The sequence below is a fragment of the Noviherbaspirillum aerium genome (genome assembly GCF_008929045.1).
GTDB lineage: Bacteria > Pseudomonadota > Gammaproteobacteria > Burkholderiales > Burkholderiaceae_D > Noviherbaspirillum > Noviherbaspirillum aerium.
In genome coordinates, this window is record NZ_VFAH01000001.1 from 625,435 (window position 1) to 730,437 (window position 105,003).

Genomic DNA, 105,003 nt, shown 5'->3' on the forward strand with positions numbered 1-105,003 from the left:
AGACGGCGAGCGTCAGTACATCATCGCTCCGAAAGGTGTTGCAGTAGGCGACCAGCTGATGAACGGCGCAGAAGCTCCGATCAAATCCGGTAACTGCCTCCCGATCCGCAACATTCCGGTCGGCACTACGATGCATTGCGTCGAAATGCTGCCTGGCAAAGGCGCTCAGATGGCACGTACTGCAGGCGCAGGCGTAGTCCTGATGGCCCGCGAAGGTACGTATGCCCAGGTTCGCCTGCGTTCCGGTGAAGTTCGTCGAGTGCACATCGAGTGCCGTGCGACAGTCGGTGAAGTCGGCAACGGCGAGCACAACCTCCGCAAGATCGGTAAGGCCGGTGCCATGCGTTGGCGTGGTGTCCGCCCGACAGTGCGCGGTGTCGTGATGAACCCGATCGACCACCCGCACGGTGGTGGTGAAGGCCGTACTGCAGCAGGCCGCCACCCGGTATCGCCATGGGGCCAGCAGACCAAGGGCAAGAAGACGCGTCGCAACAAGCGCACGACTTCGATGATCGTCTCGCGCCGTGGCAAGAAATAAGGGGTAACACATGACACGTTCATTGAAAAAAGGGCCGTTCTGTGACGCCCACCTGATCAAGAAGGTCGAAACCGCGCAAGCGACGAAGGACAAGAAGCCAATCAAGACTTGGTCTCGTCGTTCGACAATCATGCCGGATTTCATTGGCCTGACGATCGCTGTCCACAACGGCAAGCAGCATGTGCCGGTCTATGTTTCTGAAAACATGGTCGGTCACAAGCTCGGCGAATTTGCGCTGACCCGTACGTTCAAGGGTCACGCCGCCGATAAAAAGGCTAAGAAATAAGGTGCGATGATGGAAACTAAAGCTATCCTCCGCGGTGCACGCCTGTCGGAACAGAAGGGCCGCCTCGTTGCGGACCTGATCCGTGGCAAAAAAGTCGACCAGGCGTTGAACATTCTGGCGTTCAGCCCGAAAAAGGGCGCTGTCCTCATCAAGCAGGTGCTCGAGTCCGCAATCGCGAACGCCGAACACAACGATGGTGCTGACATCGACGAGCTGAAGGTCAAGACGATCTACGTCGAAAAAGGTGCGGTCCTCAAGCGCTTCATCGCGCGTGCCAAAGGCCGTGGCGACCGCATCTCTAAGCAAACCTGTCACATCTACGTGACTGTCGGTAACTAAGGAGTCACGATGGGACAGAAAATCCACCCAACCGGCTTCCGTCTTTCGGTAACGCGTAACTGGGGTTCCCGTTGGTATGCAGGCAACAGCAACTTTGCCTCCATGCTGAACGAGGATCTCGACGTTCGTGCCTACCTGAAGAAGAAGCTGAAGAACGCATCCGTCGGCCGCATCGTCATCGAGCGTCCTGCGAAAAATGCACGCATCACCATTTTCAGCTCCCGTCCGGGCGTTGTCATTGGCAAGAAGGGCGAGGACATCGAAGTTCTGAAGTCCGACCTGACCAAGCTGATGGGTGTGCCGGTACACGTCAACATCGAAGAAATCCGCAAGCCGGAAGTCGACGCTCAACTGATCGCTGACTCGATCGCTCAGCAGCTCGAAAAGCGGATCATGTTCCGTCGCGCAATGAAGCGTGCGATGCAGAACGCGATGCGTCTCGGTGCGCAGGGCATCAAGATCATGTCCTCGGGCCGTCTGAACGGTATCGAGATTGCCCGTAAAGAGTGGTATCGCGAAGGCCGCGTGCCCCTGCATACACTGCGTGCAGACATCGATTATGGTTTCGGCGAGGCAGAGACTACCTACGGCATCATCGGTATCAAGGTTTGGGTTTACAAGGGCGACCGACTCGCCAGTGGCGAAGCCCCGACTATCGAGACACCGGCGGAAGACGACAAGAAGCGTCGTGGCCCGCGCCGTGACGATGGCAAGCCGGGCGGCCGTCCGCGTCCGCGCAAGCCTGAGGGATCCGAAGGAGCCCCTGGCTCCAAACCGGCAGGCAACCGCGTTCGTGCCCCTAAAAAGGCTGACGGTGCCGCACCGGCTGAGAAAGCAGGAGAATAATCATGCTGCAACCAGCACGCAGAAAATATCGTAAAGAGCAGAAAGGCCGCAACAAAGGCATTTCCCACGAGCGCGGCACAGCCGTCTCGTTTGGTGAATTCGGCCTGAAAGCGGTTGGTCGTGGCCGTATCACGGCACGTCAGATTGAAGCGGCGCGTCGTGCAATGACGCGTCACATCAAGCGTGGCGGCCGGATCTGGATCCGCATTTTCCCGGACAAGCCGATTTCCCAGAAGCCTGCTGAAGTGCGTATGGGTAACGGTAAGGGTAACCCGGAGTACTACGTGGCTGAGATCCAGCCGGGTAAAGTGCTGTACGAGATGGACGGTGTTGACGAAGCGCTGGCACGTGAGGCGTTCCGCCTTGCTGCAGCCAAGCTGCCGCTGTCGACCACCTTCGTGGTCCGTCAAGTCGGCCAATAACAGGAGTGAAATATGAAAGCATCTGAACTCCGCGGCAAGGATGAAGCAGCGCTCCAGAAAGAGCTCAACGAGTTGCTCAAGGCGCAATTCGGTCTGCGCATGCAGATCGCAACGCAGCAGCTGAACAACACCGCGCAACTCAAGAAGGTGCGTCGCGATATCGCACGCGTCAAGACCGTCATGAATCAGAAGGACGCCAAATAATGAACGATCAAGCAAAACAGTCGCTCAAGCGCACCCTGGTTGGCAAAGTTGTTTCCGACAAGATGGAAAAGACGGTGACGGTACTCGTTGAGCGTCGCGTCAAGCATCCGCTCTACGGCAAAATCGTCGTGCGTTCCAACAAGTATCATGCGCACGACGAAAACAATCAGGCGAAAGAAGGCGATACAGTCGAAATCCAAGAAGGTCGCCCGATTTCCAAGACGAAGGCCTGGTCTGTCACCCGTGTGGTGCAGGTCGCACAGATCGTCTAAATAAGTATTAAATAGTAGTTGCGAGCCCGGCGTTGTGGTGTCATAATGCCGGGCTTGGTTATCGCAAAGTGTCAACTGCGAAAGCCAGTAGCAGTGCCCTGCAGTTCGAAAAATTCGTGCAGCTGCCAAGCTGTGCTGCAGTAGTTTTTGTAACCGTCCACCTAATCGGCGCGGCTTAGCTAAGTCGGCTGACAGGACCAAGACTGACCGCGAAGCCGCGTAGGGCGGAAGAGCGGATTAAGTTGGGAAAGAAAATACTATGATTCAAACTGAAAGCCGGCTCGAAGTAGCCGACAACACGGGTGCGCGTGAAGTCCTGTGCATTAAGGTGCTGGGTGGTTCCAAGCGCCGTTATGCCAGCATCGGCGACATCATCAAAGTCACGGTCAAATCCGCTGCGCCGCGCGGCCGTGTGAAAAAGGGCGAAATTTATAACGCCGTGGTGGTTCGTACAGCCAAGGGTGTGCGTCGCCAGGATGGTTCTCTGGTGAAGTTCGATGGCAATGCTGCGGTGTTGCTGAATGCCAAGCTTGAGCCGATCGGCACACGCATCTTCGGGCCGGTTACGCGTGAACTGCGTACAGAGCGCTTCATGAAGATCGTGTCGCTCGCGCCTGAAGTTCTGTAAGGAGTCGTTATGAGCAAGATTCGTAAAAACGACGAAGTAGTTGTCCTGACCGGTAAGGACAAGGGCAAGCGCGGTGTGGTAACGCAGCGTGTTGATGCTGACTATGTCGTCGTCGAGGGTGTGAACGTCGCTAAGAAGGCGACCAAGCCGAACCCGATGACCGGTGCAACTGGTGGCATCGTCGACAAGCTGATGCCGATTCATGTCTCCAACGTCGCATTGTTCAATGCAGCGACTGGCAAGGCAGATCGTGTGGGCTACAAGGTTGTGGACGGCAAGAAAGTGCGCGTCTACAAGTCCAATGGCGAAGTCGTTAAGGTGTAAGACATCATGGCCCGTCTCCAAGAAATCTATAAAGAAAAAGTCATTGCCGATCTGACTAGCAAATTTGGCTACAAGTCGGTAATGGAAGTCCCGCGCCTGACAAAAATCACGCTTAACATGGGTTTGTCCGAAGCGGTCGCAGATAAGAAAGTGATTGAGCATGCTGTCGGCGATCTGACAAAGATTGCAGGTCAAAAGCCAGTCGTAACCAAGGCTCGCAAGGCTATCGCCGGTTTTAAAATCCGCGAAGGTTATCCGATCGGCTGCATGGTCACTCTGCGCGGTGCGCGCATGTACGAATTTCTGGATCGCCTGATCACTGTCGCGCTGCCGCGCGTTCGTGACTTCCGTGGTGTGTCCGGTCGTGCATTCGACGGTCGTGGCAATTACAACATCGGTGTAAAAGAGCAGATCATTTTCCCCGAGATTGAGTACGACAAGATCGACGCGCTGCGTGGTATGAACATCAGCATCACGACGACTGCGAAGACCGACGACGAAGCGAAAGCGCTCCTCGCCGCATTTAAATTCCCGTTCAGAAACTGAGGATGCCATGGCAAAACTGGCACTGATTAACCGTGAACAAAAGCGTGCAGACCTGGTTAAGAAATATGCAGGCAAGCGCGCCGAGTTGAAGGCAATCATCGACGACCAAACGAAATCGGAAGAAGAGCGTTACGAAGCTCGCCTGAAACTGCAGGCGCTGCCGCGAAATGCGAATCCGACCCGTCAGCGCAACCGTTGCGCAATGACTGGGCGCCCGCGTGGCACCTTCCGCAAATTCGGTTTGGCACGTACCAAGATCCGTGAGATCGCCATGCGCGGCGAAATTCCGGGTATTACTAAAGCTAGCTGGTAATAGGAGAACAAGCAATGAGTATGAGCGATCCTATCGCCGATATGCTGACCCGTATCCGGAACGCGCAAGGCGTCCAGAAAACTACGGTCGCAATGCCGTCGTCGAAAGTTAAAGTGGCGATTGCAAATGTCCTCAAGGACGAAGGCTACATCGAGGACTACGCAGTCTCCGAAGCGGAAGGCAAGTCTGAACTGAAGATCGGCCTGAAGTACTACGCCGGACGTCCGGTCATCGAACGTCTCGAGCGCGTCTCGCGTCCTGGCCTGCGTATCTACAAAGGCAAAGACGACATCCCGACCGTGATGAACGGCCTTGGTGTGGCAATCGTCTCCACGCCGAAGGGTGTGATGACAGACCGCAAAGCACGCGCAACCGGTGTCGGTGGCGAAGTGATTTGCTACGTGGCCTAAGGAGTGCAAGATGTCCCGTGTAGGTAAAATGCCCATTGCACTTCCTGCTGGAGTGGAAGTGACAATCGCCGCCGACAGAATCACTGTCAAAGGCACCCTGGGTACTCTCTCCATGCCATTGAATGGCCTGGTGAAAGTAGCCAACGAAAACAACACGCTTTTGTTTACGCCGGCTGATGAAAGCCGCGAAGCAAACGCGATGTCCGGCACACTGCGTGCCCTCGTGAACAATATGGTTCTCGGCGTGACGAAAGGTTTCGAAAAGAAGCTTTCCCTCGTTGGCGTTGGTTATCGTGCACAAGCACAAGGCGACAAGCTGAATCTGTCCCTTGGCTTCTCGCATCCGGTAGTGCACCAGATGCCTGCAGGCGTGAAGTGCGAAACGCCCTCGCAGACCGAGATCGTGATCAAGGGTGTCGACAAGCAGAAGGTTGGTCAGACTGCTGCTGAAGTGCGTGCGTACCGCAGCCCCGAGCCGTATAAAGGCAAGGGCGTCCGCTATGTGGACGAAGTGGTTACGCTCAAAGAAACCAAGAAGAAGTAAAGGGGTTGACGATGGACAAGAAACAATCACGTCTGCGCCGCGCTCGCCAAACTCGCGCGAAGATCGCGGAGTTGAAAGTAAATCGCCTGGCCGTGCATCGCACCAACCTGCATATTTACGCAAACATCATTGGACCGGACGCCAAGGTACTGGCCTCCGCTTCGACACTGGAAGCAGAAGTACGTCAGGAACTGGCAGGCAAAGCCGGCAAGGGCGGCAACGCCGCAGCTGCTGCGCTCGTTGGCAAGCGCGTCGCGGAAAAAGCGCTCAAGGCTGGCATCGCAGAAGTCGCGTTCGACCGCTCCGGTTTTCGCTATCACGGCCGTGTTAAAGCGGTTGCAGAAGCAGCCCGCGAAGCTGGTCTGAAGTTCTAAGGAAGAATCGTCATGGCAAAAATGCAAGCAAAGACGCCGCAGGGCGAAGAGCGCGACGACGGCATGCGCGAAAAGATGATTGCGGTGAACCGTGTGACCAAGGTGGTCAAGGGTGGCCGTATCATGGGTTTCGCTGCACTGGCAGTGGTCGGCGACGGCGATGGTCGCATCGGCATGGGTAAAGGCAAGTCGAAGGAAGTGCCGGTAGCCGTGCAGAAGGCAATGGAAGAGGCACGTCGCAAGATGATCAAGGTCACCTTGAAGAATGGCACGCTTCAACATACCGTCACAGGCAAGCACGGTGCATCCTCCGTGATGATTTCGCCCGCTAAAGACGGTACCGGCGTTATCGCTGGTGGTCCGATGCGCGCAATCTTCGAAGTCATGGGCGTGACCAATGTCGTGGCAAAGTCCAACGGATCGACGAACCCGTATAACATGGTTCGTGCAACGATCGATGGCTTGTCGAAGATGAACACTCCGTCCGAGATCGCCGCCAAGCGTGGCAAGTCGGTCGAAGAGATCCTTGGATAAGGTGAGTCGAATGGCGAACACAATCAAAGTGAAGCTGGTGAAGGGCCTGATCGGCACACGCCAGGACCATCGCGCGACCGTTCGCGGACTTGGCCTGCGTCGCGTCAATTCCGTATCGGAACTGCAGGACACACCGGCCATCCGCGGCATGATCAACAAAGTGTCGTATCTCGTGAAAGTTGTGTCGTAAGCCCAGTGCTTGCGAACGGAGCAAATCATGGAATTGAATAACATACAACCTGCGGACGGCGCAAAGCACGCTAAGCGTCGTGTCGGCCGCGGTATTGGTTCCGGCCTGGGCAAGACGGCAGGTCGTGGCCACAAGGGTCAAAAATCTCGTTCCGGCGGCTTCCATAAAGTCGGCTTCGAGGGTGGTCAGATGCCTCTGCAGCGCCGTTTGCCGAAACGTGGCTTCAAGTCGCTCGCCACTCCGTACAAGGCTGAAGTTCGCCTTGGCGATCTGGAGAACCTCCCGGTAGCAGAAATCGATCTGCTGGCAGTGAAGCAGGCTGGCCTGGTGTCCGAACTCGCTCGTGTCGTCCGCGTTATCAAAGCGGGTGAACTGACGAAGAAAGTTACGATCAAGGGCTTGATCGCAACGAAGGGCGCTAAAGCCGCAATCGAAGCCGCAGGTGGTTCGGTTGCGTAAGCAACCGATTTGTCCGGAGCAATAATTGGCGACGACACCCCAACTCGCTAAGAGCGCTGCAAGTGGATTTCCATGGGGTCGCCTATGGTTTCTGCTCGCGGCACTGGTAGTCTATCGTATCGGAGCACATATTCCCGTACCGGGAATCGATCCGACGCAGCTGGCTGAACTGTTCAAGCAGAACCAGGGCGGTATTCTGGGAATGTTCAACATGTTTTCCGGCGGTGCCCTGTCCCGCTTTACCATCTTTGCACTGGGAATCATGCCGTATATCTCGGCATCGATCATCATGCAGCTGATGTCCATCGTGTCGCCTCAGCTCGAGGCGCTGAAGAAGGAGGGCGAGGCAGGACGGCGGAAGATTACCCAATATACCCGTTACGGTACGCTAGTGCTTGCAGCGTTCCAGGCATTCGGCATAGCCGTCGCACTGGAGTCGCAGGCAGGTTTGGTGATCGAACCGGGCCTGGCTTTCCGTCTGACGACAGCCGTGACTCTGGTGACAGGTACTATGTTTCTCATGTGGCTTGGTGAACAGATCACCGAGCGAGGCTTGGGCAACGGTATTTCGATCATCATCTTTGCGGGTATCGCAGCTGGACTGCCTAGTGCAGTCGGCGGATTGTTTGAGTTGGTACGTACCGGTTCAATGAGCGCATTGTCAGCAATTCTGATCTGCATCATTGTGGCGGCAGTGACTTACCTGGTTGTGTTCATTGAACGCGGCCAGCGCAAGATCCTTGTGAACTATGCGAAGCGGCAAGTTGGAAACAAGATCTACGGCGGGCAGAGCAGTCATCTTCCGCTGAAGCTGAATATGGCGGGTGTCATCCCTCCGATCTTCGCTTCTTCGATCATTCTGTTTCCGGCTACGATCACTAGCTGGTTCACCTCTGGCGAAACGAACAACGCGTTTGTTCGCTTCCTGAAGGACTTGGCTGCGTCACTGGCACCGGGCGAACCGATTCATGCGTTGCTCTATGCGGTTGCCATTGTGTTCTTCTGCTTCTTCTATACCGCACTGGTATTCAATAGCAAGGAGACAGCGGATAACCTGAAGAAAAGTGGCGCATTCGTTCCTGGTATTCGTCCTGGTGAACAGACGGCCCGGTATATCGACAAGATTCTGATGCGTCTTACTCTTGTTGGCGCGGTGTACATCACACTGGTCTGCTTGCTTCCGGAGTTTCTGATCGCACGGTGGAAAGTACCATTTTATTTTGGTGGGACTTCACTACTGATCATCGTAGTCGTGACGATGGACTTCATGGCACAGGTTCAGAATTATGTGATGTCGCAGCAATATGAATCGCTTCTTCGCAAGGCGAATTTCAAGGGCGGCATCCCGACACGATAGTGACGCGATAGACGACTCAGCAAACGAGCTAAGCGAATGGCAAAAGACGACGTCATCCAGATGCAGGGGGAAGTTCTTGAAAATCTTCCCAATGCAACTTTTAGAGTCAAGTTGGAAAACGGGCACGTGGTTCTCGGACATATCTCCGGAAAGATGCGTATGAATTACATCCGCATTCTTCCTGGCGATAAGGTCACCGTCGAATTGACACCCTACGATTTGAGCCGGGCACGAATCGTGTTCCGTACCAAGTAAAGTAACTAGAACTGTAAGAAAGAGGGCAAAAATGAAAGTGCTCGCATCAGTAAAGCGGATCTGCCGCAACTGCAAGATCATCAAGCGCAAAGGCGTAGTTCGTGTCATCTGCACAGAACCGCGTCATAAACAGCGCCAAGGTTAATTAACGTTATTGATCGAGGAATAACGAATGGCACGTATTGCAGGGGTCAACATCCCCAACCATCAACACACCGTTATCGGCTTGACAGCGATTTTTGGTATTGGCCGTTCCCGCGCCGAAGATATCTGCGCTAAAACGGGTGTTCTGACCACAAAGAAGGTCAAGGATCTGGACGATAACGAGCTGGAAAAGCTGCGCGACGAAATCGGCAAGTTTGTCGTTGAGGGTGACCTGCGTCGTGAAGTTTCGATGAGCATCAAGCGCCTGATGGACTTGGGTTGCTACCGTGGTCTGCGTCATCGTAAGGGCTTGCCGGCGCGTGGTCAGCGTACTCGCACCAATGCGCGTACACGCAAAGGCCCGCGTAAAGCAGCTCAGTCGTTGAAGAAATAATTCAGCGCCGTTTGACTGGAAGTCGGATTCAAGGAAATCACCATGGCAAAAGCCCCGAATAACGCCGCAGCAGCCCGCGTGCGGAAGAAAGTTAAAAAGAACGTTGCAGAAGGAATTGCGCACATCCACGCATCCTTCAACAACACCATCATCACCATCACCGATCGCCAAGGCAATGCGTTGTCCTGGGCGACATCTGGCGGCGCTGGCTTCAAGGGTTCTCGCAAATCCACACCGTTTGCAGCTCAGGTTGCAGCCGAAGCAGCAGGCAAGGTCGCGGTCGAGTGCGGCGTCAAGAACCTTGAAGTTCGCATCAAGGGCCCGGGCCCTGGCCGTGAGTCCGCGGTTCGCGCACTGAATAACCTGGGCATCAAGATCACCCAGATTCAGGACGTTACACCGGTTCCGCATAACGGTTGCCGTCCGCCGAAGCGTCGTCGTATCTAAGATCGGATAGACGCGGTACAATAGCAGGTTGCAGTACTCGGTATCAGCCCGCCAGAATCTTTGGCGGGTTTTCTTCTTAAGACCACCGTCTGGCATCCGCTGCGGCGTGACCAGACTAGCGCCTGCCGGCTTGTTTTATCCGGCTGGGGCGTCATTAACACAAGGACATCAACGTGGCACGTTATATCGGACCCAAGGCAAAACTTTCCCGCCGTGAAGGCACTGACCTTTTTCTGAAGAGCTCGCGCCGCTCTTTGGACTCCAAATGCAAACTGGATTCCAAGCCGGGCCAGCATGGCCGTACGTCGGGCGCACGCACATCGGATTACGGCAACCAGCTGCGTGAAAAGCAGAAGGTCAAGCGTATGTACGGTATTCTTGAGCGCCAGTTCCGCCGCTATTTTGCCGAGGCAGACCGCCGCAAGGGCAACACCGGCGAGAACCTGCTGAAGCTGCTCGAATCCCGTCTCGACAACGTCGCATACCGCATGGGTTTCGGCTCCACACGTGCCGAAGCACGTCAGCTGGTGAGCCACAAGGCCTTTACGGTCAACGGCATTGTGGTCAACATCGCGTCGTATCAAGTCAAGGCTGGCGATGTTGTCGCCGTTCGCGAAAAGGCGAAGAAACAGGCTCGCATCATCGAGGCGCTTTCCCTGGCTGAACAGGGCGGCCTGCCGTCATGGGTTACGGTCGACGCGAAGAAGATGGAAGGCACGTTCAAATCCATGCCGGATCGTAGCGAAATCGCCAACGACGTCAACGAATCCCTGATCGTTGAATTGTATTCCCGCTAATCTTGTTCTTCCCCGCCCGCCTCGCTGAGAAGCGAGGCGGGTTTCTTTGTAATGCCATCAGCCTTATCGGTGTAACGAGCCGAGGGTATTGAAAAGGACATTTCATGCAAAACAGTCTGTTGAAGCCCCGCATTATTGAAGTTGAGGCACTCGGTGCCGGTCACGCAAAAGTCGTCATGGAGCCGTTTGAACGCGGTTATGGCCATACGCTCGGTAACGCGCTCCGTCGCGTTCTGCTGTCGTCGATGGTTGGCTATGCGCCGACCGAAGTGACTATCGCCGGCGTCGTGCATGAGTATTCGTCGCTTGACGGCGTGCAGGAAGACGTGGTCGACATGCTGCTCAACTTGAAGGGCGTGGTATTCAAGCTGCACAACCGTGATGAAGTCACCCTGACATTGAAGAAGGATGGCGAAGGGGCTGTCTATGCGTCCGATATCGATCTGCCGCATGATGTTGAGCTGATCAATCCGGAACATGTGATTGCCCATCTGACAGCCGGCGGCAAGCTGGACATGCAGATCAAGGTTGAAAAAGGCCGCGGATATGTGCCTGGCAATGTGCGTCGCTTATCCGAAGATGCGAACAAGACCATCGGCCGCATCATTCTCGATGCGTCTTTCTCCCCGGTTCGTCGCGTTTCCTACGCGGTCGAATCCGCTCGTGTGGAACAGCGTACCGACCTCGACAAGCTGGTCATCAATATCGAGACCAACGGCGTCATTTCTCCCGAAGAAGCGATCCGCCAATCGGCTCGTGTGCTCGTCGACCAGCTCAACGTGTTTGCCGCACTTGAAGGCACTGAAGCGGCTGCAGAAGCACCGTCTCGCGCACCGTCGGTCGATCCGATCCTCCTGCGTCCGGTCGACGATCTGGAACTGACAGTACGTTCTGCGAACTGCCTGAAGGCCGAGAATATCTACTACATCGGCGATCTGATTCAGCGTAGCGAGAACGAACTGCTCAAGACACCCAACCTTGGTCGTAAATCGCTCAACGAGATCAAGGAAGTTCTCGCATCGCGCGGTCTGACGCTCGGCATGAAGCTGGAAAACTGGCCGCCGGCAGGTCTGGAAAAGTAATTTCGGCGATGGAATCGGGAGGAAGCGGTTATAATCCCGCTCCTTCCTGATTCGGAAGACACTTAGTATCGGCAACAATAAACATTACCGGCCCGCGAACGACTGTAGTCGATCGATAGAAGAGCTGGATTCATACTCAAACTGAAAGGAAATATCATGCGCCACCGTCACGGTCTCCGCAAACTGAATCGTACTTCTTCCCATCGCCTGGCGATGCTCCGCAACATGACCGTTTCCCTGCTGCGTCATGAAGCAATCAAGACAACACTGCCGAAGGCAAAGGAACTGCGCCGCGTGGTCGAGCCTATCCTCACCCTGGGCAAGACCGACAACTTGTCGAACAAGCGTCTGGCATTCTCGCGCCTGCGCGACCGCGAAATCGTTGTCAAGCTGTTCGCCGAACTCGGCCCGCGTTACGCGAACCGCAACGGTGGTTACCTGCGTATTCTGAAGATGGGTTTCCGTCAGGGCGACAACGCTCCGATGGCCTTCGTTGAACTGGTTGACCGTCCGGAAATCAGCGACGAAACTGAAGTGCAAACTGCAGAATAATCATCACTCCGCTCATGGGCGGGTCATGAGAAAAAGCCAGGCATCATTGCCTGGCTTTTTGTTTTCCGGAGCGCTTCTATTCCTGCGATAGCTTCAACAGATTTTCACCGCAGGGGGAGGTTACGATTACCTGGCCATGGCCAGACAAGGCCGACTGCAAGTTCATCAGATAGTGAGTGATTAGCGCAGCGGCGGACAAGGCATATCTCCGGATCGTCGCGCGGCTCCGGATGGCTACCAGCGTTTGTGGCAAGATATACGCTTTCACAGAATCCTGCGCTGCATGCTCGCTTCCGATGTCCTCTCTGTAACTGACCTCCGCAAATCCTATGGCAAGGGCACGGAACGAGCGCTTGTTGTAGACGGCGTGTCATTTTCGCTGCGGCGCGGAGAGTGTTATGGGCTGCTCGGTCCCAACGGGGCCGGCAAGACTACCACGTTGCGACTTTGCCTTGGTCTGACAGAGCCCGATAGCGGCGAAATACGCCTGGTAGGGTATCCGGTGCCACAGCAGGCCCGCATGGCAAGAATCAGGGTCGGCGTCGTGCCGCAAGCCGACAATCTCGATCCGGATTTCACCGTCGAGGAAAATCTTCTTGTCTTCGGGCGGTATTTCGGATTGGCCGATGATGTCATCAAAGCCCGTATCCCAAGCTTGCTGGAGTTTGCAAATCTCACGGCGAAGAGAAATGCCAATATCGGCGAACTTTCCGGAGGCATGAAGCGTCGCCTGACGCTGGTGCGTGCCTTGGTGAATGACCCCGATATCATTTTCATGGATGAGCCGACCACCGGTCTTGACCCGCAGGCCCGTCACATGATCTGGGATCGCCTGAAGTCGCTGCTGAACGAAGGAAAGACCATCGTTCTTACCACCCATTTCATGGACGAGGCGGAACGGTTGTGCGATCGCTTGTCGGTCATCGACCATGGCAGGCTGATCGCAGAAGGCGCACCGCGGGAACTGATCGCCAAGCACATTGAGGCGGAGGTGGTGGAGGTCTACGGCGACCAGGCGATTGCCTGGGGGAAGACGGATGGCGTCAAGCACGCAGCGCGACTCGAGATCAGCGGCGAAACGGTGTTCTGCTATACCAACGATGCGCAAGGCTTGCTTGCCAGCCTGCATGGCGCCGCCGGTGTACGCTATTTGCATCGGCCAGCAAATCTTGAAGATCTTTTCCTGAAGTTGACCGGGCGCGAAATGAGAGACTGACCATATGGGTTATGCACTTTATGCACTGCCAGCCTGTTCGCTGCGCTTCCTTCCTATCTGGCGGCGCAATCTGCTGGTATGGAAAAAGCTGGCTCTGGCCAGCGTGCTCGGCAACATCGCAGATCCATTGATCACGCTGATCGCTTTCGGCTACGGGCTGGGCAGCCTTCTCCAATCCATCAATGGCATACCCTACCTACATTTTCTCGCGTCCGGATCGATCTGCATGTCGGTCATGATGGCAGCCTCCTTTGAAACCCTGTATTCGGCTTTCTCGCGCATGCATGTACAGAAAACCTGGGAAGCGCTGCTCAATGCTCCGATGGCGCTCGATGACGTCGTGCTGGCGGAGATGTTGTGGGCAGCCACCAAGGCACTGTTTTCCGGCGTTGCAATCCTCGGCGTCATTTTTCTTCTGGGAATCGGTCTTCATGGCACGGTGGTATTCGTGCTCCCCTTGCTGTTTTTGATCGGTATCACCTTCGCTTCCCTCGGACTGATCATCAATGCCTTGGCAAAGGGTTACGATTTCTTTACGTACTATTTCACGCTCGTGCTGACCCCCATGGTTTTCCTCTCGGGCGTGTACTATCCGGTAGCGCAGCTGCCGCCCTGGCTGCAGGGGTTCGCCACATTGTTGCCGCTGGGCGCGGCCGTCAATTTGATACGTCCTTTAATCCTTGGCGAATGGCCGCCACATCCGGCAGCCGACATCGGTGTGCTGCTGATTTATAGTGCTATCGGTTTCTATGTCGCCACGGTTCTGACTCGTCGGCGCCTTTTCAAATGATATGCAGATTGCAATGATGCATTCCACCAAACTTCAACAGCCGCTATTGATTTTTTCCAATGTGCCCGACAAGGAAACTGCGGCGCGTATTGCGCGGGAACTTGTCGACAGCCACGCAGCGGCATGTGTGAACATCTTGCCGGGCATTCACTCCGTCTACCGCTGGGAAGGCAAGACGGAAGAAGCTGCGGAGATTTCGCTGTTGGTGAAATCGACGGCAGACCGCTATGATGAAATTGAAGCCATGATCAAACGCCTTCACCCCTATGACATGCCGGAAATCATCGCATTGTCCGTCACGGACGGATTGCCTGCCTATCTCCAATGGCTCGTTACCGAGACAAGGAAGAATGTGGATGTTTAACTCTTTATGCTCCAGCGCCGCTCTCGCTGCAGTGATGCGCCTGTTCATCATTGCAGCCGCATGGTTTGCTCTTGCATCGCCTGGCATCGGGCATGCCGAAGATGATTTCCTGCCGCCGGAAAAGGCATTCAAGTTCGCGGCGCGAATGATTGATGCCGGCACTGCCGAAGTCACGTTCACGATTGCCGACGGTTACTACATGTATCGCGAGCGCTTCGCGTTCAGCGCCGCCGGCGCTCAGCTCGGTACGCCTGTCATCCCGCAAGGAAAGATCAAGTTCGATGAAACCTTCCAGAAGGATGTGGAAACCTATCGGAAGACCGTTGCGATTACCCTGCCCGTCAATGCGGCATCCGATTTCAACCTCAAGGTGATGTCGCAAGGCTGCGCCGATCAAGGATTGTGCTACGCCCCGATGGAGTCGGTCGCCACGCTGTCACCCGGCGGGGGCGGACTGCTGTCCACGATTCGTGCCGCGCAGCCGCAGTCCGCCATATCCAGCGCAGCCGTCGCGCCGACATTCCAGCCGGACAGCGAGACCGGCCGCATAGAGGCTGCGCTGCAAAGCGGAAGCCTGCTTGGGATACTGCCGCTGTTTCTGCTGCTTGGACTCGGCCTGTCCTTCACGCCCTGCGTGCTGCCGATGGTGCCCATCCTCTCGTCCATCATTGTCGGCGACGGCAAGCAGGTCAGCCGCAGCCGCGGCCTGGCGTTGTCGGTTGCCTATTCACTCGGCATGGCGCTGATTTACACCGCGATGGGTATCGCCGCAGGGCTTGCCGGCGAAGGGCTGGCCGCAACTCTGCAGAATCCATGGGTGCTCGGCGCATTTGCCTTGCTCATCGCCATCCTTTCCCTGTCGATGTTCGATGTCTACCAGCTGCAAGTGCCTGCGGCAATACAGCAGCGTCTGGCGGCCGCTTCCGGAAAGCAGGTGTCGGGCAAGTTCCTCGGCGTCTTCAGCATGGGGGCAATCTCGGCGCTCATCATAGGTCCTTGCGTTGCGGCACCGCTTGCAGGTGCGCTGCTTTACATCAGCCAGACACGCAATGTCGTCATCGGCGGCAGCGCCCTGTTCGCCATGGCGGTTGGCATGAGCGTGCCGCTGCTCCTCGTCGGATTGTCGGCGGGGACATTGCTGCCACGCGCCGGTGCATGGATGCGTTCGGTCAAGCTGTTCTTCGGCATCCTGATGCTGGGAATGGCGCTCTGGATCGTGGCCCCCGTCACGCCGGGCTGGGTGCCCATGCTGGGCTGGGCCATGCTCGGCATCGGCTATGGCATTTATCTGCTGCGCGCCATCAGCCACAGCTGGCGTGCAAAGCTCTTTGCAGTGCTCGTCGCCGGTCTTGGGCTGATACAGCTTGTGGGCGTCGTGACCGGGGGACGCGATGTCCTCGCACCTCTTGCACACCTGAGCGGCGAGGTTCAGCACACCAAGTTCGTGCGCGTGAAATCCCTGGCAGACCTGGACGCGGAAATTGCCAAGGCAGCGGGCAAGACTGTGATGCTCGATTTTTACGCCGACTGGTGCGTCTCCTGCAAGGAAATGGAAAAGCTGACGTTTTCCGATCCACGCGTGCAGGCAAGATTTTCCGAAATGGTACTGCTTCAGGCCGACGTGACGGCCAACAATGAGGACGACAAGCGCTTGCTGAAGCGTTTCAACCTGTTCGGTCCTCCTGGCATCATTTTCTTCGACAAGCAGGGCGGGGAGATTGCCGGCGGACGCGTGATCGGCTATCAGAACGTCGACAAGTTCCTGCATGCACTCGATTCCGCAGGCAAGCTTTGATCATGCTGCAAGCGAAGACGCATATATCCGCTTTGTTATAAGGAACTGACAACTTTGTTCTTGAGCAAGCGAACACAACACACTATATTTAAGCGTTCAACAACTTTTGGGAGAACGACATGACGCTAAGGCTTGGCGATACCGCGCCCGATTTTGAACAGGATTCCTCGATCGGCAAGATCAAGTTTCATGAATGGGCCGGCGATTCCTGGGTAGTACTCTTTTCCCATCCTGCCGATTTCACTCCGGTGTGCACTACCGAGCTTGGCCTGACTGCCAAGCTGAAACCGGAATTCGATCAGCGCAATGTCAAGGCGATTGCCTTGTCCGTTGACCCGGCTGACAAGCATGTGCAATGGATCAAGGATATCGAAGAAACGCAGAAGACAGTGGTCGGTTTCCCGATCATCGCCGACGCGGACAAGACAGTCGCTCAACTGTACGACATGATTCATCCGAATCAATCCGAAAGCGCAACGGTACGTTCGCTGTTCGTGATCGATCCCAAGAAAAAGGTAAGGCTGATCATTACTTATCCGATGAGCACCGGACGGAATTTCGATGAAGTGCTGCGCGTTATCGATGCTCTGCAACTGACCGATGGCTATACCGTGGCTACGCCGGGCAACTGGAAAGACGGCGATGACGTCATTATTCCGCTGACCGTTCAGGATGAAGCAGTGATCAAGCAAAAGTATCCGAAAGGATATACGGCACCGCGTCCCTATCTACGCCTGACGCCCCAGCCCAACAAGTAATCATCAAGTACCCGGCTAAACGATTCCGCAAACGCGGGCCGCCATAAAACGAAAAGCGCTTCCCGGAGCGCTTTTCGTTTTTGGCGAAAGCAGTCGATAGTGCCAGCGGCAATCTGCCTCGGCGCCGGCTAGGCCGGTCCGGGCGAAAACGCTCTAACGATGCTCATCCGCCGCCTTGTCCTCGAGATAGCGGTTGCGGCGAAAGAAGAACAGCAGTCCCGCAACCATCACCGCCATCGACCCGATCGTGATCCAGAAACCGGATGCATCCTTCAGCAGCGGCATCTCGGCGAAATTCATTCCGAAAATGCCGGTGATCAATGTCAACGGCATGAACAAGGCGGTAATGACCGTGAGGGTACGCATGATTTCGCTGGTACGATGGGCCATTGCTGAAAAGTGTATCTGCACGGCCGATTCGATCGTCGCCTCCATGCGCTGGGCGTGCGTCAGCACGCGGGTGATATGTTCCATCACATCATTGATCCGCACCAGCAGAAGATCCATGCTCCGGTTCGGAGCGTTCGCATCCTGGGTATCCACAAGATAATCCCGCAGCTCCTGCAAGGCGTCGCGCTGGCCTTCGCTTAGCTGGTCCAGCTTGCGCAATTCAATACGCGCATCGAGCAGGGCCATCCAATCGTTGAAGCGGCTGCGCGGGTTGAGCAAGGCGCGTTGCCAGCGGTCGATCTGCCCACTGAGCGGCTGGCGCAGCGCAAGATACTGATCCACCATGGCATTGAGAAGGCGCAGCATCAGTTCCGCCGGAGATGAGGGCAATCGCGAGACATGCCCGTTGCCACCGGCGTTGCCGTTGCCACGTACGCGCTGCTCCAGCAGACGTGCACGCAATGCCTCAATGGTCCGGCTTTGCGATGCATGCACCGTTACCAACGCGCCTTCCATCAGCATGAAGGTGACGGGACGGGTCATCAGTTTGGTCAATGCCGGAGGAATCTTCCGTTTCTGCGAGTCGGCATCCGACTCCTCCCCCGCCTGGCGGACTTCGTTGCCGGCATCCAGCGCCAGCTTGCGGAAAACCACCATGGCGTACTCCTGGGTCGAATCGAAATAGGAGGGATGGCTGAGATTGATCGCATCGGTCAGGTGCAGGTCATAGATATGCACCTGCGTCATGCGCTCGATTGCGTCGCGCCAAGCCTGCGTGTCGGCGCTAACTTCTTCATGCGTTGCATCGATCCACAAGAAGCCGTCTGAAGACCTTGCCTCGGGAGGACCGGGAAGCTGAGTAATGGAGGAACCGGAGATGTGAAAGATATCCATGTACGGCAGCAACTGTTTGGGAGTAGGGTGAAGGGTAGCAGCAAAGCGGCAGACCGGGCGAGGCGGGATTCCGGCCTGGAAAGGCTTGCCCAGGGTTGTGCGGTTTTCGCCAGGCAAGTCGGGCATGCAGATGCGGTTCTTGCCGGATGCGGCAAGCTCCGCGCCGGTCTGCGGCATTGCCGCTTCTATTTGCCGGACGGCCTATGGCTGCGTAGAAAGGATCTGGGCATCTGCAGGCTGGCTGAGCCCTCGCTGCGGCGCACGCCAGCCTGTCGACTTGCTTCCAGCCGTTCAGCTTTGCCGCAGATGGCGCGCAATATCGCGCGCGAAGTAGGTGAGGACACCGTCGGCGCCTGCCCGCTTGAAGGCCAGCATCGATTCCATCATTGCCTTGTCGTGGTCGAGCCAGCCGTTTTGCGCCGCTGCCTTGATCATCGCGTATTCGCCGCTGACCTGATAGGCGAATGTGGGGACCTTGAACTCATCCTTGACGCGACGCACGATGTCCAGATAGGGCATGCCGGGCTTGACCATCACCATGTCGGCACCTTCCTCAAGGTCGTGCGCAACTTCCCGCAGCGCCTCGTTGCTGTTTGCCGGGTCCATCTGGTAAGTGGCCTTGCTGCCCTTGCCCAGGTTCGCTGCCGAACCGACGGCATCACGGAACGGGCCATAGAAGGCGGAAGCATATTTCGCCGAATACGCCATGATGCGCGTATGGATATGCTGAGTTTCCTCCAGTGCATTGCGGATGGCGCCGATGCGGCCATCCATCATGTCGGACGGCGCCACGATATCAACGCCGGCATCAGCCTGGACCAGCGCCTGCCTGACCAGTATCGATGTGGTTTCATCATTGAGCACATAGCCATCGGGGTTCAATACGCCGTCCTGACCATGGCTGGTGTACGGATCCAATGCTACGTCGGTCAGGAGACCGAGTTCCGGAAAGCGCTGCTTGAGTTCCCGTACGGCGCGCGGCACCAGTCCTTCTGGATTGAGGGCTTCAATGCCGTCCGGCGTTTTGAGAGACGGATTGATGACCGGAAAAATCGCCAGGACAGGAATGCCGAGTTCGACACAGTCTTCCGCAACGGCGAGCAGACGATCCACCGAGAGCCGCTCGACACCCGGCATCGACGTCACCTTTTCGCTGACATTCTTTCCTTCCTGGATGAAAACCGGATAGATCAGATCGGAAGGCGTGACGTGATGCTCGCGCATCAGCGCACGGGAAAAGGCATCCTTGCGCATGCGACGCAGGCGAACGGCTGGAAAGCGGGAGTGGGAGAATGAATGGGACATGGGTAGAAGGCGCCTGAAAAAAGTCCGGGAACACCGGGATTCGATTGAGTAAACAAACTTTATACGATTCGATGAAACTTTTCCGGTAGTCGTCCCCTCATAGCAATAGGTGTTCATTCACCTCCCGCTTCTCCTCCCTGAGCGGGGCCTATCGTGGCATTAGCGATAAGGCGTTACTGCCCTGGAGATCTTCCCCTTTCTCCAGGGTTTTTTTTGCCCGTTGGGGTCAGCCTTCATCGCCTTCCAGACTTTCGCCGGCATCCTCGTCGTGCAGATCGTCCTCCTGCAAGCCCAGCAATTCCTGAATTTTCGCATCGGCTTCTTCCAGCCCGATACGTTTCAATGCGGAAAACAGCTGTACGGTGAAGGGAAAAGGCTGGCCTTGTTCATCCGCATAACTGTTCAGCACAGTACGTGCAAGCCGCAATGCATTGGCCGATTCATTCCGGTTCAGCTTGTCGGCCTTGGTCAGCACGCAATGCACCGGTTTTCCCGTCGGCGCAAACCATTCCAGCATCTGGACGTCGAGATCGGTGAACGGCCGGCGCGAATCCATGATCAGCACCAAGGCGGCAAGCTGCTCGCGCCGCTGAACGTAGTCGCCCAGCAGAGCCTGCCAGTGCAGCTTGGCGTCGCCCGATACCTCGGCATAGCCATAGCCCGGCAAATCGACCAGGAGGGCGCGTATCTCGTCCACCTTGGTCGGATCCTTGCGGTGCTGCGCCACATGGGCGCCGCCAATCGAAAAATAGTTGATGTGCTGCGTGCGGCCCGGCGTCTTGGAGGCAAACGCCAGTTTCTTCTGATTGCAGAGGATATTGATGGCGGTGGACTTGCCGGCATTGGAACGGCCGGCGAAAGCGATTTCCGGAACTTGCGTCTTTGGCAAATCGCGAAGATGGTTCACCGTAGTGAAGAAACGGGCTTGCCAAAGTAGGGACATAGGGAGAATGAAAAGCGTGAAGAGCCGCAGAGAAAATGCAGCAAGGGAAGTAAAAACGGCAAAAACCTATTGTACAATAAGAGGTTATGTGTGTTGCGCCACCGAGGCGCCACCAAGAAGGTATTTTGCGCTGCAACTCCGGCGTGCCGTTCGCGACCAGTCCCATGATGTCGCGTGGCGCAGACGGGGGCAACCGCCGCCACTGGCCAGAATTTTAATATCAAGTCTCAGGGTGTTTGAATGAACCGTGCGTTTTTACCGTTTGTGAAGTCCTTGTTCGTCGCAATGCTGGCAGTCTCTTCGGTGGCCTATGCAGCGGAAGAGAAGAAGGCGCCCAAGGCTGATCCCGCCAAAGGAGAGGCAATCTACACCCAGGGCGATGCGTCCCGCAACGTCACCGCCTGCCTCGCCTGCCATGGCCCTGCCGGAAATTCGACCATTGCGCAAAACCCCAAGCTCGCCGGACAGCATCCGGAGTACCTGGCCAAGCAGCTCGCCGACTTCAGGACGCCGCAGCGCAACAATCCGATCATGACGCCGATTTCCAAGGCATTGAGCGATGAAGACATGAAGAACATCGCGGCCTATCTGGACAAGCAGCAGCAGAAGCCGGGCGCCGCCCGCAACAAGGATACCGTCGAAGCCGGCAAGAAGATCTATCGTGCCGGCATTGCGGAAAAGAATGTGCCTGCATGTGCGGCCTGCCATGGCCCGAACGGCTCGGGGATCCCTGCGCAATTCGCCCGTCTTGGCGGCCAGCATCAGGAGTACACTGCTGCTCAGCTGATCAGCTTCCGTACGGGTGCACGCAACAACAGCGCGCAAATGACGACGATCGCCAAGCGCATGTCCGATGATGAAATTCAGGCAGTGTCAGACTATATCGCCGGCTTGAAATAATCAGAAAACAGCGAAGCAAGAGAAGCAAGAAACGGAGGGGGTGGCGGATGCCGCCCCCTTTTCTTTTGTTTTGTTTTGATGCCTAAAAATTCATGAGCACTAGCACCTCCGGGTTACACCTCAATACCAGACGCCGCTGGCTTGCCGATGCCGTCGAGCTGGTTTCCTCCATGCGGTTCGCGATCAGCCTGCTGACCCTGATTGCCATTGCGTCAGTGATCGGCACAGTGCTCAAGCAGAACGAGCCGATGCCGAACTACGTCAACCAGTTCGGTCCGTTCTGGTTCGAGGTGTTCAACAAGCTGGGGCTGTACGCCGTTTATTCGACCTGGTGGTTCCTGCTCATCATGGCGTTCCTGGTGCTGTCCACGAGCCTGTGCATCATCCGCAATACGCCCAAGATGCTCAGGGACATGCGCAGCTGGCGTGAAAACGTGCGCGAACAGTCGCTGCGCAACTTTCATCACAGGGCGGAATGGAGCAGCGCGTTTCCCCTCACCGGTTTTGCACAGCAGCTGGCGCAGCGCATTGCGGCCGGCGGCTACAAGGTAAAGGTGGTGGGCAAGGAGGGCGGTGTGCTGATTGCCGCCAAGCAGGGCGCAGCCAACAAATGGGGCTATATCTTTGCGCACAGCGCGATTGTCATCATCTGCGTCGGCGGCCTGCTCGATTCCGATCTGCCGGTTCGCTTCCAGCAATGGTTCGGCGGCAAGACACCGTTCACCGGCGGCGGCATCATCGCCGACATCCCGGCGCAGCATCGCCTCGGATTGGGCAATCCCTCCTTCCGCGGCAATACCTTCATTCCCGAAGGCGGCACCGCCAATACCGCCATTCTTCCGCAGCAGAGCGGCGTCCTCGTGCAGGAATTGCCGTTCTCGATCCAGCTGAAGAAATTCATCATCGAACATTATTCGACCGGCATGCCCAAGCTGTTTGCCAGCGAAGTCGTGGTGCGCGATGCGGAAACCGGCAAGACCTTCGAAGCGACGATCAAGGTCAACGAGCCTTTGATTTACAAAGGCATCGCCGTTTACCAGTCGAGTTTCGACGACGGCGGCAGCAGGCTGAAGCTGACCGGCCACTCAATGCGGGGAGCGGTTCACCAGAGCTTCGTCGTGACTGGCGAAGTGGGCAATTCCACCCCCCTGGCCAGCGACAAGGGCTCCGAGTACACCATCGAATGGAGCGGCTTCCGGCCGTTCAATGTGGAAAACATGGCGCAACAGGGACAGGATGTGCGGGCGGTCGACCAGAACAGGAGCTTCAACGAAAAATTCTCGGCCGGCCTCGACAAGCAGCTTGGTTCGGCAGCGAAGAACCCCAATAACAAGGATTTGAAGAACGTCGGTCCGAGCGTGCAGTACAAGCTGCGCGACAAGAACGGGCAGGCAAAGGAATTCCATAATTACATGCAACCGGTAGAGGTGGATGGCGCGTATGTGTTTCTGGCAGGCATGCGCGAAACGCCCAGCGAACCCTTCCGCTATCTGCGCATTCCCGCCGACGAGAATGACAGTGTCGAGGAATGGATGCGCTTGCGCGCCGCGGTGTCAAATGCCGAGCTGCGCCAGGAAGCCGCCAGGCGCTATGCCCGGCATGCGATGCCGGAACAGAAGGAAAATGCGGCAAATCTGCGCGATCAACTCGAGCGTTCCGCACTGCGCGGGCTGGAAATCTTTGCCGGTGACGGCAAGGAAACCGGTTATTTGGCCGTTTCGCGTTTCCTGGAAAGAGTGCCGGTCGCAGAACAGGAAAAAGCCGCAGAAATTTTCATGAAAATTCTGAACGGCAGCATGTGGGAACTATGGCAAGCTGCGCGTGTGAAGGATGGCCTCAAGGAAGCTGCCGCAGATGAGAAGCATGGCCGCTTCCTGCAGATGGCGACCAACGCCATTTCCGATGCGGCTTTCTACGCGGCGCCGGTCTACTTGCGGCTCAACGAGTTCGAGGAGGTCAAGGCATCCGTGCTCCAGGTTACGCGGTCACCGGGAAAGTATGTGGTGTATTTCGGATGCCTGCTGCTCACGCTTGGCGTATTCGCGATGTTCTACATCCGCGAGCGGCGTCTTTGGGTATGGCTGAAGCCGCAGGAGGGAGGCGGTACGCACGCGCTCATGGCGCTGAGTGCGCAGCGCAAGACTCTGGATTTCGAGAAGGAATTCGAAGTGCTCAAAGCGCAGCTTGTGCAATCGAATTGAGTTAGCATCGGGATGGACGAGACAACGCAGGTGAAGCGGTTGCTTCCCTTGCGCTGCATTCCCGGAGTGCCTGGAATGCATATTGATTGCGTGCTGTCATGAAAGCCAGACGGGCATGACAGGCGCCATGGAGAGAAAGCAATGGACCTGACACAGACACAAATCTATACGCCGCCACCCGGTTATTTCCGGCGCCTTGGCGTGATCGACTGGGCCTATGCGGGCCTGCTGCTGGCCGGTGCGCTATTCGCGTTCAACCGGTTCTCCGCGTACATGGACGTCTATGAGAAGGCGATCCTGCTGCTCTCGGCTCCCACATTCGCCTGGCTTGGCTGGCAATGGAAGCCGGTCCGCTGGCTGATGGCGGTATTGGCGATACTGTCATTATTCGCAATCTCCCTGTACGGCGGATCTCTGGATGCGGCCAACAGCAAGTTCTTTCTGAAATACGTACTGTCCAGCCAGTCCGCGATCCTGTGGATGAGCACGCTGTTCTTCCTGTCCACCCTGTTCTACTGGGGCGGATTGCTGGCCCGGGCCGATTTCGGCGGGTCGGTGGGCAGCAAGCTATGCTGGGCAGCCGTGATTCTCGGCTTCACCGGCATGCTGGTGCGCTGGTACGAATCCTATCTTGTCGGCGTCGACATCGGACATATCCCGATTTCCAACCTGTATGAAGTCTTCGTCCTGTTCTGCCTGATCACGGCCTTGTTCTATCTGTACTACGAGGAACATTATGCAACCAGGCAATTGGGTGCATTTGTCCTGCTGGTCATTTCAGCCGCCGTCGCTTTCCTGTTGTGGTACACCATCAGCCGCGAAGCGGCGGAAATTCAGCCGCTGGTTCCGGCGCTCCAAAGCTGGTGGATGAAAATCCACGTTCCGGCCAACTTCATCGGCTATGGCACATTCGCCCTGGCAGCGATGGTTGCCATCGCCTACCTGCTCAAGTCGAAAGGCATCCTGGCTGACCGGCTGCCGGCGCTGGAGGTGCTCGATGATGTCATGTACAAGGCAATCGCGGTCGGCTTCGCCTTCTTCACGATAGCCACCATCCTCGGCGCCTTGTGGGCGGCTGAAGCCTGGGGCGGCTACTGGTCCTGGGATCCGAAGGAAACCTGGGCATTGATCGTCTGGCTCAACTATGCGGCATGGCTCCACATGCGTTTGATGAAGGGCCTGCGCGGACAGGTCGCGGCATGGTGGTCGCTGGTCGGCTTGCTGATTACCACCTTTGCTTTCCTCGGCGTCAACATGTTCCTGTCCGGGCTGCATTCCTACGGCGCTCTGTAAATGATGCTCCGAAGAAGTCGGTGAAATTGTTGTAAGGTAGTGCTTGTCTCAGCAGACGAAGCAAGCACAAACGACAATTCCTCATTCTTACGGAGCAATCATGTTGATAAAACGCAGCCCAAATGGCATCGACATTCCATTTGGCTCCGAAATCACGCCACGTGCGATTTTCGAATCGCGGCGCAGCTTCATCAAGCAACTCGCCGTCGGTTCGATCGCCGGCGGCGCACTTGCGGAGATGGCCATGCGCGAGGCCTTTGCCCAGTCTCCGGGGGCGCAGAAACTGGCCGCGAAGCCCAACCCGGCTTTCGTCATCATGGACAAGCCGACGTCCTACAAGGATGCGACCACCTATAACAACTTCTACGAATTCGGTACTGACAAGGCGGACCCGGCGGCAAATGCCGGCACGCTGAAAACCCGTCCTTGGACGGTCGCCATCGAGGGCGAGATCAAGAAACCGATGACGGTCGACCTGGACGGCCTGCTCAAGCTGGCGCCGCTGGAAGAGAGGATCTACCGGCTCCGCTGCGTCGAAGGCTGGTCGATGGTCATTCCCTGGGTGGGCTATTCCCTGTCCGAACTCATCAGGAAGGTCGAGCCGACCGGAAATGCCAAATACGTGGAATTCATCACGCTGGCCGACAAGAAGCAGATGCCCGGCCTGCGCAGCCCGGTACTGGAATGGCCGTATGTCGAAGGTTTGCGCCTGGACGAGGCGAATCATCCGCTGACGCTGCTGACGCTGGGCATGTACGGCGAAGTGCTGCCCAACCAGAATGGAGCGCCGGTACGCATCGTGGTGCCGTGGAAATACGGGTTCAAGTCGGCGAAGTCGATCGTCAAGATCCGTTTCACCAAGGATCAGCCGAAGACCGCGTGGAATCTCTCCGCGCCGCAGGAGTACGGCTTCTATTCCAACGTCAACCCCGAAGTCGACCATCCCCGCTGGTCGCAGGGCAGCGAACGCCGCATCGGTGAAGACGGCTTCCTTTCGCGCAAGCGCAAGACCCTGATGTTCAACGGTTACAGCGACGTTGCTTCCCTCTATACGGGCATGGATCTCAAGAAGTTGTTCTGAGGATGCGCCATTCATGGCGCGCATTTTCGACTTGCAAGCTTAATCCGACCGCGGCAGCGGATTGCCCCTGCCGCAGGAGACTTCGGCATGTTCAATCCCGATTCCAGGCAGATCACCGTCATCAAGTGCATCGTATTCCTGGCTTCGCTTCTGCCCCTGGCGCGACTGGTGGCCTACGGCTTCACCGACCGCCTCGGCGCCAATCCGATCGAGTTCATCACCCGCAGCACGGGCGACTGGACGCTCTATTTCCTGTGCATCACGCTGGCCGTTACGCCGCTGCGGCGCATCAGCAACTGGAACTGGCTGATCAAGTTGCGGCGCATGCTTGGCCTGTTTGCCTTCTTCTACGCCGTGCTGCATTTCACGACGTTTCTTTGGTTCGATCATTTCTTCGAGATCGATGACATGCTCAGGGATGTCGTGAAGCGCCCATTCATCCTGGTCGGCTTCATAGCGTTCGTCCTGTTGATTCCGCTTGCCGTGACCAGCACCAACGGCATGGTCCGCAGGCTGGGAGGCAAGCGGTGGCAATGGCTGCACCGCCTGATCTATCTGATCGGCCCGCTGGGCATTCTTCACTACTGGTGGATGAAGGCAGGGAAGAACGATTTTGCACAACCCATTCTGTTCGGGGTCATCATTGCCATGCTGCTGCTGGCGCGGGTGTACTGGAACGTGCTCAAGCCCAGAATGCAAAAGCGCCGGACAAAGCCGGCGCCGGTATAGGACATCCGCTCACGTATTTACGGCAGCAGCGACTCCAGCGCGAACAGCTCGCTTGCCCTCTCGCGCTTGCGGATCAGATGCAGCTTGCCACCGTCAACCATGACTTCCGCCGCGCGGCCGCGGGTATTGTAATTGGATGACATCGTCATGCCATAAGCGCCCGCGGACATGATCGCCAGCAAGTCTCCCTGCTCGATGGCCAGCGCGCGCTCGCGCGCCAGCCAGTCGCCGGATTCGCAAACCGGGCCGACCACATCATAGGTCCTGGGCTCGGATGACCGCTGGGTCACGGCTTGCACGCCATGCCATGCTTCGTACATCGCAGGGCGCATCAGGTCGTTCATCGCCGCATTGACGATGGCAAAGTTCTTCGCTTCCCCATGCTTCAGGTATTCCACCTGCGTCAGCAGCACGCCGGCATTGCCCACGATGGAACGTCCGGGTTCGAACAGCACCTGGATGGGGGCGCCCTGGTAACGGCGCTGGCGCCACTCATCGACTTTCCGGAACAGCCGGCCGAGGTAATCGCCGACGGCAACCGGCTGGTCATTGTTGTAGTTGATGCCAATGCCGCCGCCGATGTCGAGGTGGTGCACATGGATGCCTTCTTCCGTCAGCTGATCGACCAGCTCGGTGAGACGGTCGAAGGCTTCCAGCAGCGGCGCATCATCCAGCAGCTGCGAGCCGATGTGGCAATCAATGCCTACGACGCGGATGTGGGGCATCTTTGCCGCCCTGCGATAGGTTGCCAGCGCCTCGTCATAGGCGATGCCAAACTTGTTTTCCTTCAACCCAGTGGAGATGTAGGGGTGTGTCTTGGCATCGACGTTGGGGTTGACCCGCAGCGAAACCGGAGCCTGCTTTCCCATTTCGCCGGCAACCTCATTCAACCGCTCCAGTTCCGCGGTGGACTCTACGTTGAAGCAGAGGATGCCGTGCGACAGCGCAAGCCGCATTTCATCCGGGGTTTTGCCCACGCCGGAAAAAATCACCTTGCGCGGATCACCTCCCGCTGCAATCACCCGCAGCAGTTCGCCGCCGGACACGATGTCGAAGCCTGAGCCCATCCGGGTGAGCAGGTTCAGCACCGCCAGGTTGGAATTCGACTTGACCGAATAGCACACCAGTGCTGTTGAATCGTCGCGGCCATTGACCTTGCAGGCTTGCGCATACGCCGAGAAATTGTCGACCAGTGCGGCCTTTGAATAGACGTAGGTCGGACTGCCGAACTGTTCGGCGATTGTGGTCAACGGAGTATTTTCGACGTGCAGCACGCCGTTCTGGTAGGCAAAGTAGGACATGGAAGGATACGGCTTACTGGGAAGTGGAGGGCAATACCGGTACAGTGGGCGGCGCGGGCAGGACGGGCGCCGGCTGCGCAGGTTTACCCGGCAGAAACAGCGGTCCTTTCTGGCCGCAAGCGGCAAGAAGACAGGCCAGCGCGGCGGTCAGGAAAAAATGGAAGGCGGACTTCACGATTAGAATCATGGTTTGGAAATATTCATTGGAGTGTAGCATGACAGAAACCGAATTCCTGGCATTGGCCGAACGCACGCTGGCCCGTATTGAAACCGCGTTCGAAAACGCCGTGAATGATACGGATCTTGATATCGAATGCAGCCGCAGCGGCAATGTACTCGAGGTGGAGTTTGTCGACAATGGATCGAAAGTCATCATCAACAGCCAGGCGGCCATGCATGAAATCTGGGTGGCGGCGCGATCGGGCGGGTTTCACTATCGTTATGAAGACGGCAAGTGGATCAACACGCGCGACAAGACGGAACTGTTCGATGCCTTGTCCGGCATTGCCAGCGAACAGAGCGGCCTTCCGCTGCAATTGAGCGCCTGAAGCTGCAAGGGCCTTTACTGACACCTGGACCGGATAGCGGATGAGCGTACGGCCGTCTCGGCCTGCCTTGGGCGCAAGGGCGCGTTGTTGGTCGCTGGCGTGGCCCGCCACACGGCGCTCTTCCGGCCTTGCCCTGCACATCCCAAGGCAAACAAACCGATTCTTCCTTTCACGCACCCGCAATGCGCTTTAGAGCGCTTTCGGTGTGACTGTACTGACGATGGCGGAACATTTGCCCACAGTACTGCGTTGTGTGGGGACGCCGAGTCCTCCTTGCCATGGTCCGGGGGCGCCGAGCCCGCCATGTCGCGTCACCACGCCTTGTCCTGCGCTCAAATCTTCTCGGCCTCGCCTAGTCCAGTCAAGCCGAAAGCGCTCTAGAAAATGAAAAAGCCGAAGCGCAATGCTTCGGCTTTTTATCTGTTATCGGAAGTGCGTGATCAGAACAGTTCGTTCTTCACTTCATCCTTGGGCTTTTCCTCTTCCTCCGCCGGCTTGTCGCTCAAGCCAAGGCTGCGCACGCCCATTCCCGGCGGATTCTCCGCATAGTAATAGTCGTTTGCCACCTGGATCACACCTTCCGGCATCGGTTTTTCTTCCACCGGCACATCCTTGAGCGCCTTTTGCATGTAGTTGATCCAGATCGGCAGAGCCAGTCCGCCCCCGGTCTCCTTGTTGCCCAGGTTCTTGGGCTGATCGAAGCCGATCCATGCAACCCCGACGATCTTGGGATGATAGCCGGCAAACCAGGCATCGAAGGAATCATTGGTGGTGCCCGTCTTGCCGGCGATGTCCGGCCGCTTCAGGGTAAGTGCGCGCGTGGCGGTGCCGAACTTGACGACATCCTTGAGCATGCTGTCCATCAGGAAGGCATTGCGTTCGTCGATCACCCGGTTCGCATCGTTGCCGGCCCGGTCGGGAGCGACTTGCGAAAGCACGCGGCCGCTGTTGTCGGTGATGCGTGCAATGATATACGGACTGACGCGGTAGCCGCCGTTGGCGAACACCGCATAGGCCCCCGCCATCTGCAATGGCGTCACCGCGCCCGCGCCGAGCGCCAATGTCAGGTAGGGCGGATTCTTTTCGGCTTCGAAGCCGAAACGGGTCGCATATTCCTGGCCATACTTTGCGCCGATCTTGTGGAGAATGCGGATCGAAATCATGTTCTTCGATTTCGTCAGGCCCTTGCGCATCGTCATCGGACCTTCATACTTGCCGTCGTAGTTCTTCGGCTCCCATGCCTGGCCGCCGGTCTGCCCGGCGTCGAAGACGATGGGCGCGTCGTTGATCATCGTGGCCGGCGACAGGCCCTTCTCCAGAGACGCCGAATAGATGAAAGGCTTGAATGAGGAGCCCGGCTGGCGCCATGCCTGGGTTACGTGGTTGAACTTGTTGCGGTTGAAATCGAAGCCGCCGATCAGGGCGCGGATCGCGCCGTCTTCGGTATTGGCAGCGACAAAGGCGGATTCGACTTCCGGCATCTGGGTGATGCTCCAGACCTTGTTTTCCTGCGTCACGCGGATGATGGCGCCGCGCTTGACACGCTTGTTGGGCGGCGCCTTGTCGCTCAGGAGATGCGTCGCGAAGCTGAGCCCCGGTCCGCTGATCTCGATTTCCTCGCCGGAGGACAGCATGGCCTTCACCAGCTTCGGCGAGGCTTCCAGCACGACCGCAGCCACGATGTCGTCGCTGTCGGGATGCTCGGCGAGTTCGACCTCGATGGCGTCTTCCGCCTCTTCCTTGGCAGCCGGAATCTCCATGTAGCCTTCCGGTCCGCGGTAGCCATGCCGCTTTTCATAGTCCATCACGCCGCGGCGCAGCGCCAGATAGGCTGCATCCTGATCGGCCTTGGTGATGGTGGTGTAGACATTCAGGCCGCGTGTATAGGTCTCTTCCTTGAACTGCTCATATACCAGCTGGCGCGTCATTTCCGCCACGTACTCGGCATGGATGCCGAACTCGCTGCTGGAAGTCTTGACCTTGAGTACCTGATCCTTGGCCGTTTCATAATCGTCCTGCGAGATATAGCCGAGCTGCAGCATGCGTTGCAGGATGTACTGCTGGCGGATGCGCGCACGTTTCGGATTGGCCACAGGATTGTATGCGGAAGGCGCCTTTGGCAAGCCGGCCAGCATCGCAGCTTCGGCAATGGTGATGTCGGACAGCTTCTTGCCGTAATAGATCTGCGCGGCTGCGGAAAAGCCGTAAGCGCGCTGACCCAGATAAATCTGGTTCATGTAGACCTCAAGGATCTGATCCTTGGACAAGTTCTGCTCGATCTTCCATGCCAGCAGGATTTCATAGATCTTGCGCTTGAAGGTCTGTTCGCTCGACAGGAAGAAGTTGCGGGCCACCTGCTGCGTGATGGTGGAGGCGCCTTGCCTGGAGCTGCTGGTCAGATTGTGCAGCGTCGCGCGGGCGATGCCGAGATAGTCAACGCCGCCGTGATCGAAGAAGCGATCATCCTCGATCGCAAGAACCGCCTTCTTCATGATGTCCGGCACATCATTGATGCGTACCAGCGTGCGCCGCTCTTCGCCGAATTCGCCGATCAGCACATTGTCGGCGGAGAAGATGCGCAGGGGGATCTTGGGACGGTAATCCGTGATGGCTTCCAGCGACGGCAGGTTGGGATACGCCATCGACAATGCGAAGCCGACGATCAGTACACCGACCACCAACAGGCCGAGCATGCCTGCGAACAGCTTGAGCGTCAGGCGAAGAAGGAAATGGTTGTTGCCCTTGGGCGGTGTGTTGGAGGTGCCGCCTGCGGCATTTGATCGGGACATGCGGAAAAGAGACAAAAGTGGACCGTCAGATTATAGCTGTGGGCAACCGGAACGGATATTAGTAAAATTTCAATTGTTTTTTCAGGAAATGTTATCCTGATCGGCCGCTGAACAACTACCGAGTGGGCAAATGGCAACGGTTTTGTGAGTTACTCCATGGAAATTACTTTACACTTCGCAAGCCTTATTGCTAGGATTTAATGTAACGTTGGATGTTTATCACCTAAATATAGGTTTTTAAACGGTTTTTTCAAACATTACACCGCATTTCGCTGCTTCGACACCCAAGTAAGTGGTGCGTTCACGCAATAAACCACATTTTCGGGGAGAAAGACCCTTGGCCATTGATCTCGGACTCTTGCTTGGTAACAAAAATCCACCGCTGGTCGGACTGGATATCAGTACTTCCGGCGTAAAACTCGTCGAATTGTCGGATGCGGGCAAGAATGAGTATCGCCTGGAGCGTTTTGCCAGCGAACCGCTGCCACGCGGCGCTGTTGTCGACGGCAATATTGAAAATATTGAGCAGGTCTCCGAAGCTGTGCGCCGGGTGTGGAAGAAGAGCGGCACTCGCGCCCGCCACGTCGCTCTCGGCATGCCGCCGGCTGCCGTCATTACCAAGAAAATCATCCTGCCAGCCGGGTTATCCGAAGATGAACTCGAGGTTCAGGTCGAGAGCGAGGCCAATCAGTATATTCCCTTCGCGCTTGAGGAAGTGAGCCTGGATTTCGATGTGATCGGTCCGGCACAGAATGCGCCGGAAGACGTGGATGTCCTGATTGCGGCAACCCGCAAGGAAAAGGTGGAGGACCGCGTTGCGGTCGCCGAAGCCGCAGGCCTGAAGCCGCTCGTCATGGATATCGAATCCTATGCGGCAAGGGCGGCGCTCGATCGCGTTACCGCGCAGTTGCCCAAGGGCGGACAGGGACAGATCGTCGCGCTGTTCCAGCTGGGCGCGCAGGTAACCCATGTATCGGTCCTTCAGGACGGGCAGACCATCTATGAGCGGGAGCAGCCTTTCGGCGGCAACCAGCTTACGCAGGATATCGTACGTGCTTACGGCCTGTCGTTCGATGAGGCCGAATCGAAAAAGCGGGCCGGCGATCTGCCTGAAGGTTATGAGCGCGAACTGCTTGAGCCCTTCATGGAGAACGCCGCACTCGAAATCACCCGCGCCATCCAGTTTTTCTTCACCTCCACGCCTTACACGCATATCGACCAGCTCTTTCTCGCCGGCGGATGCGCAATCATTTCCGGCCTCGTCGAACTCGTCGCCGAGCGCACGAAGATATCGAGCTCCGTGGTCAGCCCGTTCAAGGGGATGCAGCTTGCGGGCAATGTACGCGAAAAACAGCTGCGAGCCGAAGCACCCTCCTATCTGGTGGCGTGCGGACTCGCGATGCGGAGATTCGACTGATGATCAAGATCAATCTGCTTCCTCATCGAGAGGAAAAGCGCAAGCAGCGCAAGGCCGCTTTCGTGCGCATGCTGGCGCTCTCGGCCGTCATGGGCGGCGCCATGGTGGTTGCCGCGGGCGGTTTCATCGCCGCTCAAATCGCCAACCAGACCCAGCGCAACGATTTCATCAAGGCTGAAAACACCAAGCTCGATGGCCAGATCAAGGAAATCAAGACCCTCAAGGAAGAGATCGAAGCCCTCAAGGCCCGTCAGCAGGCCGTCGAGGACTTGCAAAGCGATCGCAACCAGCCGGTCTACCTGATGGACGAACTTGCGAAGCAGGTGCCTGAAGGCATCTACCTCCGCTCTTTCAAGGAAGAAAACCAGCGCGTGGTCCTGATGGGTTACGCACAGTCCAATGAGCGCGTATCCGAACTGCTGCGCAATCTCGGCAACAACTCGCCGTGGCTGGAGCGTCCCGACCTGATCGAAATCCGCCTGGCCAGCCTCGGCCAGGGCAAGGATGCGAAAAAGGTGTACGACTTCACCGTCAATGTCGGCATCAAGCGTCCCCGCGACAAGGATGCCGCCAATGGCGCAGCCAGCAACGCGGCCGCTGCGGACGGCGCGGCGATCAAGAAGTCCTGACGGGATAGAGCAATGACAGATCTGAAAAAAATGGCAGACTCGGTCGCGGCGCAATTCCGCGGCCTCGACGGCAGGCATCCGGGGCAATGGCCACTCATTCCCCGGCTGATGTGCGGCTTCGGCGCCATCGTTGCGGTCGGCATTCTCGGCTGGTTCCTCTACCTCAGCGGGCAGCTTGATGAACTGACGCGCGGCGAGGAGGAGGAAGTCCGCCTGCGCGAGGAGTACACCGTCAAGATACGGCAGGCAATCAATCTCGAGAGCCTGCGCAAGCAGAAGGCGCAGGTCGGCGAATATGTGGCCACGCTGGAAAAGCAGTTGCCGAGCAAGGCCGAGATGGATGCGCTGCTTTCCGATATCAATCAGGCCGGGCTGGGGCGGGGGTTGCAGTTCGAACTCTTCAAGCCGGGACAGGTGCTGGTCAAGGACTATTACGCCGAGCTGCCCATCGATATCAAGGTGGTCGGCAATTACCATGACGTTGGAGCCTTCACCAGCGACATCGCCAACCTGCCGCGGATCGTCACGCTCAACAAGATGAGCCTGGTCGCCGGCAAGGACGGTTCGCTGACGCTGGAGGCGGTGGCCAAGACCTTCCGCTATCTCGACAGGGAAGAAATCGATGCGCAGCGCAAGGCCGCTGCGGAGAAGAAGGCGAAGGGGGCGAAGAAATGAGATTGAAACGCTGTCTTGCCAAGGGAAGCTCCTTCCTGCCGCTGGCGATGCTGGCCATGCTGGCCGGCTGCGGCGACGGCGGGGTGCAGGAAGTCAAGGCATGGATGGATGAGGCGCGCAGGCAGGCGCCGGTCTCCGTGCAGAAGATTTCTCCGCCGAAGACTTTCACGCCCTTCGTCTACGCATCGAAGAATGAAGTGGATCCTTACAGCCCTGCGAAACTGTCGGCGGCGCTTGCCAAGCTCCAGGCCAATGCCAACGGCGCGATCAAGCCCGACCTCGACCGGCGCAAGGATCCGCTGGAGAACTACCCGCTCGACACGATCACGATGGTCGGAACGCTGCAGAAGCCCGGCCTGAACTATGCGTTGCTGCAGGTGGACAAGTCGGTCTTTCAAGTCAAGGTCGGCAATTACATCGGTCAGAACTACGGCATGATCACGAAGATCGGCGAGACCGAGGTGGAATTGAAGGAAATCGTACGCGACGCCGCCGGTGAGTGGACCGAGCGCAAAGCCAAGCTAGAGTTGCAGGAGAATAAAAAATGAAGCCAGTGCAAAACCAACGCGACAGGCTTGGAGCCGTCGCCCGCAAGACGATGCGGCAATGTGCGATATTGCTTCTCGCTATCCAGGCCGGCTTCGCGTTCGCCCAGGAAAACGCGATTGAATCGATTCATGCCAACCAGCAGGGATCGAACATCATCGTCAAGGTGAAGATGAAGAATCCCCTCGCCAAGCCGCCGATCGGATTTTCCATCACCAGCCCTGCGCGCATTGCGCTGGACTTCGCAGGCACCGCCAACGGCACCGGAAAATCGGTGCAGGATATCGGCATGGGAGATGTTCGCAACGTCAACCTGGTGCAAGCCGGTGAGCGTTCCCGCCTGGTATTCAACCTGCTGCGTCCGCTCAACTATGCCACTTCTGTCGATGGCAACACGGTCGTCGTGACGATCGACAGCTCGGGCGGACTCGCCACACCGGTTTCAGCATCGGGCTTGCCCGTCCCGCGTCCCGCGGTTGCAGGCAAGCAGGCGATCAAGGATGTCGACTTCCGCCGCGGCGCCAATGGCGAAGGCCGCATCGTGATCGATCTGCCGCCCAACCAGGTCGGTGTCGACGTTCGCCAGCAGGGGCAGTCCATCGTCATCGATTTCCAGAAGGCCGTCCTCCCTGATGCGCTGCGGCGCCGTCTCGACGTGGCCGACTTCGGCACACCGGTCCAGACCATCACTACTACGCCGCAGGGCGAAAACGTACGCATGGTCATCGAGCCCAAGGGACTATGGGAGCATAGCGCCTATCAGAGCGACACCCAGCTCGTGGTCGAGGTCAAGCCGATCAAGGAAGATCCGAACAAGCTGGTCCAGGGCACGCAGGGATATCGCGGCGAGCGGCTGTCCCTCAATTTCCAGAATGTCGAAGTACGCGCGGTGCTGCAGGTGATCGCCGATTTCACCGGACTCAACATCATTACCAGCGACACCGTCAGCGGCAACCTGACCCTGCGCCTCAAGGATGTGCCCTGGGACCAGGCCCTCGATATCGTGATGCAGGCCAAGGGCCTCGACATGCGCAAGAACGGCACGGTGCTGTGGATTGCGCCGAAGGATGAATTGCTGACCAAGGAGAAGCTCGAGCTCGAGCAGAAGGCGCAGATCGCCGAACTCGAACCCCTGAAGACGGAAACCTTCCAGCTCAACTATCAGAAGGCTGAAGCCTTCAAGCAGGTCTTCGGCATCGATAATGCAGGCGCCGGTGGCAGCGGCGGCGACAGCAAGAATCGCATCCTGTCCAAGCGCGGCAGCGCCGTGATCGATCCCCGCACCAACCAGCTGTTCGTGACCGATATCAGCTCCAAGCTCGAGGAAGTGCGCAAGCTGGTGCAGAAAACCGATGTCGCCTCGAAGCAGGTGCTGATCGAGGCAAGGATCGTCGAAGCCGATGACAAGTTCAGCCGCAACCTCGGCGCCAAGCTCGGCTTCTCCGACCTGCGCGGCGTCCGCGGCGGCGATGTCGGCTACAGCCTTGGCGGCAGCACGCGCGGGGCCCTCACCGGCAATTACCAGGGCGTGGGCGAACAGACGGGGCAGGCGGTCATCACCGACCAGAGCTACATTCCCAATACCCAGTTCGTCAATCTGCCTGCGGCCAACATCAATGGCGTCAACCCCGGCAGTCTGGCGATCAGCCTGTTTTCCGCGGCGGCCAACCGCTTCCTCAACCTCGAATTGTCGGCACTCGAAGCCGATGGCAAGGGCAAGATCATCTCCAGTCCCCGCGTCGTGACGGCCGATCAGCTCAAGGCATTGATCGAGCAGGGTACCGAACTGCCGTATCAGGTGGCCACATCGAGCGGCGCGACGTCGATCGCGTTCCGCAAGGCCAATCTCAAGCTGGAGGTCACGCCGCAGATCACGCCGGACGGCAACGTCATCCTCGACGTTGACGTGAACAAGGACAGCGTCGGCGTCGAAACGCGAGCCGGCTACGCCATCGATACCAAGCACGTCAAGACGCAAGTCCTGGTCGAGAACGGCGGCACGGTCGTACTGGGGGGAATTTTCCAGCAGGTCGAACGCACCACCGACACCAAGGTGCCGCTGTTCGGGGACATTCCGGTTGTCGGCAACCTCTTCAAGAGTACCGCGCGTACCAACGACAAGACAGAACTACTCATCTTCATCACGCCGAAGATCGTCGCAGAACGCGTCTCGGCACGTTAATCCACAAACAGTACAGGGAAGAACATGGGATCCTTTTTCAAGAACAAAATAGGCCGGTATCTGGCGCCTGCCGTGTATGGCATGTGCGCAGCCTTGCTGGTCGCCTGCGGAGGCGGAGGCGGCTCGGCTGGCAATACGAGCTTTGGCGGCGGTGCTGGCAACGGTTCCGGCAGCGGCACGGGTTCCACCCCCACAGCCGGCAAGATCACGCTGGTGCTTGCCGACGCGGCTGGCGCACCGAGTACTCTCGTTACTGGCTCCAATGCATTGATTGTCAAGGCAACCGTGACCAACGGCACCGGCGTACCGGTCAAGAATACCGTAGTCACCTTCGCCATCGAAGGCGATCTCGCGGTGCTGTCGCCGGCGTCCGGAACGGCGCTGACCGACGACAGTGGCGTGGCTCAGGTCAGCGTGAAATCCGCAGGCAAGGGCAGCGGTGCCACCAATGTGAGCGCCAAGGCGATCGTCGGCGGAACAACGGAAGTCACGGGCAAGACTGCCTTCTCGATTGGTGCGGCAGCCACCGCAACGCCCATCGCGATGGATTTCGTGTCCGCCGTTCCGAATGACAAATCCATCGTCATCAAGGGGGCCGGCGGCAACGGCCGTACCGAAGTGGCCCTGTTGACCTTCCGCGTGGTGGACGCATCCGGCAGCGGCGTCGCGAACGTGCCCGTCAGGTTCACGACCCAGACTTCCAGCCCGGTGACGCTGGCGTCCAGCTTCGGTACCACGGATTCGAACGGCAACGTCACTGTTGCAGTCAGTTCCGGCACGCAGCCGACCACCGTTACCGTGCTGGCAACCGTACAGGGCACGTCCATCAGCAAGATTTCCGACACGGTGACCGTCACTACCGGCCAGCCGGTTCAGACAGCCTTCTCGCTGGCGGCGGAAAAATTCTTCGTCGAAGGCATGAACTTTGACAATGTGACCAACAAGATCACTGCACTGCTGGCAGACAGCAACGGCGGCGCAGTGGCCGACGGCACGCAAGTCGTGTTCACGACCGATGGCGGCGCAATCGTCGGCGACCGCGGCGCAAGCTGCCTGACCGTCAAGGGCGAGTGCAGCGTGACCTGGCGCAGCCAGAACCCGCGCCCGGCCAGCGGTCTCGTCACCGTAACGGCAATCGCCACCAATGCCACCGGCGTCCTCTCCGCAAGCCGCAGCTTCATCATGAGCAGTTCGTTCGCATCAATCAGGGTGATTTCCCCGGCTGTCGTTCCCGCAGCCGATGGTTCCTCGGTCAGCTTCGACTTCGGCAGCAGTTGCGCTCCGGTCAGCATGGTGGTTGAGATCAGCGATGATCTGAGCAATCCTGCACCCGAAGGCACAACGGTTGCCGCAGCCAACCCGACTAATGCTACAGTAACCGTTGCCCCGGATGCAGTGAGATACGATGGCCGTAGTCTGGTAGGCGGATCAGGCGGCACACGGCATACTGTGTCTGTCACGCCGACTGGCTGCACAGGTACCGGCACCCAGAAAACCGGTGCATTCGACCTGTCCACGAAGACCCCGCTGCAAGTGCCGTCCTACCTGCGTGTAAAATTTACTTATATGGGTTCATAGAGGTGTAAAACATTATGGCGTTCGTCTTCAGCGAGACGAACGCCCATCATTATGTCGGGAAATATTTTTTTAATCGGCCTCATGGGCGCCGGCAAGACGACAGTCGGCCGCGCCCTTGCAAGGCGACTGAACAAGCGGTTCATCGATTCCGATCATGAAATAGAGGCGCGCACGGGCGCCTCTGTTCCTTTGATTTTCGAAATCGAAGGCGAGGCGAGCTTTCGCCATCGGGAATCTGAAGTCATCCGCGAGCTTACCGGCCTCGACGATATCGTTCTTGCGACCGGTGGCGGCGCGATCCTGAAACCGGAAAACCGCGAATACCTGAGAACCCGCGGCACCGTGATCTACCTGCGTGCCAGCGTCAACAGCATCCTCCAGCGCACCAGCCACGACAAGAATCGTCCGCTGCTGCAGACCGCCGACCCGCGCGGACGTATCGAGCAGCTGGCCCGCGAGCGCGAGCCGTATTACCTCGAACTGGCACATCACGTGGTGGAAACCGGCCGACCTAACGTACAATCCCTTGTACAAACGATCATTTCCCAGCTGGGCCTTGCAGCCGCTCCGGGCAACACCGCCGGCCAGAGCGACGACAAGCCGAGCCAACCCAATTAAGATTCTTGCCATGATGCAGCACAGCATGCCGATCACCCTGCAGGTCGATCTGGGCGATCGCAGTTATCCGATCTCGATCGGACAATCTCTCCTTGATGACGGCGATCTCGTCAGCCGCCATGTTCGTGGCAAGCGCGTCGCCGTCGTGACCAATACCGTGGTCGGCCCGCTCTATCTCGATCGCCTGGTCAGGCTGCTCAACGCCGCGGGCAAGCAGGTCACCACCATCGTCCTGCCCGACGGCGAGGAAGAAAAGAACTGGGCCAGCCTGATGAAGGTGTTCGACGTGCTGCTGTCAGAGAAGTGCGACCGCAAGACCACCCTGATTGCATTGGGCGGCGGCGTGATCGGCGACCTGACCGGCTTTGCCGCCGCATCCTACATGCGCGGCGTGCCTTTCCTCCAGATTCCCACCACATTGCTGTCGCAGGTCGACTCGTCCGTGGGCGGAAAGACCGGCATCAATCACCCGCTCGGCAAGAACATGATCGGCGCCTTCTACCAGCCGCAGGCGGTGATCGCGGATACCGGCACGCTCAATACGCTGCCGCCGCGGGAATTGTCCGCCGGCCTGGCCGAAGTCATCAAGCACGGCGCCATCATCGACCCGCCGTTCTTCGACTGGATCGAGGCGAATATCTCCAGGCTGGTGGCGAAGGATGCCGAGGCGCTGGCGCATGCCATCCGCCGCTCCTGCGAAATCAAGGCCGACGTGGTCCGGCAAGATGAACGCGAAGGCGGCTTGCGCGCCATCCTGAACTTCGGCCATACCTTCGGCCATGCGATCGAATCCGGTCTGGGCTATGGCGAATGGCTGCATGGCGAGGCGGTCGGCTGCGGCATGGTGATGGCGGCCGATCTGTCGCACCGCCTGGGTTTCATCGATGCCGGCACACGCGAACGCATCACCTCCCTCGTGCAGGCGGCGGGATTGCCTGTCGAGGCGCCGGACCTCGGCACCGACCGCTGGCTGGAGCTAATGGAAGTCGACAAGAAAAACGAGGGCGGCGAGATCAAGTTCATCCTGCTCAAGCCGCTGGGCACGTCGGTCATCATGCCGGTACCCCGCGAGGCGTTGCTGGCCACCCTGAAAGCTTGCGTCAGACGATGAATTACGAAGCCCACCTCGCTCCCTATGCCGCGCGCTCCGAGGCATCGCGAGGTCGGCGCTTCCCTGAAGCCGCACCCGCATCCCGTACCGAATTCCAGCGCGACCGCGATCGCATCATTCATTCGACGGCATTCCGCCGGCTCGAATACAAGACCCAGGTTTTCGTCAACCATGAAGGCGACCTGTTCCGCACCCGCCTGACCCATAGCATCGAAGTGGCGCAGATCGCCCGCTCGATCGCCCGCAATCTCCAGTTGAATGAAGATCTGGTGGAAGCGATATCACTGGCACATGACCTGGGACACACCCCATTCGGGCATGCCGGCCAGGAAGCGCTGAACGACTGCATGAAGGCGTTCGGCGGCTTCGAGCATAATCTGCAGAGCCTGCGCGTGGTTGACGATCTGGAAGAGCACTACGGCGCTTTCAACGGCTTGAACCTGATGTTCGAAACGCGCGAGGGCATACTCAAGCATTGCTCATTGCCGAATGCCGCCAGGCTGGGCGATGTCGGCATGCGGTTCATTGAAAAGAAGCAGCCATCGCTGGAAGCGCAACTGGCCAACCTTGCCGATGAAATCGCGTATAACAATCACGATATCGACGACGGCCTGCGTTCCGGACTGCTGACGACCGCACAGCTGGATGAGGTGGATTTTTATGCCCGCCACCGCCGCGAGGTGGAGCTTGCCTATCCCGGCATCACGGGAAGGCGCGCCATTCACGAGACGATACGGCGCATGATCAATGCGCTCATCGTCGACCTGATCAATACTTCCCAGGATCAGATATCGCAAGCGGGAATCAAGTCGATTGAGGATGTGCGCAATGCCGCTCCGCTGATCCGGTTTTCAGACGCCATGGAAAGCGAGGCCGCCCGGCTCAAGCGTTTCCTGCGCCTCAACCTGTACCAGCATTATCAGGTCAACAGGATGACGAGCAAGGCGCGCCGCATCGTGCGCGATTTGTTCGGCGCCTTCGTGGAGGAACCGCGCCTGTTGCCGCCGGATTACCAGGTCATGCGGGGGCAGGGCGAAGCTAGCCATGGCAGTGCCGAACACGCGCAGGCGCGCAAGGTGTCCGACTATATCGCCGGCATGACGGACCGGTATGCGATGCGCGAACACCGCCGGCTGTTCACGGTCGGTGAAATCTAGCCTTGACCGGCCTCGTCGAGGCCGAAGCAGATTGCCACTGGAACAAGGCGTGGGACGCGACATGGCGGGCTCGGCGCCCTCAAACCATGGCAAGGAATCGCAACGCAGTACCGTGGTCAATGTCCCGCCATCTCGGCCCGGTCAGAACGAAAGCGCTCCCGCTCCTGAATGCAGCGCGACTCCGAACCGCTCGCGACGCTGATCAACCGCAGCCTAGCCCAACTCGCGCAGCGGATGCGCATATGCCGGCCAGGCCGGCTCGAAAAATCGCTCGACCATCGCTGCATCAACGTCTTCCAGGGATGGCGGCTGCCATTTTGGCGAATTATCCTTGTCGATGACGACCGAGCGTATGCCTTCCAGCACCTCGCCGTTCTCGAAGCTGCGGCGGACCATCGTCCGCTCCATGCGCAGGCAGTCGGCGACGCCCAGCGCCGCACCGCGCCGCAACTGCGCCAGCGTCACGCACATCATCAGCGGTGAACGTTTCCGCATGACGGCCAAGGTCTTCTGCGCAAAAGCATCTTCATCATTTGCCAGGGATGCCGCAATCGCGCCGACCTCATCCTTGGCGAAATGACGGTCGATCCTGGCGCGCTGCGAGGCAAGCATGCTTGCATCAGGGGCGGCCTGGCCCCGGAATGGCGTCCCGAACTCCATGATGGCGCCGCGCAAGTCCGTCGAACGGGTTGACGCCAGCATGTCGGACAAGGCGCCCAGTTCCGCTGACGGCACGAACACATCGGCCAGCCCGGCATGCAAGGCGTCGGCGGCACCGATGACTTCTCCCGTGACGCCGAGGTAGGCACCGATCTGCCCGGGGCAGCGCGACAGGAAGTAACTGCCGCCGACATCGGGGAAGAGACCGATATTCACTTCAGGCATCGCCATTTTGGTCCGCTCGGTGACGATGCGCATCCGGTTGCTTTCGCCGGCCTGTGCGATGCCCATCCCGCCGCCCATCACGATTCCGTCCATGATGGCGACATACGGTTTCGGATAGGTGTGAATCAGGTGATTGAGTGCATATTCCTCGGTGAAGAAGTCTTCGAGCAGGGCGCTGCCCGCGAGCGGCGTGCTGCTTCCCGCCTCATGGAAGAAACGGATGTCGCCGCCGGCGCAAAATGCCTTTTCACTGCTGCTGCGAATGAGCACCGCGCGCACCGTATCGTCAAGGCGCCATGCAAGGAGCGCCTGCGTGATGGCGCGCACCATGTCGAGCGAGAGCGAGTTCAGTGCTTTTGGGCGGTCCAGCGTGATCATGCCGATGCCGTTGGATGTGGCGGTGTGAACGAAGTCTGTCATGAGTTGGAGTAGGAGACGGTCAATGGGCTATGGAAAGACAGGAAGACGGAAAGACCGGGATATTGTATCGGCGATGAACACCAGCCGCAGTCGCCGGCTTGACAGTTGATGTACGGTGGAAAAGCCGTTGCCGCAAACGGGATTTTCGCCTGCCCGGCAAAAAGGGCGCCTTGGCGCCCTTGATTTGTGAGTGGCTTGCCGGCTCGGCGGCAAGGGAACGCTCGGTTCCTATTCAGCAGCCTGTGCAGCAGCCTGTACTTCAGGCATGCGCTTGATGGCTTCGCACTGGTGGTCCTGCAGCTTGCCCTTGTACTTGAGCACCTGGCGGTCCAGCTTGTCCATCAGCGTATCGATCGCCGCATAGACGTCCTGTGCAAAACTCTCAACATGAATGACGTTTCCCCTTAGGCGCAGATTGACTTCGGCGCGTTGCCGCTTGTCTTTTTCAGAGGGCTTCTCAACCCCGAGGATGACTGCAATATCAATGACATTATCGAAATGCCGAATAATCCTGTCCAGTTTCGTCTCCACATATTCGCGGATGGCAGGTGTCAGATCGAGGTGATGTCCACTGATTATGAGATTCATACAGCGCTCCTATGATTGGCGTCGCTGGAGGTTCGCAACGTGCCCCAGGCTGCGTAGCAAGCGAGCTACGCTGGAACACAGCAACATCGGTACTACGTTGACAACTAGAGAGATTTGCGCAGATTTACCGGCGGAATTTTCAAGGCTTCGCGGTATTTCGCGACCGTGCGCCGCGCCACCACCATGCCCTGTTCCCCCAGCATTTCCGCAATTTTGCTATCCGAAAAAGGATTCTTGGGGTCTTCTGCTCCTATCAGTTGTTTGATGAGGGCACGTATTGCAGTGGAGGAGGCTTCGCCCCCCGCTTCCGTTGCAACATGGCTGCCGAAGAAGTACTTCAACTCAAACATTCCATGCGGGGTGAGCATGTATTTTTGTGTTGTTACCCGAGAGATAGTGCTCTCGTGTAAACCCAGTGTATCAGCAATTTCACGCAAGACAAGGGGGCGCATGGCGACCGCGCCATGCGAGAAGAAATTGCGCTGGCGGTCGACGATGGCCTGTGCGACACGCAAGATGGTATCGAAGCGCTGCCGCATGTTCTTGATCAGCCACTTGGCCTCCTGCAGTTGCGAAGAAAGTGATCCCTCACCTTTGCTCTGCTTGAGGATGTTCGCGTACAGCGCATTGACGCGCAGGCGCGGCATGACTTCATGATTGAGCGTGACCTGCCAGCCGTTCTTGGTTTTCCTGACAATGACGTCGGGGACGACAAAGTCCGACGCATCGGACGCGTACAAGGCGCCGGGATGAGGATTGCAGCTCTTGATCACATGCTGCGCCTCGCGCAGGTCTTCTTCGTCGCAGTCCAGCGCCTTCTTGAGCTTGTTGAAGTCCCGCTGCGCAAACAGCGGCAGATACTGCTCGACAATCTCGATCGAGCGTCGCCGCGTGACCAGCGGCACTTTCGGCATGCGGCGGATCTGGATCGAAAGGCATTCGGACGCATTGCGCGCACCGACGCCGGCCGGATCGAAACTCTGCAGCAGCTTGAGCGCCACATTGAGTTCGTCGATGTCGATTTCCAGTTCTTCCGGAAGCCGCGCATGAATGTCTTCCAGCGGTTCTTCCAGATAACCGTTGTCGTTCAATGCATCGATGAGGATTTCGACGAGCGCCCGATCGCGCGGCTCCCTGACCGTGACCCGCATCTGTTCCAGGAGATGTTCGCGCAGCGTGGTCTCATGTGCTTCCAGCTGGGGCCGTGCATCATCGTCCTCCGGCGCTTTCGAGGTGCGCGCGACATCGTCGAAGCTCCATTCGCTGTCCGATGCGGACGCATTGTCCCCGCCGTCCCCGTTGTCGCCGCCTTCGAAGCCGCCTTCGGGTTCGTCGCGCGAAGGCGGGGAGGCTTCGCCTGCCGGCGCGTCATTGCTGCTGCTACCCGGGCTACTGATGGCGCCGTCGGCGAGCAGCCGCACCGAATGATCGAGGGGATCATCCACGCGTTCGAGCATGGGATTGTCCGAAAGGATCTGTTCCAGCTCCTGATGCAGCTCGAGCGTCGACAACTGCAGCAATCGGATCGACTGCTGCAACTGCGGTGTCAGCGCGAGGTGTTGCGATACGCGAAGTTGGAGAGTCTGTTTCATACCTGTCTGATTCTTCCCTACATCCGGAAGTGTTCGCCCAAATACACGCGCCGCACCGACTCATTGGCAATGATGTCGTCAGGGCGGCCGCTTGCCAGTACCGAGCCTTGATTGATGATATAGGCACGATCGCAAATGCCAAGTGTTTCCCGCACATTGTGGTCGGTGATCAACACGCCGATGCCACGTTCCTTCAAGAAGCGCACGATGCGCTGGATTTCGATGACGGCAATCGGATCGACGCCGGCGAAAGGCTCATCCAGCAGCACGAAGCGCGGATTGGTTGCCAGCGCGCGGGCGATCTCCACGCGCCGCCGCTCGCCGCCCGACAGCGACAGAGCCTGGTTCTTGCGCAGTCTCTCGATCTGCAATTCCGACAGCAGCGTGTTGAGCCGCTTGTCGATCGCTTCCCTTGACAGTGGCTTGTTGTCCATCCGCTGCAGTTCCAGCACCGCGCGGATATTGTCTTCCACCGTCAGCTTGCGGAACACCGATGCTTCCTGCGGCAAATAGGACAGGCCCAGCGTCGCGCGCCGGTGGATGGGCATGCGCGAAATCGCCACGCCGTCCAGGTCGATCTCGCCCGCATCCGACGGCACAAGGCCGACGATCATGTAGAACGAAGTCGTCTTGCCGGCGCCATTCGGACCCAGCAGTCCGACCACTTCGCCGCTTTCCACCTGCAGAGACACGTCATGCACCACCTGTCTGGTGCCATAGCTTTTCTGCAAGCCGCGCACAACCAATGTGCTTGCCATGCTATTTGCCCTTTGCTTCCGTACGCGGCTGTATCACCGCCTTGATACGGCCGCCGCCCGGCTTGGTTTCGCCGCTCGACGTATTGTTGACGGTAAAGAACTCCGCGCGGCTGTCATAGGAAATGAATTCGCCTTCGACCTCGTCCATGACCTTGGTTCCTTCCAGCCGGCGCATCTTCGCCCGAGTGAAGAGCTTCACGATTTCGGTCTTGCCGTTGTATTCAATACGCTCCGCCTGTCCTTCCATCCACTGATCCGGTCCGCCGTCGCGTTTCTGGCGAAATGTCGCCAGACCGCCCGGCGCAGCCTGCAGCGTTGCATATTGATAACCCGCAGGATCCTGCGTGACGGTCAGCTTGTACGCCTTCATGATCAACGTGCCCCGGGTCAGGATGACATTGCCGGTGAAGGTGTTGATCTGTTTGACGTCGTCGTAGGCCATCTGGTCGGCCTCGACATTCGTCGGTTTCTCGGAATCCGCCTTCTCTGCGTGCGCACCGCCCGCGGCGGTCATACCCAGTATCAGCAGCAACCACAAAAATCGTTTCATCGGAGATCCCGGAACAGTAGCATCAAGTTATATCGAATCAGCGTTGCGGAGCTTGATACGTGCCATGAACATTGTTCGACAACTGCAGCTCCCGCGTCGCATTGTTGGCAACCATGCCGGTACCGGTGAGCACGGATTGCCCGACGGAGATTTTTACCGGCTTGTCGGTCTTGACCAGATCGTCGTCCGGCAGCACCAGCATGTATTCGGAACGGACATGCATCGCCTGAGCATTGGTTGTGGCAGGCCGGTCCAGCCTCACGTTCTCATACAGATGGATCTGGCTGTTGTCGCTGTTGACGGTGGCGCGTTCCGCGCGGATGACCATCGGCCCGCGGCTGTTATCCTTGCCCACGCTGTTGATGACGGGAAGCGCGATATCGTAGGAGTCGTCCTGCGGGTTATGGGTCATCTTCGCCCCGGAAAACTGAAACTGCGCCTTGCCGGTCTTGCCGATCTTCACGTAGCTGAAATTTTCCACGTAAAAATCCGGTTCCTTGCGCTCGGCCGCGGGCATGGCCTTGTCGCCCGCCCGGCGCATGACTTCAAACAGCCAGAAGCTGCCGAGCGCGAGCGCGATGAGGGGCGCAAGGATCGCCACCATGCGGAAGCGAAAACCGCCGGCCGCACTCTTCATGCCAGATACGGCGCCATGGCCGCCGCATAATTTCCCTGCGCGCGCAGGATCAAGTCGCACAATTCCCGCGCGGCTCCGCGCCCGCCCTGGGCTTGCGTCACGTAATGCACGCGCGACCGCACTTCCGGATGGCCGTTCGGCACGCTGGCGGCAAAACCGACGCGCAGCAGGATGGGCAGGTCGATCACATCGTCACCGATGAAACCGCTGGCGTCGGCGGCAACGCCGGTCTGCGTCAGCAGCTGCTCGAATGCGGTGCGCTTGTCGTGCACGCCCTGGAACAGGTGCTCGATACCGAGATCGCCTGCGCGGCGCGCCACCAGCGCCGACTTGCGCGCGCTGATGATGGCGGTCGCCACGCCGGACGCCTGCAGCAGCTTGATGCCGTGGCCGTCGAGCACATTGAAGGTCTTGATCATTTCGCCATCGGCACCGTAGTGCAGGCTGCCGTCGGTCAGGATGCCGTCGACATCGAATATCATCAGCCGGACCTTGGCGGCCCTGGATGCAACTTGTTCGTCCATCAGATCACCTTGGCCCGCGTCAGGTCGTGGATGTGCAACGCGCCGACCAGCGCGCCGTCGGCATTGGCGACGAGCAACTGGTTGATGCGGTGCTGCTCCATCACTTCCACCGCCTCCACCGCGAGCTGGTCGGGGCCGATGGTACGGGGATTGGCATGCATGACATCGGCCATCTTCAGCTTGCTCAGATCCTGGCCGGCTTCGATCAGCCGGCGCAAGTCGCCGTCGGTGAAGATGCCGATCGCACGATGCTTGTCATCGACGATCGCCGTCATGGCCATGCCTTTTTTTGTAATTTCCAACAGCGCCGATGGCAGGGACACGTCGGCCTTCACTGCGGGCACCGCATCGCCGCCGCGCATCACATCACGCACATGGGTCAGCAGGCGCCGTCCGAGCGCGCCGCCGGGATGCGAGCGGGCGAAGTCCTCTTCGCGGAAACCGCGCGCATCGAGCAGCGCCACCGCAAGCGCATCGCCCAAAGCCAGGGTCGCCGTCGTGCTGGCGGTCGGCGCCAGGTTGAGGGGACAGGCTTCCTTGTCGACATGCGCATTGAGATGAACGTCGGCCAGCTGGGCCAGGCGCGATTTCTCATTGCCGGTAATGGCAATGAGCTTGGCGCCCATGCGCCTGATGATGGGAATGATGGCGATGAACTCGGAGGCTTCGCCGGAATAGGAGATGGCGATGACGGCGTCGTTTTCGGTGATCATGCCGAGATCGCCGTGCAGCGCCTCGGCCGCATGGACAAACAGCGCCGGCGTGCCGGTCGATGCCAGGGTGGCGGCGATCTTGCGGGCGATATGGCCCGACTTGCCTATGCCGGATACCACGACGCGTCCGGAACAGTTCAGCAGCAGGCCGACGGCGTTGACGAAACTGTCCTCGTTCGGAAGGGAAAGCCGCTCTTTCAGCACCAGCAGGGCATCGGCCTCGATCTGCAGCGTATCGCAGGCGAGCGCAAGAGCCCGCCGGGCAGTCTCTGCATCAAAAGCTTTCGGCAAGGTTTTTGCATCGGTTACACTCATGCCCGAAGTATAAACGAATTACCAAAGCAAAAAATCTGCCAGTCCAAACAAAAATTTTAGTCTTGAGCGTGCTCAAGCCGCCTCTCCGCAACGCAAGTTTTTTCTGCTCGCACGGGCTGAACGTTTGGCAACTTCTGCTGTCTTGCAGTGCTGCCGGATTATCAACCATGGAAGCTCAAGTGCGGTCATGCGGTACGGCATGCGGCAAACGCCTTCCTGTCCAGAACGATAACAAAGAATGCATTCGGCTCTTGAACTTACCCTGATTCTGCTCAGCACCGCCGTGCTCGGCGTGGTCGTCTTCCGCATGCTTCATCTGCCTCCCATGCTCGGCTATTTGCTGGTCGGCATTGTCATCGGACCGCATGGCCTGGGACTGGCAAGCGAAAACGTCACGACGCATACGCTGGCCGAGTTCGGCGTGGTGTTCCTGATGTTTTCCATTGGCCTGGAATTCTCGCTGCCCAAGCTGTCGGCGATGCGGCGCACCGTGTTCGGCCTGGGCATGGCGCAGGTGTTGCTGACCATCGGCGCCACCATGGTGTTCGGCTGGCTCGTGGCGCACCTGCTGCCGCAGATGATCGATATCAGCTGGCGCGCCGCCTTCGCTCTGGGCGGCGCGCTGGCCATGTCGTCGACCGCCATCGTGTCGAAGATGCTGACCGAGCGGCTTGAACTGGAAAGCGAACATGGCCGCCAGATTTTCGGCATTCTGCTGTTTCAGGATCTTGCGGTGGTGCCGCTGCTCATCCTGGTGCCCGCGCTGGCCAGGAATTCGGATGACCTGATGGCAACCCTGCTGCTGGCGGCGCTGAAGGCCGGCATCGTGCTGGTGCTGCTGCTGGTGATCGGCCAGCAACTGATGCGCGGCTGGTTCCGCGTGGTGGTCAAGCGGCGCTCGCAGGAACTGTTCATGCTGAACCTGCTGCTGATCACGCTGGGCGCCGCATGGATCACCGAAAAGGCGGGACTGTCGCTGGCGCTGGGCGCCTTCGTTGCCGGCATGCTGATTTCGGAGACCGAATACAAGCACCAGGTGGAAGAAGATATCAAGCCCTTCCGCGATGTCCTGCTGGGCCTGTTTTTCATCACCATCGGCATGCTGCTCAATGTACGGCTGGTTCTGGAGAACTGGTGGCTGGTGCTGCTGCTGCTGACGGCGCCGGTGCTGCTTAAATTCGCCCTCATCGCCATGCTGGCCAAGCTCACCGGCGTTTCCACCGGCGTCGCGCTGCGCACCGGCCTGGGACTGGCGCAGGCCGGCGAATTCGGTTTCGTGCTGCTCAACCAGGCCGGCGGCCTGCAGCTCATGGACCCGCTCATCATCCAGCTCATTCTGGCTTCCATGGTGTTGTCCATGCTGGCAGCGCCGTTCATCATCGACAAATCGGACGCGATCGTCATGAAGCTGTCCGCCAACGAATGGATGATGCAATCGCTGGCGCTGACCCAGATCGCCAGCCGTACCATGACGGTGCAAAAGCATGTGCTGATCGCCGGCTTCGGCCGCAGCGGCCAGAGCCTGGCGAAGCTGCTGGAAGAGGAGGGCATCGCCTATCATGCGCTGGATCTCGATCCCGACCGCGTGCGCGAAGCCCAGGCTGCCGGCGCGAATGTGTCGTATGGCGATGCGGCGCGCAGGGAAAGCCTGGTCGCCGCCGGCATCCATCGCGCGGCCACGCTGGTCATCACCTTTGCCAGCACGCCATCGGCACTGAAGGTCCTGCATTTTGCGCATGACCTGGCGCCGGCCCTGCCGGTCATCGTGCGCAGTCATGACGATAGTGATCTTGAGAAGCTGCGCGAGGCGGGTGCTGCCGAAGTCGTGCCGGAAGCCATCGAAGGCAGTCTCATGCTGGCATCGCATGCGCTGGTGATGCTGGGCGTACCGCTGCGCCGCGTGGTGCACCGGGTGCAGGCTGCGCGTGATGAGCGCTATGCGTCGCTGCGCGGCTACTTCCATGGCGCCAGCGATGCGCCCGACGATGCCGAGCATCTGCATGTGCGCCTGCATTCCGTCAATCTGACCGAAGGCGCCAATGCGGTCGGCAAGCAGCTGTGCGCACTCAAGCTCGCCGAGCTCGGCGCCGAAGTCACCATCGTGCGGCGCGGGAAGAGTCGCATCGATGTCACACCCGAAACCTTGCTGCAGGCAGGCGATATCGTGGTTCTGCGAGGCACGACGGACGGCGTCGCCAGGGCGGAAGACCGATTGTTGAAATAGCTGACATAGCTGACATAGCCCGGGCAGCGGATGCATCGCAGCATCCTTGCGTCTTGAACCTGGCGCACCGCCGGCCGGCGCGTCCGGATTTTCTCTGAAAAACGCAGGCACGCATATCTGGCTACAATGCCCGTAGTCCATCGGTTTTCGCGTCAACGAAAGTTTTTCATGCAAGTGCTTGAACGCATTCTCGGCATCATCCTGCCGGTCTTCCTCATCATCGCAGTCGGTTACGGTTATGCCCGTCTGCGCGGCGAACGCGTCAGGACAGACATGCTGTCGGTGAACCGTGTGAGCATGGACGTGCTGTGTCCGCTGCTGATCTTCAGCGCGCTGGCGGCAAAGGATTTCGATCTGGCGAGCAGCGGCATGCTGATTCTTGCCGGCGTCATCATCTCCCTTGGATCCGGCCTGATCGCCTGGCCGGTGGCACGGCTGCTTGGCTATGACGCGCGTACTTTCGTGCCGCCCATGATGTACAACAATTGCGGCAACATGGGCTTGCCGCTCGCCGCGCTCGCGTTCGGCAGTGCCGGCCTTGCCGCTGCCGTGGCGCTGTTCATGGCCTGCAACCTGATTTACTTCTCGGTCGGCATCAAGATCATTGAAAGCGGGCGCAACCAGCGCACGCCGTTCTGGAAATTTCTGGTCAGCCCGATGATGCTGGCGATGGCCATCGGCATGGTGTTTGCGATCTTTCACATCACTCTGCCGGCGCCCCTGATGGCGGCCTTGAAAATGCTGGGCGATGCCTGCATTCCCATCATGCTGTTCGCGCTTGGCGTTCGCATGCTGGATGTGAACTTCAACAGCTGGCATATCGGACTGGTCGGCGCCATCGTCTGCCCGGTGGGCGGACTGATCGTGGCATGGCTGCTGGACCAAGTGCTGACGATGAACGACATGCAGCGCGGCCAGATGTATCTGTTCGCCGCATTGCCGCCCGCGGTCTTCTGCTTCATGGTGGCGGAGCAATACAAGCAGGAGCCCGACAAGGTGGCTTCGATCGTCCTGCTGGGGAATCTGGCCGCGCTGGCGTTTGTGCCGGCGGGATTGTGGATGGGCATGCCGGCTACTTCGGGTTGAGCTTGGTAAGGGTAGTGCAGGCCTGCTTTGCCGGGGCCAGTCCCGGCAAAGCAAGTTCCGACGAAGAAGCCAAGGCTCAAGCTTTCTCTGGACAAAAGTCCTTTGTGCAGGCACGGAGGCCGGTACTACCCACCCTTCATTAGACTATTGCGTCGCCAGCACCTCGAAGCCGTCGCCAGGCAGCGCGGCGTCATCGATGGAGGCAACAACAACATCACTCACCCGCGCTCCCGGCGGCCCGCGCCGCGACCACGCGACCATCTGCTCGACCGCCTCCGGCGCGCCGCGCACGGCGGCTTCCACCGAGCCGTCGGTGCGGTTGCGCACCCAGCCCGACAGATGCAGGCTGCGCGCCTGCGCCGCGAACGAGGCGCGGTAGCCGACGCCCTGGACCTTGCCGCTGATGCGCAGATGCCTGGCCGTCATTTCTTCTTCAGCATCGGAGCGAGATACTTGCCGGTGAAGCTGGCAGGATTCTTCGCCACATCTTCCGGCGTGCCGTTGCCGATGATCTGTCCGCCGCCGGCGCCGCCTTCCGGACCCAGGTCGATGATCCAGTCTGCCGTCTTGATCACATCGAGATTGTGCTCGATGATCACCACGGTGTTGCCCTGGTCGCGCAAGCGATGGATCACCTTCAGCAGCAGGTCGATGTCGTGGAAGTGCAGGCCGGTGGTCGGCTCGTCCAGGATATACAGCGTGCGGCCGGTGTCGCGCTTGGACAGTTCCAGCGACAGCTTGACGCGCTGCGCCTCGCCGCCGGAGAGCGTGGTCGCGCTCTGGCCGAGGCGGATGTAGCCGAGACCGACATCGAGCAGGGTCTGCAGCTTGCGCGCCACGACAGGCACCGGCTTGAAGAATTCATGCGCTTCCTCGACCGTCATGTCGAGCACTTCGTGAATGCTCTTGCCCTTGTACTGCACCTCCAGGGTTTCGCGGTTGTAGCGCTTGCCGTGGCAGACATCGCACGGCACGTACACGTCCGGCAGGAAATGCATCTCCACCTTGAGCACGCCGTCGCCCTGGCAGGCTTCGCAGCGGCCGCCCTTGACGTTGAACGAGAAACGGCCGGCTGAATAACCGCGCTCCTTGGCGGTCGGCACGGTCGAGAACAAATCGCGGATCGGCGTGAAGAGGCCGGTGTAGGTCGCCGGGTTGGAGCGCGGGGTGCGCCCGATCGGCGCCTGGTCGACAGCGATGACCTTGTCGAAATGCTCCAGTCCGGAGATCGACTCGTAGGGCGCCGGTTCCGCCTGCGAACCGTACAGGTGGCGCGACGCCGCGTGATACAGCGTGTCGTTGATCAGCGTCGACTTGCCCGAGCCGGACACGCCGGTGATGCAGGTCAGCAAGCCGACCGGCAGCTCCAGCGTGACGTTCTTGAGGTTGTTGCCGGTGGCGCCGGAAATGACCAGCTGGCGCTCGGGATTGGCCGGCGTGCGCTTTTTCGGCACATGGATCGCCAGCGTGCCGTTGAGGTACTTCGCGGTCAGCGACTTCTTGTTCTTCAGGATGTCGGGCAGCGGTCCGCGGGCAATGACCTCGCCGCCGTGCACGCCGGCGCCGATGCCCATGTCGACCACATAGTCGGCGCAGCGGATGGCATCCTCGTCATGTTCCACCACCAGCACGCTGTTGCCGATGTCGCGCAGATGCTGCAGCGTCGCGATCAGGCGGTCGTTGTCGCGCTGGTGCAGGCCGATCGACGGTTCATCCAGCACGTACATCACGCCGGTCAGGCCGGAGCCGATCTGCGAAGCCAGCCGGATGCGCTGCGCTTCGCCGCCGGACAGCGTATCGGCGCTGCGCTCCAGCGACAGATAATCGAGGCCGACATTGTTCAGGAACTTCAGCCGGGAGACGATTTCCTTGATGATGCGGTCGGCGATCTCTTTTTTCGCACCGGTCAGCTTGAGCTTTTCGAAGAACTCCAGGGTTTCGCGCAGCGGCGTCGACGCCACCTCATAGATCGCGCGCTCCTGCTTGCCGTTGCCTACCTTGACATGGCGCGCCTCGATGCGAAGGCGCGCGCCTTCGCATGCCGGGCAGGCTTTCTGGTTGATGAACTTGGCCAGCTCTTCCTTCACCGCCATCGAATCGGTTTCCCGGTAGCGGCGCTGCAGGTTGTTGACCACGCCTTCGAAGGTATGCTCCCGCACCACCGAGCGGCCGCGTTCGTTCACGTAGGTGAACGGCACGGTCTGGCGGCCGGAGCCGTACAGCACGACCTGCTGGGCCGAGGCCGCCAGCTTTTCGAACGGCGTATCGACATCGAAGTTGTAATGCTCGGCCAGGCTCGACAGCATCTGGAAATAGAACTGGTTGCGGCGGTCCCATCCCTTGACCGCGCCGCTGGCCAGCGACAGGTTGGGGAAGGCGACGATGCGCTTGGGGTCGAAGAACTCGATATGGCCGAGGCCGTCGCACTCCGGGCAGGCGCCCATCGGATTGTTGAACGAGAACAGGCGGGGTTCCAGTTCTTGCAGCGAATAGCCGCAGGTCGCGCAGGCGAACTTGTTCGAGTACAGGTGTTCCTTGCCGCCATCCATTTCAAGCGCGATGGCTCGCCCTTCGGCCAGCCGCAGGGCGGTTTCGAAGCTCTCCGCCAGGCGCTGCTTGATATCGGCCTTGACCTTGACGCGGTCGATCACGACGTCGATGGTGTGCTTTTCCGTCTTCTTCAGTTTCGGCAGGTCGTCGACTTCATAGATCTTCGCCGCATGGGTCCCGCTCTGGATGCGGAAGCGCACGAAACCCTGTGCCTGCATCTGTTCGAACAGATCGACATGCTCGCCCTTGCGATTGGCGACCACGGGTGCGAGGATCATCAGCTTGGTGTCTTCCGGCATTGCCAGCACGGCATCCACCATCTGCGACACCGATTGCGCCGCCAGCGGGTTTTCCGGATGGGTCGGGCAATAGGGCGTGCCGACGCGGGCGTACAGCAGGCGCAGGTAATCGTGAATCTCGGTCACGGTGCCGACCGTCGAGCGCGGATTGTGCGAGGTCGCCTTCTGCTCGATCGAAATCGCCGGCGACAGTCCCTCGATCATGTCCACGTCCGGCTTTTCCATCAGCTGCAGGAACTGGCGGGCATAGGCCGACAACGACTCGACGTAGCGGCGCTGGCCTTCGGCATACAGGGTGTCGAAGGCCAGCGAGGATTTTCCGGAACCGGACAGGCCGGTGATGACGATGAGCTTGTTGCGGGGTAATTCGAGACTGATGTTTTTCAGGTTGTGGGTACGGGCACCGCGAATTCTTATTTCTTCCATGAACTGCTTTCCAGTTAGGGCTTGTCCAGACAATTGATCGATATGCAACAGCGCAATGACGCAATAGCGCAATAGAAGGCAAACAGGGCACTGCAGTCAGACAGAGCGAAAGGCGTTGCGAGGGATGGTTTTGCGGATCTCGCGCATGCATATTCCGGGCATGCAAACATCATCGGGCGGCAGGGCGGTCGCGGCCGCCGGCCGTCGATGACGAAACCTCAACAACGCTTGGCCTGTCGGGCTTTATACGGGTCAACCTGCTACTATAGCGGGTTTTAAAGTCCGTCGTATCTTCTGGATTCCAGCCGTGAGCACCGTGTCAGCTACCTCTCCCGCCGACGACATCAGCACCCGCATGAGCGCGACGGAAATTCGTGCCAGCTTGTCATTGGCATCGATTTTCGCGTTGCGCATGCTGGGCATGTTCCTCATCCTTCCCGTATTTGCCGTGCATGCAAAAACATTGCCGGGCGGCGATAACGCCACCCTGGTCGGCATTGCCATGGGCATCTACGGATTGACGCAATCCTTCGGACAGATTCCATATGGGGTCGCTTCCGACAAATACGGCCGCAAGCGCGTGATTATTATCGGGCTTGTTCTTTTCGCGCTCGGCTCGTTCATCGCGGCGGCATCCGATACCCTGTTATGGGTGACTATCGGCCGCGCCATCCAGGGCGCCGGCGCCATCTCGGCCGCGGTAACCGCCCTGATTGCCGACACCACCCGCGAAGAGCATCGCACCAAGGCCATGGCAATGGTCGGCGGCTCCATCGGCCTGACGTTCGCGCTGTCGCTCATTGCCGCGCCCGTGATGTACAGCCTGATCGGCATGGGTGGAATCTTTGCGCTGACCGGCATGCTGTCCATCCTGGCCATTCTGGTGGTTGTCTATGTCGTCCCGGCACCGGCCCCGATCACGGTCACCAAGCGGGTACCGTTTTCCGCCATCCTCGCCGACAAGGAACTGATGCGCCTGAATTACGGCGTATTCGCGCTGCACATGACCCAGATGGCGATGTTCGTCGTGGTGCCGGCGGCGCTGGTGGAATATGCGGGGCTGCCGCTTGCGGCGCACTGGAAGGTGTACCTGCCGGTGGTGCTGGCATCCTTTGCGCTGATGCTGCCGCCGGTTTTTGCCGGCGAGCGCCGGGGCAGGATGAAAGCCGTCTTTGTCGGTGCAATTGCCCTCATGCTGGCGGTGCAGGTCGGATTGTGGCTTTTCATGTCCCAGCCGGGCACGCACTGGCTGGTATTGGTCGGATTGCTGTTGGCGTTTTTCGTTTCTTTCAATATTCTTGAGGCTTGCCAGCCGTCCCTGGTTTCACGCATCGCGCCCGCTGCCGCCAAGGGGTCGGCGCTGGGCGTCTACAACACCATGCAGGCGCTCGGATTGTTCTGCGGCGGGGCGTTCGGCGGCTGGCTGAAGCAGCATGTCGGCGCATCATCCGTGTTCGCAGTCGGCGCGGCGCTCACTGTTGTCTGGCTTATAATTGCCGCCAGCATGAAGAACCTGCCGCGCCGCGGCAGCGCAGCCGAGAAGGCTGTCTGAAGCGGGCGTCCGGCGCTATCGCATTGCATGTCGATCAATTACGATCATTATTGAGTCAGCTTGAGGAGAAATATATGGCATCGGTCAACAAGGTCATCATCGTCGGCAACCTGGGGCGCGATCCGGAAACGCGTTACATGCCGAACGGCGATGCAGTCACCAACGTCGCAGTCGCGACCACCGAGAGCTGGAAAGACAAGAACAGCGGAGAAAAGAAGGAGTTGACCGAGTGGCACCGGATCACCTTCTATCGCAAGCTGGCCGAAATCGCCGGTCAGTACCTGAAGAAGGGTTCGCAGATCTACGTCGAGGGCCGCCTGCAGACGCGCAAGTGGACCGACAAGGACGGCGTCGAGCGCTATACCACTGAAATCATCGCCGATACCATGCAGATGCTGGGCAGCCGCCAGGGCATGGGCGGAGGCGCGTCGATGGACGACGATTACGGCAGCAGCGCTCCGGCACCGCGCCAGAGCAGCCCGAGCGCCGGCGCCGGTGCCGGCAATGGAGGCGGAGGCGCTTCCCGCGGCGCCAGCCGACCGGCACCGAATTTCAGCGACATGGACGACGATATTCCTTTCTGAGGACTTGCTGCCCGCTGGAAAAAAGCCCCGTCATGGGGCTTTTTTTATGGAAAATCATAGGCTTGCCACAGTTTCTGTAACGTTTACTGGAAGTTTTTTGTAGTGCGTGAAATTTCCCGCCTACAATTTGTTAAGATGGTGGAACATATGGCCTGAACAGGGCTGATTTCCTATCGACAAAGAAAACGTCGAGTGAAAGCTTCTTAAGAAGATTAGCGTTTAATCATGTTTTCCATGCGCCGCGACCGGACCGAACTTGCTGCACAGGTACAGCTTGAAAGCCTCATGGAGGCGGCTGGCGATGCAGTGTTCCGGCTCGATTCCAAGGGCATGATTCTTTATGCAAGCCGTCGTGCCGGTGAACTCATGTCGCCCGGGGAGAGCCTCGCCGGCGAGCGGCTCGAAGATTTCGTGATGCCGGCCGACCGCCCGGTCGTTGGCATGGTGATTTCCCAGGTCGTCGGCTCCGGCCAGCCGGGCAAGGTCAATGTCCGCCTCAAAACCCTCTCGGCATCGCTATGGGTTGAATTGCAGGTGACTGCCTATGCCGGCGCCGAGGGCGCGCAGGAACTGCTGGCCGTCGGGCGCGACATCTCGAGCCAGCAGGCTACCGAAGAGCGGCTGCGCCACATGGCGACTCATGATGCATTGACCGGCCTGCCCAATCGCTCCCTCTTGTCCGACCGTATCCGCATGGCGATCGCCCAGTCGCGTCGCACCGGCCGGGGTTTCGCCATCCTGGCGCTGGATCTCGATGGGTTCAAGAAGGTCAACGATGCGCTGGGACATCCGGTCGGCGATGCCTTGCTGAGAGTGGCGGCGACGCGCCTGGTCGACACCCTGCGCGACATCGATACCCTCGCGCGCGTCGGCGGCGACGAATTCGTGGCGGTGCTGCCCGGCGCCATTGCCGAAGCCGAAATCCAGATCATTGCCCGCCGCATGATCTCCACCATGCAATTGCCCTTCGAAATCCAGGGTCATACGCTGTATGTCGGCACCTCGATCGGCGTGGCGGTGTTTCCCGAACATGGCGACAGCGAAGTCAAGCTGCTCGCGCATGCCGACACCGCGATGTATCGCGCCAAGGAAACCGGCAAGGCACGCTGCGTCATCTACAATCACGAAAAATTCACCCAGCCGGAACATGATGTCTCGATGGAAGCGGCAATGTTCCAGGCGGTGCGCGACGGCGAATTCCTGCTGCACTACCAGCCGATCGTCGATGCCCGCAGCCGTCAGATCATGGGCTTCGAAGCGCTGATGCGCTGGGCCAGGCCGGGGCAGGGCATGGTGTCGCCGGCGCAGTTCATTCCGATGGCCGAAAGCAATGGCCTGATCAACCTGCTGGGCGCCTGGGCGCTGAAATCGGCCTGCGTGCAGATCAAGCGTTTCGAGGAAATCGCCGGCCGCCCGCTGTATGTCTCGGTCAACGTCAGTCCACGCCAGTTCCGCAACGACCAGTTCCTCGACATCATGGACGAGGCCATGGCCTTGTCCGGGCTCGATGGCCAGCAGCTTCTGCTGGAAATCACCGAGGGCATCCTGATGTCCGATCCCGAGCATGCCGAAGCGCTCCTGACTGCGATGACTTCGCGCAATGTGCGCATCGCGATCGACGACTTCGGCACCGGCTATTCCTCGCTGGCCTATCTGAAGCGCTTCCCGATCGCCACGCTGAAGATCGATCGTGCCTTCATCAAGGACGTGCCGACCTCGGTCAAGGATGTGGCGATCTGCAATGTGGTGCTGAGCCTTGCCAGCCATCTCAACCTGAGCACGGTGGCCGAAGGCGTGGAAAACGAAGAGCAGCTCGAGTTCCTTGCGACCCACGGCTGCGGTTTGATCCAGGGCTTCCATACCGGCCGGCCCCTGCTGCCGGACGATATCATCGCCTTGCTCAAGGCGCAGCAGCAGGCATCCCGGCCTGCTAGCCCGAAGCAGGCTGCCGTGCCGGCTGCCGCCATGCAATAGCGGAACCGACTTGATGAATGCACCATCGCACAAAGAGCCGGTCAATCCAGACAAGACCATGGAACTACTATGGTCGCGCGTGCGCCAGCGCGGCGACCTGCCCGGTTTTTCCAAGGTCGTAGGGGCCATCCTCGGCGCCATGCGCGGCGATGACGACCGCGAATTCAACATGACGCGCACCGTCCTGCAGGATCCGGCGCTGACACAGAAAGTCCTGCGGCTTGCCAACAGCGCCATGTATTCCGTATTCGGGCAGGGCATCAACACCGTGTCCAAGGCCGTGATGGTGCTGGGAACCGAAGCCATCGGACATCTGGCCCTCGGCCTCAAGCTGGTAGACGGCCTGTCGTCGGCGTCATCGGAATCGGCCAATGCCCGGGCCGAAATGCAGAAGTCGGTGCTCGCTGGCCATATTGCGCGCCAGCTGGCCTCGTCGGCCAGCACGCGCGATGCGGAAGAGGCGGTGGTGTGCTCCATGCTGCATTCGCTCGGACGCATGATGACCACCTTCTATCTCGCCGACCGCTGGCAGCAGGTTTTGGATTACTGTGTTCGCACCGGTGCCGACGAAGATGCCGGCGTACAGGCGGTGCTCGGCCTGGGTCTGGATGAAATTGGCCGGCGCGCCGCCCGGCAGTGGGGATTGCCGGCTGCGGTGGTCGAGACCATGCGTGACATCGAGGCCAAGGATCTGGAAGAACCGCTCGATCACAAGGACTGGCTGGTTGCCATGTCGACGGTCTCGACACGCTGCTCGACTTTGCTTGCTTCCAACAACGACAATGCCTATGTCGAAGCCGGGCTTGCGGCACTGGCCGGAGATTATGCCGAGATGCTGGGTCTCGAACCGTCGCAAATGCTGACCGCGGTCGATGCCGCGCAGCGCAATGCGGCGGCTGAGGACTCGGTGGCCGTGCACCAGCGCCGGCGCAATGACCCGGGAGTGGAATCCGCCGCATCCCAGACCAAGTTCTTGCCCGAGCCGGCAAAGGCCGGCAAGCCCGCCGATGCGGCCGCGCTGCTGACGCGCGGCGTGGCGGACCTGCGCGGCGCACTGCCGACCGCCAGCGCCGGCCAGCTGCTGACCATGGCGCTTGAAACGGTGCATCAGGGACTCGCCTTCAGCCGGACCATTGCCTTTTTGCGCGACCGGGAAAAGTCGCGCTACGCGGCGCATATGTATTTTGGCGACGGCTTGCAGGAGCTGCTTTCGCAGCTGGTGTTCGGCGACGCCTATCAGCCGGACGTGTTCCATGCCGCGTTGGCCAACGACAAGATGATCTTTGTCGAAAATGCCCAGAACTCCGCATTTGCCAGCAAGGTCCCGCGCTGGTGGCGAGATGCCCTGCCCACGGTACGCAGTTTTACCGTGCTGCCGCTGACGCTGAACCGGCAGCCGATCGGGTTCATTTACGGCGATTGGGACATGAGCACGCCACCGGCCAGGATTGAACAGGCCGAAGTGGTGCCGCTCAACGAGTTGCGTACCATGGTCATGCAGGGACTGGCGCGGCGCAGGGTCGCCGAGCCGGCCTGGACGCGCAATATTCTGTAAACCCGGTCGGCGCGGTGTTTTGGCGGCGGGCATTCCGCCGCCTATCTTCTTCCTGAGAAGTATCAATGCATGTGAAACGCATGCAAGCCAAGCTATGGCAACTCAAACCACTCCGCCCCCGCAAGCCGACAGGTATGACAGGCTCCTTTTCCCGGCAACCCCGCATTTCCGAAAACCCCGCCATCACCGTACTTCTCAACGCCCGCGCGGGAGATACGAATGCCGCGGCCTTCCGCAAGGAAGTGACCGAAGCGCTCACCAGCGCCGGTGCGTCGTTCAAGGTGATGGAAATGACGCCCGGCAGCAAATTCCTGGAAGCGGCTCGGCAATCCGTGTTGCAGGCGAAGACCGATGACGGCCTCATCGTTGCGGCCGGCGGCGACGGCACCATCAATACCGTCGCTGCCCTGTGTTGCGAGCACGATGTCAAAATGGGGATCATTCCCGCCGGCACCTTCAACTATTTCGCGCGCGATCTGTCCATACCCACGAATGCCGCCGATGCGGCGCGCGTATTGGTGGAAGGCAAAATTGAACGGGTGTCGGTCGGTTACATCAACGACCGGATATTTCTGAACAATGCCAGTTTCGGGCTTTACAGCAAGTTAATCCAGCACCGGGAGGAAGTGAAGTCCCGGTTTGGCCGGTTTCGCATCGTTGCCGTCTTCGCCGCCCTGGTTTCCCTGTTCCGCGGGCAAAAGCCTTTCGCCATCGCCTTGCATGTCGGAAAGGAAACCCTGCTGCGGCGAACCTGCATGGTCTTTGTCACCAACAACCTGATGCAGCTATCCCATCTCGACAAGGATGTCGCGGAACAGACGCCGGAAGACGGCATGGCGGTATTCGTGATGCGGCCAACGACCCGGCTTGACATGTGCAGGCTCATCCTGCGCGGGGTCATGCGCAATCTTGCCAGCGACTCGCATCTTGAAACGTTTTGCACGGACCGCTTCGATGTCGAAAGCCGTCGCAGCGGCATAGACGTAGTCGTCGACGGGGAAATCGTCAGGTGCCGGACGCCGCTGTCATTTCGCGTCGCACGCAGGGCGCTGCAGGTGGTGGTGCCGGCCAGGGATGACGCATGACCCTGATCGTCCATTTATCCGATACCCATTTCGGCACCGAGGTACCGGCCGTCGTGGATGCCTTGCGCAATATCGTTGCCGCACGCCAGCCGGATCTTGTCATTGTGTCGGGTGATATCACCCAGCGCGCGCGCCGCGAGGAATTCCAGGCCGCACAGCAATTCTTTCGCTCGCTGCCTGCGCCGGCCTTGCTGGTCATCCCGGGAAATCACGATATTCCCCTGTTCGATCTGCTGGCGCGTGGGTTCTTCCCTTACCGGAATTATTGCGCTGCGCTCGGCCGGCAGAGCGGTACCTGGTTCGGCGATGATGTCGCCGTGTTCGGCTTCAACAGTACCAGTCCGCTGCGGCATACCAAGGGCAAGCTGTCGCCTGAGCACTTCAGGTCAATGCTGAAAGAAGCACCGGCTGAGCCGCCGCAGGCCTGCATCCGCATCGCCTGCGTGCACCAGCCCCTGCATACCGCCTGGATGCAGGATGCCCATGAGCGCCTGATCAATGCAGACTCCACCGCCGAACAATTTTCCATGCATGGCTTCGACATCGTCCTGAGCGGCCATGTGCATGTACCTTACATTGCCACGACCCGCGACAGTTTTCCGGGGCTGACAAGGCATTTCATTCTGAGCGGAGCAGGCACCGCCACGTCCCACCGCACCCGTCCGGGCGCGCCCAATTCCTTCAATTTCATTGAAACGCGGAAGGACGGCGAGGATATGGAAGTCGATATCACGCTGTGCCGCTTCGACGAAGCCAGCGGGGAATTTTCAGCCAATCCGGCATACCGCTTCCGGCGCGCCCGGGATGGCTGGAAGGAAGTGGCCTGAAACCTTCCCTGCGCCTGTGCAGGGGCGATGCCGGAAGTCGCATGCGATAGAATGCGCGCACCAGCCGCACCCGCACGGCCCAACGACCGATCATCATGGCACGACTTCCGCGTCTAGTTGTTCCCAATCAGCCGCACCATATCTTGCAGAACGGCATCGACCGGCAGCCGATATTCCGGGATGTCGAGGATTGCACGCAATTTCTCGGCTGGCTTCGCGAAGCCGCCCGGCAATTCAAGGTCGCGGTGCATGCCTATGTTCTTTTGCCGGCACAGCTGCAACTGCTGCTATCGCCGTCGGACACCACCGGCCTGGCCCGCATGATGCAATGGGTGGGGAGGTACTATGTTCCCTATTTCAATGCCAAGTACCAGCGCGCCGGTACGCTCTGGCAGAGCCGTTACAGGGCAACGGTCATCGATTCGGAAAGCTATTTCCTCACCTGCAGCCAGTACATCGAGCTGAGTCCGGTGCGGCTTGGGCTGGCAGGCTCTCCGGCGGAGTATGCCTGGTCCAGCCATGCCCATCACGCCGGCACCAGGTCGGACCCGCTGATTCATGATCACCCGGTTTTCTGGGCCTTGGGCAATACGCCTTTCGAACGCGAAGCGGCATACCGCCAATTGATCGATCAGGGCTTGAGCGAAAAGCAGTGGCTTGCCCTGGAGACGGCGATTGCCAAAGGCTGGCCCCTGGGCTCGGAAAAGTTTCTGAATTTACTGGCCAAACAGGCAAGCCGGCGAGTGAGTCCGGCGCGACGGGGAAGGCCGGCCAGGCCCAAGGCGGAAACCGCACAAGAGTAGACCTTTTCCGGCATCCCGACCCAACACGAACCTTTGCACTCGAAAAGCGCGCGAAATCACTCTGTCCCTATTTATTTTGGTGCAAAGATATGGAAATGGTTAATTCTACTCTGACCCTATTTTATTTAGATTGAACTATCTATTGCACTGCACTATCCTTCTGCTTCAATACCCCAAAAGTTGCGGAGAATCTTTATGCACGCGCAAGGTCTTTACGATCCTTCCAATGAACACGACGCCTGCGGCGTCGGTTTCATCGCCCATATCAAAGGCAAGAAAAGCCATTCCATCGTCCAGCAGGGTCTGCTCATCCTGAAAAATCTCGACCACAGGGGCGCTGTCGGCGCCGATCCGCTGATGGGCGACGGCGCGGGCATTCTGATTCAGATTCCCGATCAGTATTACCGCGAAGAAATGGCGAAGCAGGGTGTCGCATTGCCGCCGCCAGGCGAATACGGTGTTGGCATGGTCTTCCTGCCGAAGGAAAATGCATCACGCATCGCCTGCGAACAGGAAATCGAGCGTGCGGTCACCGCCGAAGGCCAGGTCGTCCTCGGCTGGCGCGACGTGCCGGTCGACTTCGACATGCCGATGTCGCCGACCGTGCGTGCCAAGGAACCGGTAATCCGCCAGATCTTCATCGGCCGCGGCGCCGACATCATGGTGACCGATGCCCTTGAACGCAAGCTGTATGTCATCCGCAAGTCGTCCGGCCACGCCATCCAGGCGCTGAACCTGATCCACGGCAAGGAATTCTTCGTGCCGTCGATGTCGGCACGCACCGTCGTCTACAAGGGCCTGCTGTTGGCCGACCAGGTAGGTGTTTACTACAAGGACCTGCAGGACGCGCGCTGCGTCTCCGCGCTGGCCCTGGTTCACCAGCGTTTCTCGACCAACACCTTCCCCGAGTGGCCGCTGGCTCACCCGTACCGCCTGATCGCCCACAACGGCGAAATCAACACCGTCAAGGGCAACTTCAACTGGATGCGCGCCCGCGAAGGCGTGATGAAGTCGGCCGTGCTCGGCGACGACCTGCAGAAGCTGTTCCCGCTGATCTATGAAGGCCAGTCCGATACCGCCTGCTTCGACAATGCGCTCGAACTGCTGCTGATGGCAGGCTATCCGCTCGCCCAGGCCATGATGATGATGATCCCGGAAGCCTGGGAAAACCACACATTGATGGACGACAACCGTCGCGCCTTCTATGAATACCATGCCGCGATGATGGAGCCGTGGGACGGTCCCGCCGCCATGGCCTTCACAGACGGCCGCCATATCGGCGGCACGCTCGACCGCAACGGCCTGCGTCCCGCACGCTACATCCAGACCGATGACGATTTCGTCGTCATGGCATCCGAGTCCGGCGTGCTGCCGATCCCGGAATCGAAGATCATCAAGAAATGGCGCCTGCAGCCGGGCAAGATGTTCCTGATCGACCTCGACGCCGGCCGCATCATCGATGACAAGGAACTCAAGGACACTTACGCCAACGCCAAGCCGTACAAGCAGTGGATCGATTCCGTCCGCATCAAGCTTGACGAACTCGATGCCGAGCCGGCCGAGCCGAAGGCGGAAATCCCGCTGCTGGACCGCCAGCAGGTATTCGGCTACACCCAGGAAGACCTGAAGTTCCTGATGGCGCCGATGGCATCCGCCGGCGAAGAAGCCGTCGGTTCGATGGGCAACGACTCGCCGCTGGCCGTCATGTCCAACAAGAACAAGACGCTCTACAACTACTTCAAGCAGCTGTTCGCCCAGGTGACCAACCCGCCGATCGACCCGATCCGCGAAGCGATGGTCATGTCGCTGGTGTCCTTCATCGGCCCGCGTCCGAACCTGCTCGATACCAACAACATCAACCCGCCGATGCGGCTGGAAGTGTCGCAGCCGATCCTCGACTACGCGGATATCGCCAAGCTGCGCAACATCAGCAAGCACACCGGCGGCAAGTTCAAGTCGCATGAACTGAACATCTGCTATCCGGTCGCCTGGGGCAAGGAAGGCATCGAAGCCCGCCTGGCTTCGCTGTGCGCGAAAGCCGTCGACGCCGTCAAGTCGGGCCATAACATCCTGATCATCTCCGACCGCAAGTTCGACGCGGAGCAGGTCGCCATCCCGGCGCTGCTGGCCACATCGGCAATTCACCTGCACCTGGTCAGCAAGGGCCTGCGCACCTCGACCGGCCTGGTCGTGGAGACCGGTTCCGCCCGCGAAACCCACCACTTCGCACTGCTCGCCGGCTATGGCGCGGAAGCCATCCACCCGTACCTCGCGATGGACACGCTGTGCGAAATGGCCCAGGGCCTGCCCGGCGCGCTGTCGCCCGAGAAAGCGATCTACAACTTCCAGAAGGCCGTCGGCAAGGGCCTGATGAAGGTCATGTCCAAGATGGGCATCTCGACCTACATGTCCTACTGCGGCGCGCAGATCTTCGAAGCCATCGGTCTCAACAAGGCGCTGGTCGACAAGTACTTCAAGGGCACCGCGTCCAATGTCGAAGGCATCGGCGTGTTCGAAGTCGCCGAGGAAGCGCTGCGCCTGCACAAGCTGGCCTTCTCCAATGACCCGGTGCTGGCCAACGCGCTCGACGCCGGCGGCGAATACGCATTCCGCGTCCGCGGCGAAGACCACATGTGGACGCCGGACGCGATCGCCAAGCTGCAGCATTCGACCCGTTCGAACAACTTCAACACCTACAAGGAATACGCGCAGATCATCAACGATCAATCCCGGCGCCACATGACCTTGCGCGGCCTGTTCGAGTTCAAGATCGATCCGTCGAAAGCCATCCCGATCGACGAAGTCGAACCGGCCAAGGAAATCGTCAAGCGCTTCGCCACCGGCGCGATGTCGCTCGGCTCGATCTCGACCGAAGCCCACGCCACGCTGGCCATCGCGATGAACCGCATCGGCGGCAAGTCCAACACCGGTGAAGGCGGCGAGGACGAGAACCGCTATCGCATGGAACTCAAGGGCATTCCGATCAAGAAGGGCGAAACGCTTGCCTCCGTGATCGGCAAGGACCGCGTCGAAGTCGATCTGCCGCTGCTGGCCGGCGATTCGCTGCGTTCCAAGATCAAGCAGGTGGCATCCGGCCGTTTCGGCGTCACCACCGAATACCTGACTTCGGCCGACCAGATCCAGATCAAGATGGCGCAGGGTGCCAAGCCGGGCGAGGGCGGCCAGCTGCCGGGCCACAAGGTGTCCGAGTACATCGCCAAGCTGCGTTTCTCGGTGCCGGGCGTCGGCCTGATTTCGCCGCCGCCGCACCACGACATCTACTCGATCGAAGATCTGGCGCAGCTGATCCATGACCTGAAGAACGCCAATCCGAAGGCATCGATCTCGGTCAAGCTGGTATCGGAAGTCGGCGTCGGCACGATTGCCGCGGGTGTTGCCAAAGCCAAGGCTGACCATGTCGTGATCGCCGGCCATGACGGCGGCACCGGCGCGTCGCCGCTGTCCTCGGTCAAGCATGCCGGATCGCCCTGGGAACTCGGCCTGGCCGAAACCCAGCAGACCCTGGTGCTCAACCGCCTGCGCAGCCGCATCCGCGTGCAGACCGACGGCCAGATCAAGACCGGCCGCGACGTCGTCATCGGCGCGCTGCTCGGCGCCGACGAATTCGGTTTCGCGACCGCGCCGCTGGTCGTCGAAGGCTGCATCATGATGCGCAAGTGCCATCTGAATACCTGCCCGGTCGGCGTTGCCACCCAGGATCCGGTGCTGCGCGCGAAGTTCCAGGGCAAGCCGGAACACGTGGTCAACTACTTCTTCTTCGTCGCCGAAGAGGCGCGCCAGATCATGGCGCAGCTGGGCGTGCGCAGCTTCAACGAACTGATCGGCCGTGCCGACCTGCTCGACAAGTCGAAGGCCATCGCCCACTGGAAAGCCAAGGGCCTGGACTTCAGCCGGATCTTCTATCAGCCGGAAGTGCCGGCGTCCGAGCCGCGCTACCAGGTGGAAGAGCAGGATCACGGTCTCGACAGCGCACTCGATCACAAGCTGATCGCGCAAGCCAAGGCCGCGCTGGAGAAGGGCGAAAAGGTTTCCTTCATTTCGCCGGTGCGCAACCGCAACCGTACCGTCGGCACCATGCTGTCGGGCGAAGTCGCGAAGCGTTACGGTCATGAAGGCCTGCCGGATGACACCATCCACATCCAGCTGCAGGGAACCGCAGGCCAGTCCGCCGGCGCGTTCCTGGCACATGGCATCACGCTGGACCTGGTCGGCGAAGGCAACGACTACGTCGGCAAGGGCTTGTCGGGCGGCCGCATCATCGTGCGTCCGAACACCGAGTTCCGCGGCTGGGCGGTTGACAACATCATCGTCGGCAACACCGTGCTGTACGGCGCGATTTCCGGCGAAGCCTTCTTCAACGGCGTGGCGGGCGAGCGTTTCGCCGTGCGTAACTCGGGGGCGGTCACCGTCGTCGAAGGCACCGGCGATCATGGCTGCGAATACATGACCGGCGGCACCGTGGTCGTGCTGGGCGCAACCGGCCGCAACTTCGCAGCCGGCATGTCGGGCGGCGTGGCTTATGTCTACGATCCTGACGGCGAGTTTGCCAAGAAGTGCAACATGTCGATGGTGGCCCTGGACCCGGTGCTGTCCGCCGCCGACCAGGAAGCCAAGATCGACAAGTCCGTCTGGCATGCCGCCACCCGCGGCGGCGAAAGCCAGACCGACGAGGCGATCCTGAAAGGCTTGATCGAGCGTCACTTCAAGTACACCGGCAGCACGCGCGCGCGCAACCTGCTCGATGACTGGGCAAATTCGCGCAACAAGTTCGTCAAGGTCTTCCCGACCGACTACAAGCGCGCTTTGGGCGAGATGCATGCCGCAGCTCAGGCAAAAGAAAAGGTCGCAGCCTAATCAACGTAGTGTCAACACACTGGCTGTTTTGTCCCTCCTCCGTGGCGGAGGGGGTTAGGTAGAGGAATGTCTGCCATTGCATCAATGGCAGACGCTTCCCGGCCCGACCCGGTTCTTCAGGATTCTGAAGGAGCGGTAGGGAGACAAGAAAGAATACTCAAGGAACATCATGGGAAAAGTCACCGGTTTTCTGGAATTCCAGCGCTTGCAGGAAGCAAGCGAAGCCCCTGTCGCACGCAAGAAGCATTACAAGGAATTCGTCGTCCATCTGAGCGACGCCGAAGCAAAGGTACAGGGTGCGCGCTGCATGGATTGCGGCATCCCCTTCTGCAACAACGGCTGCCCGGTCAACAACATCATTCCCGACTGGAATGACCTGGTTTACCACGGCAATTACAAGGAAGCGCTGGACAACCTGCATTCCACCAACAACTTCCCGGAATTCACCGGCCGCATCTGCCCCGCGCCTTGCGAAGCCGCCTGCACGCTCGGCATCAATAACGATCCGGTCGGCATCAAGTCGATCGAGCATTTCATCATCGACAAGGGATGGGAAAACGGCTGGGTCGTGCCGCAGATTCCTTCCGTGAAGACCGGCAAGAAAGTCGCCATCGTCGGCGCCGGCCCCGCAGGCATGGCAGCCGCACAGCAGCTGGCGCGCGCCGGCCACGACGTGACCCTGTTCGAAAAGAACGACCGCATCGGCGGCCTGCTGCGCTACGGCATCCCCGACTTCAAGATGGAAAAGTCGCACATCGACCGCCGCGTCGAGCAGATGAAGGCCGAAGGCGTGACTTTCCGCACCGGCGTTTTCGTCGGCAAGGACTTCCCGTCCAATGTCTACAACTGGGCCAAGGAAACCATTTCTCCCGACCAGCTGAAGAAGGATTTCGACGCGGTCGTGATCACCGGCGGCGCGGAAAATCCGCGTGATCTGCCGGTTCCCGGCCGTGAGCTCAAGGGTGTCCATTTCGCGATGGAATTCCTGCCGCTGCAGAACAAGGTCAATGCCGGTGACAAGGTCAAAGACCAGATCATGGCGACCGGCAAGCATGTCATCGTCATCGGCGGCGGCGATACCGGCTCCGATTGCGTCGGCACCTCCAACCGCCACGGCGCCGCTTCGGTGGTGCAGTTTGAACTGCTGCCCCAGCCTCCCGAGGAGGAAAACAAGCCGCTGGTCTGGCCGTACTGGCCGACCAAGCTGCGCACTTCCTCGTCGCATGAAGAAGGTTGCGAGCGTGACTGGGCAGTCGCCACCAAGCGCCTGGAAGGCAAGAACGGCAAGGTGGAAAAGCTGATCGCCGCCCGCGTAGAGTGGAAGGACGGCAAGATGCAGGAAGTGCCGAACTCCGAGTTCGAACTGAAGGCAGATCTCGTATTGCTGGCGATGGGCTTCGTCTCGCCGGTACAGCAGGTGCTGGATGCCTTTGGCGTCGACAAGGATTCCCGCGGCAATGCCAAGGCAACCACCGATGGCGACAACTGCTACAAGACTTCGGTCGACAAGGTTTTCGCCGCAGGCGACATGCGTCGCGGCCAGTCGCTGGTTGTCTGGGCAATCCGCGAAGGCCGCCAGTGCGCACGTGCCGTTGACGAATACCTGATGGGTTCATCGGTGTTGCCGAGATAAATAATTTTTGTTGTTTTTTGTTGCCGGAAGCCCGCCAGATGTCAGAATTTGGCGGGTTTTTTTGTTGGTTTTTCAGCCTTGCTTGGTTTACGCCAAAAGTGCGATTGCAATTTCTGCACTACAATCTCACCTTTGTCTAAAAATCGTCCGCTGTGCCTAATCTTGTCGAAATCCGCGATCTTCATTTTGCCTATGGAACGCGAGCAATTCTTTCCGGACTCCATATGGATTTTCCCCGGGGGAAGGTGGTCGCCGTCATGGGTGGCTCCGGTTCGGGCAAAACGACGATCCTGCGCCTGATCGGCGGACAGATTACCCAGCAGCGCGGCACTGTCAGCGTAGCCGGCGAAGCCATCGATTCACGCAACAGCAAGGCACTCTACGTGCAGCGCCGGAAGATGGGAATGCTGTTCCAGCACGGCGCGCTCTTCACCGATCTGTCGGTATTCGAAAATGTCGCCTTTCCGCTGCGCGAACATACTCGCCTGCCGGAAGACATGATCCGCGACCTCGTACTGATGAAGCTGCATGCGGTCGGCCTGCGCAACGCAGCCCAGCTCAAGCCTTCCGAAATTTCCGGCGGCATGGCGCGGCGGGTGGCTCTGGCGCGCGCGGTTGCGCTCGACCCGCAACTGATCATGTACGACGAGCCGTTTGCCGGACTGGACCCAATTTCCATGGGCGTCACCGCCAACCTGATCCGCCGGCTTAATGACGCCTTGGGATCGACCTCGATCGTGGTGTCCCATGACGTGCATGAAACCTTCACCATCGCCGACCATGTCTATTTTCTTTCGCAGGGAAAGATCGTGGCCCACGGTACGCCGGAGCAGATGCGCGCCTCCGATGATCCCTATGTAAAGCAGTTCGTCCATGCCGAGGCGGATGGTCCGGTGCCGTTTCACTATCCCGGCCGGTCGATCGCGGAAGATTTGCAGCTGGGGGTGCGGCGATGATTGTCAATGCGGTATCGGCAATCGGTCGCCGGGTGCGGGAAACGCTTGCCAATGTGGGCTTCGCCACGCGCTCCTTTTTCTCCGTCATTCTGGCATCCGCCATGTTATGGCGCCGCCCGCGGCTCATCACGGACCAGATCCACTTCATCGGCAATTATTCGCTGGTGATCATCGCGGTATCCGGCCTGTTTGTCGGCTTCGTGCTCGGCCTGCAAGGGTATTACACCCTGACCCGCTATGGTTCCGAACAGGCGCTGGGCCTGCTGGTTGCCCTGTCGCTGACGCGTGAACTGGGACCAGTCGTGACGGCCCTGCTGTTTGCCGGGCGCGCAGGCACTTCGCTGACCGCCGAAATCGGCCTGATGAAAGCCGGGGAGCAGTTGTCGGCGATGGAAATGATGGCGGTGAACCCGCTCGAACGCGTGGTGGCTCCCCGTTTCTGGGCGGGCGTCATCGCCATGCCCATTCTGGCGGCGATCTTCAGCGCCGTCGGCATACTGGGCGGCTACATCGTCGGCGTACAGCTGATCGGGGTCGATGAAGGTGCCTTCTGGTCGCAGATGCAAGGCGGTGTCGATATCTGGAAGGATATTGCCAATGGCGTCATCAAAAGCGTGGTGTTCGGATTTGCGGTAACGTTCATCGCACTGTTCCAGGGCTACGAGGCACAGCCCACGCCGGAAGGCGTCGCACGCGCCACCACCCGCACCGTCGTTATTGCTTCCCTGACAGTACTGTGGCTGGACTTCCTGCTTACCGCGCTCATGTTCAATTGAGATTTGGTAAAAACAGCAACATCGCCCTCGAAAACGCGATCTAAACAATTTTCTTGACGTGAAACCATATCAGCGGTTTTGCAACCTATAGTGTGAGTATGTAGTCATGCAACGTAAATCATTGGACCTTTGGGTCGGCATGTTTGTCCTGTTTGGTGCGGCGGCACTGGTGTTTCTGGCATTGAAAGCCGGCAACATGAGTTCCTTGTCATTCGCACCGACCTATACGGTCACGACGCGGTTCGACAACATTGGCGGCCTCAAGCCCCGTGCTCCGGTCAAGAGCGCCGGCGTCGTAGTCGGACGCGTGGCGGACATCCGTTTCGATGACAAGACTTACCAGGCTCTCGTGACCCTCAGTCTCGAAAGCAATTACAAATTTCCCAAAGACAGTTCGGCGAAGATTCTGACGTCCGGCTTGCTTGGTGAACAATATATTGGTCTGGAACCTGGCGGCGACACTAATAATCTCGCTGCCGGCGACCGAATCAAGATGACGCAGTCCGCCGTGGTGCTCGAAAACCTGATCAGTCAGTTTCTCTATAGCAAGGCAGCGGAAGGAAAGGACGGGGAATGATAATGAAGGCGAAAAAATTAATAAAAACAAGCCTGGTTGCCGTGGCCATCGCATTGTCCGGATGCGCCACCAACAATCCCGGGGACCCGTTTGAAAATTTCAATCGGGCGATGTTCACCTTCAACGACAAGGTCGATCAGGCCGCAGTGAAGCCGGCGGCCGAGGTTTATAGCAATGTCGTGCCGCACTTTGTGCAGATCGGTGTGGGCAACTTCTTTGGTAACCTCGGCGATGTCTGGACAGCAATCAATAATTTTCTCCAAGGCAAGGTAGAGCATGGCATGTCCGATGTCATGCGCGTCGCCGTCAACTCCACTTTCGGCTTGGGCGGCGTGCTCGACATCGGATCCGAAGCAGGCTTGCCGAAGCACAAGGAGGATTTCGGCCAGACGCTTGGCAAATGGGGGATCAAGTCCGGGCCGTACATCGTGCTCCCGCTTCTGGGGTCCACCACGCTGCGCGATACCGCTGCCATGCCGGTCGATTGGAGTGCCGATCTCTGGAGTTATCATCATCCGGTGCATTGGCGCAACGTCGGATCGGTCGTTCGCGTGATCGATCTGCGGGCCAGCGTTCTCGATGCCTCCAATCTGCTTGAAGAAGCGGCATTGGATCGCTATGTATTCGTGCGGGACGCTTATCTCCAGCGCAGGCAGAGCAAGGTGTACGACGGGGAAGTGCCGAGTTCGAAATATGAACATGATGTCGGTCCGACCAGCGCAACCGATGACACCACCGGCCAGACTTCATCAGCCGCCGCTTCGGAACCGGCTACGGAGGCGGTTGTCAAACTGGAAAAAAATGAAACTGCGGGCGCGATGCCCGGCGCGGAGACAAAACAATAATACGCTGCCCGGTATGCCATTGCGGCATGTCGCGCGTTTCCGATATGCGGCGCGGCTTTCGCGCTGCCATTTGATTAAATCAATCAGGAACCTATGAAACTGCTCAAGACTTTATTTGCCATCGCCAGTCTGACGGTCGGCGCGCTCGGTTTTGCACCGGCCGCCTCGGCCCAGGAAGCACCCGACGCTTTGGTCAAGCGCATCAGCCAGGAGGTTCTGGATACTGCCAAGAGCGACAAGGATATCCAGAACGGCAACCAGAAAAAGGTACTGGAACTGGTGGAGGCCAAGATTCTTCCCCACGTCGACTTTCAGCGCATGACCGCGCTCGCCGCCGGGCGTTTCTGGCGCGAAGCCACGCCGGAGCAGCAGAAGCAGCTCACCAACGAATTCCGTACGCTGCTGATCTACACCTATTCCGGCGCCATTTCCCAAGTCAAGGATCAGAAGCTCGAATTCAAGCCCTTGCGCGCGGATGCGGCCGATACCGAAGTCGAAGTCCGTTCCCAAGTCGTGCAGTCGCGCGGCGGCGATCCGATCCAGCTGAACTACCGTCTCGAAAAATCGTCCGGCGCCTGGAAAATCTATGATGTCAACGTGCTCGGTGCCTGGCTGGTCGAGACCTACAAGGGCAACTTTGCCTCGGAAATCGGCAAGGGCGGCATCGACGGCCTGATCAAGACGCTGTCCGACAAGAACAAGCGTCTTGCCGCAAGCGCCGCGAAAACCGTCAAGTCCTGATCCATGTATCAACCTAGCTTGACGCTGACCGTCAATAACGCGCAGACCGTGCTGGAAGCCGGTTTGCGCGCGATCGCCGAAGGTCAGACCCAGATCGATCTCGGAGGCCTGACTGTCGTCGACTCGGCCGCGGTCGCGACATTGCTTGCATGGCAGCGCGCGGCGCAGCGTGCCGGCAAGTCGATTGTTTTCCGCAATCTTTCCGCCGGGCTGCAGAGCCTGATCGAACTGTACGGCGTCAGCGAACTCCTTTCCATCGCCCGCAGCGGCGAACATCAAAGCGATCTCGCCCATCATTGACGGTCGTTCTCGACCCGTCCCGCTCCGGCTTCCTGACCGGAAATCCAATATAATCAAGGGTTCCGCCAAAGCTTGCGCCTTCTAGCGCGCAAGCGGCCCTCCCGATAAAGTGATCTAGCCGCCATGGCTGCCCTCCAAATCGTCAATGTCGAAAAACGCTACAAGTCCCTGCAGGCGCTTGGCGGCGTTTCCCTGTCCATCGAGCCGGGAGAATTCTTCGGCCTGCTGGGACCCAACGGTGCCGGAAAGACAACGCTGATTTCCATCATCGCCGGTCTCAACCGCGCCGATTCCGGAACCGTATCGATCCACGGCCACGATGTCGTGACCGATTACCGGGAAGCCCGCAAGCGGCTCGGCGTCGTGCCGCAGGAACTGGTGTTCGATCCTTTCTTCACGGTGCGTGAAACGCTGCGCATGCAGTCCGGCTACTTCGGCCTGAAGAAGAATGATGACTGGATCGATGAGGTGATGGCCAACCTGGATCTGACCAACAAGGCCGATACGAATACCCGTGCATTGTCGGGCGGCATGAAGCGGCGAGTGCTGGTGGCGCAAGCCCTGGTGCACCGGCCGCCTGTGATCGTGCTGGACGAGCCGACCGCGGGCGTGGACGTGGAATTGCGCCAGACCTTGTGGAAATTCATTTCCCGCCTCAACCACGAAGGCCATACCATCGTCCTGACCACGCACTACCTGGAAGAAGCCCAGGCACTGTGCAATCGCATCGCCATGCTCAAGGCGGGCAAGGTGGTTGCGCTCGATTCGACCTCCGCATTGCTCAAGCGCATTTCCGGCTCCCAGCTGATCGTGCACCTGGCGCGCGGCGGCCTTCCCGATGCGCTCAAGCCGCTCGTCTCCCATCCCGACGAACTCATCGGCGGCAGCAAGTACACGCTGCGCGTCAATGATTACTCCGAAGTCGAGCCGATTCTCGCCGCGCTGCGTGAAGCCGGTGCCGTCATCGACGACATGCATTTGCAGCAGGCCGACCTGGAAGATGTGTTCATCCAGATCATGGAAGGGGAGAAGTGATGACCGGCTTCCAGACCCTTTTCTACAAGGAAATCCTGCGTTTCTGGAAAGTCGCGACCCAGACCATCACCGCGCCCATCCTGACCGCCATGCTGTATCTGCTGATCTTCGGCCATGTGCTGGAAGAGCATGTGCAGGTCTATCCCGATGTCCGCTATACCGCCTTCCTGGTGCCCGGACTGGTAATGATGAGCGTGCTGCAGAATGCGTTCGCCAATAGCTCCTCTTCGCTGATCCAGTCCAAGATCACTGGCAACCTGGTCTTTGTCCTGCTGCCGCCGCTGTCGCACTGGGATCTGTTTGCCGCCTACGTGCTGGCGGCGGTGGTGCGCGGCCTGGCGGTCGGCACCGGCGTATTCCTGATTACCACCTGGTTTGCTGACCTGACCTTCTTTGCGCCGTGGTGGATTGTCATTTTCGCCTTGCTGGGTGCAGCCATCCTCGGCACCATGGGCCTGATCGCCGGTATCTGGGCGGAAAAGTTCGACCAGCTCGCTGCCTTCCAGAATTTTCTGATCATGCCGGCAACCTTTTTGTCGGGCGTGTTCTATTCCATTCATTCGCTGCCGGTTTTCTGGCAGACGGTATCGCACTTCAACCCGTTTTTTTATATGATTGACGGCTTCCGCTACGGCTTCTTCGGCAAATCCGACGTCGATCCATTGCTCAGCTTTTCCATTGTCAGCGTGTTTTTCATGCTGCTCGCGGGATTCGCGATTCGCATGCTCAAACGCGGATACAAGCTGCGTCACTAAGAGTCACCAAGACCGTCAGGTCAATCAGGTCACAAAGGGAAGACCATGCTACCCACACCCGAGCTTGTCAAAAGTTACATCGCCGCCGGCCTCGACTGCGCCCACCTCGAAGTGGAAGGCGACGGCCAGCATTTCAATGCCGTGATCGTCTCCAGCGCCTTCGCCGGCAAGCGACTGATCCAGCGCCACCAGCTGGTGTACGCCGCTTTGGGCGACCGCATGCGCGAGGAAATCCATGCGCTGTCGATGAAGACACTCACCCCTGAAGAATTCCAGAAATAATGGACAAACTGCTTATTACCGGCGGCAACCGCCTGTCCGGCGACATCACTATCTCCGGTGCCAAGAACGCCGCGTTGCCCATCCTGTGCGCCGGCCTGCTCACGGCCGACACGGTGCAGCTGTCCAACGTGCCGCATCTGCAGGACGTCAACACCATGCTCAAGCTGCTGCGCCAGATGGGCTTGCGCGTCGAGCAGGATGACGACCGCTATTCCCTCAACGGCGCGGCCATCGACAAGTGCGAAGCGCCGTATGAAATGGTCAAGACCATGCGCGCATCGATCCTGGTGCTCGGTCCGCTGCTGGCGCGCTTCGGCGAAGCCAAGGTATCGCTGCCCGGCGGCTGCGCCATCGGCTCGCGCCCGGTTGATCAGCACATCAAGGGCTTGCAGGCGATGGGCGCCGACATCACCATCGAAGCCGGCTACATCCATGCCAAGGTCAAGAAGCTTCGGGGTGCGCGCATCCTGACCGACATGATCACCGTCACCGGCACCGAAAACCTGCTGATGGCGGCGACGCTGGCCGAAGGCGAGACCGTGCTGGAAAATGCGGCGCGCGAGCCGGAAGTCACCGACCTTGCCAATCTGCTCGTCGCCATGGGCGCGAAGATCGAAGGCATCGGCACCGACCGCCTGGTGATCCAGGGCGTGGCCAAGCTGCATGGCGCATCGCATACCGTGATCGCCGACCGCATCGAGACCGGCACCTTCCTGTGCGCGGTTGCGGCCGCCGGCGGCGATGTCACGCTGAAGAACACCCGCGGCGACATCCTCGAAGTCGCCCTCGACAAGCTGCGCGAGGCCGGCGCCATCCTGACCACCGGCAGCGACTGGATCCGGGTGCAGATGTCGGCGCGTCCGAAAGCGGTCAGCTTCCGCACCACCGAATATCCCGGTTTTCCGACCGACATGCAGGCCCAGTTCATGGCGCTCGATTGCATCGCCGACGGCATCAGCCGCGTGACCGAAACGATTTTCGAAAACCGGTTCATGCATGTGCAGGAACTCAACCGCCTCGGCGCCTCGATCGACATCGACGGCCACACGGCGATCGTGCAGGGCGTCGACAAGCTGATCGGCGCCCCGGTGATGGCGACCGACCTGCGCGCATCCGCTTCGCTGGTGATTGCCGCGCTGGCGGCGCAGGGCCAGACGCTGGTCGACCGCATCTATCATCTCGACCGCGGCTACGACCGCATGGAAGTCAAGCTGTCCGCCGTCGGCGCCAACATTGAACGGGTCAAGTAAATGGGCCAGCAACTGACACTCGCGCTGTCCAAGGGCCGCATCTTCGAGGAAACCCTGCCGCTGCTGGAAGCGGCCGGCATCACCGTCACCGAAAATCCGGAAAAGTCGCGCAAGCTGATCCTGCCGACCAATGATCCGGACGTGCGCGTCATCATCGTGCGCGCCTCCGACGTGCCGACCTATGTGCAGTACGGCGCCGCCGATTTCGGCGTGGCCGGCAAGGATGTGCTGCTTGAACATGGCGGCGAGGGACTGTACCAGCCGATCGACCTCAACATCGCCAAGTGCCGGCTGTCGGTCGCGGTGCCCGCAGGCTTCGATTATGCCAATGCGGTGCGCCAGGGCGCGCGCCTGCGCGTGGTGACCAAGTACGTCAAGTGCGCGAGCGAACACTTCGCCGCCAAGGGCGTCCACGTGGACCTGATCAAGCTCTACGGCTCGATGGAGCTCGGCCCGCTGGTTGGCTTGTCGGATGCGATCGTCGACCTGGTGAGCACCGGCAGCACGCTGCGCGCCAATAACCTGGTCGAGGTCGAGCATATTCTCGATATTTCCTCACGCCTGGTGGTCAACCAGGCGGCATTGAAACTCAAGCGCGAGCGCCTGCAGCCGATTCTGGCGGCCTTCGAAAAAGCCTCGAAAGCGGTATGACACCATGACCATCCAGATTCGCAAACTCGATTCCAGCGTCCCCGACTTCAAGGCGCAACTGTCCGCAGTGCTCGCATTCGAAGCCGGCGAGGATGAGGCCATCGACCGTGCCGCCGCGCAGATTCTCGCCGACGTCAAGGCGCGGGGCGATGCCGCCGTGCTCGACTGCACCAACCGCTTCGACAAGCTCGAAAGCGGCAGCGTCGCCAGCCTCGAAATCGGCAAGGACGAGCTGCGCGCCGCGCTCGATGCGCTCGCGCCGGAGCGCCGCGCCGCGCTGCAAACCGCCGCCGACCGGGTGCGCGCCTATCACGAGCGGCAGAAAGCCGAAACCGGAAGCGACGGTTTCACCTACACCGAAGCCGACGGCACCGTGCTCGGACAGAAGGTCACGCCGCTCGACCGGGTCGGCATCTATGTTCCCGGCGGCAAGGCTGCCTATCCGTCCTCGGTACTGATGAATGCGATTCCGGCCAAGGTGGCCGGCGTGCAGGAAGTCATCATGGTGGTGCCCACGCCCAATGGCGTGAAGAACGAACTCGTGCTGGCCGCCGCGGCGATTGCCGGCGTCGACCGCGTCTTCACCATCGGCGGCGCGCAGGCGGTCGGCGCGCTGGCCTACGGCACCGACACCATTCCGCAGGTCGACAAGATCGTCGGCCCCGGCAATGCCTATGTCGCCGCCGCCAAGCGGCGCGTGTTCGGCATCGTCGGCATCGACATGATCGCCGGTCCGTCGGAAATCCTGGTGCTGTGCGACGGTTCCACCGATCCCGACTGGGTGGCGATGGACCTGTTCTCGCAGGCCGAGCATGACGAGCTGGCGCAGTCCATCCTGGTCTGCCCGGACGAGGCCTATATCGCGAAAGTCGAAGCCAGCATCAACCGCCTGCTCGACGCCATGCCGCGCAAGGAAGTGATCCGCACATCGCTGACCAACCGCGGCGCGATGGTCAAGGTGCGCGACATGGACGAGGCTTGCGAGATCGCCAACCTGATCGCGGCCGAGCACCTGGAAATTTCGGCGGAGGATCCGCAGCAGTGGGCCGACAAGGTGCGCCATGCCGGTGCCATGTTCCTCGGACGCTTCTCTTCCGAATCCCTCGGCGATTACTGCGCCGGTCCGAATCATGTGCTGCCGACCTCGCGCACCGCGCGCTTTTCGTCGCCGCTGGGCGTCTACGATTTCCAGAAGCGTTCCAGCATCATTCACGTGAGCGAAGCGGGCGCCCAGACGCTGGGCAGGATTGCCGCCGAGCTCGCCTATGGCGAAGGCCTGCAGGCACACGCCGGCTCGGCCGAGTACCGGCTCAAATGACGGCGTCGGAAAGGCGCCGCATGATTGCCCTCAACGCCGCGGCAGGCGTCTTGTCCTGCCTGCTGCAGCCGCTCCCGACGTCCGGTGAGCGGCAATGACATCCTGGCTCAACAACGTCTTTTGCGAAGACGCGCTGCAGGGGCTTGCCCGCATTCCCGACGGCAGCGTCGATCTGCTGATCGCCGACCCGCCTTACGGGCTGGGCAAGGATTACGGCAATGATTCCGACAAGCTCGACGCCGAGGCCTATCTGCAATGGACCGAACAATGGGTCGATGCGGCGCTGCCCAAGCTCAAGGCCAACGGCAGCTTCTACATTTTCCTGACCTGGCGCTACTCGCCCGAAATCTTCGTCATGCTGAAGAAGCGCATGACCATGATCAACGAAATCGTCTGGGACCGCCGGGTGCCGTCGATGGGCGGCAGCACCCGCCGTTTCTCGTCGGTGCACGACACCATCGGCTTCTTCGCGAAGGCGCGGGATTATCATTTCGATCTCGATGCCGTGCGCATCCCGTATGATGCCGAGACCAAGAAGGCAAGGTCGCGCTCCATCTTCGTCGGCGCCAAGTGGCTGGAAATCGGCTATAACCCGAAGGATGTCTGGAGCGTGTCGCGCCTGCACCGCGAGCATCGCGAGCGCGCCGATCATCCTACGCAAAAGCCGCTGGAAATCATCGAGCGCATGATCAAGGCCTCGTGCCCGGCGGACGGCATCGTGCTCGATCCCTTCTTGGGCAGCGGCACGACCGCGGTGGCGGCCAGGCGCTGCGGAAGGAATTTCGTCGGCTTTGAACTCAATGCCGAATATTGCCAGTTGATCCAGTCGCGTCTGGCGGCACTGGACGACAAGGTGGCATGACCCCGTATTTGCGCGGCAGCCAGGTTGCCGCATTCTTGAGATTTGGATCGAGATAATCAAACTATGTCCCTGATCGACACCATCATCCGTCCCGACGTGCGTTCGCTGGCGGCTTACCATGTGCCCGATTCGACCGGCTTCGTCAAGCTCGATGCGATGGAAAACCCGTACACGCTGCCCGAGCACCTGCGCGGCGAGCTTGGACAGCGCCTTGCCGAAGTGGCGATGAACCGTTATCCGGTGCCGTCCTATACCGAGCTCAAGCAAAAGATCTGCGAGAGGCTCGGCGTGCCCGGCGGCTATGACGTGGTGCTCGGCAACGGTTCGGACGAACTGATCACCTTGCTGTCGGTGGCTTGCGCGAAGCCGGGCGCCAAGGTGCTGGCCCCGACGCCGGGCTTTGTGATGTATGCGATGTCGGCCAAGTTCGCCGGCCTGGAATTCGTCGGCGTGCCGCTGACAGCCGATTTCGGCCTGGACAAATCCGCCATGCTGGCCGCCATCGAGGAGCACAAGCCGGCCATCGTTTATCTTGCCTATCCCAACAATCCGACCGGGAACCTGTTCGATGAAAACGACATGGTCGAGATCATCAGGGCCGCGCAGGACACCGGCATCGTCGTGGTGGACGAGGCCTACCAGCCGTTCGCGCAGACCAGTTTCATGCCGCGTCTGCCGGAATTTGCTAATCTGGTGGTCATGCGCACCGTATCCAAGCTGGGCCTGGCCGGTATCAGGCTCGGCTACATGTCCGCCGGCAGCGAACTGCTGACCGAGTTCGACAAGGTCCGGCCGCCGTACAACATCAATGTGCTCACCCAGGCCGCAGCCGAATTCGTGCTCGACCATGTGGATGTGCTGGATGAGCAGGCGGCCGCCCTGCGCGAGGAACGCACTCGCCTGGCGGCGGCATTGAGCGTGCTTCCGGGAATCGAAGTGTTCCCGTCGGCAGCGAATTTCCTGCTGGTGCGCGTCAGGCATGAAAAAATAAACAGCAATGATGTCTTTTCTGCATTGTTAGATCGTAAGGTTTTGATCAAAAATGTCGGTAAAATGCACCCATTGCTGGAAAACTGCTTGCGGATCACCGTCAGCACCCCCGAAGAGAACCGCTTGCTGCTCGATGCCGTCATGGCATCGCTGGCTCCTTAATTTTTAGTATTCATTCACATGTCCACGCCCCGCGTTGCAGAGGTCACCCGCAATACCAACGAGACGCAGATCCGCGTCGCGATCAACCTCGACGGTACCGGTCAGCAAAAGCTCAATACCGGTGTTCCTTTCCTTGACCACATGCTCGACCAGATCGCCCGCCACGGCCTGATCGATCTCGACATCGAAGCCAAGGGAGACCTGCACATCGATGCCCACCATACGGTGGAAGACGTCGGCATCACGCTGGGCCAGGCTTTCGCCAAGGCCATCGGCGACAAGAAGGGCATCCGCCGCTACGGACATGCCTACGTGCCGCTCGATGAAGCGCTGTCACGCGTCGTGGTCGATTTCTCCGGACGCCCGGGTATCGAATTCCATGTGCCGTTCAAGCGTTCGATGATCGGGGCTTTCGATGTCGACCTGACGCACGAGTTCTTCCAGGGCTTCGTCAATCACGCGCTCGTCACATTGCATATCGATAATCTGCGCGGCGAAAACGCTCATCATCAGTGCGAAACCGTATTCAAGGCATTTGGCCGCGCACTGCGCATGGCCGCCGAACTCGATCCGCGAGCGGCGGGAATGATTCCCTCGACCAAGGGCAGCCTGTAACAGCGTACGGCAACGTACGGCGTTGATTGAGCTTTCAGACAAATGAACAAGATAGTTGTAGTGGATTACGGGATGGGCAACCTGCGCTCGGTGGCGCAGGCGCTCCGTCATGCCGCGCCGGAGGCCGACGTGCGCATCTCCGGCGAACTCGCGGACATCCGTGCCGCCGACCGCCTGGTGTTGCCGGGGCAGGGCGCCATGCCGGATTGCATGCGCTGCCTGCGGGAATCCGGCCTGCAGGAAGCCGTGATCGAGTTCACCCGCACCAAGCCCCTGCTCGGCGTATGCGTCGGCGAGCAATTGCTGTTTGACTTGAGCGAGGAAGGCAATACGCCGGGCATCGGCCTGATCCCGGGAAAAGTCGTGCGCTTCCGCCTCGACGGCATGCTGCAGGAGGATGGATCGCGTTTCAAGGTGCCGCAAATGGGCTGGAACCGGGTCAGGCAAACGCTGTCCCATCCGCTGTGGAATGGCATTAACGACAACAGTTACTTCTACTTCGTGCACAGTTACTATGCACAGCCTGCGGACCGTACCCATACCGCCGGCGAAACCGATTACGGCGCACCCTTTGCATGCGCGGTCGCCAAAGATAATATATTCGCTACACAGTTTCATCCGGAAAAAAGCGCTGCGGCAGGTTTGCAGATTTACAAGAATTTCGCCCATTGGAATCCCTGATCGCCGGGTTCCGAGGAAATTGTTTGTGTTCCAGAGCCACTTTCATTAACCCCACTCCATCACACATGTAGCCATGCTGCTCATACCTGCCATCGACCTCAAGGACGGTCATTGCGTTCGCCTGAAACAGGGCGATATGGAACAAGCCACCGTATTTTCCGAAGACCCCGCCGACATGGCGCGGCACTGGTTGATGCAGGGGGCGCGCCGGCTGCATCTGGTCGATCTGAACGGTGCCTTCGCCGGCAAGCCGAAGAATGAAGCGGCGGTGAAGTCCATCATCCAGGTCGTGCGCCAATTTGCGCTTGAGAATGACACGGACGAGATTCCGATTCAGCTCGGCGGCGGCATCCGCGACCTTGACACCATCGAACGCTATCTCGACGACGGCCTTTCCTACATCATCATCGGTACGGCGGCGGTGAAAAATCCCGGATTCCTGCACGATGCGTGCAGCGCCTTCCCCGGCCAGATCATCGTCGGCCTCGATGCCAAGGACGGCAAGGTGGCAACCGACGGCTGGAGCAAGCTGTCCGGACACGAAGTGATCGACCTGGCCAAGAAGTTCGAAGACTACGGCTGCGAAGCCATTGTCTATACCGACATCGGCCGCGACGGCATGATGGGCGGCGTCAACATCGACGCCACCGTCAAGCTGGCGCAGAGCATGACCATTCCCGTGATCGCTTCCGGCGGCGTGCACAACATCAAGGACGTCGAAGCGCTCTGCGCGGTCCAGGATGAAGGCATCGAAGGCGTGATCTGCGGCCGTTCCATCTACGAGGGCACGCTCGATCTGCGTGCGGCCCAGGAGCGCGCCGATGCCTTGAGCGGCATCGAGGAAGAGACGGAAGAAGAATAAGCATGCCCCTTGCAAAACGCATCATCCCTTGTCTCGATGTGACCGCTGGCCGCGTGGTCAAGGGCGTCAATTTCCTTGAACTGCGCGATGCCGGCGATCCGGTGGAAATCGCCCGCCGCTATGACGACCAGGGCGCAGACGAACTGACCTTTCTCGACATCACCGCCACCTCCGACGGCCGCGACCTGATCCTGCACATCATCGAAGCGGTGGCGTCGCAGGTCTTCATTCCGCTGACAGTGGGCGGCGGCGTGCGCACCGTGGAAGACGTCCGCCGCCTGCTCAATGCCGGCGCCGACAAGATCAGCATCAACAGCACCGCCATCGCCAATCCGCAGATGGTGGCCGATGCCGCGCAGAAGTACGGTTCGCAATGCATCGTGGTCGCCATTGATGCCAAGCGCAAGGCCGAAGGCGGCTGGGAAGTCTTTTCCCATGGCGGCCGCAAGGCCACCGGCCTGGATGTGGTCGAATGGGCAAGGAAGATGGAAAGCCTGGGCGTCGGCGAAATCCTGCTGACCAGCATGGACCGCGACGGCACCAAGAGCGGTTTCGACCTGGATCTTACGCGCGCGGTCTCGGATGCCATCTCGATTCCCGTGATTGCATCCGGCGGCGTCGGCGGCCTGAAGGATCTTGCCGACGGGATCAAGGTCGGCAAGGCCGATGCGGTGCTGGCAGCCAGCATCTTCCATTACGGCCAGCACACCGTGCAGGAAGCGAAGAATTTCATGGCCGGTCAGGGCATTCCGATGAGGCTGGTATGAGCATCGCCGGCAAATGGCTCAACAAGGTGAAATGGGACGAACAGGGGCTGGTGCCCGTGATCGCCCAGGAAGTCGGCAGCAATGACGTGCTGATGTTCGCCTGGATGAATCGCGACGCTCTCGCCAAAACCGTCGAGCTGGGCGAGGCCGTGTACTGGAGCCGGTCGCGCAAGAAGCTCTGGCACAAGGGCGAGGAATCTGGACACACGCAGAAGGTGCATGAGATCCGGCTCGACTGCGATGAGGACGTCGTGCTGCTGAAGGTCGAGCAGGTGGGCAGGATAGCCTGTCACACTGGAAGGCATTCCTGCTTCTTCCAGAAATTCGAAGGCGATGCGAACAGCGGCGACTGGCAATCGGTTGATCCGGTCCTCAAGGATCCTGATTCCATCTACAAATGAAGCCGCATGCAACACCTCGGGCGGCCGGCTGATCAATCAATTGAATCAACAGAGACAAGGCGGATCATCCGTCTCCAGCAATGAGTGAAATCCTGAAACGCGTCGCCGACGTCATCGAGTCGCGCAAGATCGCAAACGGCGGCGATCCCGACAAGTCCTATGTCGCGCGCCTGTTCTCCAAGGGCGATGACGCCATCCTGAAGAAAATCGGAGAGGAAGCCACCGAAACCGTGATGGCGGCAAAGGATGCCCGCGCCGGCGGCGATGTTTCCAAGGTGCTCTATGAATGCGCCGACCTCTGGTTCCACTCGATGGTCCTGCTGGCACAATTCAATCTGAAACCGCAAGACGTGATTGATGAACTCGCGCGCCGCGAGGGCCTTTCCGGCATAGACGAGAAGGCATCCCGCACCGAATGATCCTCGTGGTCAATGCAAGCCGGAATAGCGTAAGCTGTGTTACCAGCCTTACTCCACCATTCTCCATAGTTCGCCACAGCCAACGGGACCTATCATGACTGACTGCATCTTTTGCAAGATTGCCTCCAAGCAGATTCCGAGCAAGACCGTCTACGAGGACGACGATGTGATCGCCTTCCATGACATCAACCCCGCTGCGCCGGTCCATTTTTTAATTGTCCCGAAACAACATGTTGCTACACTAGCGGACTGCAGTGAAAGTCATTCCAAGTTGTTGGGTAAAATGATGTTGCTGGCACCGAAGCTGGCCAAGGAACAGGGCTGCGGTTATGAAGCGTCGGATGACGGTGCGGGTACTGGCGGCTTCAAGACGCTGTTCAATACCGGACCCGATGGCGGACAGGAGGTGTACCATCTCCATCTGCATGTCATCGGTGGTCCGCGTCCCTGGCGCGGCCAACGGTGATTCCGGGTTTCCTGCATAAAACGGCAAAAATTTGAAAGAAGGCGCTTGCGTCTATTAGGAGAAAGCAATGGGTTCATTTAGCATCTGGCATTGGCTGATCGTTCTGGTGGTCGTCATGCTGATTTTCGGCACAAAGAAGATAAGCAATATGGGCTCCGATCTCGGCAAGGCCGTCAAGGGTTTCAAGGATGGCGTCAAGGGCGACGAAGACAAGACCGCCGCCGACAAGGCAACGATCGACGTCGAAGCGAAAGAGAAGAAAAGCTGATCACGGGCTTGACGATGATATGCGCCGGACACCTGTCCATGGCGCGAATGCAACCCTTGCCCGCTCCCCATCATGATTGATCTCGGCCTTACCAAAATTGCATTGATCGGCGTGGTCGCTTTGGTTGTCGTCGGACCCGAGCGCCTGCCCAAGGTCGCCCGCATGGCCGGCACGCTGTTCGGCCGCGCCCAGCGTTACATCAACGAAGTCAAGTCCGAAGTCAGCCGCGAGATCGAGCTGGACGAACTGCGCAAGATGCAGAAGGAAATGCAGGAGGCGGCGACCAGCGTCGAAGAGACGATCGCGCAGAATGTTGCCGACATGCAGAGCGACGTTCAGGAAGCGCTGTCCAATCCCTTGCTGGAAACGCCGACACCTGATCAGATCGGGGTGAAGGCCAAGGATTTTCGAAAGAAGAAACTGGCCCGCACCTCGGCGGTGCCTTCTTGGTACAAGAAACAGAGCGGGCGTCGTACCCATGTGATGTCAGGGGCCGCGCGCGTCGCAAAGTTTCGGCCTGCGGCAACGCGCAAGTCCACCGTTTCATTTCATCACTGAGCCCGCCAGCATGCCGATCCGATTTCCCAGCAAGGGCCTTGCATCATCTCATGCCGGACTGCCGCTTCGCGACAGCGGGGCTGGTCATGAACCAATGCGTATCACATTTGCATAACACCTCCGTATGATCAACGACGACGACACGGCTGGTGCCGGAGATACCTTCATTTCACATCTGGTGGAGTTGCGCAACCGGGTGATGAGGGCATCCATTGCAATCATTATCGTATTCCTGTGCCTGATGCCATGGGCCGGCGATATCTACGACATACTCGCAATGCCGATGATGGTCGCGCTGCCTGAAGGCAGCAAGATGATTGCGACTGGCGTAATTACGCCTTTTCTGATTCCGGTAAAAGTCACGCTGCTGCTCGCTTTTCTGATCGCATTACCGGTAGTGCTTTATCAGGCCTGGGCCTTCATTGCGCCCGGCTTGTACACCCATGAGAAGAAGCTGGTGGCGCCGCTGGTGGTGTCTTCTTCTCTGCTGTTCATCGCCGGCGTGGCTTTCTGCTACTTCTTTGTCTTCGGCGTGATCTTCAAGTTCGTCAATGAGTTCGCGCCGAAATCCATCAATGTGGCGCCAGACATCGAAAGCTACTTCGGATTCGTGATGACGCTCTTTATCGCCTTCGGCGTCACCTTCGAAGTTCCTATCGTGGTGATCGTTCTGGTGCGCATGGGCCTGGTCACGGTGGAAAAGCTCAAGGAAGTGCGCCCCTATGTGATCGTCGGCGCTTTCGTCGTCGCTGCGGTCGTGACGCCGCCCGACGTCATGAGCCAGCTGCTGCTTGCGATCCCGATTTGTCTGCTGTACGAAGTCGGCCTGCTGATCGCGCCCGCCTTCGCCAAGGCGACCCGAGCGCCGGAAGAGGTGAGCGATCAGGCCTGATCAGCCGTGCGATAACACCCGATGATCCGCTCGATCAGCACAATGAACAAAGCCGGCGCTCGCCGGCTTTTGTTTTTCCGCCCTGCTGGTGCGCACGGAGCCGGATGACGGTGCATCCGGTTTGCGGCTCGAGGCGCCGCTACTGTTTTTGGCAAGCGCGAGGTTATTTGGCTTGCCGCAGCCAATGAACAAGAGGATAAGCATCCTTGAATCCCGACACGATTTCCTTGCCGAGATCGGTGGGAATCGTCTTCTTCAGACTGCTCTCCTTCCAGACGATGAAACTCTTGTTCTTCACGTATTCGATATGCGGCACATCGGCATCGAAGCCTTTCGGCGGCCGCGACAGCTTGCCCTCATCCTGAAGGTCGCCGTAGGTATCCTTCAGTTTGCGGTTCTTCAGTACCTTGGAAAATCCGGCGGCGTCGGCTATCACGTGCTGGCGAATCACGCGCAGGCGATCGGCGGGCGGCATGTATTCTCCGCCTGCCACCAGAAGCAGGCCCTGCGCATCAACGTGGAAGTAGTAAGCCGGACCGCCGCCCTGACTCGGTTTCTTCAGGCCGCTTGCAGTGACCGCCGCCGAAAACGTTGTCTTGTACGGGCTTTTGTCCTTGGAGAAGCGCATGTCCCGGTTGATGCGGAACAGCGCCTTCTTCGGATTGCAGTCTGCCACTTCCGGATCGAATTTCGCGATCTGCGCAATCATGCCGGAAACGAGTTCAAGGAATTCGGAGCGCAGGATGTCATAGCGCGGCTTGTTCATGACGAACCAGGCGCGATTGTTGTTTTCGCTCAGTTCGGCAAGGAATTGAATCAGGTCGCGTGTATGCATGAAAGCTTTCTTGAAAGACGGCGGCTATTCCTGGGTTTCGCGTCTCGGCTTCGGCCGCTTGCCGACAGTGACTTCGAGCGTCGATTCCTGGGTCTTGCGCAGTACTGTCATCTTGGCCTTGTTGCCTGGAGCGAGCTGCGCGATCAGGTTGAGCATGTCGGTGGTATCGCTCACCGGCTTGCCTTCGACCGCAACAAGAATATCGCCCGGTCGGATGCCTGCCTTGTCGGCCGGGCCGCCCTTGAGCACGCCGGCGATGATGGCGCCGGATTTACGGGTCAGGCCGAAGCTCTCGGCAAGCTCCGGCGTGATGTCCTGCGGTTCGACACCGATCCAGCCACGCACTTTCTGTCCTGTGGCGATGATGGATTCCATCACATCCTTCACCGTGGTGACCGGGATGGCAAAGCCGATGCCGAGGGAGCCGCCGCTGCGCGAGTAGATCGCCGTGTTGATGCCCAGCAGGTTGCCGCTGGAGTCGATCAGCGCGCCGCCGGAGTTGCCGGGGTTGATGGCCGCATCGGTCTGAATGAAGTTTTCGAAGGTGTTGATGCCGAGATGATTGCGGCCCAGCGCCGAGACGATGCCCATGGTGACGGTTTGTCCGACGCCGAAGGGATTGCCGATGGCCAGCACCACATCGCCCACGCGGGCCTGGTCGGCATTGCCCAGGGTAATGGCAGGCAAATTCGGCAAATCGATCTTCACCACCGCGAGGTCGGTTTCCGGATCGGTGCCGACCACTTTCGCCACGGCCTTGCGGCCGTCCGCCAGTGCGACCTCAATTTCATCGGCGGTTTCAATCACATGATTGTTCGTCAGCACATATCCCTGCGGGCTGATCACCACGCCGGAGCCCAGGCTGAATTGCCTGTCCTCCTGCTGGTCGCCGAAAAAGCGGCGGAACAGCGGATCATCCATGAAAGGCGTCTTCGGCTGACGGGCGCCTTTCGTGGTGAAGATATTGACTACGGCCGGCATGGCGCGCCTTGCCGCCTCGCGGTAGGAATCCTGCGCGGGTGCCGTAGCGGGCGCTTGAAGAATCTGCGCCGGTGAATTGACCGCGCGGTCGCCCCGGGCGCCGCCGAGCAGGCTGATGGCCCATTCCGGCTTCAGGCTCGCTACAATAAACCAGAGCGCCAGGCCGACCGTTACGGTTTGGGCAAACAATAGCCAGAGACGTCGCATATGAAGGATAACGATGATGCTTGAAACAATTGGTAGAGAGGAGCTCGCAAAATATCTGGAGCAAACGCTCGATATTAACCGTTTTCGAGACTATTGCCCAAATGGCTTGCAAGTCGAAGGGCGCAGGGAAATCCGAAAAATTGTCACCGGCGTCACCGCCAGCCTGGCGCTGCTGGAAGCGGCGGCCGACGCCGGTGCGGATGCCGTCATCGTGCATCATGGCTATTTCTGGAAGGGCGAGGATGCGCGCGTCATCGGACCCAAGCACCGGCGTCTCAAATTGCTGCTGACGCAGGATATCAACCTGTTCGGTTTTCATCTGCCGCTCGACATGCACCAGGAATTCGGCAACAACGTTCAACTGGCGAAACGGCTCGACCTGTCGCCGGACGGCCGTTTCGGCGACGACAGCCTTGGATGGCTCGGCCTTGTCCAGGATGCCGCGCTCAGGACCGCAGGGGACCTGGCGCTCCATGTCGGTGCCCGATTGAAGCGCCAGCCGCTGCTGATCGGCGATCCGGCGCAGCCTCTGGGCCGTATCGGCTGGTGCACCGGCGCCGCGCACGGCATGCTCGGCAATGCCATTGCGGCCGGTGCGAGCCTTTATCTGAGCGGAGAAATTTCGGAGCCGACGGTACACCTCGCGCGCGAATCCGGGGTTGCCTATCTGGCATGCGGACATCATGCTACCGAGCGGTATGGCGTACAGTCGCTCGGCGAGCATCTGGCTGGCCATTTCGGCATCGAACATGAGTTCGTCGATATCGATAACCCCGTCTGATGTCCTTCCCTCGTGCCGCGCTGCAGCAAAAAAACCGAAAGTAGGTCATGCCGACATTGAGATGCAGGTATGATTACGCAAGGTAAGGAGTAATTATGCTGGAAGAAACATCGCGCGATCCGATCGGCGTAATGATAGTGGAAGACGACGCAGTAACCCGAAAGGCGCTGTCGCTTGCAATCGAATCGGAGCCACGGCTCAAGCTGCTCGCCGCGCTTGAGAGTGTGAAGGCCGCCATGACATGGCTGGATGCCAACGTTCCCCAGGTGTTGATGACCGATCTCGGTCTTCCCGACGGATCGGGGCTTGAAGTCATTCATGCCTGCACCAGCCGGCATCCGCAGACGGACATCATGGTCGTTACCATGTCCAGCGACGAAGCCAATGTGCTGGCCTGCATCGAAGCCGGCGCGTCGGGCTATGTGCTCAAGGATGCCGGCAAGACCGACATCGCCCGCGCAGTGCTCGATCTGCGCTCCGGAGGGGCACCGATGAGCCCCACGATCGCGCGCATGGTGCTGGCCAAGGTTCGCGATGGCAAGCGGCCTGTTACCGCCAAGGAGCAGGACCCGGCGACCAGTCTGACCAAGCGCGAGTCGGCGATACTGGACCTCATCGCTCAGGGGGAGAGTTATGGCGAAGTTGCCAAGCTGTTATCCGTCTCTGTCGGCACGGTGCAAACGCACATCAAGAACATCTACGGAAAGCTTGCCGTGCATTCCCGGGGCGAAGCCGTGTTTGAGGCTCATCGCCGGGGACTGCTGCAGATCGGGCAGCCCCGCGTCCGCAAATAGGCGGCGCGGGCGCGCTTTTTCCTATCTTTTCAAAGAGTCGCGGATTTCTCGCAGAAGCACGATGTCTTCCGGTGTGGCCGCCGGTGGTGGAGCGGCCTCCGGCTCCCTGCGCCTAGCCTTGTTGATCAGGCGAATCATCTGAAAGATGATGAACGCCAGAATGAGAAAATTCAGCAGAATGGTCAGGAAATTGCCGTATGCCAGGACCGCTCCCGCTTTCTTGGCTTCTACCAGGGTCATGGACATGCCTTGGCCATTGAGTGGCAAGTAATAATTCGAAAAATCGAGTCCGCCAACCAGTCTTCCGACGACCGGCATGATCACATCCTGCACCAGCGAGTCGACGATTTTGCCGAATGCGCTGCCGATGATGACGCCAACCGCCAGATCAATCACGTTCCCCTTGATTGCAAAGGCTTTGAATTCCTGCAGCATTCCCATCAATTTCCCTTCCTTGTGTCGTATTGTTGTCGGTCCTGCGCAATGCTTGCCTGAGTTTCAGGTGGACGAGGCGCATGCGGGCTCCATTTTTGCAGAAATCCTGCACTTTCCGAAGCAAACGAAGGTCTCCGGCACATAGTATCTGTCTGTTGCCTGCCAAAAAGTTCCCGAATTTTCGCAAGGCAAAAGGGTTTCCCTTTAATTCAGTTCCGGCGTCCGTTATAATCTAAGGTTGCTAGAAGTTTCGTACAGATTTCGTATTAATAATGATTGGGGTTGGTATGAGTAACGAAAAGCAGGTCGATTCCGGTCGGCGTGGCTTGCTTGCCGCGACATGTGCGGTAGGCGGGGTGGCCGGACTGGCCACAGCGGGAGCCTTTGTCTCCACCTTCCAGCCGTCCGAGCGCGCAAAAGCCGCCGGTGCTCCGGTCGAGGTGGATATTTCCGGCCTCGCTCCGGGCGAATTGAGAACCGTGGAATGGCGCGGCAAACCCGTATGGATTCTCAAGCGCTCGCCGGAGATGGTCGCATCGCTGAAGAAGACCGATGCCGAGGTTGCCGATCCCAAGTCGGAACGCAACCCCGAGGAACTTACCCCGGAATACGCCCGGAATGAATACCGCTCGCGCAAGCCGGACATCCTGGTTGCCGTCGGTATCTGCTCGCACCTCGGTTGCTCGCCGACCACCAAGCTCCAGTCCGGACCCCAGCCTTCGCTGCCCGACAACTGGCAGGGTGGCTTCCTCTGCCCATGCCATGGTTCGACATTCGACCTGGCCGGCCGCGTCTACAAGAACAAGCCTGCTCCTGACAACCTGCAAGTACCGCCGCACATGTTTGTCGGCGACACCAAACTCGTGATCGGTAAAGACGAGAAAGGCGAAGCATAATCATGGCGATACAACAAAAACCGACCGGCACGCCTGTTCCCCTGTCAGGCAAGGCGCTGGCATGGATCGATGAGCGCTTTCCGCTGAGTTCGACATGGAAAGCGCATATCTCCGAATATTACGCTCCCAAGAACTTCAACTTCTGGTACATGTTCGGCTCGCTGGCGCTGCTGGTGCTTGTTATCCAGATCGTCACCGGCATCTTCCTCGTCATGCATTACAAGCCGGATGCCAACCTCGCGTTCGCATCGGTCGAGTACATCATGCGTGACGTGCCCTGGGGCTGGCTGGTGCGCTACATGCACTCCACCGGCGCCTCGGCTTTCTTCGTCGTTGTGTATCTGCACATGACGAAAGCCCTGCTGTACGGTTCCTATCGCAAGCCGCGCGAACTGCTGTGGCTGTTCGGCGTCGGCATCTTCCTGTGCCTGATGGCGGAAGCCTTCTTCGGCTACCTGCTTCCCTGGGGACAGATGTCCTACTGGGGCGCGCAGGTGATTGTCAACCTGTTCGGCGCAATCCCCTTCATCGGTCCTGACCTGTCGCTCTGGATCCGCGGCGACTACGTGGTGTCCGATGCAACGCTGAACCGCTTCTTCTCCCTGCACGTCATCGCGATTCCGCTCGTGCTGATCGGCCTGGTCGTCGCCCACATCGTCGCACTGCACGAAGTTGGCTCCAACAACCCGGACGGCGTGGAAATCAAGAAGCATAAGGATGCAAACGGCGTTCCGCTCGACGGCATTCCCTTCCATCCGTATTACACGGTGCATGACGTATTCGGTGTCGCGATCTTCCTGATCGTGTTCAGCGCCGTAGTGTTCTTCGCGCCGGAGATGGGCGGCTACTTCCTCGAGTACAACAACTTCATTCCGGCCGATCCGCTGAAGACTCCCCCGCATATCGCACCGGTCTGGTACTTCACGCCGTTCTATTCGATCCTGCGCGCAACCACATCGCAGTTCATGTACGCACTCATTGTCGGCGTGATCGCCTATGTTGCCCTGATCATGCTGAAATCCCGTCTTGCCAGCACCATCAAGATAGCGATTGCGGTGATCGCAGCCGTCGTTGTCGTCGCCATGTTCGTCTTTGACGCGAAGTTCTGGGGCGTTGTGCTCATGGGCGTGTCGGTACTGATCCTGGCTGCGCTGCCGTGGCTCGACTATTCGCCGGCGAAGTCGATTCGCTACCGCCCGAGCTGGCACGGCTACGTGTACCTGTTGTTCGGCATCGCCTTCCTGGCGCTCGGCTATCTCGGCGTTCAGCCGCCGACACCAATCGGCACGCTGGTAGCCCAGATCTGCACCTTCATCTACTTCGGCTTCTTCTTGCTGATGCCGTGGTGGAGCACCATGGGCAGCTTCAAGCCTGTGCCTGACCGTGTTACATTCCAGCCGCACTAAGCCGCAAAAAGGGATAACAGAACCATGAAATTGTTGAAGAAATTCATTGCGGTCCTGGCGCTTGTACCGGCAGTTGCATTTGCCGCCGAGGCGACTTTTCCGCTGGACGCGGCACCGGATCGCACGAAGGATCTGGCTGCATTGCAAAACGGTGCCAAGCTGTTCGTCAATTACTGCCTGAACTGCCATTCCGCATCGGCAATGCGCTATAACCGGCTGCGCGACATCGGCCTGACCGATGAACAGATCAAGAATAATCTTCTGTTCACCTCGGAAAAAGTCGGTGACCTGATGACAGTATCCATGCCTGCCAAGGACGCGAAAACCTGGTTCGGTGCGGTGCCTCCCGATCTGTCGGTGATCGCCCGTGCAAAGGCGTCGAGCGAAGGTTCGGGTGCGGATTGGCTCTACACCTACCTGCGTACCTTCTACAAGGACGACACCCGCCCGACAGGCTGGAATAACCTGGTATTCCCGAATGTGGGCATGCCACATGTCATGTGGGAAGTGCAGGGTGTGCGCGCAGCCAAGTTCGTCGAAGAGAAGGATCCGCACGATGCATCCAAGGTGATTCACAAGTTTGCCGGTTTCGAGCAGGTCAAGCCGGGCACGATGTCTTCCCTCGACTTCGACAATGCCACTGCCGACCTGGTCTCCTACTTGAATTGGATGGGCGAACCTGCCCAGAACAGCCGCAAGCGTCTTGGTGTGGTCGTGCTCCTGTTCCTCAGCTTTTTCCTGCTGCTGGCATGGCGCCTGAACGCATCGTACTGGAAAGACGTCAGGTAGCAATTTTCGGCCCGTCAATCCGAAGAGAATGACGGGCGTTTTTTCTGGGGTGAGCCGTCCGACGTCTCACCCCTTTGTTTCTAAGGAACTACAAAATGATGGTTCTCTATTCGGGCACAACCTGCCCATTTTCCCAGCGTTGCCGTCTCGTCCTGTTCGAGAAGGGGATGGATTTCGAAATCCGTGACGTCGATCTGTTCAACAAGCCCGAAGATATCTCGGTGATGAACCCGTATGGCCAGGTGCCCATCCTCGTGGAGCGCGACTTGATCCTGTACGAGTCCAACATCATCAACGAGTACATTGACGAACGTTTTCCGCATCCGCAACTGATGCCGGCCGACCCGCTGATGCGTGCGCGTGCCCGCCTCATGCTGTTCAATTTTGAAAAAGAATTGTTCGTGCACGTCCATACCCTGGAAAACGATAAATCGAAGGGTTCGGAAAAAGTGCATGAAAAAGCCCGTGCCGAAATCCGTGATCGCCTGACGACGCTTGCTCCATTGTTCCTGAAGAACAAATACATGCTCGGCGATGAATTTTCCATGCTGGACGTGGCCGTGGCCCCCTTGCTGTGGCGCCTTGATCACTACGGCATCGAACTATCGAAGACAGCCGCGCCTCTGATGAAATACGCAGAACGCATCTTTTCCCGTCCTGCCTATATCGAAGCACTGACGCCCTCTGAAAAGGTAATGCGCCGCTGATTAGAGTGCGCCGTTTGTCAGCAAAGACCTCTGGCGCATTTGCATTTGTGGTCAGGAAGCTATGTCCGAAATTTCTACAAAACCTTATCTGCTGCGCGCGATTTACGAGTGGTGCACCGATAACGGGTACACACCCTATCTCGCGGCCGCAGTCGATGCACAGACCCGTGTTCCGCGCGAGTTCGTCAAGAATGGGGAAATTGTTCTGAACATCAGCTTCACCGCTACCAGCGGATTGAAGATGGAAAACGATGTCATCAGCTTCAATGCCCGGTTCGGCGGTGTCTCTCGTGAAATCGTCGTTCCCGTCGACAACGTCGTTGCCATCTATGCTCGCGAAAACGGTCAGGGCATGGCATTCGAAGTCTCCAGTACTCCTGCCCGGGATGATGAAGTGCAGGCGGAAGAGGATGTGTCGAAAGGCCCTGCCTTGTCTGCCGTGCCCTCGGGGAATGAGGATTCTGCCGCGTCCGCCGAAAATCCCGGGCCCGATGACAACAACGATCCTCCAAAAAAAGGTGGAAGGCCTACCCTAACTCGCATCAAATAGCGTATAATTCGGGTCTTCAAGTTTTCGCCGGCTTAGCTCATTTGGTAGAGCAGTTGACTTGTAATCATCAGGTGGCCAGTTCGAATCCGGCAGCCGGCACCAATAAAAACCCGTGAATAGAAATATTCACGGGTTTTTTCTTTTCTGCATGCTGTTCTTCTCGCGGTTTCATCAACCCATATCAAGCTGCGTTTGATAAGCCGCTGCGCAACCCGGACCCGCGCCAGCGGTGCTCGGCGTACGTCCGTACGCGCGCGCCCCGCAACGCAAAGCCGAACCGCTCGCCACGCTGATCAGACTCACCCTAGAGCGGATTGCAGGTGAGCGTATGAACGGAATCGCTTTGTCCTGGGACCGCGGGCAAGGCGGTAGGAGCGCCGTGTGGCGGGCCACACCAGCGACGAACAACGCCGCCATGCGCCCAAGGCAGGCCGGAGCGACCGACCATTCACCTGCAATATGCTCCCCTTGAAGACGATGAAGTCTTGCTCGTCAGGCTGCCATAGGTCAGTGAAGTTTGCGAGTTCGATGTCGGCAAATGACTGCCGTCGGTTGCAATGAAGGGAGTATGAGGCGGGTCGCCAAGGTGTCGACGGTGCCAGGGAAGACATGCCTGCCATCAAGGCAGGCATTGATTGATACATCCCCGTGATGCAACAGGGATGCCGGAGGAGTACTTCAGGCTTTCAACAGGCCTTGCAGTTCGCCGGATTCGTACATCTCCGTCATGATGTCCGATCCGCCGACGAATTCACCCTTCACGTAAAGCTGAGGGATGGTCGGCCAGTTGGAGTATTCCTTGATACCTTGGCGCACGTCCGCATCTTCGAGCACATTGACGGTGACGATATTGTCGACGCCGCATGCCTTCAGAATCTGAATAGCGCGGCCGGAAAAGCCGCACTGCGGAAACTGCGCCGTGCCTTTCATGAAAAGCACTACCTGGTTCTGGGTTACGGTTTCTTTGATCCAGCTTTGTACGTCGCTCATGGTGTTACCCCTGCAGATTGAAGATGGCTCCATTATATGGAAAACCTCGGCCGCTGGCAGGCAATGCGCGTTTGCGCTGCCTGCTCCCTCTACTTGGGCGGGCCGGAAAGCGGGTTCAAGCTTTCAGCTTGGCAAACGCGGCCGCCATTGCATTGTTGGCGGCCGGCTGCGGACGCTGCTGGTGCTGTCCCAGGCGCTTGGCATCGGTGCGGTCGCCTCGCTGCTCCGGACGCGCGCCGGCAGGCTGCGGCGAATCGCTTAAGCGCATGGTCAATGCGATGCGGCGCCGTTTCTCGTCGACTTCCAGCACCTTGACCTTCACCACTTGTCCCGCCTTCACGACGGTATGCGGGTCGCGCACGAAGGTGTTTGACAATGCGGAGATATGCACCAGTCCATCCTGGTGAACGCCGATATCGACGAAGGCGCCGAATGCCGCCACGTTGGTCACCACGCCCTCGAGAATCATGTCGGGACGCAGATCCTTGATATCCTCGACCCCGTCCTTGAATGTCGCAGTGGTGAACTCGGGGCGGGGATCGCGGCCAGGCTTTTCCAGTTCTTTCAGGATGTCCGTAATGGTGGGAACACCGAATTTTTCATCCGCATACTTGGCGGGCTGTACGCCCTTGAGCAGCTTGCTGTCGCCGATGATGCCTTTCACATCCTTCTTAATGTCGGCAAGAATCCGCTCGACGACCGGATACGATTCCGGATGCACGGCCGACGCATCCAGCGGATTTTCTCCATTCATGATGCGCAGGAAGCCGGCTGCCTGCTCGAAGGTCTTCTCGCCGAGCCGGGGCACTGCCCGCAATGCCGCCCGGGAGGTGAACATGCCCTTCATGTCGCGGTAATTGACGATGCTCTGTGCGACGCTGGTGTTCAAGCCGGAAACACGCGCCAGGAGCGGCGCGGATGCGGTATTCACATCGACGCCGACCGCATTGACGCAATCCTCGACCACGGCATCGAGCGAGCGTGCCAGCTGCGTCTGGCCGACGTCATGCTGGTATTGCCCGACGCCGATGGACTTCGGGTCGATCTTGACCAGTTCCGCGAGCGGATCCTGGAGACGACGGGCAATCGATACCGCGCCGCGCAGCGACACATCCAGCTCCGGCAATTCGCGGGATGCGAATTCGGACGCCGAATACACCGAGGCGCCTGCCTCGGACACGACGATCTTGGTCAACTTGAGTTCCGGATGCTGCTTGATCAGGTCTTGCGCCAGTTTGTCCGTTTCACGCGAAGCGGTGCCGTTGCCGATGGAAATCAATGCAACCTGGTGTTTCTGCGCCAGCAGGGCGAGTGTGTGAAGGGAGCCGTGCCAGTCATTGCGCGGCTGATGGGGGTAGATCGTCGCCGTATCCACTACCTTGCCCGTCGCATCGACCACCGCCACCTTGACGCCTGTGCGCAGCCCCGGATCCAGCCCCATGGTGGCACGCGGGCCCGCCGGGGCGGCCAGCAGCAGATCCTTCAGGTTGCGCGCAAACACATTGATCGCCTCGACCTCGGCGCGCTCACGCAATGCCGTCATCAATTCGGTTTCGAGGTGCATGAAGGTCTTGACGCGCCAGGTCCAGCGCACGGTATCGCTCAGCCATTTATCCGCCGGACGGCCCTGGTTGCTGATGCCGAAGCGGACGGCGATCCTGCCTTCGCAGGGGTTGTGCGGCGCGTCCCATTTCGGTTTTTCCTCTTCGCTGTCGAGACGCAACGACACATTGAGGATTTCCTCGCGGCGTCCGCGGAACAGTGCCAGCGCCCGATGGGATGGAATCGTGCTCAGGGTTTCGGAATAGTCAAAGTAATCCTCGAACTTCGCGCCCGCGTCTTCCTTGCCTTCGACCACTTTCGACTCGACCACGCCGTGTTCGGTCATGTATTCGCGCAGGGTCTGCAGCAGCGTCGCATCTTCCGCAAAACGCTCCATCAGGATCTGACGCGCACCGTCCAGCGCTGCCTTCACATCCGGCACGCCAGGGTTGTCGCCATTGTCGGTACTGAATGCGGGCTTCAGGTATTTCGCCGCTTCTTCTTCGGGATTGAGTGAAGGATTGCCGAGCAGCGCATCCGCCAGTTCCGTCAGGCCGGCTTCCGCCGCGATCTGCGCCTTGGTGCGGCGCTTCGGCTTGTAGGGCAGATACAGGTCTTCGAGACGGGTCTTGTCTTCGGCATGAGTGATCGCATCCAGCAGCTCCGGCGTCATTTTTCCCTGCTCGTTGATCGAGGCAATGATCGCGGCACGGCGGTCTTCGAGTTCGCGCAGGTAGCGCAGGCGCTCTTCCAGCAGGCGCAATTGCGTATCGTCCAGGCCGCCGGTCGCTTCCTTGCGGTAGCGCGCGATGAAGGGCACGGTGGCGCCTTCATCCAGCAGGGCAATGGCAGCGGCAACCTGTGCCGGTTTGGCGACAAGTTCAAGAGCGAGGCGTTGTTCAATCGAAGGCAGCATGGGATTCGGATAAGAAGAAAAACAAGCAGATGATGATACGCAATTTATGCGGGAGCGCCAGTCTTGACAGGCCGAATATGCCGGGGACGCGACAGAGTCCGTTCCCGGTTTCTCATGACTTGCAGAAATGCCAAACCCGATTCAGCCCGGATAACGGCCGCCGCTCACGCGCTCGATGCCGGCAAGGTCGCGCCAGCTCTGCACGGATTCGAAGCCGCCTGCGGCAAGCAGTCCGCGTACGGATGCGGCCTGGTCGTAGCCGTGCTCCATCATCAGCCAGCCGGCCGCCAGAAGATACGCGGGCGCATGTTGCACGATGATTCGCAATGCGCTCAGGCCGTCCGCATGATCGGTGAGCGCATCCGCCGGCTCGAAGCGAAGGTCGCCTTGTGACAGATGCGGATCATTGGCGACGATATACGGCGGGTTCGACACGATGAGATGGTGGCGCCCGCCCGCCGGCAAGCCGGCGTACCAGTCGCTTTGGACGAGGTTCACCGCGCAGGCATGGCGGGCCGCGTTGCGACGGGCGATTTCCAGCGCGGCTGCACTGACGTCCACCGCAGTCACCTCCGCGTCCGGCCGATGATGCGCGATGGCAATGGCGATTGCGCCGGTCCCGGTTCCGAGGTCCAGCATGCGGCCCTGCGGCGGCAGTCGTTCGAGCGCCAATTCGACCAGCAATTCGGTTTCCGGCCGCGGTATCAGCACGTCCGGCGTGGTATGCAAGGCAAGGCCGAAGAACTCGCGCTCGCCGATGATATAGGCAATCGGCTCGCCCGTGATGCGGCGCCGGAACAGCTCCGAAAGACGGGCAGCTTCTTCCGGCCCAAGAACGCGGTCCGACTGGGTGATCAACTGCACCCGCGTCAGGCCAAGACCGTGGCAGACGAGGATTCTTGCATCAACCGCATCAAGCGGCGACTGGTTCAACACCGCGCCGATGGTCGTGCCGGGCGAAATCGAAAGTTCGGGTAGCGGCGAATCCGGGGGGGTATGCATGAAGCAATGGGGAGCGTTCAACGGGCCTGGCGCAGCGCAGCCCAAATCAGGAGCACCGCCAGAATGGCGAACCAGATCAGTGACCATTGCGGAATCGACAGGCCGATGATCGGTTCGTATTCGGCGCTGCACAGACCATCCGCCTTGAACAGGAAAGGCATCAGCTCTGCGGTGAAAATCTTGTTCAGCGAGGTTTCAAGCGGATCGATGCCGCAGGAGACGGAAGGGTGGGCCTTTACCCAGAGGTGCCATCCTGCGATGCCGGCGCCGACCAGCGATGCCAGCGCCGCGAGCAGCGCTCCCGCCTTGGTCGCGGCGCGGGGCAGGGCGGCGAAGATGAAGCACAGCAATCCGGTGGCGACGAAGGCATAACGCTGCAGCACGCACAGCGGGCAGGGAAGCATTTCCTTGACATGCTGAAGATACAACGCGTAACCAACCAGGGCAAAGCATATGACGCCCGCAGCAAGCAGTATGGGTTTGGATGTTCTCATCTGGACAATATTTTAAGTGGGTAAGGCAATGCGACTGACATGGTGCCTGATGGTTCCAATGTGCAACCATGTTGGGCAGGCAATATCTTGCCTAATTATGCCTGCAAGCCTGCCAGGCTTCTCGGCGCCTCAATTTTCCTCTGACAAACTGGCCAGCAGTTCCGCCTGATGCTCGGCCATCAGCGCCTTCATCAATTCTTCCAGATCGCCATCCATGATGAAGTCCAGCTTGTACAACGTCAGGTTGATGCGGTGGTCCGTCATTCTTCCCTGTGGAAAATTGTAAGTACGGATACGCTCGCTGCGATCGCCGGAACCGATCAGCGACTTGCGAGTGGCGGCTTCCTTGGCTTGCTGTTCGCGCAATTGCACATCCTTGATGCGCGCCGCGAGCACCTTCAGTGCCGAGGCCTTGTTCTTGTGCTGGCTGCGGTCATCCTGGCATTCGACCACGATGCCGGTCGGGAAGTGGGTAATGCGGATCGCGGAGTCGGTCTTGTTGATATGCTGTCCGCCGGCGCCCGAGGCGCGGAAGGTATCGATGCGGATGTCGGCGGGATTGATATCGACATCGGAGACTTCATCGGCTTCCGGCATCACGGCCACGGTGCAGGCGGAGGTGTGGATGCGCCCCTGCGTCTCGGTGGCCGGCACCCGCTGCACGCGGTGGCCGCCGGACTCGAACTTGAGCTTCGAATAGGCGCCATGCCCGATCAGGCGCACGATCACTTCCTTGTAGCCGCCGATTTCCGATGGCGATTCGGACACCATCTCCACCTGCCACCGGTTGCGCTCGGCGTAACGGGTGTACATGCGCAGCAGATCGCCCGCGAACAGGGCGGCTTCGTCGCCGCCGGTGCCGGCGCGGATTTCCAGGTAAATATTGCGTTCGTCGTTGGGGTCCTTCGGCAGCAGCATTGTCTGGAGATCGACTTCGGCCTGCTCGATGCGCGCCTTCGCCGCGGCGATCTCTTCCTGCGCCAGTTCCTTCATGTCGGGGTCGGACAACATGTCCTGGGCCGTCTTGATGTCTTCTCCTGCCTGGACATAATCCCGGTACAAGGCGACCAGCGGGCCGAGCTCGGCATGTTCGCGCGTCAGTTTGCGGTACTGCTCCATGTCGGCGGTGACGCCTTCCTGCATCAGCAGGCTGTTGACCTCTTCCAGCCGCTCGGTGAGCTGGTCGAGTTTTGCAAGCATTGAAGGTTTCATGGGGTGTGCTTTGGTGGAATTCCTGAAGGTTGCCGGGTTGCCCTGGAAGGACAATGAATGGCAGGCGCCGGACCGTTAGTGAACGGTGTCCGGGAAAAGCGCCGCTAGCGCTTGGTGCGGAAAAGTTGCGGCAGCAGCGCCGCAAGACGGGCGCGTTCATCACCCTGTGCGTTATGCAGCGCCTGCTGCGGGCCATGCAGGAATTTCGCGGTCAGGCCCTTGGACAGTGCTTCCAGCACGGCATCGATGTCTTCGCCCCTGGCAAGCAGTTTCCTTGCGCGCTCAAGCTCGGCAAGGCGCATGGCCTCGCTGCTTTCATGCAGGTTGCGGATGAGGGGTACGACGGCGCGGGTGTCGATCCAGTGCATGAACGCCTGCACGCGGTTCTCGATGATGGCCTCGGCTTGCGCCACGGCAGCCTGGCGGTTCTCGAGGCCGGTCTGCACCGCGGCGCCAAGGTCGTCAACCGTGTACAAAAAGACATCGTCCAGGCGGCCGACTTCGGGTTCGATGTCGCGCGGCACCGCAAGATCCACCATGAAAATCGGCTTGTGGCGCCTTGTCTTGATCGCGCGCTCCACCATACCCAGGCCGATGATGGGCAGGGACGACGCGGTGCTGGAGACGACGATGTCGAACTGCGCAAGCTGCTCCGGCAGGTCGGCGAGGCGGATGGCGCGGCCGTTGAAACGGTGGGCCAGCGATTCGCCTCGCTCAAGCGTGCGGTTGGCAATGGTCAGCGACTTCGGATTCTGTGCGGCAAAATGCGTGGCGCAAAGCTCGATCATTTCGCCGGCACCGATGAACAGCACATTCTGTTCGGACACGGTATCGAAGATGCGCTGGGACAGGCGTACCGCGGCCGCTGCCATTGACACGCTGTGCGCGCCGATTTCGGTCGTGGTGCGCACTTCCTTGGCCACTGCAAAGGTGCGCTGGAACATCTGGTGCAGATAAGTGCCCAGGCCGCCGGCTTCATCGGCCTTGCGCACCGCATCCTTCATTTGCCCCAGGATCTGCGCTTCGCCGAGCACCATGGAATCGAGACCGGATGCCACGCGGAATGCATGGCGCACCGCATTGTCTTGCGGCAGCGTATAAAGATAGGGGCGCAGTTCGGAATAGGGCAGCTTGTGGTATTCGGCCAGGAAACGGGCGGTGGCGTCGATCGCGGCTTCCACGCCGCCCGGGATATCGCTGGCGGCATAGAGCTCGGTACGGTTGCAGGTGGAGAGGATGGCGGCTTCATCGCCCGCGTTCGATGTGGTTTCGCGTCCGAACCATGCGCGTGCCGATGCCACCGCCTGCCCGATCTGGTCAGCGGGAAAGGCGACTTTCTCGCGCAGGGAAACCGGCGCGGTGGTGTGATTGAGACCGACTGCGAGAAGCTGCATGAATGGCGTGAAACTGAAATCCTGTAGCGCTATTATAGCCTGTTGCACCCTTGCACAAGCTTGTTGGTAAAAGCATACCGGGTCTTGCAGAACCGCAGCGAACTCACTGCGGCGACGGATGCGCAAGTTGTTCCAGCCGATATCCGTAGCTATAGACCGGAGCCAGCCTGAATCCGTTCTCCGGATGCAAGCCCAGCTTGCTGCGTACGCGCGAAACATGGGTATCCATGGTGCGGGAAGGCATTTCGAGTTCTCCCGACCACACCGCATCCCTGATGAAGGCGCGCGACAGCGGGCGGTCCAGGTGACGGAACAGCAGCAGGGCCAGTTCGAATTCCTTCTGTGTCAGGTCCAGTGTGGCACCATCCCGCGTAATGCGCCCGCTGCGAAGTTCAAAACAATAGGGACCGTACACCGCAAGATCCTGTGTATAGCGTTCCGGATAGGCGTTGCGCAGCAGGACTTCGCTCCGAAGCACCAATTCATTGCGGCGTATCGGTTTGACAAGGTAATCCGAGGCGCCTGCAGCAAGCGCCGCGAGCGCTTCCTCGATACGGTTGCGCTCCGTCAGGGCGAGTACCGGCATGGAGGGTGATTGCCGGCGCAGCTGTTGCAGCATGGTCTGCGGGCTGCTATTGCCATGGGCTTGCCAGTCGATAAGGCAAATTTGCACGTCTTGATACGATTGCGTGCGGCTGCGTTCCAGCTGCACGCAATCGTATCCCTTTGCAGATAAGGTTTCCCGTATTGCTTCGGCCAGATCCGGATCTTTTGTATGGAAGGCAATACGCATGGGCTCGAAGACCTGATGTCGGACAAGCCGGCATTGTAGGCTGAAGAGAGCCGCGCCTCAAAAAGTACGCACAGCGTGTCCGAGCCTTTCGAACACGCTGTGGAAAGCTAGTCAGCTATTGGAAGTCCGTATTGGAGCCCTGCTGCGGAGCCCGGCACGGCTCGCGCATCCGTTGCGCGCCAGCGGAGGCGAAAACACTCTAATCGCGCAATGCCACGTGGGAGGCGGTGGCGCTGCTATTGCCGGTCACGGCATTGTCCATGCGATAGGTAGTTGGCGCATCGATTGTGACGGTGTGGTTGAGGTCTTCCAGCAAGTGATGCATCTTCGCCGCAGTGGCATCCCAGGAGGTGCGCGAGAGCTTGTCGCGCATGAGGCGGATCTTCCTGAGCTTGTCATCGCTCGACATGGCCAGCGCGCGCTCGCAGGCGGCCACGAATTCCGGCGCCGTCGCCGCGATCTCCACCACGTCGCTGTGCAGGTCCACCACATCCTTGACCGGCGTGCTCACGATCGGCAGCTCCGCCGCCATGTACTCCAGCGACTTGGTCGGGCTGATGAAGCGGGTCGACTCGTTCATCGCAAACGGCATCAGGCACACATCCCACGCCGCCAGGAACTGCGGCAGCGCGCTGTAGGCCTGCTGGCCCATGTAGTGGATGTTGGGCCGCTGCGGCAGGCTCGCCGCATCGATCTTGACCACCGGCCCCACCAGCACGATCTGCCACTCCGGATGGGCATCGGCCAGCTGGCCGGCCAGCTCGGCATCGAAGCGTTCGTCGATGACGCCGTAAAAGCCCAGCACCGGGCGCGGCAGGTCCTTCAGTTCGGCATGGGCGATGTTGCGGTCGAGCGCCTGGCGGAAATGGGTGACGTCGACGCTGCTGGGAAAGCAGTGCACATTGGCATGGCGGTGTTTCTTGGCTTC

The 105,003-nt window shown here is 59.3% G+C and carries 112 protein-coding genes, 1 tRNA gene and 1 pseudogene (1 of these 114 only partly in view); 87 read left to right on the forward strand and 27 right to left on the reverse strand.

Annotation, left to right across the window (positions count from 1 at the left end; all coding sequences use genetic code 11):
- The 30 genes from rplB to FH061_RS02960 form a co-directional block, all read left to right on the forward strand.
- Positions 1-538 carry the 3' portion of a 50S ribosomal protein L2 gene (gene rplB / locus FH061_RS02815; protein WP_151632689.1) on the forward strand. It extends 290 nt beyond the left edge of the window, so the window shows 538 of its 828 coding nt (coding positions 291-828); its start codon lies beyond the left edge, outside the window; the stop codon is at positions 536-538.
- Positions 539-548: 10 nt separating this feature from the next.
- Complete coding sequence (rpsS, locus tag FH061_RS02820; protein ID WP_151632691.1) at positions 549-824, forward strand: 30S ribosomal protein S19; 276 nt, start codon at positions 549-551, stop codon at positions 822-824.
- Positions 825-830: 6 nt separating this feature from the next.
- Positions 831-1,163, forward strand: coding sequence for a 50S ribosomal protein L22 (gene rplV / locus FH061_RS02825; RefSeq protein ID WP_192804877.1), 333 nt, complete (start codon positions 831-833; stop codon positions 1,161-1,163).
- Positions 1,164-1,172: 9 nt separating this feature from the next.
- Positions 1,173-2,009: a 30S ribosomal protein S3 gene (rpsC, locus tag FH061_RS02830; RefSeq protein WP_151632693.1), complete on the forward strand. Its 837-nt coding sequence runs from the start codon at positions 1,173-1,175 to the stop codon at positions 2,007-2,009.
- Between the two features lie 2 nt (positions 2,010-2,011).
- Positions 2,012-2,431, forward strand: coding sequence for a 50S ribosomal protein L16 (gene rplP, locus FH061_RS02835; protein WP_119740683.1), 420 nt, complete (start codon positions 2,012-2,014; stop codon positions 2,429-2,431).
- Positions 2,432-2,443: 12 nt separating this feature from the next.
- On the forward strand, positions 2,444-2,635 hold the full coding sequence (rpmC, locus tag FH061_RS02840) for a 50S ribosomal protein L29 (protein WP_057289730.1): 192 nt from the start codon (positions 2,444-2,446) through the stop codon (positions 2,633-2,635).
- Positions 2,635-2,907 carry a 30S ribosomal protein S17 gene (gene rpsQ / locus FH061_RS02845; RefSeq protein WP_151632695.1) on the forward strand — a complete coding sequence of 91 codons (273 nt, stop codon included), beginning with the start codon at positions 2,635-2,637 and terminating at the stop codon, positions 2,905-2,907. Before rpmC ends, rpsQ begins: the two co-directional genes overlap by 1 nt.
- Before the next feature lie 259 nt (positions 2,908-3,166).
- Positions 3,167-3,535, forward strand: a complete 369-nt coding sequence (gene rplN / locus FH061_RS02850) for a 50S ribosomal protein L14 (RefSeq protein WP_151632697.1) — start codon at positions 3,167-3,169, stop codon at positions 3,533-3,535.
- A gap of 9 nt (positions 3,536-3,544) precedes the next feature.
- Positions 3,545-3,859, forward strand: coding sequence for a 50S ribosomal protein L24 (gene rplX / locus FH061_RS02855; RefSeq protein WP_151632699.1), 315 nt, complete (start codon positions 3,545-3,547; stop codon positions 3,857-3,859).
- Positions 3,860-3,865: 6 nt separating this feature from the next.
- Positions 3,866-4,405: a 50S ribosomal protein L5 gene (rplE, locus tag FH061_RS02860; protein WP_151632701.1), complete on the forward strand. Its 540-nt coding sequence runs from the start codon at positions 3,866-3,868 to the stop codon at positions 4,403-4,405.
- 7 nt (positions 4,406-4,412) lie between these two features.
- Positions 4,413-4,718 carry a 30S ribosomal protein S14 gene (gene rpsN / locus FH061_RS02865; RefSeq protein WP_151632703.1) on the forward strand — a complete coding sequence of 102 codons (306 nt, stop codon included), beginning with the start codon at positions 4,413-4,415 and terminating at the stop codon, positions 4,716-4,718.
- 14 nt (positions 4,719-4,732) lie between these two features.
- Entirely contained in the window at positions 4,733-5,128 is a 396-nt protein-coding gene (rpsH, locus tag FH061_RS02870) for a 30S ribosomal protein S8 (protein ID WP_151632705.1), read from the forward strand.
- 10 nt (positions 5,129-5,138) lie between these two features.
- The gene (gene rplF, locus FH061_RS02875; RefSeq protein ID WP_151632707.1) at positions 5,139-5,672 is read left to right on the forward strand and encodes a 50S ribosomal protein L6; all 534 of its coding nucleotides are present in this window, start codon (positions 5,139-5,141) and stop codon (positions 5,670-5,672) included.
- A gap of 11 nt (positions 5,673-5,683) precedes the next feature.
- Positions 5,684-6,046 carry a 50S ribosomal protein L18 gene (gene rplR / locus FH061_RS02880; RefSeq protein WP_151632709.1) on the forward strand — a complete coding sequence of 121 codons (363 nt, stop codon included), beginning with the start codon at positions 5,684-5,686 and terminating at the stop codon, positions 6,044-6,046.
- 12 nt (positions 6,047-6,058) lie between these two features.
- Positions 6,059-6,580, forward strand: a complete 522-nt coding sequence (gene rpsE / locus FH061_RS02885) for a 30S ribosomal protein S5 (RefSeq protein WP_057289739.1) — start codon at positions 6,059-6,061, stop codon at positions 6,578-6,580.
- A gap of 10 nt (positions 6,581-6,590) precedes the next feature.
- Positions 6,591-6,770, forward strand: a complete 180-nt coding sequence (gene rpmD / locus FH061_RS02890) for a 50S ribosomal protein L30 (RefSeq protein WP_225984454.1) — start codon at positions 6,591-6,593, stop codon at positions 6,768-6,770.
- A gap of 27 nt (positions 6,771-6,797) precedes the next feature.
- Positions 6,798-7,229 (forward strand): 50S ribosomal protein L15, encoded by a 432-nt coding sequence (rplO, locus tag FH061_RS02895; RefSeq protein ID WP_151632713.1) that lies wholly within the window; start codon positions 6,798-6,800, stop codon positions 7,227-7,229.
- Positions 7,230-7,254: 25 nt separating this feature from the next.
- On the forward strand, positions 7,255-8,586 hold the full coding sequence (gene secY / locus FH061_RS02900) for a preprotein translocase subunit SecY (RefSeq protein ID WP_151632715.1): 1,332 nt from the start codon (positions 7,255-7,257) through the stop codon (positions 8,584-8,586).
- Between the two features lie 36 nt (positions 8,587-8,622).
- Positions 8,623-8,841: a translation initiation factor IF-1 gene (gene infA / locus FH061_RS02905; RefSeq protein ID WP_010812378.1), complete on the forward strand. Its 219-nt coding sequence runs from the start codon at positions 8,623-8,625 to the stop codon at positions 8,839-8,841.
- Positions 8,842-8,872: 31 nt separating this feature from the next.
- On the forward strand, positions 8,873-8,986 hold the full coding sequence (gene rpmJ, locus FH061_RS02910) for a 50S ribosomal protein L36 (RefSeq protein ID WP_014004415.1): 114 nt from the start codon (positions 8,873-8,875) through the stop codon (positions 8,984-8,986).
- Between the two features lie 27 nt (positions 8,987-9,013).
- Positions 9,014-9,379, forward strand: coding sequence for a 30S ribosomal protein S13 (gene rpsM, locus FH061_RS02915; protein ID WP_151632717.1), 366 nt, complete (start codon positions 9,014-9,016; stop codon positions 9,377-9,379).
- Positions 9,380-9,421: 42 nt separating this feature from the next.
- Positions 9,422-9,826, forward strand: coding sequence for a 30S ribosomal protein S11 (gene rpsK / locus FH061_RS02920; RefSeq protein ID WP_151632719.1), 405 nt, complete (start codon positions 9,422-9,424; stop codon positions 9,824-9,826).
- A 173-nt stretch (positions 9,827-9,999) separates the two neighbouring features.
- Complete coding sequence (gene rpsD / locus FH061_RS02925) at positions 10,000-10,623, forward strand: 30S ribosomal protein S4 (protein WP_151632721.1); 624 nt, start codon at positions 10,000-10,002, stop codon at positions 10,621-10,623.
- 104 nt (positions 10,624-10,727) lie between these two features.
- Positions 10,728-11,705, forward strand: a complete 978-nt coding sequence (locus FH061_RS02930; protein WP_151632723.1) for a DNA-directed RNA polymerase subunit alpha — start codon at positions 10,728-10,730, stop codon at positions 11,703-11,705.
- Positions 11,706-11,861: 156 nt separating this feature from the next.
- Complete coding sequence (gene rplQ / locus FH061_RS02935; RefSeq protein WP_151632725.1) at positions 11,862-12,257, forward strand: 50S ribosomal protein L17; 396 nt, start codon at positions 11,862-11,864, stop codon at positions 12,255-12,257.
- Between the two features lie 283 nt (positions 12,258-12,540).
- Positions 12,541-13,473 (forward strand): ATP-binding cassette domain-containing protein, encoded by a 933-nt coding sequence (locus FH061_RS02940; RefSeq protein WP_151632727.1) that lies wholly within the window; start codon positions 12,541-12,543, stop codon positions 13,471-13,473.
- A 4-nt stretch (positions 13,474-13,477) separates the two neighbouring features.
- A complete protein-coding gene (locus tag FH061_RS02945) occupies positions 13,478-14,263 on the forward strand; it encodes an ABC transporter permease (RefSeq protein ID WP_151632728.1) in 786 nt (261 codons plus the stop codon).
- Positions 14,264-14,276: 13 nt separating this feature from the next.
- Positions 14,277-14,627, forward strand: coding sequence for a divalent-cation tolerance protein CutA (gene cutA / locus FH061_RS02950; protein ID WP_404822410.1), 351 nt, complete (start codon positions 14,277-14,279; stop codon positions 14,625-14,627).
- The gene (gene dsbD, locus FH061_RS02955; RefSeq protein ID WP_151632730.1) at positions 14,620-16,422 is read left to right on the forward strand and encodes a protein-disulfide reductase DsbD; all 1,803 of its coding nucleotides are present in this window, start codon (positions 14,620-14,622) and stop codon (positions 16,420-16,422) included. Before cutA ends, dsbD begins: the two co-directional genes overlap by 8 nt.
- A gap of 119 nt (positions 16,423-16,541) precedes the next feature.
- On the forward strand, positions 16,542-17,180 hold the full coding sequence (locus FH061_RS02960) for a peroxiredoxin (protein WP_151632732.1): 639 nt from the start codon (positions 16,542-16,544) through the stop codon (positions 17,178-17,180).
- Between the two features lie 153 nt (positions 17,181-17,333).
- Here FH061_RS02960 and FH061_RS02965 read toward each other — a convergent pair whose 3' ends face one another.
- The 3 genes from FH061_RS02965 to yihA form a co-directional block, all read right to left on the reverse strand.
- Complete coding sequence (locus FH061_RS02965; RefSeq protein WP_225984455.1) at positions 17,334-18,641, reverse strand: magnesium transporter CorA family protein; 1,308 nt, start codon at positions 18,639-18,641, stop codon at positions 17,334-17,336.
- A 114-nt stretch (positions 18,642-18,755) separates the two neighbouring features.
- Positions 18,756-19,769, reverse strand: coding sequence for a porphobilinogen synthase (gene hemB / locus FH061_RS02970; RefSeq protein ID WP_151632734.1), 1,014 nt, complete (start codon positions 19,767-19,769; stop codon positions 18,756-18,758).
- A gap of 226 nt (positions 19,770-19,995) precedes the next feature.
- The gene (gene yihA, locus FH061_RS02975; RefSeq protein WP_151632736.1) at positions 19,996-20,712 is read right to left on the reverse strand and encodes a ribosome biogenesis GTP-binding protein YihA/YsxC; all 717 of its coding nucleotides are present in this window, start codon (positions 20,710-20,712) and stop codon (positions 19,996-19,998) included.
- A gap of 240 nt (positions 20,713-20,952) precedes the next feature.
- Here yihA and FH061_RS02980 point away from each other — a divergent pair, with 240 nt between their 5' ends.
- The 5 genes from FH061_RS02980 (at position 20,953) to FH061_RS03000 (ending at position 26,916) form a co-directional block, all read left to right on the forward strand.
- Entirely contained in the window at positions 20,953-21,612 is a 660-nt protein-coding gene (locus tag FH061_RS02980; protein ID WP_151632738.1) for a c-type cytochrome, read from the forward strand.
- Between the two features lie 92 nt (positions 21,613-21,704).
- Entirely contained in the window at positions 21,705-23,813 is a 2,109-nt protein-coding gene (locus tag FH061_RS02985; protein ID WP_151632740.1) for a cytochrome c biogenesis protein ResB, read from the forward strand.
- Between the two features lie 141 nt (positions 23,814-23,954).
- Positions 23,955-25,106, forward strand: a complete 1,152-nt coding sequence (gene ccsB, locus FH061_RS02990; protein ID WP_151632742.1) for a c-type cytochrome biogenesis protein CcsB — start codon at positions 23,955-23,957, stop codon at positions 25,104-25,106.
- A 100-nt stretch (positions 25,107-25,206) separates the two neighbouring features.
- Positions 25,207-26,187, forward strand: coding sequence for a protein-methionine-sulfoxide reductase catalytic subunit MsrP (msrP, locus tag FH061_RS02995; protein WP_151632744.1), 981 nt, complete (start codon positions 25,207-25,209; stop codon positions 26,185-26,187).
- 87 nt (positions 26,188-26,274) lie between these two features.
- A complete protein-coding gene (locus FH061_RS03000; RefSeq protein ID WP_151632746.1) occupies positions 26,275-26,916 on the forward strand; it encodes a protein-methionine-sulfoxide reductase heme-binding subunit MsrQ in 642 nt (213 codons plus the stop codon).
- Positions 26,917-26,933: 17 nt separating this feature from the next.
- On the opposite strand, the gene lysA is transcribed toward FH061_RS03000, so the two are convergent.
- Positions 26,934-28,217, reverse strand: a complete 1,284-nt coding sequence (gene lysA, locus FH061_RS03005; protein WP_151632748.1) for a diaminopimelate decarboxylase — start codon at positions 28,215-28,217, stop codon at positions 26,934-26,936.
- A gap of 13 nt (positions 28,218-28,230) precedes the next feature.
- The gene (gene lptM / locus FH061_RS31725) at positions 28,231-28,434 is read right to left on the reverse strand and encodes an LPS translocon maturation chaperone LptM (protein ID WP_404822411.1); all 204 of its coding nucleotides are present in this window, start codon (positions 28,432-28,434) and stop codon (positions 28,231-28,233) included.
- Here lptM and cyaY point away from each other — a divergent pair.
- Positions 28,433-28,765, forward strand: coding sequence for an iron donor protein CyaY (cyaY, locus tag FH061_RS03015; RefSeq protein ID WP_151632752.1), 333 nt, complete (start codon positions 28,433-28,435; stop codon positions 28,763-28,765). The two genes, lptM and cyaY, sit on opposite strands and share 2 nt — an antisense overlap.
- A 440-nt stretch (positions 28,766-29,205) precedes the next feature.
- Here cyaY and FH061_RS03020 read toward each other — a convergent pair whose 3' ends face one another.
- Positions 29,206-31,554 carry a penicillin-binding protein 1A gene (locus tag FH061_RS03020; protein WP_151632754.1) on the reverse strand — a complete coding sequence of 783 codons (2,349 nt, stop codon included), beginning with the start codon at positions 31,552-31,554 and terminating at the stop codon, positions 29,206-29,208.
- A gap of 337 nt (positions 31,555-31,891) precedes the next feature.
- On the opposite strand from FH061_RS03020, the gene FH061_RS03025 reads away from it, so the two are divergent.
- From FH061_RS03025 to FH061_RS03060, 8 genes and pseudogenes are all read left to right on the forward strand, one after another.
- Complete coding sequence (locus tag FH061_RS03025; protein WP_151632756.1) at positions 31,892-32,971, forward strand: pilus assembly protein PilM; 1,080 nt, start codon at positions 31,892-31,894, stop codon at positions 32,969-32,971.
- Positions 32,971-33,600 (forward strand): PilN domain-containing protein, encoded by a 630-nt coding sequence (locus FH061_RS03030; protein WP_151632758.1) that lies wholly within the window; start codon positions 32,971-32,973, stop codon positions 33,598-33,600. Before FH061_RS03025 ends, FH061_RS03030 begins: the two co-directional genes overlap by 1 nt.
- A gap of 12 nt (positions 33,601-33,612) precedes the next feature.
- Positions 33,613-34,275 (forward strand): type IV pilus inner membrane component PilO, encoded by a 663-nt coding sequence (gene pilO / locus FH061_RS03035; RefSeq protein ID WP_151632760.1) that lies wholly within the window; start codon positions 33,613-33,615, stop codon positions 34,273-34,275.
- Positions 34,272-34,823, forward strand: a complete 552-nt coding sequence (locus FH061_RS03040) for a pilus assembly protein PilP (RefSeq protein ID WP_151632762.1) — start codon at positions 34,272-34,274, stop codon at positions 34,821-34,823. Before pilO ends, FH061_RS03040 begins: the two co-directional genes overlap by 4 nt.
- A complete protein-coding gene (pilQ, locus tag FH061_RS03045) occupies positions 34,820-37,003 on the forward strand; it encodes a type IV pilus secretin PilQ (RefSeq protein WP_151632764.1) in 2,184 nt (727 codons plus the stop codon). Before FH061_RS03040 ends, pilQ begins: the two co-directional genes overlap by 4 nt.
- Before the next feature lie 24 nt (positions 37,004-37,027).
- On the forward strand, positions 37,028-38,581 hold the full coding sequence (locus tag FH061_RS03050) for an Ig-like domain-containing protein (RefSeq protein ID WP_151632766.1): 1,554 nt from the start codon (positions 37,028-37,030) through the stop codon (positions 38,579-38,581).
- A gap of 51 nt (positions 38,582-38,632) precedes the next feature.
- Positions 38,633-40,310: pseudogene (gene aroKB / locus FH061_RS03055) on the forward strand (bifunctional shikimate kinase/3-dehydroquinate synthase AroKB).
- Positions 40,307-41,467 carry a deoxyguanosinetriphosphate triphosphohydrolase gene (locus FH061_RS03060; RefSeq protein WP_151632768.1) on the forward strand — a complete coding sequence of 387 codons (1,161 nt, stop codon included), beginning with the start codon at positions 40,307-40,309 and terminating at the stop codon, positions 41,465-41,467. Before aroKB ends, FH061_RS03060 begins: the two are co-directional and overlap by 4 nt.
- 213 nt (positions 41,468-41,680) lie before the next feature.
- On the opposite strand, the gene FH061_RS03065 is transcribed toward FH061_RS03060, so the two are convergent.
- The 8 genes from FH061_RS03065 to FH061_RS03100 form a co-directional block, all read right to left on the reverse strand.
- The gene (locus FH061_RS03065; protein ID WP_151632770.1) at positions 41,681-42,772 is read right to left on the reverse strand and encodes an enoyl-CoA hydratase/isomerase family protein; all 1,092 of its coding nucleotides are present in this window, start codon (positions 42,770-42,772) and stop codon (positions 41,681-41,683) included.
- Between the two features lie 228 nt (positions 42,773-43,000).
- Positions 43,001-43,360 carry a ribosome hibernation-promoting factor, HPF/YfiA family gene (gene hpf, locus FH061_RS03070; RefSeq protein WP_151632772.1) on the reverse strand — a complete coding sequence of 120 codons (360 nt, stop codon included), beginning with the start codon at positions 43,358-43,360 and terminating at the stop codon, positions 43,001-43,003.
- Positions 43,361-43,464: 104 nt separating this feature from the next.
- On the reverse strand, positions 43,465-44,952 hold the full coding sequence (locus FH061_RS03075; RefSeq protein ID WP_151632774.1) for an RNA polymerase factor sigma-54: 1,488 nt from the start codon (positions 44,950-44,952) through the stop codon (positions 43,465-43,467).
- Between the two features lie 17 nt (positions 44,953-44,969).
- Positions 44,970-45,710 carry an LPS export ABC transporter ATP-binding protein gene (lptB, locus tag FH061_RS03080; protein ID WP_151632776.1) on the reverse strand — a complete coding sequence of 247 codons (741 nt, stop codon included), beginning with the start codon at positions 45,708-45,710 and terminating at the stop codon, positions 44,970-44,972.
- Between the two features lies 1 nt (position 45,711).
- Positions 45,712-46,260, reverse strand: coding sequence for a lipopolysaccharide transport periplasmic protein LptA (gene lptA / locus FH061_RS03085; protein ID WP_151632778.1), 549 nt, complete (start codon positions 46,258-46,260; stop codon positions 45,712-45,714).
- A 37-nt stretch (positions 46,261-46,297) separates the two neighbouring features.
- Positions 46,298-46,897, reverse strand: a complete 600-nt coding sequence (gene lptC, locus FH061_RS03090; RefSeq protein ID WP_151632780.1) for an LPS export ABC transporter periplasmic protein LptC — start codon at positions 46,895-46,897, stop codon at positions 46,298-46,300.
- Positions 46,894-47,421 (reverse strand): KdsC family phosphatase, encoded by a 528-nt coding sequence (locus FH061_RS03095; RefSeq protein WP_151632782.1) that lies wholly within the window; start codon positions 47,419-47,421, stop codon positions 46,894-46,896. The genes lptC and FH061_RS03095 overlap by 4 nt, the downstream gene beginning before the upstream one ends.
- Positions 47,421-48,449, reverse strand: a complete 1,029-nt coding sequence (locus tag FH061_RS03100; protein ID WP_151632784.1) for a KpsF/GutQ family sugar-phosphate isomerase — start codon at positions 48,447-48,449, stop codon at positions 47,421-47,423. The genes FH061_RS03095 and FH061_RS03100 overlap by 1 nt, the downstream gene beginning before the upstream one ends.
- 238 nt (positions 48,450-48,687) lie before the next feature.
- Between FH061_RS03100 and FH061_RS03105 the strand changes: the two genes are divergently transcribed.
- Complete coding sequence (locus FH061_RS03105) at positions 48,688-50,673, forward strand: monovalent cation:proton antiporter family protein (protein ID WP_151632786.1); 1,986 nt, start codon at positions 48,688-48,690, stop codon at positions 50,671-50,673.
- A 168-nt stretch (positions 50,674-50,841) separates the two neighbouring features.
- On the forward strand, positions 50,842-51,759 hold the full coding sequence (locus tag FH061_RS03110; protein ID WP_151632788.1) for an AEC family transporter: 918 nt from the start codon (positions 50,842-50,844) through the stop codon (positions 51,757-51,759).
- Between the two features lie 144 nt (positions 51,760-51,903).
- On the opposite strand, the gene FH061_RS03115 is transcribed toward FH061_RS03110, so the two are convergent.
- On the reverse strand, positions 51,904-52,185 hold the full coding sequence (locus tag FH061_RS03115; RefSeq protein WP_151632790.1) for an acylphosphatase: 282 nt from the start codon (positions 52,183-52,185) through the stop codon (positions 51,904-51,906).
- Complete coding sequence (uvrA, locus tag FH061_RS03120; RefSeq protein WP_151632792.1) at positions 52,182-55,034, reverse strand: excinuclease ABC subunit UvrA; 2,853 nt, start codon at positions 55,032-55,034, stop codon at positions 52,182-52,184. Before uvrA ends, FH061_RS03115 begins: the two co-directional genes overlap by 4 nt.
- Positions 55,035-55,389: 355 nt before the next feature.
- Here uvrA and FH061_RS03125 point away from each other — a divergent pair, with 355 nt between their 5' ends.
- From FH061_RS03125 to tatC, 33 genes are all read left to right on the forward strand, one after another.
- Positions 55,390-56,586, forward strand: coding sequence for an MFS transporter (locus FH061_RS03125; protein WP_151633011.1), 1,197 nt, complete (start codon positions 55,390-55,392; stop codon positions 56,584-56,586).
- Positions 56,587-56,660: 74 nt separating this feature from the next.
- Complete coding sequence (gene ssb, locus FH061_RS03130; protein ID WP_151632794.1) at positions 56,661-57,170, forward strand: single-stranded DNA-binding protein; 510 nt, start codon at positions 56,661-56,663, stop codon at positions 57,168-57,170.
- 225 nt (positions 57,171-57,395) lie between these two features.
- On the forward strand, positions 57,396-59,144 hold the full coding sequence (locus FH061_RS03135; RefSeq protein ID WP_151632796.1) for a putative bifunctional diguanylate cyclase/phosphodiesterase: 1,749 nt from the start codon (positions 57,396-57,398) through the stop codon (positions 59,142-59,144).
- Positions 59,145-59,157: 13 nt separating this feature from the next.
- Complete coding sequence (locus FH061_RS03140) at positions 59,158-60,699, forward strand: HDOD domain-containing protein (RefSeq protein WP_151632798.1); 1,542 nt, start codon at positions 59,158-59,160, stop codon at positions 60,697-60,699.
- Between the two features lie 134 nt (positions 60,700-60,833).
- Complete coding sequence (locus tag FH061_RS03145) at positions 60,834-61,784, forward strand: diacylglycerol/lipid kinase family protein (protein WP_192804878.1); 951 nt, start codon at positions 60,834-60,836, stop codon at positions 61,782-61,784.
- The gene (locus FH061_RS03150; RefSeq protein ID WP_151632802.1) at positions 61,781-62,611 is read left to right on the forward strand and encodes a metallophosphoesterase family protein; all 831 of its coding nucleotides are present in this window, start codon (positions 61,781-61,783) and stop codon (positions 62,609-62,611) included. The genes FH061_RS03145 and FH061_RS03150 overlap by 4 nt, the downstream gene beginning before the upstream one ends.
- A gap of 95 nt (positions 62,612-62,706) precedes the next feature.
- Positions 62,707-63,414, forward strand: a complete 708-nt coding sequence (locus FH061_RS03155; RefSeq protein WP_151632804.1) for a transposase — start codon at positions 62,707-62,709, stop codon at positions 63,412-63,414.
- A gap of 195 nt (positions 63,415-63,609) precedes the next feature.
- A complete protein-coding gene (locus FH061_RS03160) occupies positions 63,610-68,289 on the forward strand; it encodes a glutamate synthase-related protein (protein WP_151632806.1) in 4,680 nt (1,559 codons plus the stop codon).
- A gap of 169 nt (positions 68,290-68,458) precedes the next feature.
- Positions 68,459-69,922 carry a glutamate synthase subunit beta gene (locus FH061_RS03165; RefSeq protein ID WP_151632808.1) on the forward strand — a complete coding sequence of 488 codons (1,464 nt, stop codon included), beginning with the start codon at positions 68,459-68,461 and terminating at the stop codon, positions 69,920-69,922.
- 152 nt (positions 69,923-70,074) lie between these two features.
- Positions 70,075-70,878, forward strand: coding sequence for an ABC transporter ATP-binding protein (locus tag FH061_RS03170; RefSeq protein ID WP_151632809.1), 804 nt, complete (start codon positions 70,075-70,077; stop codon positions 70,876-70,878).
- Complete coding sequence (gene mlaE, locus FH061_RS03175) at positions 70,875-71,654, forward strand: lipid asymmetry maintenance ABC transporter permease subunit MlaE (protein WP_151632811.1); 780 nt, start codon at positions 70,875-70,877, stop codon at positions 71,652-71,654. The genes FH061_RS03170 and mlaE overlap by 4 nt, the downstream gene beginning before the upstream one ends.
- A 106-nt stretch (positions 71,655-71,760) precedes the next feature.
- Complete coding sequence (gene mlaD / locus FH061_RS03180; protein ID WP_151632813.1) at positions 71,761-72,231, forward strand: outer membrane lipid asymmetry maintenance protein MlaD; 471 nt, start codon at positions 71,761-71,763, stop codon at positions 72,229-72,231.
- Positions 72,232-72,233: 2 nt separating this feature from the next.
- On the forward strand, positions 72,234-73,076 hold the full coding sequence (locus tag FH061_RS03185; protein ID WP_225984456.1) for an MlaA family lipoprotein: 843 nt from the start codon (positions 72,234-72,236) through the stop codon (positions 73,074-73,076).
- Between the two features lie 93 nt (positions 73,077-73,169).
- Positions 73,170-73,817: an MlaC/ttg2D family ABC transporter substrate-binding protein gene (locus FH061_RS03190; protein WP_151632818.1), complete on the forward strand. Its 648-nt coding sequence runs from the start codon at positions 73,170-73,172 to the stop codon at positions 73,815-73,817.
- A gap of 3 nt (positions 73,818-73,820) precedes the next feature.
- Positions 73,821-74,117 carry an STAS domain-containing protein gene (locus FH061_RS03195; protein ID WP_151632820.1) on the forward strand — a complete coding sequence of 99 codons (297 nt, stop codon included), beginning with the start codon at positions 73,821-73,823 and terminating at the stop codon, positions 74,115-74,117.
- A 123-nt stretch (positions 74,118-74,240) separates the two neighbouring features.
- A complete protein-coding gene (locus tag FH061_RS03200) occupies positions 74,241-75,152 on the forward strand; it encodes an ABC transporter ATP-binding protein (RefSeq protein WP_151632821.1) in 912 nt (303 codons plus the stop codon).
- On the forward strand, positions 75,152-75,907 hold the full coding sequence (locus tag FH061_RS03205) for an ABC transporter permease (protein ID WP_151632823.1): 756 nt from the start codon (positions 75,152-75,154) through the stop codon (positions 75,905-75,907). The genes FH061_RS03200 and FH061_RS03205 overlap by 1 nt, the downstream gene beginning before the upstream one ends.
- A gap of 45 nt (positions 75,908-75,952) precedes the next feature.
- Positions 75,953-76,189 carry a BolA family protein gene (locus tag FH061_RS03210; RefSeq protein ID WP_151632825.1) on the forward strand — a complete coding sequence of 79 codons (237 nt, stop codon included), beginning with the start codon at positions 75,953-75,955 and terminating at the stop codon, positions 76,187-76,189.
- Positions 76,189-77,439, forward strand: a complete 1,251-nt coding sequence (murA, locus tag FH061_RS03215) for a UDP-N-acetylglucosamine 1-carboxyvinyltransferase (protein ID WP_151632827.1) — start codon at positions 76,189-76,191, stop codon at positions 77,437-77,439. Before FH061_RS03210 ends, murA begins: the two co-directional genes overlap by 1 nt.
- Positions 77,440-78,090, forward strand: coding sequence for an ATP phosphoribosyltransferase (gene hisG, locus FH061_RS03220; RefSeq protein WP_151632829.1), 651 nt, complete (start codon positions 77,440-77,442; stop codon positions 78,088-78,090).
- Positions 78,091-78,094: 4 nt separating this feature from the next.
- Positions 78,095-79,408, forward strand: coding sequence for a histidinol dehydrogenase (hisD, locus tag FH061_RS03225; protein WP_151632831.1), 1,314 nt, complete (start codon positions 78,095-78,097; stop codon positions 79,406-79,408).
- 94 nt (positions 79,409-79,502) lie between these two features.
- The gene (locus tag FH061_RS03230) at positions 79,503-80,270 is read left to right on the forward strand and encodes a DNA-methyltransferase (protein ID WP_151632833.1); all 768 of its coding nucleotides are present in this window, start codon (positions 79,503-79,505) and stop codon (positions 80,268-80,270) included.
- A 63-nt stretch (positions 80,271-80,333) separates the two neighbouring features.
- Positions 80,334-81,422 carry a histidinol-phosphate transaminase gene (gene hisC / locus FH061_RS03235; protein WP_151632835.1) on the forward strand — a complete coding sequence of 363 codons (1,089 nt, stop codon included), beginning with the start codon at positions 80,334-80,336 and terminating at the stop codon, positions 81,420-81,422.
- Between the two features lie 18 nt (positions 81,423-81,440).
- Positions 81,441-82,037 (forward strand): imidazoleglycerol-phosphate dehydratase HisB, encoded by a 597-nt coding sequence (hisB, locus tag FH061_RS03240; RefSeq protein ID WP_151632837.1) that lies wholly within the window; start codon positions 81,441-81,443, stop codon positions 82,035-82,037.
- A 42-nt stretch (positions 82,038-82,079) separates the two neighbouring features.
- On the forward strand, positions 82,080-82,718 hold the full coding sequence (gene hisH / locus FH061_RS03245; protein WP_151632839.1) for an imidazole glycerol phosphate synthase subunit HisH: 639 nt from the start codon (positions 82,080-82,082) through the stop codon (positions 82,716-82,718).
- A 73-nt stretch (positions 82,719-82,791) separates the two neighbouring features.
- Positions 82,792-83,580: a 1-(5-phosphoribosyl)-5-[(5-phosphoribosylamino)methylideneamino]imidazole-4-carboxamide isomerase gene (gene hisA, locus FH061_RS03250; protein WP_151632841.1), complete on the forward strand. Its 789-nt coding sequence runs from the start codon at positions 82,792-82,794 to the stop codon at positions 83,578-83,580.
- A 2-nt stretch (positions 83,581-83,582) separates the two neighbouring features.
- Positions 83,583-84,347: an imidazole glycerol phosphate synthase subunit HisF gene (gene hisF, locus FH061_RS03255; protein WP_151632843.1), complete on the forward strand. Its 765-nt coding sequence runs from the start codon at positions 83,583-83,585 to the stop codon at positions 84,345-84,347.
- The gene (gene hisI, locus FH061_RS03260) at positions 84,344-84,748 is read left to right on the forward strand and encodes a phosphoribosyl-AMP cyclohydrolase (RefSeq protein ID WP_151632845.1); all 405 of its coding nucleotides are present in this window, start codon (positions 84,344-84,346) and stop codon (positions 84,746-84,748) included. The genes hisF and hisI overlap by 4 nt, the downstream gene beginning before the upstream one ends.
- Before the next feature lie 80 nt (positions 84,749-84,828).
- Positions 84,829-85,167, forward strand: coding sequence for a phosphoribosyl-ATP diphosphatase (locus tag FH061_RS03265; RefSeq protein WP_151632846.1), 339 nt, complete (start codon positions 84,829-84,831; stop codon positions 85,165-85,167).
- A 94-nt stretch (positions 85,168-85,261) separates the two neighbouring features.
- Entirely contained in the window at positions 85,262-85,633 is a 372-nt protein-coding gene (locus FH061_RS03270; RefSeq protein WP_151632848.1) for a histidine triad nucleotide-binding protein, read from the forward strand.
- 67 nt (positions 85,634-85,700) lie between these two features.
- Positions 85,701-85,901: a Sec-independent protein translocase subunit TatA gene (gene tatA / locus FH061_RS03275; protein ID WP_151632850.1), complete on the forward strand. Its 201-nt coding sequence runs from the start codon at positions 85,701-85,703 to the stop codon at positions 85,899-85,901.
- A gap of 72 nt (positions 85,902-85,973) precedes the next feature.
- On the forward strand, positions 85,974-86,459 hold the full coding sequence (tatB, locus tag FH061_RS03280) for a Sec-independent protein translocase protein TatB (protein WP_151632852.1): 486 nt from the start codon (positions 85,974-85,976) through the stop codon (positions 86,457-86,459).
- A gap of 124 nt (positions 86,460-86,583) precedes the next feature.
- Entirely contained in the window at positions 86,584-87,351 is a 768-nt protein-coding gene (tatC, locus tag FH061_RS03285) for a twin-arginine translocase subunit TatC (RefSeq protein ID WP_151632854.1), read from the forward strand.
- A gap of 163 nt (positions 87,352-87,514) precedes the next feature.
- Here the strand turns inward: tatC and FH061_RS03290 are convergent, their stop codons facing one another.
- The gene (locus tag FH061_RS03290; protein WP_151632856.1) at positions 87,515-88,186 is read right to left on the reverse strand and encodes a DUF2461 domain-containing protein; all 672 of its coding nucleotides are present in this window, start codon (positions 88,184-88,186) and stop codon (positions 87,515-87,517) included.
- A gap of 24 nt (positions 88,187-88,210) precedes the next feature.
- A complete protein-coding gene (locus FH061_RS03295) occupies positions 88,211-89,374 on the reverse strand; it encodes a Do family serine endopeptidase (protein ID WP_151632858.1) in 1,164 nt (387 codons plus the stop codon).
- 16 nt (positions 89,375-89,390) lie between these two features.
- Between FH061_RS03295 and FH061_RS03300 the strand changes: the two genes are divergently transcribed.
- Entirely contained in the window at positions 89,391-90,155 is a 765-nt protein-coding gene (locus FH061_RS03300; RefSeq protein WP_151633013.1) for a Nif3-like dinuclear metal center hexameric protein, read from the forward strand.
- A 95-nt stretch (positions 90,156-90,250) separates the two neighbouring features.
- Positions 90,251-90,949 carry a response regulator gene (locus FH061_RS03305; protein ID WP_151632860.1) on the forward strand — a complete coding sequence of 233 codons (699 nt, stop codon included), beginning with the start codon at positions 90,251-90,253 and terminating at the stop codon, positions 90,947-90,949.
- 21 nt (positions 90,950-90,970) lie between these two features.
- Here FH061_RS03305 and mscL read toward each other — a convergent pair whose 3' ends face one another.
- Positions 90,971-91,390 (reverse strand): large conductance mechanosensitive channel protein MscL, encoded by a 420-nt coding sequence (gene mscL / locus FH061_RS03310; protein ID WP_151633015.1) that lies wholly within the window; start codon positions 91,388-91,390, stop codon positions 90,971-90,973.
- A 281-nt stretch (positions 91,391-91,671) separates the two neighbouring features.
- On the opposite strand from mscL, the gene petA reads away from it, so the two are divergent.
- The 6 genes from petA to FH061_RS03340 all read left to right on the forward strand — a co-directional run bounded on the left by petA (position 91,672) and on the right by FH061_RS03340 (position 95,834).
- Complete coding sequence (petA, locus tag FH061_RS03315; RefSeq protein WP_151632862.1) at positions 91,672-92,280, forward strand: ubiquinol-cytochrome c reductase iron-sulfur subunit; 609 nt, start codon at positions 91,672-91,674, stop codon at positions 92,278-92,280.
- Positions 92,281-92,282: 2 nt separating this feature from the next.
- Positions 92,283-93,686, forward strand: a complete 1,404-nt coding sequence (locus tag FH061_RS03320) for a cytochrome b (protein WP_151632864.1) — start codon at positions 92,283-92,285, stop codon at positions 93,684-93,686.
- Positions 93,687-93,710: 24 nt separating this feature from the next.
- Complete coding sequence (locus FH061_RS03325) at positions 93,711-94,475, forward strand: cytochrome c1 (protein ID WP_151632866.1); 765 nt, start codon at positions 93,711-93,713, stop codon at positions 94,473-94,475.
- 95 nt (positions 94,476-94,570) lie between these two features.
- Positions 94,571-95,182 (forward strand): glutathione S-transferase N-terminal domain-containing protein, encoded by a 612-nt coding sequence (locus FH061_RS03330; protein ID WP_119769585.1) that lies wholly within the window; start codon positions 94,571-94,573, stop codon positions 95,180-95,182.
- 61 nt (positions 95,183-95,243) lie between these two features.
- Entirely contained in the window at positions 95,244-95,732 is a 489-nt protein-coding gene (locus FH061_RS03335) for a ClpXP protease specificity-enhancing factor (RefSeq protein ID WP_151632868.1), read from the forward strand.
- Positions 95,733-95,758: 26 nt separating this feature from the next.
- Positions 95,759-95,834 (forward strand) — tRNA-Thr (locus tag FH061_RS03340).
- Positions 95,835-96,410: 576 nt separating this feature from the next.
- On the opposite strand, the gene grxD is transcribed toward FH061_RS03340, so the two are convergent.
- The 8 genes from grxD to FH061_RS03380 all read right to left on the reverse strand — a co-directional run.
- Complete coding sequence (grxD, locus tag FH061_RS03345) at positions 96,411-96,722, reverse strand: Grx4 family monothiol glutaredoxin (protein ID WP_151632870.1); 312 nt, start codon at positions 96,720-96,722, stop codon at positions 96,411-96,413.
- A gap of 115 nt (positions 96,723-96,837) precedes the next feature.
- Positions 96,838-99,180, reverse strand: a complete 2,343-nt coding sequence (locus FH061_RS03350) for a Tex family protein (protein WP_151632872.1) — start codon at positions 99,178-99,180, stop codon at positions 96,838-96,840.
- A 141-nt stretch (positions 99,181-99,321) separates the two neighbouring features.
- Entirely contained in the window at positions 99,322-100,182 is an 861-nt protein-coding gene (prmC, locus tag FH061_RS03355) for a peptide chain release factor N(5)-glutamine methyltransferase (protein WP_151632874.1), read from the reverse strand.
- A gap of 17 nt (positions 100,183-100,199) precedes the next feature.
- A complete protein-coding gene (locus FH061_RS03360; protein WP_151632876.1) occupies positions 100,200-100,676 on the reverse strand; it encodes a disulfide bond formation protein B in 477 nt (158 codons plus the stop codon).
- A gap of 129 nt (positions 100,677-100,805) precedes the next feature.
- A complete protein-coding gene (prfA, locus tag FH061_RS03365) occupies positions 100,806-101,888 on the reverse strand; it encodes a peptide chain release factor 1 (protein ID WP_151632878.1) in 1,083 nt (360 codons plus the stop codon).
- 104 nt (positions 101,889-101,992) lie between these two features.
- Positions 101,993-103,282 carry a glutamyl-tRNA reductase gene (gene hemA / locus FH061_RS03370; RefSeq protein WP_151632880.1) on the reverse strand — a complete coding sequence of 430 codons (1,290 nt, stop codon included), beginning with the start codon at positions 103,280-103,282 and terminating at the stop codon, positions 101,993-101,995.
- 103 nt (positions 103,283-103,385) lie between these two features.
- Positions 103,386-104,075, reverse strand: a complete 690-nt coding sequence (locus FH061_RS03375) for a response regulator transcription factor (RefSeq protein WP_151632882.1) — start codon at positions 104,073-104,075, stop codon at positions 103,386-103,388.
- Between the two features lie 199 nt (positions 104,076-104,274).
- Positions 104,275-105,003: glycosyltransferase (locus FH061_RS03380; protein WP_151632884.1), on the reverse strand; the 729-nt coding region annotated here is incomplete at its 5' end.

Excerpts from the sequence above, each read along its gene's own strand:
- hisH (WP_151632839.1), top strand. The coding sequence starts at position 82,080 with ATGAACAAGATAGTTGTAGTGGATTACGGGATGGGCAACCTGCGCTCG.
- FH061_RS03075 (WP_151632774.1), bottom strand. The coding sequence starts at position 44,952 with ATGAAACAGACTCTCCAACTTCGCGTATCGCAACACCTCGCGCTGACA.
- rplX (WP_151632699.1), top strand. The coding sequence starts at position 3,545 with ATGAGCAAGATTCGTAAAAACGACGAAGTAGTTGTCCTGACCGGTAAG.
- cutA (WP_404822410.1), top strand. The coding sequence starts at position 14,277 with ATGATGCATTCCACCAAACTTCAACAGCCGCTATTGATTTTTTCCAAT.
- FH061_RS03350 (WP_151632872.1), bottom strand. The coding sequence starts at position 99,180 with ATGCTGCCTTCGATTGAACAACGCCTCGCTCTTGAACTTGTCGCCAAA.
- FH061_RS03360 (WP_151632876.1), bottom strand. The coding sequence starts at position 100,676 with ATGAGAACATCCAAACCCATACTGCTTGCTGCGGGCGTCATATGCTTT.
- lptB (WP_151632776.1), bottom strand. The coding sequence starts at position 45,710 with ATGGCAAGCACATTGGTTGTGCGCGGCTTGCAGAAAAGCTATGGCACC.
- FH061_RS03335 (WP_151632868.1), top strand. The coding sequence starts at position 95,244 with ATGTCCGAAATTTCTACAAAACCTTATCTGCTGCGCGCGATTTACGAG.
- FH061_RS03050 (WP_151632766.1), top strand. The coding sequence starts at position 37,028 with ATGGGATCCTTTTTCAAGAACAAAATAGGCCGGTATCTGGCGCCTGCC.
- yihA (WP_151632736.1), bottom strand. The coding sequence starts at position 20,712 with ATGTCCCTACTTTGGCAAGCCCGTTTCTTCACTACGGTGAACCATCTT.
- ccsB (WP_151632742.1), top strand. The coding sequence starts at position 23,955 with ATGGACCTGACACAGACACAAATCTATACGCCGCCACCCGGTTATTTC.
- mlaD (WP_151632813.1), top strand. The coding sequence starts at position 71,761 with ATGCAACGTAAATCATTGGACCTTTGGGTCGGCATGTTTGTCCTGTTT.
- lptA (WP_151632778.1), bottom strand. The coding sequence starts at position 46,260 with ATGAAACGATTTTTGTGGTTGCTGCTGATACTGGGTATGACCGCCGCG.
- FH061_RS03230 (WP_151632833.1), top strand. The coding sequence starts at position 79,503 with ATGACATCCTGGCTCAACAACGTCTTTTGCGAAGACGCGCTGCAGGGG.
- FH061_RS03110 (WP_151632788.1), top strand. The coding sequence starts at position 50,842 with ATGCAAGTGCTTGAACGCATTCTCGGCATCATCCTGCCGGTCTTCCTC.
- FH061_RS03265 (WP_151632846.1), top strand. The coding sequence starts at position 84,829 with ATGAGTGAAATCCTGAAACGCGTCGCCGACGTCATCGAGTCGCGCAAG.
- FH061_RS03290 (WP_151632856.1), bottom strand. The coding sequence starts at position 88,186 with ATGCATACACGCGACCTGATTCAATTCCTTGCCGAACTGAGCGAAAAC.
- FH061_RS03140 (WP_151632798.1), top strand. The coding sequence starts at position 59,158 with ATGAATGCACCATCGCACAAAGAGCCGGTCAATCCAGACAAGACCATG.
- hisD (WP_151632831.1), top strand. The coding sequence starts at position 78,095 with ATGACCATCCAGATTCGCAAACTCGATTCCAGCGTCCCCGACTTCAAG.
- FH061_RS02945 (WP_151632728.1), top strand. The coding sequence starts at position 13,478 with ATGGGTTATGCACTTTATGCACTGCCAGCCTGTTCGCTGCGCTTCCTT.
- FH061_RS02940 (WP_151632727.1), top strand. The coding sequence starts at position 12,541 with ATGCTCGCTTCCGATGTCCTCTCTGTAACTGACCTCCGCAAATCCTAT.
- FH061_RS03190 (WP_151632818.1), top strand. The coding sequence starts at position 73,170 with ATGAAACTGCTCAAGACTTTATTTGCCATCGCCAGTCTGACGGTCGGC.
- rpsM (WP_151632717.1), top strand. The coding sequence starts at position 9,014 with ATGGCACGTATTGCAGGGGTCAACATCCCCAACCATCAACACACCGTT.
- FH061_RS03095 (WP_151632782.1), bottom strand. The coding sequence starts at position 47,421 with ATGGACGAACAAGTTGCATCCAGGGCCGCCAAGGTCCGGCTGATGATA.
- FH061_RS03295 (WP_151632858.1), bottom strand. The coding sequence starts at position 89,374 with ATGCGACGTCTCTGGCTATTGTTTGCCCAAACCGTAACGGTCGGCCTG.
- hpf (WP_151632772.1), bottom strand. The coding sequence starts at position 43,360 with ATGAATCTCATAATCAGTGGACATCACCTCGATCTGACACCTGCCATC.
- rplV (WP_192804877.1), top strand. The coding sequence starts at position 831 with ATGATGGAAACTAAAGCTATCCTCCGCGGTGCACGCCTGTCGGAACAG.
- rpsN (WP_151632703.1), top strand. The coding sequence starts at position 4,413 with ATGGCAAAACTGGCACTGATTAACCGTGAACAAAAGCGTGCAGACCTG.
- hisI (WP_151632845.1), top strand. The coding sequence starts at position 84,344 with ATGAGCATCGCCGGCAAATGGCTCAACAAGGTGAAATGGGACGAACAG.
- prfA (WP_151632878.1), bottom strand. The coding sequence starts at position 101,888 with ATGAAACCTTCAATGCTTGCAAAACTCGACCAGCTCACCGAGCGGCTG.
- rpsQ (WP_151632695.1), top strand. The coding sequence starts at position 2,635 with ATGAACGATCAAGCAAAACAGTCGCTCAAGCGCACCCTGGTTGGCAAA.
- rpsE (WP_057289739.1), top strand. The coding sequence starts at position 6,059 with ATGGCAAAAATGCAAGCAAAGACGCCGCAGGGCGAAGAGCGCGACGAC.
- hisB (WP_151632837.1), top strand. The coding sequence starts at position 81,441 with ATGTCCACGCCCCGCGTTGCAGAGGTCACCCGCAATACCAACGAGACG.
- prmC (WP_151632874.1), bottom strand. The coding sequence starts at position 100,182 with ATGCATACCCCCCCGGATTCGCCGCTACCCGAACTTTCGATTTCGCCC.
- cyaY (WP_151632752.1), top strand. The coding sequence starts at position 28,433 with ATGACAGAAACCGAATTCCTGGCATTGGCCGAACGCACGCTGGCCCGT.
- FH061_RS03115 (WP_151632790.1), bottom strand. The coding sequence starts at position 52,185 with ATGACGGCCAGGCATCTGCGCATCAGCGGCAAGGTCCAGGGCGTCGGC.
- rplP (WP_119740683.1), top strand. The coding sequence starts at position 2,012 with ATGCTGCAACCAGCACGCAGAAAATATCGTAAAGAGCAGAAAGGCCGC.
- tatB (WP_151632852.1), top strand. The coding sequence starts at position 85,974 with ATGATTGATCTCGGCCTTACCAAAATTGCATTGATCGGCGTGGTCGCT.
- rpmD (WP_225984454.1), top strand. The coding sequence starts at position 6,591 with ATGGCGAACACAATCAAAGTGAAGCTGGTGAAGGGCCTGATCGGCACA.
- pilO (WP_151632760.1), top strand. The coding sequence starts at position 33,613 with ATGACAGATCTGAAAAAAATGGCAGACTCGGTCGCGGCGCAATTCCGC.
- murA (WP_151632827.1), top strand. The coding sequence starts at position 76,189 with ATGGACAAACTGCTTATTACCGGCGGCAACCGCCTGTCCGGCGACATC.
- FH061_RS03040 (WP_151632762.1), top strand. The coding sequence starts at position 34,272 with ATGAGATTGAAACGCTGTCTTGCCAAGGGAAGCTCCTTCCTGCCGCTG.
- grxD (WP_151632870.1), bottom strand. The coding sequence starts at position 96,722 with ATGAGCGACGTACAAAGCTGGATCAAAGAAACCGTAACCCAGAACCAG.
- uvrA (WP_151632792.1), bottom strand. The coding sequence starts at position 55,034 with ATGGAAGAAATAAGAATTCGCGGTGCCCGTACCCACAACCTGAAAAAC.
- FH061_RS03165 (WP_151632808.1), top strand. The coding sequence starts at position 68,459 with ATGGGAAAAGTCACCGGTTTTCTGGAATTCCAGCGCTTGCAGGAAGCA.
- FH061_RS03105 (WP_151632786.1), top strand. The coding sequence starts at position 48,688 with ATGCATTCGGCTCTTGAACTTACCCTGATTCTGCTCAGCACCGCCGTG.
- mlaE (WP_151632811.1), top strand. The coding sequence starts at position 70,875 with ATGATTGTCAATGCGGTATCGGCAATCGGTCGCCGGGTGCGGGAAACG.
- FH061_RS03155 (WP_151632804.1), top strand. The coding sequence starts at position 62,707 with ATGGCACGACTTCCGCGTCTAGTTGTTCCCAATCAGCCGCACCATATC.
- FH061_RS03375 (WP_151632882.1), bottom strand. The coding sequence starts at position 104,075 with ATGCGTATTGCCTTCCATACAAAAGATCCGGATCTGGCCGAAGCAATA.
- rpmJ (WP_014004415.1), top strand. The coding sequence starts at position 8,873 with ATGAAAGTGCTCGCATCAGTAAAGCGGATCTGCCGCAACTGCAAGATC.
- tatA (WP_151632850.1), top strand. The coding sequence starts at position 85,701 with ATGGGTTCATTTAGCATCTGGCATTGGCTGATCGTTCTGGTGGTCGTC.
- FH061_RS03195 (WP_151632820.1), top strand. The coding sequence starts at position 73,821 with ATGTATCAACCTAGCTTGACGCTGACCGTCAATAACGCGCAGACCGTG.
- FH061_RS03020 (WP_151632754.1), bottom strand. The coding sequence starts at position 31,554 with ATGTCCCGATCAAATGCCGCAGGCGGCACCTCCAACACACCGCCCAAG.
- hisC (WP_151632835.1), top strand. The coding sequence starts at position 80,334 with ATGTCCCTGATCGACACCATCATCCGTCCCGACGTGCGTTCGCTGGCG.
- FH061_RS03205 (WP_151632823.1), top strand. The coding sequence starts at position 75,152 with ATGACCGGCTTCCAGACCCTTTTCTACAAGGAAATCCTGCGTTTCTGG.
- FH061_RS03145 (WP_192804878.1), top strand. The coding sequence starts at position 60,834 with ATGACAGGCTCCTTTTCCCGGCAACCCCGCATTTCCGAAAACCCCGCC.
- hisF (WP_151632843.1), top strand. The coding sequence starts at position 83,583 with ATGCCCCTTGCAAAACGCATCATCCCTTGTCTCGATGTGACCGCTGGC.
- rplQ (WP_151632725.1), top strand. The coding sequence starts at position 11,862 with ATGCGCCACCGTCACGGTCTCCGCAAACTGAATCGTACTTCTTCCCAT.
- FH061_RS02930 (WP_151632723.1), top strand. The coding sequence starts at position 10,728 with ATGCAAAACAGTCTGTTGAAGCCCCGCATTATTGAAGTTGAGGCACTC.
- rplN (WP_151632697.1), top strand. The coding sequence starts at position 3,167 with ATGATTCAAACTGAAAGCCGGCTCGAAGTAGCCGACAACACGGGTGCG.
- FH061_RS03300 (WP_151633013.1), top strand. The coding sequence starts at position 89,391 with ATGCTTGAAACAATTGGTAGAGAGGAGCTCGCAAAATATCTGGAGCAA.
- FH061_RS02985 (WP_151632740.1), top strand. The coding sequence starts at position 21,705 with ATGAGCACTAGCACCTCCGGGTTACACCTCAATACCAGACGCCGCTGG.
- FH061_RS03305 (WP_151632860.1), top strand. The coding sequence starts at position 90,251 with ATGCTGGAAGAAACATCGCGCGATCCGATCGGCGTAATGATAGTGGAA.
- FH061_RS03100 (WP_151632784.1), bottom strand. The coding sequence starts at position 48,449 with ATGAGTGTAACCGATGCAAAAACCTTGCCGAAAGCTTTTGATGCAGAG.
- pilQ (WP_151632764.1), top strand. The coding sequence starts at position 34,820 with ATGAAGCCAGTGCAAAACCAACGCGACAGGCTTGGAGCCGTCGCCCGC.
- rpmC (WP_057289730.1), top strand. The coding sequence starts at position 2,444 with ATGAAAGCATCTGAACTCCGCGGCAAGGATGAAGCAGCGCTCCAGAAA.
- FH061_RS03160 (WP_151632806.1), top strand. The coding sequence starts at position 63,610 with ATGCACGCGCAAGGTCTTTACGATCCTTCCAATGAACACGACGCCTGC.
- FH061_RS02960 (WP_151632732.1), top strand. The coding sequence starts at position 16,542 with ATGACGCTAAGGCTTGGCGATACCGCGCCCGATTTTGAACAGGATTCC.
- infA (WP_010812378.1), top strand. The coding sequence starts at position 8,623 with ATGGCAAAAGACGACGTCATCCAGATGCAGGGGGAAGTTCTTGAAAAT.
- rpsS (WP_151632691.1), top strand. The coding sequence starts at position 549 with ATGACACGTTCATTGAAAAAAGGGCCGTTCTGTGACGCCCACCTGATC.
- FH061_RS03135 (WP_151632796.1), top strand. The coding sequence starts at position 57,396 with ATGTTTTCCATGCGCCGCGACCGGACCGAACTTGCTGCACAGGTACAG.
- lptM (WP_404822411.1), bottom strand. The coding sequence starts at position 28,434 with ATGCTACACTCCAATGAATATTTCCAAACCATGATTCTAATCGTGAAG.
- msrP (WP_151632744.1), top strand. The coding sequence starts at position 25,207 with ATGTTGATAAAACGCAGCCCAAATGGCATCGACATTCCATTTGGCTCC.
- FH061_RS03320 (WP_151632864.1), top strand. The coding sequence starts at position 92,283 with ATGGCGATACAACAAAAACCGACCGGCACGCCTGTTCCCCTGTCAGGC.
- FH061_RS03065 (WP_151632770.1), bottom strand. The coding sequence starts at position 42,772 with ATGACAGACTTCGTTCACACCGCCACATCCAACGGCATCGGCATGATC.
- rplO (WP_151632713.1), top strand. The coding sequence starts at position 6,798 with ATGGAATTGAATAACATACAACCTGCGGACGGCGCAAAGCACGCTAAG.
- FH061_RS03270 (WP_151632848.1), top strand. The coding sequence starts at position 85,262 with ATGACTGACTGCATCTTTTGCAAGATTGCCTCCAAGCAGATTCCGAGC.
- mscL (WP_151633015.1), bottom strand. The coding sequence starts at position 91,390 with ATGGGAATGCTGCAGGAATTCAAAGCCTTTGCAATCAAGGGGAACGTG.
- FH061_RS03330 (WP_119769585.1), top strand. The coding sequence starts at position 94,571 with ATGATGGTTCTCTATTCGGGCACAACCTGCCCATTTTCCCAGCGTTGC.
- rplR (WP_151632709.1), top strand. The coding sequence starts at position 5,684 with ATGGACAAGAAACAATCACGTCTGCGCCGCGCTCGCCAAACTCGCGCG.
- FH061_RS03200 (WP_151632821.1), top strand. The coding sequence starts at position 74,241 with ATGGCTGCCCTCCAAATCGTCAATGTCGAAAAACGCTACAAGTCCCTG.
- hemB (WP_151632734.1), bottom strand. The coding sequence starts at position 19,769 with ATGTCCCATTCATTCTCCCACTCCCGCTTTCCAGCCGTTCGCCTGCGT.
- FH061_RS03210 (WP_151632825.1), top strand. The coding sequence starts at position 75,953 with ATGCTACCCACACCCGAGCTTGTCAAAAGTTACATCGCCGCCGGCCTC.
- FH061_RS03060 (WP_151632768.1), top strand. The coding sequence starts at position 40,307 with ATGAATTACGAAGCCCACCTCGCTCCCTATGCCGCGCGCTCCGAGGCA.
- rpsC (WP_151632693.1), top strand. The coding sequence starts at position 1,173 with ATGGGACAGAAAATCCACCCAACCGGCTTCCGTCTTTCGGTAACGCGT.
- FH061_RS02980 (WP_151632738.1), top strand. The coding sequence starts at position 20,953 with ATGAACCGTGCGTTTTTACCGTTTGTGAAGTCCTTGTTCGTCGCAATG.
- dsbD (WP_151632730.1), top strand. The coding sequence starts at position 14,620 with ATGTTTAACTCTTTATGCTCCAGCGCCGCTCTCGCTGCAGTGATGCGC.
- rplE (WP_151632701.1), top strand. The coding sequence starts at position 3,866 with ATGGCCCGTCTCCAAGAAATCTATAAAGAAAAAGTCATTGCCGATCTG.
- FH061_RS03185 (WP_225984456.1), top strand. The coding sequence starts at position 72,234 with ATGAAGGCGAAAAAATTAATAAAAACAAGCCTGGTTGCCGTGGCCATC.
- FH061_RS02965 (WP_225984455.1), bottom strand. The coding sequence starts at position 18,641 with ATGCCGCAGACCGGCGCGGAGCTTGCCGCATCCGGCAAGAACCGCATC.
- rplF (WP_151632707.1), top strand. The coding sequence starts at position 5,139 with ATGTCCCGTGTAGGTAAAATGCCCATTGCACTTCCTGCTGGAGTGGAA.
- ssb (WP_151632794.1), top strand. The coding sequence starts at position 56,661 with ATGGCATCGGTCAACAAGGTCATCATCGTCGGCAACCTGGGGCGCGAT.
- hisG (WP_151632829.1), top strand. The coding sequence starts at position 77,440 with ATGGGCCAGCAACTGACACTCGCGCTGTCCAAGGGCCGCATCTTCGAG.
- hisA (WP_151632841.1), top strand. The coding sequence starts at position 82,792 with ATGCTGCTCATACCTGCCATCGACCTCAAGGACGGTCATTGCGTTCGC.
- FH061_RS03325 (WP_151632866.1), top strand. The coding sequence starts at position 93,711 with ATGAAATTGTTGAAGAAATTCATTGCGGTCCTGGCGCTTGTACCGGCA.
- rpsK (WP_151632719.1), top strand. The coding sequence starts at position 9,422 with ATGGCAAAAGCCCCGAATAACGCCGCAGCAGCCCGCGTGCGGAAGAAA.
- FH061_RS03000 (WP_151632746.1), top strand. The coding sequence starts at position 26,275 with ATGTTCAATCCCGATTCCAGGCAGATCACCGTCATCAAGTGCATCGTA.
- FH061_RS03030 (WP_151632758.1), top strand. The coding sequence starts at position 32,971 with ATGATCAAGATCAATCTGCTTCCTCATCGAGAGGAAAAGCGCAAGCAG.
- tatC (WP_151632854.1), top strand. The coding sequence starts at position 86,584 with ATGATCAACGACGACGACACGGCTGGTGCCGGAGATACCTTCATTTCA.
- lysA (WP_151632748.1), bottom strand. The coding sequence starts at position 28,217 with ATGTCCTACTTTGCCTACCAGAACGGCGTGCTGCACGTCGAAAATACT.
- rpsH (WP_151632705.1), top strand. The coding sequence starts at position 4,733 with ATGAGTATGAGCGATCCTATCGCCGATATGCTGACCCGTATCCGGAAC.
- lptC (WP_151632780.1), bottom strand. The coding sequence starts at position 46,897 with ATGAAGAGTGCGGCCGGCGGTTTTCGCTTCCGCATGGTGGCGATCCTT.
- FH061_RS03125 (WP_151633011.1), top strand. The coding sequence starts at position 55,390 with ATGAGCGCGACGGAAATTCGTGCCAGCTTGTCATTGGCATCGATTTTC.
- hemA (WP_151632880.1), bottom strand. The coding sequence starts at position 103,282 with ATGCAGCTTCTCGCAGTCGGTCTCAATCACACCACCGCGCCGGTTTCC.
- FH061_RS03150 (WP_151632802.1), top strand. The coding sequence starts at position 61,781 with ATGACCCTGATCGTCCATTTATCCGATACCCATTTCGGCACCGAGGTA.
- petA (WP_151632862.1), top strand. The coding sequence starts at position 91,672 with ATGAGTAACGAAAAGCAGGTCGATTCCGGTCGGCGTGGCTTGCTTGCC.